Raw genomic sequence first — 115,343 nt, forward strand, 5'->3', positions numbered from 1 at the left:
CCTGACGATCCTGAAGGACGGGGTGGACCCGAGCGTGAAGCTGCGGCCGGGTACGCAGTCGACGGTGGAGGCCTCCAAGGCGGCCGGCTCGAACACGTTCCGGTATCTGTACCCCGACTGGTACAGCGAGATGGACACGGCGATCCAGAACGCGTCCAATGAGCTCATGGCGAAGCGGATTCAGCCGAAGGAATGGCTGAAGAGGTGTCAGGCGGCGGTGGACAAGCAGGCCAAGGACCCGGCGTCGAAGAAGAACCGGCACGCGTGATTTTCGCCTAGACGCCGTGGGGTGCGGGTGTATTGCGAGTACCGGTCGCGTTGTGGCTGGTCGCGCGGTTCCCCGCGCCCCTACGGTGTTGGCGCTCACCTGGATATCAAGGGCAGGAACGCCATGCGCAAAGGGCAGTACCGGTTCGTCGCGGGGTTTCTCCTCGTTCCCGTGGCGCTTTATCTGATCTTCGTGATCTGGCCGTACATCCAGACGTTCGGCTATTCACTGACCGACTGGAAGGGGCAGTCGCAGACCTTCGGTTTCGTCGGTCTGGACAACTACAAGGCGCTGTTCCACGACGATGTGTTCCTCGAGGCGATCTGGCACAACATCGAGTTCCTGGTCTTCATCCCGGTGATCACCATTCTGCTCGCCCTGTTCTTCGCCTTCATGCTGAACGCGGGCGGGCGCGGCAAGGCCGGCGGGGTGCAGGGCGTCGCGGGGGCGAAGTTCTACAAGATCGTCTACTTCTTCCCGCAGGTGCTGTCGCTGGCGATCCTCGCCGTGCTCTTCAACGCGGTGTACCGCAGTGACGGCGGCGGACTGCTCAACGGCGTCCTGATCAAGACCGGCCTGGTCGACGCCGACAACCCGGTGGAGTGGCTGAACGAGCCGCACCTGGTGCTCTGGGCGCTGATGGTCGCCGTCATCTGGCAGGGCGTGGGCTTCTACCTGGTGCTGTTCTCCGCCGCCATGCAGTCCATCCCGAAGGACATCTACGAGGCCGCCCTGATCGACGGCGCGAGCCGCAACCAGTCCTTCTTCCGCATCACCCTGCCGCTGCTGTGGGACACCGTGCAGACCGCCTGGGTCTACCTCGGCATCGTCGCCATGGACATGTTCGTCCTGGTGTCCTCCATGACCCAGAACATGGGCGCGTACGGCGGCGGCCCCGACCATCACAGCGATGTGATGTCGACGGTGATGATGCGGAACTTCCTGTACTACGGCAAGAGCGGCTACGCCTGCGCCATGGGCGTGGTCATGCTGCTGCTCACCCTGATCCTGTCCGTCGTCACGCTGCGCGCCACCCGCCGCGAGCGCATCGAGTTCTGAGCGGGAGTAGAGACGATGAGTGCACTCAAGGAGACCGCTCCCGCTCCGGCCGACGAGCCCGTGGCCAAGGCGCCCGTCCGGTCCGGCGACCGGCGCGGCGAGGGCGTGGTCCTGAACGTCTTCTCGCACGGCTTCCTCGCCGTGTGGGCGCTGCTGATCGTGCTGCCGCTGCTGTGGCTGGTGCTCAGCTCCTTCAAGACCGACGCCCAGATCGGCGGCTCGGCGTTCGGCTGGCCGCACGACTGGTCCTTCGACGTCTTCCGGCGGGCCTGGACCAAGGGCATCGGGGACTACTTCCTGAACACCGTGATCGTCCTGGTCTTCTCGGTGCCGCTGACCATGCTGTTCGGCTCGATGGCGGCGTACGTGCTGGCCCGGTACCAGTTCTGGGGCAACCGGCTGCTGTACTACTTCTTCGTCGCCGGCGCCATGTTCCCGGTGTTCCTGGCCCTCGTCCCGCTGTTCTTCATGGTCAAGCGGCTGGACATGCTGAACACCTACCAGGGCCTGATCCTGGTCTACATCGCCTACTCGATGCCGTTCACGGTGTTCTTCATGCACGCCTTCTTCCGGACCCTGCCCACGGCGGTCTTCGAGGCGGCGATCCTGGACGGCGCCTCGCACACCCGGACGTTCTTCCAGGTGATGCTGCCGATGGCCAAGCCGGGCCTGATCAGCGTGGGGATCTTCAACACTCTGGGCCAGTGGAACCAGTTCATCCTGCCCACGGTGCTCATGCAGCCGCAGAGCGGCTCCGACCCCGAGCGCTATGTGCTCACCCAGGGGCTGATCCAACTGCAGCAGCAGCAGGGATACGCCTCCGACCTGCCGGTTCTGTTCGCGGGTGTGACCATCGCGATGATCCCGATGCTGGTCGTCTACCTGTCCTTCCAGCGCCAGGTGCAGGCGGGTCTGACCTCGGCGACCCTGAAGTAGCGCCACGCTCGGCGACCGGCCGTGCGCACGCCGTCCCGGCCTTCGGGGCGGCGTGCGCACGCGTGTCCCGGGTACCCGGAAACGGCTCAACCTCTTGACGTGAGTCACCCCGAACGGCTCAGCTTAGAGTTCACTAGTTGGACATACGCGGGGCCTCGCCGAAGCGGCCCCGCGCTCAGGAGGTCGTCGTGGAGACTCCAGGGTCGCAGTCGTCGCTGCACCGAGCCAACCTGGAGCGGGTCGTACGGGCCGTTCGCCTGGCCGGGTCCCTCACGCAGGCGGAGATCGCGCGGACGACCGGTCTGTCGGCCGCGACCGTCTCCAACATCGTGCGGGAGCTGAAGGACGGCGGAACCGTCGAGGTCACGCCCACGTCGGCGGGCGGGCGGCGGGCCCGCAGCGTCAGCTTGAGCGGGGACGCCGGGATCGTGATCGGCGTCGACTTCGGGCACACCCATCTGCGCGTCGCGATCGGGAACCTCGCCCACCAGGTGCTGGCCGAGGAGGCAGAGCCGCTCGACGTCGACGCCTCCGCCGACCAGGGCTTCGACCGGGCGGAGGAGCTGGTCAGCCGCCTGATCGCGGCGACCGGCGTGAACCGGTCCAAGGTGGCCGGCGTGGGGCTCGGCGTGCCGGGCCCGATCGACGTGGAGTCGGGCACGCTGGGGTCCACGGCGATCCTGCCCGGCTGGGGCGGCACCAAGCCCGCCGAGGAGATGCGCGAGCGGCTCGGCGTGCCGGTGCACGTGGACAACGACGCCAACCTCGGCGCCCTCGGCGAGCTGGTCTGGGGCAGCGGGAAGGGCGTGCGGGACCTCGCGTACATCAAGGTGGCGAGCGGTGTCGGCGCCGGTCTGGTGATCGACGGCAAGATCTACCGCGGCCCGGGCGGCACGGCCGGTGAAATCGGACATATTACACTCGATGAGTCCGGCCCGGTCTGCCGTTGCGGGAACCGCGGCTGCCTGGAGACGTTCGCGGCCGCGCGCTATGTGCTCCCGCTGCTCCAGCCCAGTCACGGCCCCGACCTGACCATGGAAGGCATCGTGCGGCTGGCCAGGGACGGAGACCCGGGCTGCCGTCGGGTGATCGCCGACGTCGGCCGCCACATCGGCAGTGGGGTGGCCAATCTCTGCAATCTGCTGAACCCGAGCCGGGTGGTGCTCGGCGGTGATCTCGCCGAGGCCGGTGAGCTGGTGCTCGGGCCGATCAGGGAGTCCGTCGGCCGCTACGCCATTCCCAGTGCGGCGCGTCAACTGTCCGTTCTCCCGGGGGCACTTGGCGGCCGTGCCGAGGTGCTCGGAGCGCTCGCCCTCGCCCTCAGCGAGATGGGTGATTCGACTCTTTTGGACGGGTCGCTGCCGATGGCGGCCCCTGCCTTCACTTAGAAAACGGATGGCACCGTTGCCATCTCGTTAAGGATTTACTTCTTGACGTCGCACGTGTGGCCGAGTTGACTTCCAGCCACCTCGGCCGCAACGACGCGGCCTCGTCAGGGAGGTTTCTGAAGTGAACACGCGTATGCGTCGTGCGGCCTTCGCCGTTGCTGCTGGTGCCATGGCCGTCTCTCTCGCCGCCTGTGGCAGCGCCAAGGAGTCCGGTGGCGGCTCCTCCAAGTCTTCCAGCCCCAAGAAGGGCGACGCCATCACGGTCGGCCTGCTCCTGCCGGAGAACCAGACCGCCCGTTACGAGAAGTTCGACAAGCCCTTGATCGAGAAGAAGGTCAAGGAGCTCACGAACGGCAAGGGCAAGATCGTCTACGCCAACGCCAAGCAGGACGCCAGCCTGCAGAACCAGCAGGTCGACACCATGGTCACCAACAAGGTGGACGTCCTGATCGTGGACGCGGTGGACGCCGCGGCCATCAAGAACTCGGTCCAGAAGGCGAAGGACGCCGGCATCCCGGTCGTCGCCTACGACCGCCTGGCGCAGGGCCCGATCGACGCGTACACGTCCTTCGACAACGAGACGGTCGGCAAGACCCAGGGCGAGGCCCTGCTGAAGGCCCTGGGCTCCAAGGCCAAGTCGGGCAAGATCGTCATGATGAACGGCTCCTCCACCGACCCGAACGCCGCGCAGTTCAAGAAGGGCGCCCACGAGGTGCTCGACGGCAAGGTGAACGTCGGCAAGGAGTACGACACCAAGGAGTGGAAGCCGGAGAACGCCAACTCCAACATGGAGGGCGCCATTTCCGCTCTGGGCAAGAAGAACATCATCGGCGTCTACTCCGCCAACGACGGCATGGCCGGCGGTATCATCACCGCCCTCAAGGCCGCCGGCATCTCCAACATCCCGGTCACCGGCCAGGACGCGGAGCTCGCGGGTGTCCAGCGCATCGTCGCCGGTGAGCAGTACATGAGCGTCTACAAGCCGTACGCTCCCGAGGCCGCCGCCGCCGCCGAGATGGCCGTGGACCTCGCCCAGGGCAAGTCGCTCGACTCCGTCGCCAAGGACAAGGTCGACAGCCCGACCACCAAGCAGGTGCCCTCGGTCCTGGTGCCCGTCACCGCGCTGACCAAGGACAACATCAAGGACACCGTCATCAAGGACGGCGTCTACACGGTCGCCGACATCTGCACCTCGCAGTACAAGGCCGCCTGCGACAAGATCGGCCTGAAGTAAGCAGCCGCACGAGCCTTTCCCTCCGGGAGAATTCACTCCTGAATCTCCCCCCGGTGGGAAAGGCGCCCACAAGCTCCTCCGGCGCCCACGCACACAAACAGCCCCGCAAGCTCGGTGCGGGGCGCCGGACGGATCTACCCCCCAAACTTCTGCACAACCTCCCGCCGGGTCAGGCGGCGAAGGAGATGGTTCACGTGTCCGCTACGCCCGTGCTGGCGTTGCGCGGGGTCTCCAAGCGGTTCGGTGCCGTTCAGGCGCTCACCGACGTAGAGCTTGAGGTCCACGCCGGTGAGGTGGTCGCCCTGGTGGGCGACAACGGTGCCGGAAAGTCCACGCTGGTCAAGACGATCGCCGGCGTGCACCCCATCGATGAGGGCGTCATCGAATGGGACGGCAAGGCCGTCCAGGTCAACAAGCCGCACGACGCCCAGAACCTGGGCATCGCGACGGTGTACCAGGACCTCGCGCTGTGCGACAACATCGACGTCGTCGGCAACCTGTTCCTCGGCCGGGAGATCCGCCGCCGCGGTGTGCTGGACGAGGTCGAGATGGAGCGCCGCTCGCGCGAGCTGCTGGACCAGCTCTCCATCCGCATCCCCAGCGTCCGCATCCCGATCGCCTCGCTCTCCGGCGGCCAGCGCCAGGTCGTGGCCATCGCCCGCTCCATGCTCGGCGAGCCCAAGCTGGTCATCCTCGACGAGCCCACCGCCGCGCTCGGCGTCGAGCAGACCGCCCAGGTCCTCGACCTGGTGGAGAGGCTGCGGGAGCGCGGTCACGCCGTGATCCTCATCAGCCACAACATGGCCGACGTCAAGGCCGTCGCCGACAAGGTGGCCGTCCTGCGTCTGGGCAAGAACAACGGCGTCTTCGAGGTCAAGTCGACCTCGCAGGAAGAGATCATCTCCGCCATCACCGGCGCCACGGACAACGCCGTGACCCGTCGTGCGGCGCGCAGCAATGGGGAGATCAAGAAGTGAGCATCGACAAGACCTCCACGCCCCCCGAGGACACACCCGTGGAGAACCCCGAGGCAGCACGCGGCTCCGACGTCGCTGTCGACCCCCGTCTGCTGGTGCGTGAGCAGGGCCTCGCGGGCTACGTCACCGAGTTCAAGCGCAAGATGAAGGCCGGCGACCTCGGCTCCATCCCGGTCGTCATCGGCCTGGCGATCATCTGGATCATCTTCCAGAGCCTGAACTCCAACTTCCTCACCGCGGGCAACCTCTCCGACATCTCCGTCGCCATGGTCGGCACGGGCATGATCGCCGTCGGCATCGTGTTCGTGCTGCTGCTCGGCGAGATCGACCTGTCGGTCGGTTCGCTCTCCGGTGTCGCGGGTGCCACCTTCGCGGTGCTCAACGTCACCCACGGCATGAACGAGATCCTGGCACTGGTGCTGTCGATCCTCACCGGGACGGTCGCGGGCGCGCTGCAGGGCTTCTTCTTCGCGAAGATCGGCGTGCCGGCGTTCGCGGTCACCCTGGCCGGTCTGCTGTTCTGGAACGGCCTCATGCTCAAGATCCTCGGCGACAACGGCACGATCAACCTGAACGACACCGGTCTCGTCGCCAAGCTCACCAGCTACTACTTCTCCGACGTGGCCGCCGCCTACGGTCTGGCCATCGCGGTGACGGTGCTGTTCTTCCTCAGCTCCTACTTCGGCAACAAGCGCCGCGAGGCCGCTGGCGTGCCGTCCCGCCCGCTGAGCGAGACCGTCCTGCGCACCGTGCTGCTGGCCGTCGTGGCCTTCGCCGCCGCGATCGTCTTCAACCAGTACAAGGGCCTGCCGCTGGCCGTGGTGATCTTCGTCGCCGTGCTGTTCATCACGGACTTCGCGCTGCGCCGCACCTCCTACGGCCGCAAGGTCTTCGCGCTCGGCGGCAGCGTCGAGGCGTCCCGCCGTGCCGGCATCAACGTGGACATGGTCCGCATCTCGGTGTTCGCCATCTCCGGTACGTTCGCGGCGATCGGCGGTCTGTTCATCGCCTCCAAGATCGCGTCCGCCAACCAGGGCGCCGGTGGCGGTGACCTGCTGATGAACGCGATCGCGGCGGCCGTGATCGGTGGCACGTCCCTCTTCGGCGGGCGTGGCCGCACCTGGAACGCGCTCCTCGGTGTGCTGGTGATCGTCTCGATCCAGTACGGCCTCGCGCTGCAGGGCATCGCCTCGCCGGTGCAGTACATGATCACCGGCGGTGTTCTGCTCGCCACAGTGGTCATCGACGCGGTGACCCGCAAGACGCAGAAGAGCGCTGGTCGCGCGTAGCGGCCCCGGATGGACGACAGCGCCCGGCACGGGAAACGTGCCGGGCGCTGTCGTGTCGGGCAAAGCATGAACATTAGACTCGGGCGAGCCCGGCGAAAGCTCGATCAGCTCTATTGCAAGGAGGCACGGGTGCCGCTGCTGACCCGCATCAGGGGACCGCGCGATCTGGACCGGCTCAGCCTGGAGGAGCTGGACCAGCTGGCGGAGGAGATCCGGACCTTCCTCGTCCAGGAGGTCTCCAAGACCGGCGGGCACCTGGGCCCCAACCTCGGCGTGGTGGAGCTGACCATCGCCCTGCACCGGGTCTTCGACTCTCCGAAGGACAAGGTGCTCTGGGACACCGGCCACCAGTCCTACGTGCACAAGCTGCTCACGGGCCGGCAGGACTTCTCCCGGCTGAAGATGAAGGGCGGCCTGTCCGGCTACCCCTCGCAGGCCGAGTCCGAGCACGACGTCATCGAGAACAGCCACGCCTCCACGGTGCTCGGCTGGGCGGACGGCATCGCCAAGGCCAACCAGCTGAAGAAGCGCGACAGCCACGTCGTCGCCGTCATCGGTGACGGCGCCCTCACCGGCGGCATGGCCTGGGAGGCCCTCAACAACATCGCCGACGCCAAGGACCGCCCCCTGGTCATCGTCGTCAACGACAACGAGCGGTCGTACGCGCCCACCATCGGCGGTCTCGCCAACCACCTGGCCACCCTGCGGACGACCGACGGCTACGAGCGGTTCCTCGCCCGCACGAAGGAGCTGCTGGAGCGCACGCCCGTCGTCGGCAGGCCGCTCTACGAGACCCTGCACGGGGCGAAGAAGGGGTTCAAGGACTTCATCGCCCCGCAGGGCATGTTCGAGGACCTGGGCCTGAAGTACGTCGGCCCGATCGACGGTCACGACATCGAGGCGCTGGAGTCGGCGCTGGCGCGGGCCAAGCGGTTCGGCGGGCCGGTCATCGTGCACTGCCTCACCGAGAAGGGCCGCGGCTACCAGCCCGCCCTGCAGGACGAGGCCGACCGCTTCCACGCCGTCGGCAAGATCCACCCGGACACCGGCCTGCCGATCGCCAGCTCGGGCGCCGACTGGACCTCCGTCTTCGGGGACGAGATGGTCAGGCTCGGCGAGGAGCGCGAGGACGTCGTCGCCATCACGGCGGCCATGCTCCAGCCCGTCGGCCTGGACAAGTTCGCCAAGCGCTTCCCCGAACGGGTGTACGACGTCGGCATCGCCGAGCAGCACGGCGCCGTCTCCGCCGCGGGCCTCGCGTACGCCGGGCTGCACCCGGTCTTCGCGGTGTACGCCACCTTCCTCAACCGCGCCTTCGACCAGGTCCTCATGGACGTGGCCCTGCACCGGTGCGGGGTGACCTTCGTGCTGGACCGGGCCGGCGTCACCGGCACCGACGGCGCCTCCCACAACGGCATGTGGGACATGTCCATCCTCCAGGTCGTGCCGGGCCTCAGGCTCGCCGCGCCGCGCGACGCCGAGCAGGTGCGGGCCCAGCTGCGGGAGGCCGTCGCCGTCGACGACGCGCCGACCGTGGTGCGCTTCTCCAAGGGCGCCGTCGGCCCCGCCGTACCGGCCGTGGGCCGCGTCGGCGGCATGGACGTGCTGCGGGAGCCCGGCGCCGACCGGCCGGACGTGCTGCTGGTCTCCGTGGGCGCCCTTGCCCCGATGTGCCTGGAGATCGCCGGCCTGCTCGACAAGCAGGGCATCTCCACCACCGTCGTCGACCCGCGCTGGGTCAAGCCCGTCGACGAGGCCATGGCCCCGCTCGCCGAGCGGCACCGGGTCGTCGTCACCGTCGAGGACAACAGCCGCGTCGGCGGCGTCGGCTCCGCGGTCGCCCAGGCCCTGCGCGACGCCGGGGTGGACGTGCCGCTGCGCGACTTCGGCATCCCGCCGCGCTTCCTCGACCACGCCTCCCGCGCCGAGGTCCTCGCCGAGATCGGCCTGACCGCCCCGGACATCGCCCGCCAGGTCACCGGACTGGTCGCCAAGCTGGACGGCATCCCCCACTCCCGGCTCCGCCCCAGCGAGGGGACCTCCGCCGACCGTACGGCCGCCGAGGTGGACTCGGTCGAGCCCGCGCGCGACTGACCCGGGAACGCGCCCCTCACGGGCCGGTCCCGCCACTCCTTGCGGTGGCGGAACCGGCCCGCTTGCGTGAACCTGCCAGTGCCGGGGCATACGCATCCCGACCCTCTCGATCATGACGGGCCAGGGCGTGGCCCCCGAGCGTGGGAGGTAGGTACGTGAGCAGCGCGCTGTTCAGGACGAAGAACGTCGAGCAGTCCATCCAGGACACCGAGGAACCGGAGCATTCGCTCAAGAAATCCCTTTCCGCGCTCGACCTGACCGTCTTCGGCGTCGGCGTCATCATCGGCACCGGCATCTTCGTCCTCACCGGACAGGTCGCCAAGAACAACGCCGGCCCGGCGGTGGCCCTGGCCTTCGTGGTGGCCGGCGTGGTCTGCGCGCTCGCCGCCCTCTGCTACGCCGAGTTCGCGTCCACGGTCCCCGTGGCCGGCTCGGCGTACACGTTCAGCTACGCCTCCCTGGGCGAGCTGCCCGCCTGGATCATCGGCTGGGACCTGGTGCTGGAGTTCGCGCTCGGGACGGCGGTGGTGGCGGTCGGCTGGTCGGGTTACATCCGCTCCCTGCTGGACAACATCGGATGGCATCTGCCGGACTACCTGGCCAGCCGGGACACCGCCTCCGGCTTCGGCTTCGACATCCTCGCCGCCGCCCTGGTGCTGGTGCTCACCGGTATCCTCGTCCTCGGCATGAAGCTGTCGGCGCGGATCACCTCGCTGGTGGTGGCCATCAAGGTGGTCGTCGTCCTCATCGTGATCGTCGCCGGCGCCTTCTTCATCGACTCCGCCAACTACACGCCGTTCGTCCCGCACCCCCAGCCGGTGCCGGCGGGCGGGAACCTGAAGGCCCCGCTGATCCAGCTGATCTTCGGCTGGGCGCCCGCCAACTTCGGCGTGATGGGCATCTTCACCGCCGCCTCGGTGGTGTTCTTCGCGTTCATCGGCTTCGACATCGTCGCCACGGCCGCCGAGGAGACCCGCAACCCGCAGCGGGACATGCCGCGCGGCATCCTCGGCTCCCTGTTCGTCTGCACCGTGCTGTACGTCGCCGTCTCCATCGTCGTCACCGGCATGGAGAAGTACTCCAAGCTGTCCGTGGAGGCGCCGCTCGCCGACGCCTTCAAGTCCATCGGGCACCCCTGGTACGCGGGTGTCATCAGCTTCGGCGCCGCCGTCGGCCTGACCACGGTGTGCATGATCCTGCTGCTCGGCCAGACCCGGGTGTTCTTCGCGATGAGCCGCGACGGGCTGCTGCCGCGCTTCTTCTCCCGGGTCCACCCGCGCTTCCGCACCCCGCACCGGCCGACCATCCTGCTGGGCGTGATCATCGCGATCGTCGCCGGCTTCACCAGCCTGAGCGAGCTGGCCGAGCTGGTGAACATCGGCACGCTCTTCGCGTTCGTCGTCGTCGCGATCAGCGTGATCATCCTGCGCCGGACCCGCCCGGACCTGCCGCGCGCCTTCCGCACCCCGTGGGTGCCGGTCATCCCGGTCCTGTCGGTGTGCGCCTCGCTGTGGCTGATGCTCAACCTGCCGGCCGAGACCTGGCTGCGGTTCGCGATCTGGATGGTGATCGGTTTCGTCGTCTACTTCCTCTACGGCCGCACGCACAGCCGGCTGGCCCCGGGAGTGCGGGCCCCCGCCGATGAGCCCCGGCCGTCCCCCGGAAACACCCCGTGACCGCCCGCACCGGGCGGCTGCGAGTCTGGTCCGGTTGAATCCAAGGGCCCGTCCCGCTCTCAGCCCAGTACCGTGCGCGGCCCGGTGACCTCGGTCCCGTGTTCCCGGACCCGGCGGCGCAGCTCCCGGTCGGCCGTGACGACGAGGCACGGGCGGTCGCCGGCCGCCGCCGCGAGGTCCACGATGCGGTCGTCGCCGCTGCCGGGCGCGTCCTCGACGCGCACCCCGGGCACCGAGGCCACACCCCGGGCCGCGCCCTCCACCACCAGGACCAGTTCCAGCGGACCGGGCAGGCCGGCCACGCCGGTCAGGGCGAGCGGCGCCAGCCGGTCGCGCAGCCGTTCGGCGGCGCCCCGGCGGTCCCGCCACCAGCCGTCGGGCACCGAGCCCACGACGTTCGCGCCGTCGACGACGAGCAGGGGCAGGGGCTCGCGCCCGGCGACCGAGGGATCCGTCATAGCGGTAGCAGCCTTGCTCTTCCGTGCTCCTGGAGGGCTCAGTCTGTCACGGGTCCCGTGGATGCGGGCCGCGCCGGTTCCCCGGCCCACCGGCCCGTGACCGCGGCGATCGCGGCCGCCGCCCGCTCGGCCGGCCCGCCGCCGGCGCGTACCTCGGGGGAGAACTCGACGTGCAGGAACGGCACATGGTCGGCGTCGGCCACCTTGCCCTGCATGTTCGTGCGGCCCTCCAGCGGACAGGACCGCGCCCAGGCCCGGCACACCCGGAACCCCCGGCCGCGCAGGGCGTCGGCCAGCTCGCGCCCGTCCTGCCGGCCCGCCGACCCGGCGCCGGTGGAGGCGACCACGTCGTAGCCGGGCACGGCGGAGGCGGCGAAGCCGTGCAGCTGGACGCCGGGCATCCCGCGCCGGGCCAGCTCGGCGCAGACGGCGTGGAAGACGGTGTCCGTGCGGTGCGCCACGTCCGCGGAGTTGCCGGCTCCCGCTTTGCGGTGTGCCCCCGCGATCACCAGGACCCCGCCGGGCGAGCCGCGCAGCACCCGCACGCCCAGCTGCTCGGTGCCCAGGTCGAAGCCGGGGTGCGGGACCTGCACCGACCAGCTCGGGCGGTGGTCCAGGTCGAGGTAGACCCGGCCCCAGCCGCGCGGCGCCACCGCGGAGTCGGTGCGGTCGGCCACCTCGGCGTAGCGGCGGCCGGTGGGCCGGTCGACGATCGTGCGCACGGTGAAGTCCCGTGCCGCGAGCCGTCGTTCCGCTGGTGCGCGCTGTCCGTCGAGCAGCAGGCCGATCGCCGCCGCGATGTCCTCGCGGTCGGCCCGGCCGGGCGGCAGATACCCGTGTCCGGGGCCGAACCGGCTCGTGTAGTCCGCCACCTCCCGCGCCAGGTCGACCCGCGCGGCCCCCTTCGCAGCGGGCCGGCCGGCGTCATGCGCGTCGCCGCCCCCGGCCCGGAGCCGGCTGGTGAGGCCGACGGCGACAGAGGCGATGACCAGCAGAAGTGCTGCGATCGTTATGGTGCGTGAGCGAGGGGCTCTCATGGTTGTATCAAGATATCCCGGTGAACAGACCTAGCCGGACCCTGCTGTCCCTGCTGACCCCGCTCTCCCTGCTCGCCGCCGTCTCCGGCTGCGGCCTCCTCTCCGACGACGCCCAGGGCGGCGGGCGCTCCTTCACCGTCGCGGCCGCCGGGGACATCCTGATGCACCCCGAACTGGTCGACCAGGCGCGCAAGGACGCGAAGCGCACCGGCAAGGGCGTGGACGGCATGGACTTCGGGCCCATGATGGCCGGCATCAAGCCGCTGATCAGCAAGGCGGACCTGGCGATCTGCCACTTCGAGCCGGTGATGGGCCCGGCACGGGGCCCGTTCGCGGGCTTCCCCGACTTCCAGGTGCCGCCGCAGCAGGCGAAGACCATCAAGGACATCGGCTACGACACCTGTTCCACCGCCTCCAACCACACCCTCGACCACGGCTACGACGGCGTGAAGCGCACCCTGGACGCCCTGGACGCCGCCGGTCTGAAGCACACCGGCTCCGCCCGCACCGAGAAGGAGGCGGACACCCCGCTGATCATGGACGTCAAGGGCGTCAAGGTCGCGCAGCTCTCCTACGCGTACGGCTTCAACGAGCCGCACAAGCTGCCGAAGGACAAGCCCTGGCTGGCCAACCTCCAGGACCTCGGCCGGATCAAGGCCGCCGAGCAGCGGGCCCGCAAGGCGGGCGCCGAGGTGGTGATCCTCTCCCTGCACTGGGGCCGCGAGCACCACCCGGAACCGTCGGCCGCACAGATCTCCTTCGCCCGGCAGATCGCCCGGAACACCGGCATCAACCTGGTCGTCGGCCACCACGCGCACGTCGTCGAGCCGCTGGAGAAGGTCGACGGGACCTGGATCTCCTACGGGCTCGGCAACCAGATCGCCCGGCACGAGGTGCCCACCGGTCTGACCGAGGAGGGCGTGATCGCCTGGTTCACCTTCACCGAACACGGCAAGGGCCACTGGGACGTCCAGCCGCGCTTCGAGCCGACGCTGCTGACGATCCCGCCGGACGCCGAGAACGTCCGCGACGGAGGCACCGCCGACCGCACCGGCGACGACGCGAAGGACTACCGGCTGCTGGACGTGCCGGCCGCGCTCCGCGACGACCACGGCCTCACCGACGCCCAGCGGGCCCGGCTGCGGCTGGCCTTCGAGCGCACCGAGGGCACCCTGCTCAACCGCGGCGCGGGCGCCGACGGACTCAAGCCGCTCACCCCGCTGCCCGCATAGCCGCCGTACCGGTCCCGAACTGCACGGCATTTGTCCTTCCTTGTCCGGATGCTGCGCGATGTTGCGCAGATCACGTGGTACTTACTGCAACTTAACCGGCCTCTTGTCTGTCTGAGGTTTCCGGGTGCGGTCTTTCCATCGGCGCGCCCGGACCGCATTTCAAGAGGAGACCTCCTGTGGCGTCACCGCCCCCGGCGCGGCAGCACAAAGCCCGCCTGCGAGCCGACATGTCGCTGATCGGAGGCATCCGTCCGCCGATCGCGGTCCTCTCGGTGCTGCTGCTGACGCTCTCCGGCATCACGGCCCTGGTGCTGGGACGCGTCGACAACACGGGCGTGCCGAAGGCGGTGCTGACCTCCCAGCAGCACTTCGCCGAGGACGGCGCCATCGCGCTGCGCGCCTCCATCGACGAGTCCGTCAAGGACGTCACCCGGTCCGCCGCACTGTTCAGCGCCGGGCAGCCGGTCACCGGCGACGCCGTCCTCGACAAGCTCGGCAGCACCTACCAGAAGTGGATGGGCACCGCCGTCGTCGAGATCCGCACCGGCAAGCTGGTCGCGGCCCGCGGCGAGACGGTGCCGCTGACCTCCGTGGACCTGTCCTCGCTCAGCGGCGAGGACGGGCTGGCCCCGCGCATGGTCCAGCAGCAGAACGGCGAGGTACGGCTGCTGTCCTTCGGGCTGCTGACCTGGCCGGGCAAGCCGCAGCTGCTGCTGGTCGCCTCCCGGAACCTGAAGTTCCCCGGCATCAGCCTCGGCCAGTTCCGCTCCATCGCCGTCGTCGACTCCGGCGGCACGATCCTCAGCGAGGACGGCATCGCCGACCCCGCGTCGGCGCGCAACAGCATCGACCGCAAGGACCTCACGGCCTCCCGCGAGCAGCTGAAGGAGTTCGCCGGGCAGGCCGCCCGCCGCGCCCAGCAGGACCCGCGCAGCAGCAAGGAACCCGGCACCGGCGGCTATCAGGGCGTCAGCGGCAGCCTGCTCGGCGGCAAGCTGTCCGGCGACCGCTCCGTCGCCGGATACGCCACGCTCGCCGCGGCCGAGCCCGGCGAGCGCACCACCGCCACCGGGCTCGGCCTGTCCGTGGTCTCGATGGTGAGGGTGACCGAGGAGTCCGGCCGGGCCCAGTCCCCGGTGTTGGGGCTGGCCACGGGCGGCGCCCTGCTCGTCCTCGGGGCCCTGGCCGTGGCGGTGCTGCTGGGCACCGTGCAGCGCCCGCTGCTGAGGCTGTTCCTGGAGTCCCGCCGGCTCACCCGCGGCGACCTGACCCGGCCCGTCACCGTCCCCGGCTACGGCGAGGCGCACCGCATCGGAGGCGCCCTGGAACGGCTGCGCCGCCAACTGCTCGGCGAGAGCGCCGAGGACACCGGCCCGGCCGTCCGCCCGAGCGGGGTGCGCCGGGTCGGCACCCGCGCCCTCCTCGCGGTCTGCGCCGTCCTGCTGCTGGCCTGGTCCGCTCCGCTGATGCTGCTGGTCAACCGGGCGGACAGCACCGCCGAGGTGCCCCGGCAGCTCGTCAACGACCAGCGCGAACGCACCGACACGCTCAGCGACCGGGTCCGCCGCGCCCTCAACGAGGGCGACGCCGACCTGCAGTCCGTCGCCTCCCTCATCGGCGACAAGACCTCGCGCGAGGCGATGCAGACGGTGCTGGAACGCACCTACAACGAGAACAGGCGCTACCGCTCCCTCTACGTCGTCGACGCCCACGGTGCGATCCAGGCCCGCGAGGGCAAGAAGCCCAAGGTGATCCAGGCCAACCGGATCTCCGACAAGCCGCTCAGGCTGCTGGGCCGCGGCGGCAAGGAGCCCGTGGTCGTCGCCGCCGCGGAGATACCCGGCCGGGGCGGCGCCCGGCTGGTCGGCGAGTTCCGCGTCGCGTTCTTCAACGCCCTGCTGACCCGGCCGGGCCTCGGCGTGGTCCGGCTCGTGGACGACCACAACAAGGTCATCGCCGGCAACACCGGCTTCCTCGCCTTCCAGTCGCTGCCCGACGCCCACCTCAAGGACCTCGTCGAGGCCAGCACCCAGCGGCTCGGCAAGAAGCCGCAGCCGAGCGGCGTGCTCTACCGGGACAACGGGATGCGCATCGCCGCCGCCGCGCCGTTCTCCGGCGGCGGCTCGGCCCAGTCGCTGCACTGGAGCGTGGTCAGCTGGCAGCCCGTCGACCACCTCCCCATCCCGGAGTACGACACCCAGAACCGCACCGTCCTCGCCGGTCTGCTCGGCGCCGCCGCGGCCGTCGCCTGCCTGGGCTGGCTGCACATGGTCGTCGCCCGGCCGATGCGCACCCTCGCCGACCGGGCCGAGGCACTGGCCGGCGGCGACCGCAAGACCGTGCTCTTCCCGCAGCACCACGACGAGGTCGGCGCCGTCACCCGCTCCCTGGAACTGATCCGCCAGCAGCTGCAGGGCCAGCGCAGGCAGCAGCCCCGCCGCACCCCGCCGCCCGGCCCCAACCCACCGGGGACGGGCGGGGCGCGCCAGGATCCGCCCGAACGGCAGGCGCAGCCGCCGTACCAGGAGCCGTACCCCCCGCAGCAGTACCCGCCCCAGCAGTACACAAGGAACTGATCACCCGTGCTCTTCCTCTACACCGTGCTGCTGGTCTGCTGCGCGATACTGCTCGCCGCGGGCGTCGTCGAACAGCGGCGGCACTTCGCCAACCTGGACCACATCCCCACCCGGGTCCTGGTCAACGGCATCCGCGGCAAGTCCTCCATCACCCGGCTGTGCGCGGGCGCCCTGCGCGGCGGCGGCCTCACCACCGTCGCCAAGACCACCGGCACCGCCGCCCGGTTCATCCACCCGGACGCCACCGAGGAGCCGGTCTACCGCAAGTTCGGCATCGCCAACGTGGTCGAGCAGATCGGCATCGTGCGCCGGGCCGCCGCCTACAAGCCGGACGCGCTGGTCATCGAGTGCATGGCCGTGATGCCCGCGCTGCAGGAGATCAACCAGTCCAAGCTGATCCGCTCCACCATCGGCGTGCTGTGCAACGTCCGCGAGGACCACCTCGCCGAGATGGGCCCCACCCTGGACGACGTGGCCCGCTCGCTGTGCCGCTCGATGCCCGAGGACGGCATCTGCGTCACCGCCGAGAAGGACCGCTTCCACATCCTCCAGGAGGAGGCGGACGCCCGTAACTGCAAGCTCGTCTACGCCGACCCCGAGACGGTCACCGACGAGGAGCTGCGCGGGTTCAGCTGGTTCACCTTCAAGGAGAACGTGGCCATCGCCCTGGCCGTCGCCGAACTCCTCGGCGTGGACCGCGAGACGGCCCTGCAGGGCATGTACGACGCCCCGCCGGACCCCGGTGTGCTCTCCGTCGAGCGCTACCTGACGCCCGACGGGAAGAAGCTGCGCTTCGCCAACGTCTTCGCGGCCAACGACCCCGAGTCGACGCTGATGAACATCAACCAGCTGCTCGACCTCGGCGCCATCCACCGCCCGCTCAACGTGGTCATCAACTGCCGCCCCGACCGCGTCGAACGCAACGGTCAGATGGGCGAGATCATCCCCGACCTCGACCCCGAGCGCGTCTTCGTCATCGGCCACCCGGCCAAGTCCGCCATCGACGCGATCCCCGCCGGGTTCCGCTCGCGCGCCGTGGACCTCGGCGGCGACCGGCGCGACGCCGAGGAGTTCATGGCGAAGATGCTGGACATGCTCGGCCCCGACTCGTCGATGGTCGCGATCGGCAACATCCACGGGCAGGGCGAGATTCTGCTGGAGCACCTCGCCGAACTGCCGCCGGACGAGAGCGCCGACGAGCCGGCGCCCGCCGCCGCCACGGCACCGGCCCGCCGGACGGAGCACGCGCCCGACGGGACCGACTCCTCGGAGACCATGCAGCTCTACGCGCCCCGCATCGACCCCTACCAGCACTACTCGCAGGCGTACGAGTCGCGCTACGCCCAGCACCAGCAGCCGTACGTCCCCCGGCTGCCGGCGCAGCGCGACGCCGCCCACCCCCACCGGCACGAGGAGCCGGGGCACGGGGCCGGACACGAGCGGGCGCAGTCGTACGGCGCCTGGACCGAGCCCCAGCCGCACCCGGCCGGCCCGCCCGCCCCCGCCGAGCCGCAGGCGCCGGCCGAACCGCAGGCGCCCGCCGACCGCGGCCGGGAGGACGAACCGGACCGGTCGCGCGGGCTGTTCGAACCCCGCCTCCCGCCCCAGCCTTCCGCCGACGACAGCCAGCAGTGGCACAGCCCAGGAGAACAGCGTTGATCCCCTCCGTCCTCACCCCCGAGATCGCCGCGATCGGCATCGGCCTGGGCCTGATGTTCTCGCTCATGTGCTACCTGACGACCAACCTGTCGCCGGGCGGCATGATCACTCCGGGCTGGCTCGCGCTCACCCTGATCGAGGACCTCCAGCGGGCCGCGCTGGTGGTCGGCGTCACCGTGCTGACCTACCTCGCCACCCTGCTCATGCAGAAGTTCGTGATCCTGTACGGCAAGCGGCTGTTCGCGGCCGTCGTGCTCAGCGGCGTGCTCATCCAGGCCACGGTGATCATCGTGCTGCAGATGGAGTTCCCGCTGCTGTACGCCAACCAGACCCTCGGCTTCATCGTCCCCGGCCTGGTCGGCTACCAGCTGGTCCGCCAGCCCAAGGGCGCGACCCTGCTGTCCGTCGGCTCGGTCACCCTCGCCACCTACGTCGTGCTGACCGCCGGCATCCTGCTCGGCGCCATGCCGTCCGCCTGAACCGCCCGTACCCGACGCATCACTGGAGCCCCCACCATGCCGAAGCGCAAAGGCCGCCCCGTCCTGCACACGGTGACGGTCGTGGCGCTGCTCGCGGGCAGCGCCTACTGCACCTATGAACTGCGCAAGGACGAGCAGGCGAAGCTCCCGGCCGCCCAGACCATCACCGAGAACCTGCACGGCTCGAGCGGGGCGACCGGCAAGCAGACCTGGGAACGGCTGAACAACCCGGCGCGCTCGGTGCTGCGCGACGGCAAGGGCGCGGTCATCGCCACCTTCACCGACGGCGCCCGCACCGCCACCCTCAAGGGCCCGACCCGCACCTTCAGCGAACCGTCCAACACCAGCACCAAGCTGGTCACCGACGACTGGGTGCGCCTGATGCCCGAGCCGTGGACCAAGGGCGCCGAGAAGCAGCAGTGGTTCAAGGACTGGTTCAAGCAGTACTACGGCAGCGAGGAGGACGACATCTTCGCGTTCGCCTTCCAGTACATCGTGGGCGCGCCGGTCAAGAAGGACGACCAGGGCATCCAGTACGCGGGCCACGCCTACTACGGCCCCCTGAAGTCCGACGGCGTCGACCGCTACGAACAGACCGACTTCTACGACTACCTGGGCATCCCGTACACCTTCCGGGACGGCGTCACCCAGTACCCGCAGCAGGACCGGCTGCGCTCGGTGGACTGCTCCGGCTATCTGCGCCTGGTGTACGGCTACCGGGCCCGCTACCCGCTGATGTCCGACAACGACCACGGCGACGGGCTGCCGCGCACCGCCGACGGCATGGCCCGCGGCAAGGAGGGCGTGGACATCATCAAGCTCCAGGGCCCGAGCCCCTGGTACGTCCGGCCGCAGAACATCGACGTGCTCCAGCCCGGCGATCTGCTGTTCTTCAAGATGGACCACCGCACCGGCAACCACATGGACCACTCCGCGATCTACCTCGGCCCGGACACCGAGGGCCACAAGATCTTCATCTCCAGCCGCAAGGAGCAGAACGGGCCGACCATCGGAGACCAGGGAGGTGTCTCGCGCCTCGACGGAAACGGCTTCTACGCCAAGCTGTTCCGCAGCGCCAAGCGGCTGTAGGCATCCCGGGCGTGGGCCGCTGGGGCCCGCGGAATAAGGTGATCCGGTGAACGGCGACTGGCTTCTGCGCGGCCGCGACGGCCGGCTCAGTGTCTACCAGCTGTCGGGCGACGCCGTCCTGTGCCGGGCGGAACGCGAACCCGGCGGCTCCTGGACCACCCCGCGCACGGTGGGCGGCGACCAGAAGCTGCACCCCGTCCTGGCGCTCGGTCAGGGCGCCGACGGCTACGCCCACCTGGTCTCCTGGCGGCCCACCGTCAAGGGCGAGTCGGGGCTCGTCCACTCCACGCACTTCCGGCCGCGTCTGGCGGCCCTGGACTGGAGCCCGGTCGGCCATCCGCGGAAGAAGGGCGACCGCACGGGCACGCCCGCGGTCGCCGTGGACGCCGAGGGCCGCGCGCACGTCTTCGTGCCCGACGGGCAGGGCGGGGTGCGGCTGCTCGCCCAGAAGGAGAAGGGCGGCTGGGAGGCCTGGCGGGACCTGGAGGGGAAGGACGTCCGGGACGGGCTCGCGGCGGTGACGGGGGAGTCCGGCCGGGTCGAGCTGTACGCGGCCGCCTCCGACGGGATCCTCCACTGGCGCCAGGAGAAGCCGGGCGCCGAACCGGTCCTGACGCAGCACCTGCGGACCCCGGTGCGACCGGGCACCCTGCACGCCCTGGCCACCTCGCCCGAGAGCACGACCCTCTACTACACCGACACCTCCGGCGACCTGTGCGCCTGGCGCCCCGGCGGCGAGCCGGCCGTCCTGCTGCCCGCGGCCGGCTCCGGCCCGGTCTCGGCGGTCCGCTGCGACCTCGACGGCCACGACTGCACCCTGCTCGCCCAGCGCTCGGCGAGCGGCCGCGTCGCCTTCGCCGCGTATCCGACGGAACGGGAGTCCGCGGGCGCCTGGTGGACCGAGTCGGGTCCCCGACTGCCCGTGGACGCGGCCGTGTCCCTCGCCACCGACGCCGACGGCCGGGTGGCCGCGGCAACGTTGTCGCCGTCGACCGGCCAACTCCTGCTGACCCGCCGCAAGGACGAGCCCGGACTGGCGCTGGAGGCGTGGCGGCAGGTCTGACCACGCGAAAGGGCCCCCGCGGCGGCGGGGGCCCTTCCTGCTGTCACGCTGTCACGCCGGAACCGACGCTACGCCCGGCTGAAGGAACTTCTTGCCGTTCACGCGCTCCGAGACGCCATCGCGGTCCAGGTACGGCGTGATGCCGCCCAGGTGGAAGGGCCAGCCGGCGCCGGTGATCAGGCACAGGTCGATGTCCTGGGCCTCGGCGACGACGCCCTCGTCGAGCATGAGCCCGATCTCCTGCGCCACCGCGTCGAGGACACGGGCGCGGACCTGCTCCTCCGTCAGGACGGTGTCGCCCTGCTTCAGCAGCGCGGCGACCTCCGGGTCCAGCTCCGGCTTGCCGCTGTCGTAGACGTAGAAGCCGCGCTTGCCCGCCTCCACGACCGCCTTGAGGTTCGGGGAGACCTTGAAGCGGTCCGGGAAGGCCCCGTGCAGGGTCTCCGAGACGTGCAGACCGATCGCCGGGCCGACCAGCTCCAGCAGCACCAGCGGGGACATCGGCAGACCGAGCGGCTCGATGGCCTTCTCGGCGACCTCGACCGGGGTGCCCTCGTCGATGACGTTCTGGATCTCGCCCATGAAGCGGGTCAGGATGCGGTTCACGACGAACGCCGGGGCGTCCTTGACCAGGACCGCGGTCTTCTTCAGCTTCTTGGCGACGGCGAACGCCGTGGCCAGGGAGGCGTCGTCGGTCTGCTCGCCGCGGACGATCTCCAGCAGCGGCAGCACCGCGACCGGGTTGAAGAAGTGGAAGCCGACGACCCGCTCGGGGTGCTTCAGCTTCGTCGCCATCTCGGAGACGGACAGCGAGGAGGTGTTGGTGGCGAGGATCGCGTGCGCCGGGGCGACCGCCTCGACCTCCGCGAACACCTTCTGCTTGACGCCCATCTCCTCGAACACGGCCTCGATGATGAAGTCCGCGTCCGCGAAGCCCTCGGCCTTGTCCAGGACACCGGTGACCAGCGCCTTGAGGCGGTTGGCCTTGTCCTGGTTGATCCGGCCCTTGCCGAGCAGCTTGTCGATCTCGGCGTGGACATAGCCCACGCCCTTGTCGACGCGCTCCTGGTCGATGTCGGTCAGCACGACCGGCACCTCCAGGCGGCGCAGGAACAGCAGGGCGAGCTGCGAGGCCATCAGACCGGCGCCGACCACGCCGACCTTGGTGACCGGACGCGCCAGGTTCTTGTCCGGGGCGCCGGCGGGACGCTTGCCGCGCTTCTGCACGAGGTTGAACGCGTAGATGCCGGCACGCAGTTCGCCGCTCATGATCAGGTCCGCGAGGGCCTGGTCCTCGGCGTCGTAGCCCTGCTGCAGGTCGCCGTTCTTGGCGGCCGCGATGATGTCCAGGGCCCGGTAGGCGGCCGGGGCCGCGCCGTGCACCTTGGAGTCGGCGATGAACCGGCCCTTGGCGACGGCCTGGTCCCACGCCTCACCGCGGTCGATGACCGGGCGCTCGACCTGGACGTCGCCCTTGAGGACCTGCGCGGTCCAGATCAGCGACTGCTCCAGGAAGTCGGCGCCCTCGAAGATCGCGTCGGCGATGCCGAGTTCGTGGACCTGCTTGCCCTTGAGCTGCTTGTTCTGGTTCAGCGAGTTCTCGATGATGACCGAGACGGCTTTGTCGGCGCCGATCAGGTTCGGCAGCAGGGTGCAGCCGCCCCAGCCGGGGACCAGGCCGAGGAAGACCTCGGGGAGCGAGAACGCGGGGACGGCCTTGGACACCGTGCGGTAGGTGCAGTGCAGACCGACCTCGACACCGCCGCCCATCGCCGCGCCGTTGTAGTAGGCGAAGGTCGGCACGGCCAGCGCGGACAGACGCTTGAAGACGTCGTGGCCGCCCTTGCCGATGGCGAGCGCGTGCTCGCGCTCCTTGAGGATCTCCACGCCCTTGAGGTCGGCGCCGACCGCGAAGATGAACGGCTTGCCGGTGATGCCGACGCCGACGATCTCGCCGTCCGCCGCCTCCTTCTCGACCTGGTCGACGGCGGCGTTGAGGTTCGCCAGCGAGCCGGGGCCGAAGGTGGTCGGCTTGGTGTGGTCCAAGCCGTTGTCCAGCGTGATCAGCGCGAAGCGGCCGGCGCCGAACGGCAGGTCGAAGTGGCGTACGTGCGCACTGGTGACGACCTCGTCGGGGAACAGCTCGGAGGCCTGCTTCAGAAGCTCGGCGGTGGTGCTCACTTGTCCCCCTCGAAGTGCGGGTTCTCCCAGATGACCGTCGCGCCCATGCCGAAGCCGACGCACATGGTGGTCAGGCCGTAGCGGACGTGCGGCTGCTCCTCGAACTGGCGGGCCAGCTGCGTCATCAGCCGGACGCCGGAGGAGGCCAGCGGGTGACCGAAGGCGATGGCGCCGCCGTACTGGTTGACGCGCTCGTCGTCGTCCGCGATGCCGTAGTGGTCGAGGAAGGCCAGGACCTGGACGGCGAAGGCCTCGTTGATCTCGAAGAGGTTGATGTCCTCGATCGACAGGCCCGCCTTGGCGAGGGCCTTCTCCGTGGCCGGGATCGGGCCGTAGCCCATGACCTCCGGCTCCACACCCGCGAAGGCGTAGGAGACCAGGCGCATCTTGACCGGCAGGCCGTTCTCGCGGGCGAAGTCCTCGCTCGCGATGATCGAGGCGGTGGCGCCGTCGTTCAGACCGGCCGCGTTGCCGGCGGTGACCCGGCCGTGCACGCGGAACGGCGTCTTCAGGTTGGCCAGGTTCTCCAGGGTGGTGCCCGGCCGCATCGGCTCGTCCTGCGTCACCAGACCCCAGCCGGTCTCGCCGGCCTCCGGGCTGGTACGGCGCACCGAGATCGGCACCAGGTCCTGCTGGATCTTGCCGTTGGCGTACGCCTTGGCGGCCTTCTCCTGCGAGCGCACCGCGTACTCGTCGGCGCGCAGCTTGGTGATGTGCGGGTAGCGGTCGTGCAGGTTCTCCGCGGTCATGCCCATGAACAGGGCCGACTCGTCGACCAGCTTCTCGCTCACGAACCGCGGGTTGGGGTCCACGCCCTCGCCCATCGGGTGGCGGCCCATGTGCTCCACACCGCCGGCGATGACGGCGTCGTAGGCGCCGAAGGCGATGGAGCCGGCGGTGGTCGTCACGGCGGTCAGCGCACCGGCGCACATGCGGTCGATGGAGTAGCCGGGCACCGACTGCGGCAGACCGGCGAGGATGCCGGCCGTACGGCCGAGGGTGAGCCCCTGGTCGCCGATCTGCGTGGTGGCCGCGATGGCGACCTCGTCGATCTTCTTCGGGTCCAGACCGGGGTTGCGGCGCAGCAGCTCCCGGATCGCCTTCACGACGAGGTCGTCGGCGCGGGTCTCGTGGTAGATGCCCTTCGGGCCCGCCTTGCCGAACGGGGTGCGGACGCCGTCGACGAAGACGACGTCCCTGACGGTACGAGGCACGATGGCTCTCCTCCAGGGTGCGGGATGGCACTACTGCTGCGCGGCACGCTGAGCGCGCGCTCAGGACACATGCTACTTACGAGTAACGTAACTGCCCAGTCCCCTCGCCGCGAGCGGTGAACGTCACACCGCCCGACGGCGCCCTGGAGCCCCGCGGTCCCGGTTCATGCCGCGCCAGGATCTTGGCGCGATCTCGACTGCCTGCCGCGCGGAGCGGCCGGGTGGCGCGCTCAGGCGCGGGCGGTCAGCGCGCGCACCAGCACGGGCGTGACCAGTTCCACCTGCCACGGCCGCGCGCCGTACCCGGTCAGCGCGAACTCCACGGACTCGGCGTCCACCACCTGCGGCGGCTCCCAGCAGATCCGCCGCACGGTGTCCGGGGACACCAGGTTCTCCTGGGGCAGGTTGAGCTGCTCGGCCAGCGCCGTCACCCCGGCCCGGGCCGCGGACAGCCGGGCCGCGGCGGCGGGGTCCTTGTCGGCCCAGGCGCGCGGCGGCGGAGGCCCGGTCACGGGCTGCCCCGGCTGCGGCAGCGCGGAGTCCGGCAGGGCCCTGGCCCGGTCGACCGCCGCCTGCCACTGCTCCAGCTGCCGCCGCCCCATCCGGTGCCCGAAGCCGTTCAGCTGGGCCAGGGCGTGCACATTGGCCGGCAATGCGAGCGCGGCCTCGACGATGGCCGCGTCACTGAGCACCTTGCCGGGCGACACGTCCCGGCGCCGGGCGATCCGGTCGCGTGTCTCCCACAGCTCCCGTACGACACCGAGCTGCCGGCGCCTGCGCACCTTGTGCATCCCGGACGTGCGGCGCCACGGGTCCTTGCGGGGCTCGGCCGGGGTCGCGGTCGCGATCGCGTCGAACTCCTGCAGGGCCCACTCCAGCTTGCCCTGCCGGTCCAGCTCCTTCTCCAGGGCGTCCCGCAGGTCGATCAGCAGCTCGACGTCCAGGGCGGCATAGCGCAGCCACGGCTCGGGGAGCGGCCGGGTCGACCAGTCGACGGCGGAGTGGCCCTTCTCCAGCACGAAGCCCAGCACGTTCTCCACCATGGCGCCGAGGCCCACCCTCGGGAACCCGGCGAGCCGCCCGGCCAGCTCGGTGTCGAAGAGCCGAGTCGGGACCATGCCTATCTCGCGCAGGCAGGGCAGGTCCTGGGTGGCGGCGTGCAGGTCCCACTCGACGCCGGACAGGACCGTGCCGAGAGCGGACAGGTCGGGACAGGCCACGGGGTCGATCAGCGCGGTACCGGCGCCCTCGCGGCGCAGCTGGACCAGGTAGGCGCGCTGGCCGTAGCGGTAGCCGGAGGCGCGCTCGGCGTCGACGGCGACCGGGCCGGAGCCCGCGCCGAACGCGGCGACCACGTCGGCGAGGCCGGCCTGGTCGGCGATGACGGGGGGAATGCCCTCGCGCGGCTCGAGCAGCGGTGTCGGCGCCCCCGTCACAGAAGATCCTGCGGCGTCCGGAGGGGTGCCTCCGGTGGTGCGCGGGGAGCAGTCTGCTGCGGTGTTTTGGGCGTCGGTCACCTGTCAAGAGTATCCGTGTGTCGACGGCGCCCGTCGACGGAACGTTCCGCTGACGGGCGCGGGAGGGTCGTAAACCAGTCACGTCGGTGAAAGCCGCGGTTCACACGAGTGAACCGCGCACTACGCCGAACGGCCCGGGGGCCGGGGCCTGCGACCGGCTCGCGAACGGGCTGGGGAATCGCCTGGGCGATTGGCTGGGGAATCGGCTCGGGGATTGCCTGGGGGATTGCCTGGGGGATCGGCTCGGGAATGACTGGGGGGCCGGGCTCCGGGAGTGGTTGAAGGACCGGGCTCGCGCCCGGGCCTCGGGCCTGCGGCCGCTTCGGCGGAGGGTGCGGTGCGGGTGCGGACCGGCCTCGCGGCCGGCTCGAGGGAAGGGTGCGGTGTCGGCTAGCGGCCCTGCGGCCGTGCCCTGCGACCGGCCTTGCGGCTGGCTCGATGGAAGCTCCGGCGTAGGGACGCGGACCGGACCTGCGGTCGGCTCGGGGGTCGGCCCAGGGAGCGGCCTTGCGGCCCGTTCGACGGGGTGGTCCGGTGCGGGTGCGGACCGGCCCTGCGGCCGGCTCGGAGATCGGCCCAGGGACCGGCCTCGCGGTCGGTTCGACGGGGTGGTCCGGTGTCGGTTGCGGACTGGACCTGCGGCTGGTTCGGAGATCGGCCTCCGGACCGGCTTCGCGGTCGGTGCGACGGGAAGGTGCGGGTGCGGGTCGCGGGTGCGGGCCGGACCTGCGGCCGGCTCGGAGAGCGGCCTCGAGACCGGCCTCGCGGCCCGTTCGGCGGAGGGTCCGGTGTCGGTTGCGGACTGGACCTGCGGCTGGTTCGGAGATCGGCCTCGGGACCGGCTTCGCGGTCGGTGCGACGGGAAGGTCCGTGCGGGTGCGGGTGCGGGTGCGGGTGCGGGTGCGGGTGCGGGCCGGTCCTGCGGCCGGCTCGGAGAGCGGCCTCGGGACCGGCCTCGCCGCTGGTTGGACGGAAGGTCTGGTGTCGGGTTGCGGACCGGCGGCCCTGCGGTCGGCTCGGGGGTCGGCTCAGGGAGCAGCGGCCTTGCGGCCCGTTCGGCGGAACGGTCCGGTGTCGGGGCGCGGACCGGCCTTGCGGCCGGTTCTGCGGAGGTCTGGGGTCGGATCGGGGCGGTCAGTGGCGGCTCGGTGGGCGGGTCGGTGCGGGGTGGTTCAGTGGATGATGCCGGTGCGCAGGGCCACGGCCACCATGCCGGCGCGGTCGCCCGTGCCCAGCTTGCGGGCGATGCGGGCGAGGTGGCTCTTGACGGTCAGGGCGGACAGGCCCATGGAGACGCCGATCGCCTTGTTCGACTGCCCCTCCGCGACCAGTCGCAGCACCTCGACCTCGCGTCCGGACAGCTCGCGGTAGCCGCCCGGGTGGCTCGGGGCACCCGGGGGGCGGCGGTGCATGCGGGCGGCGCCGAGGGGAGCGGCGCCGGGCCGGGTGGGCAGGCCGATGTTGGTGCGGGTGCCCGTGACGACGTAGCCCTTGACGCCGCCGGCCAGGGCGTTGCGCACGGCGCCGATGTCGTCGGCGGCGGACAGCGCCAGCCCGTTGGGCCAGCCCGCGGCGCGGGTCTCGGACAGCAGGGTCAGGCCGGAGCCGTCCGGCAGGTGGACGTCGGCGACGCAGATGTCGCGGGGGTTGCCGATGCGGGGACGAGCCTCCGCGATGGACGAGGCTTCGATGACATCGCGCACGCCGAGCGCCCACAGATGGCGGGTGACGGTGGAGCGCACGCGCGGGTCGGCCACGACCACCATGGCGGTCGGCTTGTTCGGGCGGTAGGCGACCAGGCTTGCGGGCTGCTCGAGGAGAACGGACACCAGGCCTCCTGGGTGGGGGGACGGGGCCGGCTTGTGGGGATGAAGCCGGGACGAACCGTGCTTTCAAGGTCACAGTCGTCTTCGGCAGCAAACTCGTCCGCCTTTAGAGAATGATCACGATCTAGTGAGTAACAATCCGTGCAATTCGGACACGCGATCGATCATCCGAAGATCGAGTCGGTTCGCGTGTATGCGATTCGGGGTCGGAAAGTGGCCGTATCGACAAAGAGATGGTCAATAAGCCGCCCATGCGGATGAACGTCGCCCGTCCGGCGGCTGCGTCACCGGGGCTGCGGACCCCTGCGCTGCGGCAGCGTCACCACCGAGGCGTCGCCCGGACCGGCCGGCGGCAGCCCCGCGACCTGCGCCAGCAGATCGCACCACGAGGCCAGGTGCGAGGCCGTGTCCGGCACCCCGCCGAGCCCCTCGCGCGGCGTCCAGGACGCCCGGATCTCGATCTGCGAGGCCGGCGGCCGCTCGCCCAGACCACCGAAGTAGTGCGAGCTCGCCCGGGTGATCGTGCCGCTCGGCTCGCCGTAGCCGAGCCCGCGCGCCTGCAGCGCCCCCGTCAGCCACGACCAGCACACCTCGGGCAGCAGCGGATCGGCCGCCATCTCCGGCTCCAGCTCCGCGCGCACCAGCGTCACCAGCCGGAACGTGCCGCGCCAGGCGTCGTGGCCCGCCGGGTCGTGCAGCAGCACCAGCCGCCCGTCGGCCAGCTCCTGCTCGCCGTCCACGACCACGGCCTCCAGCGCGTACGCGTACGGGGCGAGCCGCTGCGGGGCGGGCGTGGCCTCCACCTCGACCTGCGGCCGCAGCCGGCAGCTGCGCAGGGCGTCGACCGCGGCACGGAAAGCCGGCGGCCCGGGAGATCCGGAACGCCGGTCCGCCTCCTCGGTGTCCTTCATGTCGTCCATTCCGTCAGCGCTGTCCGACATTCGTCCGTGAGCCGCAGCCATGCGGGGAAGAGTAAGGGGAACGGAGCCTTCGTGCAGGGCAAGACACATACGTGGCCCAGGCAGTCGTACCCGGCGGGGGCGGCGAGCGGGCCGGCCGGCGCTGCCCCCGCACACCCGGCGGGTCCCGCGGCGGCGGCATGCGAAACTTGCCCCGTGACCGCCAACAGCAGCATGCAGCCGACAGCAACGTACGACAGCGCCTTCCTCAAGGCGTGCAGGCGCGAGCCCGTGCCGCACACCCCCGTGTGGTTCATGCGCCAGGCCGGCCGCTCCCTGCCCGAGTACCGCAAGGTGCGCGAGGGCGTCCCGATGCTCGAGTCCTGCACGCGGCCCGAGCTGGTCACGGAGATCACCCTGCAGCCGGTGCGCCGGCACCACGTGGACGCGGCGATCTACTACAGCGACATCGTCGTGCCCCTGAAGGCCATCGGCCTCGGCCTCGACATCGAGCCCGGCGTCGGCCCGGTCGTCGAGGAGCCCATCCGCACCCGCGCCGACCTGGCCCGGCTGCGCGACCTCACCCCCGAGGACGTCCCGTACGTCACCGAGGCGATCGGCATGCTCACGAAGGAGCTCGGAGTGACCCCGCTGATCGGTTTCGCGGGCGCGCCGTTCACCCTCGCGAGTTACCTGGTCGAGGGCGGTCCCTCCCGCACGTACGAGAACGCCAAGGCGATGATGTACGGCGACCCGGAGCTGTGGGCCGACCTGCTGGACCGGCTCGCCGACATCACGGCCGCCTTCCTGAAGGTGCAGATCGAGGCCGGCGCGAGCGCGGTCCAGCTGTTCGACTCCTGGGTCGGCGCCCTCGCCCCGGCGGACTACCGGCGCTCGGTCATGCCGGCGTCCGCGAAGGTCTTCGACGCCGTCGCCGGCTACGGCGTGCCGCGCATCCACTTCGGTGTCGGCTCCGGCGAGCTGCTGAAGCTCATGGGCGAGGCCGGGGCGGACGTCGTCGGCGTCGACTGGCGCGTCCCGCTGGACGAGGCGCAGCGCCGCGTCGGCCCCGGCAAGGCGCTCCAGGGCAACCTGGACCCGACGGTGCTGTTCACCGACAAGGACACCGTCGAGGCCCGGGCCCGCGAGGTGCTGGACGCGGCCGCCGGTCTGGAGGGGCACGTCTTCAACCTCGGCCACGGGGTGATGCCGAACACCGACCCGGACGCGCTGACCCGGCTCGTGGAGTACGTCCACACCGCGACCGCGCGCTGACTCACCACGTGTAGCGGGGCCGCGCCCGCCTGCCGAACAGCAGGCCGCGCGGCTCCGGCGGGGGCGGTGTGCCGGGCTTGAGCGGCCAGGCCAGCAGCATGCCCGCGAGGAAGCCGACCACGTGCGCGGCGTACGCCACCGTGCCCGCGCTGGAGACGCCCTCGCCGGCCGAGTACACCGCCTGCAGCACGAACCAGAAGCCCAGCACCAGCCACGCGGGCAGCCTGAGCGGCAGGAAGATCAAGAACGGCACGAGGACCCACACCCGTGCGCTCGGCCAGAGCACGATGTAGGCGCCGAGCACCCCCGCGATCGCGCCGGACGCGCCGATCAGCGGGTCGCCCGAGGTCGCGTTGAGCAGCGCGAAGCCGTATCCGGCCGCGTAACCGCAGACGACGTAGAAGAGGAAGAAGCGGATGTGGCCCATCCGGTCCTCGACGTTGTTGCCGAAGATCAGCAGGAAGAGCATGTTCCCGAGCAGGTGCAGCCAGCTGCCGTGCAGGAACATCGCCGTGAACACCGACAGCGTCGGCGACTTGTCGTAGGGCGGCGGGGCGACCACGCAGCCCGGGCCGTGCGGGCCGACGCCCACCTGTCCCGTCGGCACCAGCCGCGGCATCTGATGGTGGATCAGCTCCCGCGGCACCGCCGCGTAGTGGTCCGTGAAGGCCTGCAGATGGCACAGGTCGGCCAGGTTGCTGCCGCCGGCCACGGAACCGGCTATGCCGGGCGTGTTGAGGAACACGAGCACGTTGGCGGCGATGAGCGCGTACGTCACCCAGGGGGTGCGGCGCACCGGATTCACGTCATGGACAGGGATGACCACACAGAAGTAGTGCCCGGGATGCGGCGGGCGAATCGGTGAACGGCGCCGGGCGGCCGTGCGTATCTGTCCTCAACCGACGTGAGGACAGGCGATGACGAACGCTCCGCAGGTTCAGCAGATGCAGGCGCTGCCCGACGGCGAGGCCGAGCTGTCTTTGGTGGTACGGATCCCGTGGGAGGACGTCGCACGGCTCGGTCAGGAAGCGGGCCGGCTCGCCTCGCAGATGGGGCGGCCGGTCACGCTCGACGAGGCTGTCAGCTACCGGCTGCGGTCCACCAGGCCCATGGCCACGCACGCCAAGCCCGCGGGCGAGCAGCCGCCGGCCGCGGTCTCGGCTCTGCCGCGGATCAGCGGGACGGCCTAGGCGCGGCGCCGGGGGCTGGTCATGCCGGTCCCCTTCACTCACCAGGCCCCTGTTCACAAGGCGCCCTCGCGCACCTTCGCCGCGGCCTTTCTCGCCGCCACCAGCACCGGGTCCCACACCGGTGAGAAGGGCGGGGCGTAGCCGAGGTCCAGGGCCGTCATCTGCTCGACCGTCATCCGCGCGGTCAGCGCCACCGCGGCGATGTCGACGCGTTTCGCCGCGCCCTCCCGGCCGACGATCTGGACGCCGAGCAGCCGGCCGGTGCGGCGTTCGGCGAGCATCTTGACCGTCATCGGGGAGGCGCCGGGGTAGTAGCCGGCGCGGCTGGTGGACTCGACGGTGACCGTCTCGTACCGCAGGCCCACCCGGTCGGCGTCCTTCTCGCGCAGGCCGGTGCGGGCGATCTCCAGGTCGCAGACCTTGCTGACGGCCGTGCCGACCACCCCGGGGAACGTGGCGTAACCGCCGCCGGCGTTGGTGCCGATGATTTGGCCGTGCTTGTTGGCGTGGGTGCCGAGCGGGACGTACTGGTCCTGGCCGGAGACCAGGTTCAGCACCTCCACGCAGTCCCCGCCCGCCCAGACGTTCTCGTGGCCGCGCACCCGCATCGCCAGGTCGGTGAGCAGGCCGCCGTGCGCGCCGAGGGGGAGCCCCGCGGCCTTCGCGAGTGCGGTCTCCGGGCGGACGCCGATGCCGAGGATCACCACGTCCGCCGGGAACTCGGCGTCCTGCGTGGCCACCGCGCGGACCCGGCCGTCCTGACCGGTGAGGATCTTGGTGACCTCGGCGTCGTTCACCATGGTGATGCCGAGTCCCTCCATGGCCCGGTGCACCAGCCGGCCCATGTCCGCGTCCAGCGTCGACATGGGCTCCTTGCCGCGGTTGACGACCGTCACCTCGAAACCGCGGTTGATGAGCGCCTCCGCCATCTCCACACCGATATAGCCGGCGCCCACGACCACCGCCCTGCGGCCACGCGTGCGTGCCAGCGTCTCCAGCAGACCCTGGCCGTCGTCCAGGGTCTGCACGCCGTGCACCCCGGGGGCGTCCACGCCGGGCAGGTCGGGGCGGACCGGGCGCGCGCCGGTCGCGAGGACGAGCTTGTCGTACGGCGTCCACGACTCGGCGCCGGAATCGACGTCACGCGCGCGTACCCGCTGTCCGGTCACGTCGATCTCCGTGACCTCGGTGCGCAGCCGCAGATCGATCCCCCGTGCGCGGTGCTCCTCGGGCGTGCGGGCGATCAGGTCGTCCCGTTCGGCGACGTCGCCGCCCACCCAGTAGGGGATGCCGCACGCCGAGAAGGAGGTGAAGTGGCCGCGTTCGAAGGCCACGATCTCCAGCTCTCCGGGTCCCTTCAGCCGGCGTGCCTGCGACGCCGCGGACATGCCCGCGGCGTCGCCGCCGATCACGACCAGTCGTTCCGTGCCGCCCCGCCCGTCGTCCATGCTCATGGGAACACGCTACGGGGAGCGGGCATGTCACTCGCGCTCGGCGGGCTCCCCGGAGGATTCCGGCGCCGGACGGGCCGACGGCAGCGGCCCCAGCGCGGTCGTCGCGGGCGCGGGCTGCCGGCGCTGCGGCAGCCGGGGCCGTACGGCCCGCAGCCACAGCAGGGTCAGCACGGCCGCGAACGCCGCGAACGGCAGGGCGGCGCCGAGCGCGAGCAGGATCCAGCGCAGCAGGGCGACGAACACGTGCCAGCCGCCCGCCAGGGCGTCCGCGACGCCGGGGGAGCCGTCACCGGCCGCTTGGTGCACCGGTGTCCCGGACAGCGACAGCGTGATGGTGGCCAGGCTCGTGCGGTCCTTCAGGGACGCCTGCCGGGCCAGCAGCGCCTCCAGGTCGGCCTGACGGCTGCTCAACTCGCCCTCCAGCGCGACGACATCGCTCAGCTTGGCCGCCCGGCCCATCAGCGCACGGATCCGGTCCACGCTGGCCCGCTGCGACTTCACGCGGCTGTCCACGTCCACGACCTGGTCGGTGACGTCGACGGCCTTCGCCGTGCGGCTGATCAGCCTGCCCGTGCCCTGGAGTTCGGCGAGGACCGTGTCGTACGCGGCGGAGGGCACCCGCAGGACGACCCGGGTGCGCTCGTGCCCGGCGCCGTCGCGGCTGGTGCGCTCCTCGCCGGGGTAGCCGCCCGCCTCCTCGGCGGCCTTCCGCGCCCGGTCCAGGGCCTTGGCGACGTCCTTGACCTGGAGGGTGAGGGAGGCGGTCCGGATGATCGCGCTCTGGGGGAGCCGGGGTGTACCGGTGGCGGCCGGCCCGGCGCCGCCGGCCGTGCCCTGCCCGGCGGCCGTGTCGGCGCCGTCCGCCGCGGATCCGGCCGCGGATCCGGCCGCGGACTTCGCCGCGGCGGCGCCGCCCGAGTCGGACGCGCCGCCGCAGCCGGCGAGGGCGAGGCAGGCGGCGAGCACCAGCCCGGCCGGCGCCCTGCCGGAGCGCGCCGACCGAACGGAAACCGACGTGTTCATGAGTGGACCCCCCGAGGGCCGGAACGGATGACGCTCCTACGACGGCCCGGCGCCCCGGAACGTTGGCGCCGGGCGGTCACGGTCCGGACACGGCACGGACGCCGGGCTCCCGTCGGCCGCGCCCAAAGGCCCCGGCGGGAGTGTCACCGGGGTCTGAGAGAGTGGAGGCATGAGCGCAACGGGTACGCGTACGGGGCATGTCGTCGTCATCGGAGCCGGTATCGCCGGGCTGGCCGCCGCCCACCGGCTGCTCGGACGCGGCACGCGCGTGACCGTGCTGGAGGCCGCGGACCGGCTCGGCGGCAAGCTGCTGCCCGGCGAGATCGCCGGCGTGCGTGTCGACCTGGGCGCCGAGTCGCTGCTCGCCCGCCGCCCCGAGGCGGTGACCCTCGCGCGCGAGGCGGGCCTCGACGGACGGCTCCAGCCGCCGGCCACCGCCACCGCCTCGATCTGGACCCGCGGCGCCCTGCGCCCCATGCCCAAGGGCCATGTGATGGGCGTCCCCGGCACCGCCGCCGCCCTGGCCGGAGTGCTCTCCGACGAGGGCCTCGCCCGCATCGAGCGGGACGCCGGCCTGCCGCCCACCGAGGTCGGCGACGACGTGGCCGTGGGGGAGTACGTCGCGGCGCGGCTCGGCCGCGAGGTGGTCGACCGCCTGGTCGAGCCCCTGCTCGGCGGGGTGTACGCGGGCGACGCGTACCGCATCTCGATGCGCTCGGCCGTCCCCCAGCTCTTCCAGGCCGCCCGCACCCACACCTCCCTCACCGAGGCGGTCCGCGGGATCCAGGCCAGGGCGGCGGCGAACCCGCAGACCGGGCCCGTGTTCATGGGCATCGAGGGCGGCGTCGGCACCCTGCCGCTCGCGGTCGCGGACTCGGTGCGCGCGCGGGGCGGAGAGATCCTGACCAGGACGCCGGTCACCGGGCTGCGCCGGGAGGCGTCCGGCGGCTGGCGCATCACCGCGGGGGAGCGCCTGCTGCACGCCGACGCGGTGATCCTCGCCGTACCGGCCCCGGCCGCCGCCGGTCTGCTGCGGCCGGAGTCCCCGGAGGCCGCCGCCGAGCTGGCCGCGATCGAGTACGCCTCCATGGCCCTGGTCACCCTTGCCTACCGGCGCGCGGACCTGCGTCTGCCGGAGGGCAGCGGCTTCCTCGTGCCCCCCGTCGACGGCCGCACCATCAAGGCGTCCACGTTCGCCTCGCAGAAGTGGGCCTGGATCGCCGAGCAGGACCCGGACGTCGTCGTGCTGCGCACCTCGGTGGGCCGGCACGGCGAGACGGAGATCCTCCAGCGGGACGACGCCGGCCTGGTGGACGTCTCCCGGCACGACCTGCGCGAGGCCACCGGCCTGGACGCCGCGCCCCTTCAGACCCGGGTCACCCGCTGGACCGACGGCCTGCCGCAGTACCCGGTGGGCCACCACGCGCGCGTGGCCCGCATCCGTGAGCACATCGCCAAGCTGCCCGGGCTCGCGGTGTGCGGCGCGCAGTACGACGGCGTCGGCGTCCCGGCGTGCATCGCGAGCGCGTACGCGGCGGTCGACCAGCTGGGCGGCGACCTGAACGCGGTCCGGGAGCTGACCGCCCACCCGGTGCAGAGCCTTCACGGCGGAGCGGGAGAATAGGGACCATGAGTGACGACGCCCCCATCATCGAGACCGGCAGGATTCCGAACAAGGGCAAGCTGGCCAAGGACCTCAACGAGGTCATCCGCTACACCTTGTGGTCGGTCTTCAGGCTGAAGGACGTGCTGCCGGAGGACCGCGCGGGTTACGCCGACGAGGTCCAGCAGCTGTTCGACCAGCTGGCCGCCAAGGACGTGACCGTCCGCGGCACCTACGACGTCTCCGGCCTGCGCGCCGACGCCGACCTGATGATCTGGTGGCACGCCGAGACCAGCGACCAGCTCCAGGAGGCGTACAACCTCTTCCGCCGCACCAAGCTGGGCCGAGCGCTCACCCCGGTGTGGTCCAACATGGCGCTGCACCGCCCGGCCGAGTTCAACCGCGCGCACATCCCGGCGTTCCTCGCCGACGAGACGCCCCGCAACTACGTCAGCGTCTACCCGTTCGTGCGCTCCTACGACTGGTACCTGCTGCCCGACGAGGACCGCCGCCGCATGCTCGCCGACCACGGCAAGATGGCCCGCGGCTACCCGGACGTGCGCGCCAACACGGTCGCGTCCTTCTCCCTCGGCGACTACGAGTGGATCCTGGCGTTCGAGGCCGACGAGCTGTACCGCATCGTCGACCTCATGCGTCACCTGCGCGGCTCCGAGGCCCGGATGCACGTCCGCGAGGAGATCCCGTTCTTCACGGGCCGCCGCAAGGACATCGGCGACCTGGTGGCCGGGCTGGCCTGACGGTCCTTTCAGGGGCGGCGCCCCGAAAGGGGCCGCAGGCCCCTAGCGCCGCCCACTGCTCACCGCGCTCCGCCGGGACTCCTTCGCTTTCGCCGGCCCGTCCGCCGGAGGCAGCCGGTGCGGCGCGCAGGCCGCGTGTCGCCCCGGGATCCGCCCGTCCAGCAGGTACGCCTCGAAGTGGCCGTTGACGCAGCGGTTGGGGCCGCCCGCGATGCCGTGCGTGCCCGCGTCCCGCTCGGTCACCAGCACCGAACCGCCCAGCCGCCGGTTCATCTCCAGCGCGCCCGGGTACGGCGCCGCCGCGTCCCGCTCGGCCGCCAGGATCAGCACCGGCGGCAGCTCACCCGGCGCGGTGCGCACGTCGAGCGGCTGCTGCCGGGGCTCCGGCCAGTAGGCGCACGGCAGGTTCATCCACGCGTTGTCCCAGGTCTCGAACGGCGCCACCCGGGCGAGCCGGGTGTTGTCCCGGTCCCACACCTTCCAGTCCGTCGGCCAGGGCGCGTCGTTGCACTCCACCGCCGTGTAGACGGCGTTGCCGTTCTCCGCCTCCGCGGCCGTCTGCGCGTCCGGCGCGGCCAGCCGGACCAGCGGCTTTGGATCGCCGTGCAGATAGGCCGACAGGGCCGCGGCCCGGCCCGGCCAGAAGTCGTCGTAGTACCCGGCCGTCAGGAACGCGTTCTGCAGCTGGCCGGGGCCGACCTTCCCGCCGGCCGCCTTCCGGGCCAGCCGGCCGGCGGCGGTGTCGTAGCTGCGCTGCACCTTGGCGGCGGTGTCGCCGAGCTTGTAGACGTCGTCGTGGCGGGCGATCCAGTCCCGGAAGTCCGCCCAGCGCTCCTCGAACGCGGCCGACTGGTCGAGGTTGTCCTGGTACCAGATCCTCGCCGGGTCGGGGTTGACCGCCGAGTCCAGCACCATGCGCCGTACGTGCGTGGGGAACATCGCCGCGTACAGCGCGCCGAAGTAGGTGCCGTACGACGCCCCCACGAAGGTGAGCCGGTCCTCGCCCAGCGCGGCCCGCAGCACGTCCAGGTCCCGGGCGTTGTTCAGCGAGGTGTAGAAGCGCAGCCCGCTCCCGGAGCGCTTGGCGCAGCCCCGCGCGTACGCCCTGGCCTGCGCGATGCGCTGCCGCTTGTACGCCTCCGACGGGTGCGCCGGCGCGGCGGTGGGCGCCTTGAGGAAGCGCTTCGGGTCCTCGCAGGACAGCGGCGCGGAACGGCCCACGCCGCGCGGCGCGTAGCCGACCAGGTCGTAGGCGGCCGCGATCCGCTGCCACTGGGGGACCGCGCCGATCAGCGGGAAGTACATGCTGGACGCGCCGGGTCCGCCAGGGTTGTAGACGAGGGCGCCCTGCCGGGGGACCTTCCGCTTGCTGTTGCGCGGGTCCTTCTGCGTCGCGGGCATCCGGCTGACCGTCAGCCGGATCTGCCTGCCGTCCGGGTGGGCGTAGTCGAGGGGGACGGTCACCGTGCCGCAGCGCAGGCCCTTCGGCGCCTCGGGCACGTCGGCGGGGGAGCACGCGCCGAAGTCGATGCCGGCTGCCTGGGCCCGGGCCACGGCCACCTCGGTGCCGCGCAGCTCGGCCGCGCCGGGGACGGCGGCCGCCCCGCCCGCGCCGTTTGCCGGGGCGGCGGCCAGCGTCGTCAGGAGCAAGGACCCGGCGGCCGAGTACAGGGCGGCAGCTCTCATCGCGTTTCCCTTCGGTACGGCGACGGCGATGGCACGGCTGCCACGCCCCGGCGTCAACAGAAGGGATGTTTCGTTCGCCCCCCGGTGAAGGCAAGCACCACCCGGCCGGTGTCGGCCGCAATGCCCCCTATGCGCCCCCCGACGGCCGCACGGACGCCGTCACTCCCGCCACGGCTGGTCGCGGTGGGTGAGGGCGGCGCGCAGCCGCGGCTCACCGATCGCCCGGATCCCGCGCACGGCGACCGAGGTGAGGAACGACCGCTCGTCACCGGCCGGCCGGCGCACCAGCGCGCCCAGCAGCCGCTGTCCGGCCGGGGAGGCCCAGCGCGTGTACGGGTGCGCCTCGAAGCGGGCGATGGCCAGGCAGCTCAGGGACAGCGCGAGCGGCAGGGCGAACCACAGGCCGACCAGCAGCCGCGGCGTCCCGGTCCCGACCGGCAGCAGCAGCGCGGTCGCCCCCAGCGCGGCCACGGCCGGCGCGGCGGCGCGCACGTGGCGCACCGCGGCGCCCACGGTCGTCCCGGCGCCCTCGGGGACGGCGAGCCCGGCCCGCACCAGCCGGTCGGCGAGCCGCCGTACGGCCTCGGCGCCGGCCGCCCGGGCCCGCGCGGGCGCGATGCGCGACTGCCCCTCCGGGCCGATGGCCCCTATGACCGACTGCTCGATCTCGTCCCGCCCCAGCGGGTCCACGACCGTGGCCCAGCCGGTGTGCGCGAGCAGCAGCCGGCGCTGGCGGGCCATGGAGACCATCGTCACATCGGCGACCCGTACCGGGCCGCCGGAGAGGAAGGCCGCCTCGTACAGCGTCAGTTCACGCTCGTGGTCCACTGCCGCGGCATCCGCGTCCAGGGCTGCGGCGCGGACGGCCGCCAGGCACAGCCGGGTGCACGCCGTACCGGCGAAACCCCAGGCCAGAAGCAGGAGAAGGACCCAGAACATGACGTGTTTCTATGCCAGAGGCCCGGGTGGGCGCCATGCCCTGTTCATCATCCGGACACAGCGTCACAGGTCTGTGACGTTCCGTTCGGCGCCCGGGTCCCGGCCGTCAGGAGCCGCTGGTCCCCGGCGGCGGGCTGGTGGTGGCGGGCGGCATGGAGTACGACTCGTCCGGCGACGGGGCGACCGGCACGGCGGCAGAGGGGTCGACGGCCCGCGGGGTCGGCACGGGGGTGGGGGAGGCGGCCAGCTCCTGGGCCAGTGCGGCGAAGTCGACGTATCCCGTCGCCTCCAGCACCTTGATGTGATCCAGGGTGGTCGCGTTCGCGTCGTCGGCGAGATCGCGGACCAGGGAGTTCTGGGTGCCGGCCCGGACCTGGGCGACCTGCGCGTACATCCGGCCCTGGGCGAGCCGGACGAGACCGGCGAACCGGCGGTCGAAGTCCTGGCCCGGCGCCGAGCGCAGCGTGTCCAGCCACTGCTTCTGCTGGGCGTTCGGCTCGTTGGGCAGCGGCACGCCGAGCTGGCCGGCGACGGTGCGCAGATGGCCGTCCAGCGAGGTGTGCCCGTCGACCAGGTGCCGGCCCGCCGTGCGCACGGCCGCCGTGGTGCCCTTGCGCTCCGCCAGCTCGCCGGCGGTCAGCTCCCACAGGCCCGCCAGCCGGACGCCGGTGATGAAGTCCCGGTCCTGCGCCGACAGGGGGCCGTACGGGGTGGTGACGGTCTGCGTGCTCAGCACGGTGGCGCCGGCCGCCGGGCTCGGGCGGTCGGCGTACGACCACAGCGGGTACAGCAGCGCCGTCGCGGTCGCGGCGAGGGCCGCGATGACGAGGCCTGTGCCGCTGAATATGCCTCTGCCCTTGATCGGGGGCCGGGGTCGCATGACGCCTCCTGTCAGCGCACCGCACGCGGATGTGCATGGGGGGTGGGTGCGGGCGGCATATTACTCGGGCGCGGGCCGCTGCTGGTCCGCTGCCGCGGGCGTGGGCGGCGTGCGCCTGCGCGCCGGGGGCTGACTGACGCGTCGGCGGGTGCGGGTGCGTGGTGGCTGGTCGCGCCCGCGCGGCGGAGCCGCATATCGACACAGCCCCGCGCCCCTCAGGGCGCTTGTCGCCGTCGTAGCCTGCGGGCAGTCGCCGGGCCCCACCCCGGGCAGCCCGCTCACACCCCCCGCAGCAGTACCTTCCGCGCCGTCCGCGCTACCCGCCCACCGGATCGCGGGGCCGGGCCCGAGCGGTCCAGCCACCATTCCCGGAGCCGGCGGCGGGACGCGGGGTTGTCCGGGCCGCCGGCGTCGAGCAGGTGGGCGGCGAAGTCGAGGGCGTCGCGGCGGTAGCCTGCTGTCATCGGGCGTGTCCGGGCGTAGTCCAGGAACGCCGCCCGGTATCCCTCGCCGAGGATGACCGGCAGTTCGGGCGCCACCTTCGCCACCACGTCCGCCCGCTTGGAGGCGAGGGCCCGCGCCTGCACCCCCATCCGCACCCGGTCGAAGCCCTCGGGCACCGGCGTCCCGGCGACCAGCGAGGACAGCACGGCGGCCTGGGAGACGGCGAGCCGCTCCCGGGCGCCGGGCCTCGCGGGGGGCGCGACGGTGGCGTCCCCGCCGCCCGCCGAGCCTTGCGCGGCAAGCGGCGCCGGGTCCGCGCCGGCCCGCTCGCGTCCCGCCCGCACCGCGTCCCGGATCGACGTCAACTCCCGCTCCAGCTCGGCCGGTTCGGGGAAGTTCTCGTCCCGTTCCAGGAGGACTCCGGGCGGGGCGGTGCGGGCGGCGAGGTCGGTCAGGATGTCGTACACCGGGCGCGGCACGGGGTGGGCGTGGCTGTCGTGCCAGACGCCGTCGCGTTCGAAGCCGCCCGCGACATGGACGTAGGCGATCGCCTCCACGGGCAGCGCGGCCAGCGCCTCGGCCGGGTCCTCGCCGCGGTTGACGTGGTTGGTGTGCAGGTTGGCCACGTCGATCAGCAGGCGTACGCCGGTGCGCTCGACCAGTTCGGACAGGAACTGCCCCTCGGTCAGCTCCTCGCCCGGCCAGGAGAACAGCGCGGCGATGTTCTCCACGGCCAGCGGCACGGGCAGCGCGTCCTGCGCGATGCGCACGTTCTCGCAGAGCACGTCCAGGGCGTCCCGCGTGCGCGGCACCGGCAGCAGATGCCCGGCCTCCAGGCGCGGGGAGGCGGTCAGCGGGCCGCCCGCGCGGACGAACGCGATGTGCTCGGTGACCAGCGGGGAGCCGAGCGCCTCGGCCCGCTCCGCCAGCGCCGTGAGCCGGGCCTCGTCGGGGCGGTCGGCGCCGCCCAGGCCGAGGGAGACGCCGTGCGGGACCACGGTCACCCCGCGCTCGCGCAGCCGCAGCAGCGACTCCGGCAGGTGGCCGGGGCAGACGTTCTCGGCCACGACCTCCACCCAGTCGATGCCCGGCAGCCGCTCCACGGCGTCCGCGATCTCCGGCCGCCAGCCGATCCCCGTGCCCAGTCGCCGCATGGTCCCACCCCTCCTTCGCGGATCTCTCCGCCGAATGACGGGGGTATGGCCCCGGCGGCCGGCCGCGAATCGCGTCCAGGCCGTGTTCAGAGCAACATTTGAGCTTCGGCCCCGGCCCGGTGCCACGCCGGCCGTCACGCGGGGCGCGCCCGGCGCCTAGCGCAGCGCCGGGTGGTCGGCGACCACCGTGCAGCTGCCCGGTGCGATCTCCGTGAAGCCCGCGTCCCGGACGACCGGCAGGCCGCTGCCCGTCAGCCGGGGCCAGTCGGCGGGGTCGGCCGTGCGGACGGCCAGCGCGTAACCGGCGTCCCGCCAGGCGGCGCGCTCCGCGTCGGACAGCGCCCACCAGGCCAGCTGGGCGCCGTGCCCGGCCTGCGCCATCGCCTTGCCCGCGGACATCTCCAGCTCGGGGTTCAGCCACAGCACGGGCTGGGCCGGGTCGGCGGCGACGGGCGGCTCCGGGTCGTCCAGCTCGGTGCCGGACACCTGGAGCTTCGCCAGGTCCTTGGGCCAGCCGTCGAGCGGGATCGGCGGAAAGACCCGTACCTGCGCGGACTTGCCGGTCACCGTGATCCCGGGCAGCTCCTCGGCCCGTCGCCACTCGGCGCCACGGGCCCGCCGGACGACCTTGCGGATCCGCGCGTCCTCCCAGTCGCGCACCGCCTCGGCCCACTCGCCGTCCCCGTGCGCCCGCTCGTCCCCGAGCAGCACGAGCACCGCCCGTGCGGCCGTCTCCAGCGCGTCGGTGCGCGCGGGCGGCGCGGCGCGCTCGATCCGCACGACGAGGGGCAGCACGAACTGGGGCGCCTCGTCGCGCGGGGTGCGCTCGGCCTGGACGGGACTGTCTCCGGGGGACGCTGAAACCTGGCTCACAGCAGTCAACCTTAAGGGGGCCGGCGGCGGTCCACGGCGCCGCCCGGTGGGCGTGAGCGGCCACAATGCTCCCATGCAACGCGATCTACGGCTGGCAGGCGTGGGCCGCCGTTACGGCCTGCGCGGCCCCTGGGTGTTACGGGGCGTCGACCTCACTCTCAGCCCCGGCACCCTCACCCGTATAGAAGGAGCGAACGGCACCGGGAAGTCGACCCTGCTGCGCCTCCTGGCCCGCCTGGACGCGCCGACGGAGGGCCGGATCACGGGCCGCCCGCGCACGGCGTACGTACCGGAGCGTTTCCCCTCGGCGCTTCCCTTCACCGCCCTCGGCTATCTCACCCACCTCGGCACCGTTCACGGACTCGGCCGCAGATCCGCCGCCCACGCCGCGAAAGCCTGGCTGGAGCGCTTCGGCGCGGGCGCCCACGCCGGCACGCCCATGGCCCGGCTGTCCAAGGGCGGCAGCCAGAAGGTCGCCGTCGCCCAGGCCCTGCTCGGCGAACCGGAGCTGCTGGTGCTGGACGAGGCCTGGACCGGCCTGGACGCGGATGCGCGGGCCGAGCTGGAGCGGGCGGTGGCCGAGCGGACCGCCGCCGGGGGGCGCCGTGGTGTTCGTGGACCACGACCCGCGCCGGCTGGCCGGGGCGCCGGACGCGACGTACACCGTGCTCGACGGCGCCCTCAAGCGCCGTACGGACGACGGGAGTTCAACGTCCGGGCCGACCGCCGTCGTCTCCGTGCGCGGGCCGGCCGGCGGGCAGCTGCCGCCCGACGCGGCCCGGACCGCCGTCTCCGCCGAGGAGACCGCTCCCGGCCTGTACCGCCTGGCCGTCCCCGCCTCCCACTCCGACGTCGTCCTGCGCGCCCTGCTCACGGCCCGCCCGCCCTGGCACGTCGTGAGCGTCGCCCCGCCCTCCGACCCCGGAAGCCGCCCATGACCGCACTTCTGCGCTACCAGGCCGACCTGCTGGTGCGCTCCCAGCGCTGGCTGCCGCCCGTCATCCTGTACGCCGCGTTCCTCGCCGTCGGCGTGCAGAGCGGCCAGCCCGTCCTCGACTCGCTCGGCTACACGGCCGCCGGTCTGCTGCCGGTGGCCGCCTGGCTGGCGCGGATCTGCGTCACCGGCGAGCCGGACGCCGCCCGCGCCTGTGCCGCCGCCGCCCGCGGCCCCGCCCGCGCGCACCTCGCCTGCCTGCTGACGGCGCTGCTCGCGGCGGTGGCGCTCGGGCTGCTGGCGACCGTGGTGGTGACGCTGATCAGCGACCCGGCGAGCAACGGCCACCAGGTCCGGGTGCCGCTGCCGCGGGCCGCCGCTGCCGGACTGCCGGCCACGCTCACCTGCGCGCTGCTCGGCGCGGCCGTCGGCGCGCTCACCAACCGGCCGCTGCTGCGCTCCACCGGCCGCGCCGTGCCCGCGATGCTGCTGGGCGCGCTGCTGGCCGTGGTGCTCACCGGGTCCCCGGCGCAGGCCGCTGTCAGCGGTCTGGTCACCGGTTCGCAGAGCGGCCGGGCGCCGGTGCCGCTGCTGCCGCTGGCCGGAGCGGTGCTGTTCACGGCCGTGGCCTTCGCCGCGGCCGGCGCGCTCACCGCCCGCCGGTCACCCTGAGCAGGCCGTGCGCTGCGCCTCCTGCCATTCGCACCGCGGGCACAGCGTGATGCCCTTGTACGACTCCGGGTACTCCGTCGGCTCCCGGCACAGCACGCAGTCGGCGTAGGGCGGCCCCTCGGCCTTCGGCGGTTTCGCCGCCCGGACGACCGTGCAGTAGTCCTCGTCGCTCATGTCTCCAGCGTAGGGCGGCCGGCGGTGCCTGCCGGTCTCGCTGGACCCTCACAGGTCCCGCGGTTCCAGCGGACGGACCGCCGGGCCCTGGATGACGGTGCCGTCGACGGCGAAGCGGGAGCCGTGGCAGGGGCACTCCCAGGCGCGTTCGGCCCGGTTGAAGGAGACCAGGCAGCCCAGATGCGTGCAGCGGGCCGACACCGCGTGCAGGTTTCCCTCGTCGTCCCGGTGCACCGCGATCCGCCTGCCGTCCACCCGGACCACCGTCCCGTCGCCGGGCTCCAGGTCGTCCACCGAGCCCGGCGGTTTCAGCCGGTCGCCGACCAGGTGCCGGGCCACCTCCGCCTGTGTCTTCAGCAGCGACGGCGCCTCGCGCACCACCGACTTCAGCCGCCGCGGGTCGTACAGTTCGCGCCAGGGGCAGTCCCGCCCGGTGATCAGCGAGGTCAGCAGCAGCCCGGCCATGATCCCGCCGCTCAGCCCCCAGCCGCCGAAACCGGTGGCGACATAGGTGTGCCTGGCCGCCGGGTGGAAGGGGCCGACCAACGGCACGGTGTCGGTGGCGTCGTTGTCCTGCGTTGCCCAGGCCTGGTCCGGGCTCATGCCCGGGAAGTGCTCCTCGGCCCAGCGCGCGAGGGTGTCGAAGCCGGCCCCCACGTCCCCGGTGCCGGGCGTGAAGTGCTCGCCGGTGACGACGAGCAGCCGCTGCCCGTCCGCACCGTACGGCGCCGTGCGCACCGAGCGGGTGTTCTCCTCGGGCGTGATGTACATGCCCTCCGGGTCCGGCGCGTCGTTCAGCGGGCCCGCGACGACGAGTTCGCGGCGCGGGGAGAGCCGGGCGAACAGCAGTGCCCGGTCGAACACCGGGTAGTGGGTGGCGATCACGACGTCCCGCGCGGTGACCGTGTGCCCCGACTCGGTCGTCAGCCGGCACGGCTCCCCGCCCTCCTGCAGCCCGACGACGCGCGTCCCCTCGTACACCCGGCCGCCCCGCGCGACGAGGTCGTCGGTGATCGCCCGCAGGTACCTGACCGGGTGGAACTGCGCCTGCCCGGTCACCCGCACCGCGCCCGCCACCGGGAACGGCAGCCCGGTCTCCGTCGTGAACGAGGCCGGCAGCCCCGCATTGCGGGCCGCCTCCGCCTCCGCCCGCAGCTCGTCGGCGCGCGCCCGGCCCCGTACATACGTGTACGCGTCCCGTGTCTCCCACTCGCAGTCGATGCCCAGCTCGTCGACCAGCGCCGCCGCGTGCTCGATCGCCTCCGACTGCGAGCGGGCGTACAGCCGCGCGCCCTCGGGACCGCGGGTGCGCCGCAGCCGGTCGTAGACGAGCGTGTGCTGGGCGGTCAGCTTGGCCGTGGTGTATCCGGTGACCCCGGCCGCCACCCGCCCGGCCTCCAGCACCGCCACCCCCAGCCCGGCACGGGCCAGTTCGTACGCGGTGCTGAGCCCGGCGATGCCCGCGCCGACGACGGCCACGTCGACGTCGATGTCCTCGCTCAGCGCGGGACGGTCGGGCCCCGGCGCGGTGCGGAGCCAGTACGAGCCGGTGACGTTCCGCTGCGTGTGCATGACCGCCGGGTACCCCGACCGCGGGCCGTTCAGCATTCGCTTTCGGCGTCCCGGCCGGCACCGTTCGGCGGCGTTCGGTGCGGGGAACCCCCGGTGGTCCAGCGGCTCACGTGGTCCTTCCCGCGGAGGTCAGGCGTCCCGCGTCGGCTCCTGGAGGCGGCGGAACAGCGGTGTCGCCGGTGGCAGAGTGCCGTCCACGGGGGTCACCTGCTCCGCGATCCGGGTCGCGGCGGCCGGGATGAAGGGCCGCAGCTCCTTCGCCAGGACGCGGCACGCCGTGACCAGGGCGGCGAGCACCGCGTCGAGGCGTTCGGCCGCCCCGGCGTTGCCGTGCCGCTCCGCGCGGGCCAGCTCCCAGGGCCGGGTGGCGTCGATACAGCGGTTGGCCTCCTCCACGACGTCCCAGGCGGCGCCCGTGGCACGGCGGAAGTCGAAGCCGGCCAGCGCCGCGTCGACGCGGGCCGGAACCCGCTCGCACACGTCCAGCAGTCCGGCCACCGGGAACCGGTCCCCGCCGAGCGCGGGCACCGCACCGCCCCGGTAGCGGTGGACCATCGTCACGACGCGGTGCACGAGATTGCCCAGACCGCCCGCGAAGTCCGCGTCGGTACGGGCGATCAGCCGGTCCGGCGTGAAGTCGGCGTCCCCGACCCGGGGCACCTCGCGCAGCAGCCACCAGCGCACCGCGTCGGTGCCGTACGTCTCGGCCAGGCCCACCGGATCGACCGTCGTCCCACCGGACTTGCTGATCTTGCGCCCGCCGACCGTGAGGTAGTCGTGGACGAGGATGTCGGTGGGCAGCGGCAGCCCCGCCGACAGCAGCATCGCCGGCCAGTACACGGCGTGGAAGCGCACCACGCCCTTGCCGACCAGGTGGGTGCGGCGCTCGCCGGTCGCCCACCACGTCTCGTACGCGGGGTCGTCGGTGCCGTAGCCGAGGCTGGTGACGTAGTTGCCGAGCGCGTCCCACCACACGTAGACGACCTGGGTGGGGTCGCCGGGCACCGGGATGCCCCAGCCGCGGGCGCGGGTGTGCGAGCGGGAGACGGAGAAGTCGTGCAGGCCCCCGGCGATCAGGGCGAGGACCTCGTTGCGGCGGGCGGCGGGCTCGATGCGCAGGGCGCCGCCGGTGATCAGCTCGCGCAGCCGGCCGGCGTACCGGGACAGCCGGAAGAACCAGTTCTCCTCCGCCACGCGCTGCGGTTCGGTGCCGTGCTCGGCGCAGCGCCCGTCGACCAGTTCGGCCTCGGTGTAGAACTGCTCGCAGCCGACGCAGTACAGGCCTTCGTAGTGCTTGCGGTACAGGTCACCGGCGGCCGCGCACCGCCGCCACAGGCGCTCCACGCCGACGCGGTGGCGCGGGTCGCGGCTGGTGCGGATGAAGTCGTCCAGCGACAGCGCCAGCGGTTCGCGCAGGGCGGCGAACGCCTCGGCGTTGCGGTCGACGAGGGTGCGGACGTCGACGCCCTCGGCCTCGGCGGCCAGCACGTTCTTCAGGGAGTTGTCGTCGGTGCCGCTCAGCAGCCGCACCCGGTCGCCGCGATGCCGGTGGTGGCGGGCCAGCGTGTCCGCCTGGACCAGCTCCAGCGCGAAGCCCAGGTGCGGGCGGGCGTTGACGTACGGGATCGTCGTGGTGATGTAGTGGCGGGATGCGGTCATCGCACACCTTCCGGTGTCAGGAGACGAGGGCCGCTGCGCACACCACGTCGAGGCCCCGTCCCGGGGCCTCGGATGCGTCACGCGTCCATGCTCAGCAGCCCCGTCGAGGGGGCATCATCCGGTGCTGAGACCAAGGCGTGATCATGCGTCGGATGCTAGCAACACGGGCCGCGGCCGGGCACGCGGTTTTCCTGCCGCGCTGCTGCACGGCAGCGGCTCAGGGGCCCGTCAGCAGCCGCTCCCGGCACTCGGCCACGTCGAAGTCCGCCTTCGGGTACTGCGGGTCCAGCTCCTGAAGGTGCTCCAGCAGCAGGCGGCTGATCGCCCAGTTCCGGTACCACTTGCGGTCCGCCGGGATCACGTACCAGGGCGCGTACGGCGCCGCGCAGCGCTCCAGGGCGAGCTGGTACGCCTCCTGGTACGCGGGCCACAGGGCGCGCTCGTCGATGTCGCCGGGGTCGAACTTCCAGTGCTTGTCCGGGCGGTCCAGACGGCGCAGCAGCCGGCGCCGCTGCTCCTCGCGGGACACGTGCAGAAAGCACTTGACCAGGGTGACGCCGTCCTCGGCGAGGGACCGCTCGAAGTCGTTGACGAGGCCGTAGCGGCTGCCGATCTCGGCGGGCCGGGCGAGATGCCGGACGCGGGCGATGAGCACGTCCTCGTAGTACGAGCGGTCGAAGATGCCGATCTCGCCCGGCCGGGGCAGCGCCGGGCGCACCCGCCACAGGAAGTCGTGCCGCCGCTCCTCCTCGGTGGGCGCCTTGAAGGCGTGGATACGGCAGCCGGAGGGGTTGAGGTGCCCGATGACGTGCTTGACCGTGCCGCCCTTGCCGCTGGTGTCCATGCCCTGCAGCACGAGCAGCACCCGCCGCCGGTCGCCCGCCGTGGCCGCCGCCCACAACCGCTCCTGCAGCCGGGCCAGCCGCTTGCCCATCCGCGCGCTGTCGGCCCGGCCGCCCCGCTTGCCGCCGGGCGCGCAGGGCGTGGCACGGGTGTCGAACGCGGCCAGGTCGACCGGCTCGCCGGGTGGCAGACGCAGCGCGTCGCGGAGGTCCTGATGACCCTTCCGTCCGCTCTTCTTCGCCATGGCCGCCCCTTTCCTCGGTCGGTGTACGCCGGACGCCCGGCGGGCCCTCGCGGCACTATCCGCGGCCGTACCGGCCCGTGAGAACGCCCATGGCAAGCGTGTGCCCGGAAAGCGCCCGCAGCAGATCGCTGCCCGTGGCCCCCGCGGCGAGCGGCACCCGGCGGTCGACGGCGTACACGGTGAGGACGTAGTGGTGCGGCCGGTCGCCGCGCGGCGGGCAGGGGCCGCCGTACCCGGTCTTGCCGAAGCCGTTGCGTCCCTCGGCCGCCCTCTGCGGACGCTCCCCGGCGGACAGCCGCGTGGTGTGCGGGCCGATGTTCCAGACCAGCCAGTGCGCGAACGTGCCGTGCGCGGCGTCGGCGTCCCGCAGGACCAGCGCCAGCGAGGCCGTCCGCGCGGGTACGCCGGTGACGGCGAGCGGAGGCGAGACGTCGGCGCCGTCGCAGGTGTACCGGCGCGGGACGGTGGCGCCGTCGGCGTACGCCGTACTCGTCACGGTCAGCCGGGCCGTGCCGGTGGGGGAGGGCGCGGCGGAGGGCGTGGCGGACGGTGCGCCGCCGTCGCCGCAGCCCGCCACGAGGGCCGTCGCGGCCACGGCGGTCACCCAGCTCCTGCGCATGCCCGGAACGTTATCCGGAGGGCGGCTCCCGGTCACCGACCGGCGCGGCCGGCTGGGCGTCGTCCGTCTCCGGGGAGGGCTCAATGCCGCTGTCCGGCGTGGTCTGCGGGGTGCCTGTGTCCAGGAGGCGCTCGGTGTCGCCGCCGCCCGGCGTGGCCTGCCCGCTGCCTCGCTCCAGGCGGTGTTCCCCGTCCCCGCCCGGCGCGGCCGGCTGGTTGCCCCGCTCCAGGAAGTGCAGCAGCTCCACCGGGATCGGCAGGACCAGCGTGGAGTTCTTCTCGGCGGAGACCGCCATCACCGTCTGCAGCAGCCGCAGTTGGAGGGCGGCGGGCGTGTCGGCCATCTGCTGCGCGGCCTGGGCCAGCTTCTTGGAGGCCTGGTACTCGGCGTCGGCGTTGATGATCCGGGCCCGGCGCTCCCGGTCCGCCTCGGCCTGGCGGGCCATGGACCGCTTCATCGTGTCCGGCAGGGACACGTCCTTGATCTCGACCCGGTCGACCTGGACGCCCCAGCCGACGGCCGGGCTGTCGATCATCAGCTCGAGCCCCTGGTTGAGCTTCTCCCGGTTGGAGAGCAGATCGTCCAGGTCGCTCTTGCCGATGATCGACCTGAGGGACGTCTGCGCCATCTGCGACACCGCGAACTTGTAGTCCTCCACCTTCACCAGCGCGCTCACCGCGTCGACCACCCGGAAGTAGACGACCGCGTCCACGCGGACGGTGACGTTGTCGCGGGTGATCCCCTCCTGGGCGGGGATCGGCATCGTCACGATCTGCAGGTTGATCTTCTGCAGCCGGTCCACGAAGGGGATGATCAGGTTGAAGCCCGGCGTTCGTACGTCACCCGCGACGCGCCCGAGCCGGAACAGCACGCCCCGTTCGTACTGCTTGACCACGCGCGCCGCCATCGCCAGGTACACCAGGCCGGCGCAGCCCGCCCCGATGATCGCACCCAGCAGATCCTCGACCATGACGACCTCCTCGCACAGAGGTCCGATGCGTCTGTCTCTGCAACGATATGCCCCCGCCGCCCAACGGGGCCATGCCACCGGGAACGGGCGACTTTTCAGCCCGCCGAGTCGGGCGGTGGGTGGGCGAGGCCGGGGGTACCAGGGGGCGGACCCGCCCCCTGGTACGGCCACCTCAGGCGACCTCACCCACCGGCACCCTCAGCCCCCCCGGCCCTATCCCACCGGCGCCGTCATCTCCACCGGTTCCGTCCCCACCGCATGCCGCTCGGCCCAGTTCTCCAGTGCCGTCCGGCAGGCGTGGTCCAGATGGTGCAGCCCGGAGAGGTCGAGCCGGACGGGACGGTCCTGCGGCAGCGCCTCCAGGCTGTCCAGAATCATCGGCAGCCGCAGAAACGTCGCGTTGCCCGAGAGATACGCGTCGACCGGCCCCGCTCCCTTGTCGACGACATCCAGCCTGACGTGCGAGGCCTGCCAGGCCGCCTTGACCACCGCCAGCGCCAGCCCGATCAGCACGCCCTCGAACATGCTGACGGCGACGATCGACGCCGCCGTCACGGCCAGGATCACCGCCTCGCCCCGGTGCTCGCGCCACAGCACGGCCAGCGCCCGGACCGGCACCAGCTTGGCGCCCGCGTGGATCAGGACCCCCGCGAGGGCCGGGACCGGGATCCAGGCGAGCACGCCCGGCAGCAGCGCGGCGAACAGCAGCAGCCACACGCCGTGCAGGACCCGGGAGGCCTTCGTACGGGCGCCCGCCTGGACGTTGGCCGCGCTGCGCACGATCACCGCGGTCATCGGCAGCGCGCCGAGCAGCCCGCACACCGTGTTGCCGGCGCCCTGGGCCACCAGCTCCGTGTCGTACCGGGTGCGCGGCCCGGAGTGCAGCCGGTCCACCGCCGCCGCGCTGAACAGCGACTCGGCGGACGCGATCAGCGTGAAGGCGACGACGGTGCCGAGCAGCCCGGCGTCCGCGAGTTCCCCGAACGCGCTCGGCGGCGGGGGCTGGACCGAGCCCAGCAGTCCCCGCACCTCCACCGTGGCCACCGGCAGGCCCAGCGCGGCCACCGCGAGCGTGGCGAGACCGACCGCGGCCAGCGGGCCGGGCAGCGTCCGCACCCTCGCCGGGGCGTGCCGCCACAGCACCAGCACCGCGACCGTGCCCGCGCACACCGCGAGCGAGGCCATGGCCGTGCCGTCGCCGAGGGCGTCCAGGAACGCCCCGGGCAGCCCGGCGATCTTCTCCACGCCGGAGTCGGGCGCCTTGGCCGCCAGCGCCGGGTACAACTGCCCGGCGATGAGCACCAGTCCGATTCCGGCCAGCATGCCCTCGACGACGGAGACCGAGATGGCGCGGAAGTACCGGCCCAGCCGGAGCAGGCCCATGCCCACCTGGAGGAGTCCGGTGGCGAGCACGATCACGCCGAGCGCCGGCAGCCCGAACTCCTTCACCGCCTCGAAGACGAGCACGGTCAGGCCGGCCGCCGGCCCCGACACCTGCAGACTGCTGCCGCGCATCAGCCCGGTGACGATGCCGCCCACGATGCCGGTGACCAGGCCGAGTTCGGCCGGGACCCCGGAGGCGACGGCCACGCCCACGCACAGCGGAAGGGCGACCAGGAAGACGACGAGGGAGGCGGCGAAGTCCTGCCGCAGATGAGGGAATCGGGTTATGAGCTTCTTGCTGGTCATCGGCGCGCTCACAGGGACTCGAAGGTGTCGGTCTGCGGACGGTGCGCCCGTACGGCGCCGGTGTGCACCTCGTAGTACCAGGCGTGCAAGGTGAGGTGACCCGCCGTCAGCTTCCGCTCGACGCAGGGGTACGAGCGCAGCCGCAGCAGCTGGGTCAGCACGTGCGCCTGGACGCCCTCGGCGACCTCGGGATCCTCGGCCCGGCCGTCCGGGCGCGGGGTGGCGTGCGCGAGCCAGTCGCGCACGGCGGGTACGGCGGTCAGGTCGTCGCCGCGCACCAGCGCGCCGACGGCGCCGCAGTGCGAGTGGCCGCAGACGACGATGTCGCGGACGCCGAGCACCTCCACCGCGTACTCGATGGTGGCGGCCTCGCTGGTGGGGTGCCGCGAGGTGTGGGGCGGGACGATGTTGCCCGCGGTGCGCAGCTCGAAGAGCTGGCCGGGGCGGGCGCCCGTGATCAGGGCCGGGACGACCCGGGAATCGGAGCAGGTGATGAACAGCACCTGGGGGGACTGGCCTTCGGCGAGCCTGGCGAACTCCTCAGGGCGCTGTCCGAAGGTGCGGGCGTGGTCGATGAGGGGCTGCATGGGCGGGTTCCTCCTGGCGCGCCTGCGCGGGCGCGTCGGACTCGAACACGGTCGTGGGGGGAGAGCGGGATACCCGTCAGCAGCGGAAGACCTGGAGAGCTGCCGGGGCGTGGGCTCTGGAGGATCCGGGGGCGCTCTGCGCTGCGGCGCCGGGCGCGCCCGGTGCGTCGGCACCGGCGGCCCGGCCGGCTATGAGGGGGTGCTCCTCCGCGCGTCGGGAGGCGGACCTGCGGACCACGTCCGTCTCCTCGCGCTCCGGCTGGGCGCAGGACGTGGTTCCGCTCTCGGCCCCGGCCGCTGCCTCACTGAGCGTGTGCGCGGGTGTGAAGGTGTCGGCGGGCGCGGAGAACAGCAGGACGAGCAGGGTGGCGGCAAGGGCGGCGAGCACCGTCCGGGCCGTCGTACCTCGGAACATGCGCCCCCCTTCGCACACCGCACGCCTCTTGCATGGACCAAGGCTTGGTCAATGGATGGTCAAGAAACACATTAACCCTGCAAAGTCCTGTGCAGGGTTAACTGCGCGTTACGCGCGCGAGAGAGCGTGAAAAGTGCTGGTCCGGTGGCGTGATCCGACTCTTGACCGCGAGTCGTCCCGTCGCTAGGAGCCGACGAGCCCCTTCGCGTCGCGGGCCAGCGCGGTGAGCCGGGAGATCGCGCGGAAGTACTTCTTGCGGTAGCCGCCGTTCAGCATCTCCTCGCTGAACAGCCGGTCGAACGGCAGCCCCGAGGCCAGCACCGGGACCTCGCGGTCGTACAGCCGGTCCGCGAGCACCACGAGCCGCAGCGCCGTCGACTGGTCCGGCACCGGCCGCACGCCGGTGAGGCAGACCGCCTTCACCCCGTCGGTCAGCGCGCCGTACCGGCTCGGGTGCACCTTGGCCAGGTGCTCCAGCAGCTGCGTGAAGTCGTCGAGCGAGGCGCCCTCGGTGGCGTACGCCGCCTTCGTCACCTCTTCGTCGGTGAACGGCTTCGGCGCCTCGGGCAGGCCCCGGTGGCGGTAGTCCTCGCCGTCGATGCGCAGGGTGCGGAAGTGGGCCGAGAGGCCCTGGATCTCGCGCAGGAAGTCGGCGGCGGCGAACCGGCCCTCGCCCAGCTTGCCGGGCAGCGTGTTGGAGGTGGCGGCGAGCCCCACGCCCGCCTCGACCAGCTTGCCGAGCAGGGTCGACACCAGCACCGTGTCGCCCGGGTCGTCCAGCTCGAACTCGTCGATGCACAGCAGGCGGTGCCCGGAGAGGGTCTGCACGGTCTGCTGGAAGCCGAGGGCGCCGACCAGGTTCGTCAGCTCCACGAAGGTGCCGAACGCCTTGAGCGCGGGCTCGGCGGGGGTGGCGTGCCACAGGGAGGCGAGCAGGTGGGTCTTGCCGACGCCGTAGCCGCCGTCCAGGTAGACCCCGCGCGGGCCGGCCGGGGCCTTGGGCGCCTTGGCCCGCCCGAAGCCGAAGAAACCGCGCCGGCCGGCGCCCGAGGCGTGCGCCCCGCCGAGCCCGGCCGCGAAGCCCTCGAGGACCTGCACGGCCTCGCGCTGGCTGGGCTGGTCCGGGTCCGGTATGTACGTCGAGAAGCGGACCGAGTCGAAGCGCGGCGGCGGCACCATCTCGGCGACCAGCCGGTCCGCGGGCACGTGCGGCTCGCGGGCGCACAGGGACAGCGGGCCCGCGTGGGTCAGAGGGCTGGAACCGGAGGCGGTGGTGGAGGACGACACGGTTATCCATGCTAAGCGCCGTGTCACACTGCACGACATGCGACGCCTGTTCCCTGTGACCGACGAAACAGCAGCCCAGCCCTCCGGCGGGGCCATCGAGCAGGAGGGGGCGAGGGGCGTCGGCGTGAGCGCTGGGGCCCGTGTGCCCGGTGGTGCTGCCGGCCACGTCGGCCATGACGCCCATGTCGACCGCGAGTGGAGCCTCGCCGAGCTGGCCGACGCCTACGCCTACCCGGAGCCCGCGCCGGGCCCCGCGCGGCCCTGGCTGCGGGCCAACATGGTCTCCACGCTCGACGGCGCCGCCCAGCACGACGGGCGCTCCCAGCCCATCTCCAGCGCCGCCGACATGCGGATCTTCGGCACGCTGCGGGCGCTCGCGGACGTCATCGTGGTGGGTGCGGAAACGGTACGGCAGGAGGGGTACCGCCCCGCACGCGCGCGTGCCGAGTTCGCCGGGGCCCGCAAGGCCGCCGGACAGGGCCCGGCGCCGGCGATCGCGGTGGTCAGCGCGAGCCTGGACCTGGACTTCTCGCTCCCCCTGTTCACCTCGCCCCTGGTGCCCACGCTGATCCTGACCGGAGCCGGGGCCGCCCCCGCCCGCGTCGCCGCCGCCGAGAAGGCCGGCGCCACGGTGGTGACCGCCGGCGAGGGCCTGGGCGTCGACCCCGTGCGGGCGGTGCGCGCCCTGGCCGGACTCGGCCACACCCGGCTGCTCACCGAGGGCGGCCCCCGGCTGCTCGGCCAGCTGGTCGCCGCCGAGGTGCTGGACGAGCTGTGCCTGACCCTGTCGCCCATGCTCACCGCGGGCGACGCCCAGCGCATCGCCGGGGGACCGGCGGTGGCGGTGCCGCACCGGTTCGCACTCGTGTCCCTGCTGGAAGACTCCGGATTTCTGTTCGGCCGGTACCGCCGATCCTGAAATCAGCGGAATCTGTCGTTCCGTTTAGCTTCCGGAGGGCAGACTGAGTACCGGCACAACCCGTGCGATCACGGGGCAGGATGGTTTCCGCAGGGGCCTTGTCAGGGCCCACGGAGGAGAAGAGGCGTTTGGTGTTCACAAGCGTTCTGATGATCGAGAAGGCTTTGACGTCCGCCGACGTGGAGTTCGTCACCACCTTGCACGGAGACGAGCCGGTCGCGTTCCACGTGCTCCTCCAGCCGCGCGGAGACCAGGCGGACCGCCTGCTGCGGGCCATCGACGACATCGCGCTCGGTGAACTCGACGAGGCGGTCCGCGAACACGAGACCCCCGAGGGGGAAGAGGCGAAGAGCGTCGGACAGCAGGCCCTGGAGGTGTCCGTGCAGGCGCTGCGCGCCTCGGGGAACGACGCGGAGGGCCGGCTGATCGAGGACCATCCGCTGGACGCGCTGAAGTCCCTGGTCGCGGAGGTGAAGGCGGACGAGGTGATCGTGCTCACCGACCCCCACTACGTGGAGGAGTTCTTCCACCGCGACTGGGCGTCCCGCGCCCGGCACAAGGTGGGGGTGCCGGTGCTCAAGCTGTTCTCGCACAGCAAGGCGCAGTGACCTCGGCCGTCAAAGACGGACACGGGATCGGCATAGGCTAGGGCCCGCTCAGCCTCGTACCGGAATCTTGGGGAGAACCACATGGCACCCGGCCTTCCTACCGCCATGGACCGACCGCACTTCATCGGCATCGGCGGCGCCGGGATGTCGGGCATCGCCAAGATCCTCGCCCAGCGCGGGGCGAAGGTCGCCGGCAGCGACGCCAAGGAGTCGGCGACCGCCCAGGCCCTGCGGGCGCTCGGCGTCACCGTGCACATCGGGCACGCGGCGGAGCACCTCGCCGACGACGCGAGCTGTGTCGTCGTCTCCTCCGCGATCCGCAAGGACAACCCCGAGCTGGCCCGCGCCGCCGAGCTGGGCATCCCCGTGGTGCACCGTTCCGACGCGCTCGCCGCGCTGATGGAGGGGCTGCGCCCGATCGCCGTGGCCGGCACCCACGGCAAGACCACGACCACTTCGATGCTGGCCGTGTCCCTCGGCGAGCTGGGCCTGAAGCCGTCGTACGCCATCGGCGGCGACCTCGACGCGCCCGGCTCCAACGCGCTGCACGGCGACGGCGACGTCTTCGTCGCGGAGGCCGACGAGTCCGACCGCAGCTTCCACACGTACGCGCCCGAGGTCGCCATCGTCCTCAACGTCGAGCTGGACCACCACGCCAACTACGCCTCGATGGACGAGATCTACGAGTCCTTCGAGACCTTCGCCGGGAAGATCGTCCCCGGCGGCACGCTGGTCGTCTCCGCCGACCACGAGGGCGCGCGCGAGCTGACCCGCCGGCTCGCGGGATCCGTGAAGACGGTGACGTACGGCGAGGCCGAGGACGCCGACGTACGCGTGACGTCGATCGTTCCGCAGGGGCTGAAGAGCCGGGTCACCGTCGTGCTGGACGGCCAGGAGCTGACCTTCACGGTCTCCGTGCCCGGCCGGCACTACGCCCTCAACGCCGTCGCCGCGCTCACCGCCGGGGCCGCCCTCGGCATCCCGGCCGCCGGACTGGCGCCCGCGCTCGCCGCGTACACCGGCGTCAAGCGGCGCCTGCAGCCCAAGGGCGAGGCCGCCGGAGTGCAGGTGATCGACTCCTACGCCCACCACCCCACCGAGATGACCGCCGACCTGGAGGCCATGCGGGCCGCCGCCGGCGACGCGCGCATCCTCGTCGTCTTCCAGCCGCACCTGTTCTCCCGCACCCAGGAACTGGGCAAGGAGATGGGCCAGGCCCTGGCCCTCGCCGACGCCTCCGTGGTCCTCGACATCTACCCGGCCCGCGAGGACCCGATCCCGGGCGTCACCAGCGAGCTGATCATCGAGGCCGCGCGCGCGGCCGGCGCCGACGTCACCGCCGTGCACGACAAGGCGGAGATCCCCGCCGTGGTCGCGGGAATGGCGAAGCCCGGTGATCTCGTTCTCACCATGGGCGCGGGCGACGTCACCGACCTGGGCCCGCTGATCCTGGACCGCCTGTCGCAGTGAAGGGGCTGACGCTCATGCCGTACGACGTCGAGAAACCGGACGAGCAGTGGCGGGCGGAGCTGACGCCGGCCGAGTACGCCGTGCTGCGCCAGGCCGCCACCGAGCCGGCGTTCACCGGTGAGTACACGGACACCAAGACCAAGGGCGTCTACTCCTGCCGCGCCTGCGGCGCCGAACTGTTCACCTCCGACACGAAGTTCGCCTCGCACTGCGGCTGGCCGTCCTTCTACGACCCGAAGGACACCGACGCCGTCGAACTGGTCGAGGACCGCTCCCACGGCATGGTCCGCACCGAGGTGCGCTGCGCCCGCTGCGGCTCCCACCTGGGCCACGTCTTCGAGGGCGAGGGCTATCCGACCCCGACCGACCAGCGGTACTGCATCAACTCCATCTCGATGCGGCTGACGCCCGCCGAGGACTGACTCCTGCGCCCTGGCCGGCATCGAGGCCGCCGGTACGCAGGAGGCTGGTGCCCGACTCGCTCCGGTTTGAGATTCTGTGAGGGTGTGGGGAGTGGCGCGCTGGACCCGGTCCCGCCGCAGGACCGCGCCCGCCGGCAGCGGCCGTAGCGGTGCGGGCGAAGGCGGCAGCGGGGCGGCGTCCGCACGGGACGGGGATTCCGGCCTGCGGGAGGCGCTGGCCGGCGTCGGCACGACCCTCGACGAGGCCACGACCTGCGCCGAGCTGACCCGGATCGCCGTACGCCTGACGGGCGGGGCGGCCGCCGTGATGCGCCGCAGCGGCGACACCGTCTCCGGCTACGAGGCGGTCAGCGGGGACACCGGCGCGCTGCCCGACACCCGCTGGGCCGCCGCGGTGGCCCGCGAGGCGGCCGTACCGGCGCTCGGCGCCCAGCCCGAGCCCTGGACCGAGCACACCGCCGGCCGCGACGCCCTGTGCGCGCCGCTGACCAGCGGCGGCGACGCGTACGGCGTCCTGGTGTGGGCCCGTCCCGGGCAGCCGCCGCGGCGCGCGGAGGCCGAGCTGCTCAGCCTCCTCGCCGAACGCGCCGCCTCCCACATCCGGCACGCCCGCACCTACGCGAGCGTCCACCGCACCGCCGGCGACCTGCAGCGCGCCCTGCTCGCCGAGCCCGGCCGCCCGCACCCGAACCTCGACGTCGCCGTGCGGTATCTGCCGGCCGGCGGAGGCGTCCTGGTCGGCGGCGACTGGTGCGAGACCGTACGGCTGCACTTCGGGCGGACCCTGCTCGTCGTCGGCGACGTCATGGGGCACGGCCTGGAGGCCGCCGTCGACATGAACGCCTACCGCTCCTCCCTGCGCTACATCGCCTCCGCCGACCTGCCCCCGCACCGGGTGCTGCGGCAGATGGACGAGATCGCCTCCCGGGAGGCGGAACTCAGACCCGCCACCTGTCTGCTCGCCCGGGTCGACCCCGGCCGGCGCCAGGTCACCCTGGCCAGCGCCGGGCACCTGCCGCCCGTGCGCATTACGGCGGACGGCGTCGCCTCGACGGTGCCGGTGCCCGTCGGGCCGCCGCTGGGCACCGGGCTCGGCGGCTACGACTCGGCCACCCACGCGCTCGCCGAGGGGGAGACCCTGGTGCTGTTCACCGACGGGCTGGTGGAACGCCGGGGCGAGGACATCGACCGGTCCCTGCAGCGGCTGGCCGCCGTCCGCTTCCCGGGCGGGGACGGGCTGGACGACGTCCTGGACCTCATCCTCAGCCGGCTGGACGCGCGGCACGCGGAGGACGACGTCGCGGCGATGGCCTGCCGGCCTCACCGCAGGCACGCCGTCTCGCCTTAGGGGGACGGGCCCCACCCGTCTGGACCCGCCGGAGCTGCCGCCCCCGTCGGGGCTGTCGATACTCGAGGAAAGTCGTCCGACAGGAGAAGGACCGTATCTGCGGGCGAAGCTCGTCACCCAGGACCGATCAAGGAGCTGTGGTCGTGACGACCCTCCAGACCCGTCCCGCGCCCCCTACGACGATCCGCCCCCGGGTGGTGGCCCGCACCGGCCTGTACACCGTGCTGGCCGTCAACGCGGCCGTCGCGACCTGGTTCTACGTCCAGGCCGGATTCGCCTCGAACACCCTGATCGTGCTCGGCCGCCTCTGCGGCCTGTACGGCGCCCTCCTCATGGCCTTCCAGCTGCTGCTGGTGGCCCGGCTGCCCTGGCTGGACCGCCGTATCGGCATGGACCGGCTGACCCGCTGGCACCGCTGGACCGGCTTCGGCCTGCTGTGGACCCTGCTCACCCACGCGGTGTTCATCGTCTTCGGCTACGCGCAGGCGTCCTCCATGGACCCGGTGAACCAGCTGGTGAACCTCGCCGAGACCGTCGAGGGCGTGCTGCGCGCCATCGTCGCGCTCGGCCTGATCGTCGTGGTCGGCGCCGTCTCGGCCCGCTGGGCCCGCCGCCGGCTCGCCTACGAGACCTGGCACTTCCTCCACCTCTACACCTACGTCGCCGTGGTCCTCGCCTTCACCCACCAGGTCGCGGCCGGTACCACCTTCACCTCCTCGCCGCTGGCGAGGGCGTACTGGTACACGCTGTGGGGCGCCGCCCTCGGCGCGGTGCTCCTGGGCCGGGTGGTGCTGCCGCTGTGGCGGAACCTGCGGCACCGGCTGCGCGTCGCGGCGGTCGTACCCGAGTCGGACGACGTCGTGTCCGTCTACGTCACCGGCCGTGACCTGGACCGGCTGCCCGCGCGCTCCGGCCAGTTCTTCCTCTGGCGCTTCCTCACCCGGGACCGCTGGTGGCAGGCCAACCCCTTCTCCCTGTCGGCCGCCCCCGACGGCCGCACCCTGCGCCTGACCGCCAAGGCGTCCGGCGACGGCAGCGCCTCCCTGCGGCACCTCAGGGTCGGCACCCGCGTCTTCGCCGAGGGCCCCTACGGCGCGTTCACCGCCCTGCACCGCACCCGCCCGGAGTCCGTGCTGATCGCCGGCGGCGTCGGCGTCACCCCCATCCGGGCACTGCTGGAGGACATGCAGGGCCACGCCGTGGTCATCTACCGGGTGTCCACCGACCGCGACGCCGTCCTCTACGACGAGCTGCGCGACCTCGCCCTCACCAAGGGCGCCGAACTGCACCTGGTGACCGGACCGGTCCTGCCCGACCGGCTCGCGCCGAGCGAACTGGACCGGCTCGTGCCCGACATCGCCGACCGGGACGTGTTCCTGTGCGGGCCCCCCGGAATGATGACCGCCGTGCTGCGCAGCCTGGCCGAACTGGGCGTTCCCAAACGGCAGATCCACTTCGAGCGCTTCAGCCTCGCAGGCTGAGAGAGGGCGGTTCCCACCGTGAAGCGAGCCATTCCCGTCTTCGTCCTGACCGTCGCCGGCCTGATACCGCTGTGGCGCTACCACCCGTCGGCCGAAACCGCCGACGCCGCACAGCCCGCGGTGCCGCCGCCCCCCGTGCCCTCCTCGGCACCGGCCTCCACCGCCGCGGCCGCGGCGAAGGTCGTCCAGGGCACCGCGGTGAGCACCAGCAAGGGCGTCTTCCAGGTGGAGGTGACCTTCCAGGGCGACCGGATCGCCTCCGTGCGGATGCTCCAGGCGCCGCACCATCCGCAGACCCGGTGGGCCGTGCCCGAGCTGATCGCCGAGACCCTCAAGGCGCAGAGCGCCCACATCGACTCGGTGTCCGGGGCCACGATCACCAGCTCCGGATACAAGCAGTCCCTGCAGGCCGCGATCGACGCCAGGAGGACCTGACGTGCGCCGTGTCGAGCACGTCATGGGCCTTCCGGTGTCGCTGCGGATCGACGACGAGGGCGACTTCGGCGCGGCCGCCGACGAGGTCTACGCCTGGCTGCGCCAGGTGGACGCCCGCTTCAGCCCGTTCAAGCACGACAGCGAGGTGTCCCGGTACGGGCGCGGCGAGCCGGCGGACGGCGAGCCGAGCGCGGACCTGAGGGAGGTCCTCGGCCTGTGCGAGCAGTACCGGGCCGCGACCGGCGGCGCCTTCGACGTCACGCTGCCCGGCCGGCCCTTCGACCCCTGCGCTGTGGTCAAGGGATGGTCGGTGCAGCGGGCGGCCGGGCTGCTGTCCGCCGCCGGGGCGCGGCGGTTCTGCCTCAACGCCGGCGGTGACGTGGTCGTCTCCGGCGGGCCGTGGCGCATCGGCATCCGGCACCCGGAACAGGCCGACCGGGTCTGCGCCGTGCTGGCGGTCACCGACGCGGCGGTGGCGACCTCGGGGCAGTACGAGCGCGGCGACCACATCCTCGACGGCCGCACCGGACGCCCCGCGACCGGGCTGCTCAGCCTGACCGTGGTGGCCCCGACCCTGACCGAGGCGGACGCCACCGCCACGGCCGCCTTCGCCCTGGGCACGGGCGGCCCGGCCTGGGCCGCCGCCCGCCCGGGCTGCGAGGTGTTCGCCGTCGACGCCGCGCGCAGCGTGCTGCGCACACCGGGCCTGCCGGTGGTCTGACCGTCTCCATCGCCACGACAGAACGCTGCAACACTCGCGGTCTAGACTCTCCCGGCAACGGCCCGCACAGAACGACCTTGGCCGAAAGCGGGCGGAGAGCTGCCACACCCGAAGGGCGTTCGGCGTTTTGATACGGATAGACTCAGTCACGAAGCGGTACCCGGACGGCACGGTCGCGGTCGACCGGCTGTCGCTGGAGATACCGGACCGCGCGATCACCGTCCTCGTCGGGCCCTCCGGGTGCGGCAAGACGACGACCCTGCGGATGATCAACCGCATGGTGGAGCCCACCGAGGGCAGCATCCTCCTCGACGGCGCCGACATCCGGCAGCAGCCGGTCAACACCCTGCGCCGCTCCATGGGTTACGTCATCCAGAACGCCGGTCTCTTCCAGCACCGCACCATCCTCGACAACATCGCCACCGTGCCCCGGCTGCTCGGCTGGAGCCGGCAGAAGGCACGCGCCCGCGCCGCCGACCTCATGGAGCGGGTGGGGCTCGACGCCTCGCTCGCCAAGCGGTACCCGTACCAGCTCTCCGGCGGCCAGCAGCAGCGCGTCGGCGTGGCCCGGGCGCTCGCCGCCGATCCGCCGGTGCTGCTGATGGACGAGCCGTTCTCCGCCGTCGACCCCGTGGTCCGCAAGGGTCTCCAGGACGAACTGCTGCGCATCCAGGACGAGTTGGGCAAGACCATTGTCTTCGTGACGCACGACATCGACGAGGCGATCAAACTCGGCACGATGGTCGCCGTGCTGCGCACCGGCGGTCGGCTCGCCCAGTTCGCCCCGCCCGCCGAGCTGCTCAGCGCCCCCGCCGACGCCTTCGTGGAGGACTTCCTCGGCGCCGACCGCGGCATTCGCCGGCTGTCCTTCTTCCCGTCCGCCGGGCTCGAACTGCAGACGGCGCCGATCGTCCCCCTCGACGCCGATGCCGGCACGCTCGCCTCCCGCGCCGAGGCCCCCTACCTCCTCGTCACCGACACCGACGGCAGGCCGCTCGGCTGGAGCGAGCCGGACAGGCTCACCGCAGGAGACATCGACCCGGGACAACTCCTCGACCCCGGACGGCCGTTCGTGCCCGGCAAGGACTCGCTGCGCACCGCGCTCGACGGCGCGGTGCTCTCCCCGACCGGCTGGGCCGTCGCCGTGGACGCCGGCGGACGCGCCGTCGGCGTCGTCTCCCAGCAGGTCATCGGCGAGGCCATCCGCACCGCCCACAGCCGAGCGGCCGACACCGGCGGCGAACCGGAGCGGGACGCGCAGGGCACCGGAGCCGAACCCGGCCGGCCCGAGGACAGCACCGGCGCCGGAGCCCGCCGTTCCGGCCCGGACGGTGCCGACGACGTCAGGGCCGCCCGGTGAACGGCTTCTTCGACCTCCCGAGCGATCTCCAGCACAGCTACCTCGGGCTCATCGGCCTGCATGTGCGCGAGGGACTGGTGCCGGTGCTGGCCGCGCTGCTCGTGGCGCTTCCGGTGGCCCAGCTCTGCGTGCGCTTCCGCTGGTTCTACCCGCCCGTCCTCGGCATCACCACCGTGCTGTACTCCATCCCCTCGCTGGCCTTCTTCGTCGTCCTCATCGACTACTTCGGGCAGAGCGAGACCACGGTGATGATCCCGCTCGCGGTCTACAGCCTGGTGGTGCTGGTGCCGGCGATCGTGGACGGCGTCCGCTCGGTGCCCCCGGAGACCCTGGCCGCTTCACAGGCCATGGGCTTCGGCCCCGTACGCCGGTACCTGCAGATCCAGCTGCCCATCGCCGCACCCGCGATCATCGCCGGTCTGCGGGTGGCGGTCGTCTCCAGCTTCTCCCTGGTCAGCGTGGGCATGCTCATCGGCAACCAGGGCGCCCTCGGCAATATGCTCAACGACGCCACCACCTACCACCGGCCCGCCCTGGCCGTGAACTCGGTGGTGACGACAGCGCTGCTGGGCGTCCTCGCCGACGCCCTGCTGGTCCTCGTACGCCGCCTGATCACCCCCTGGATGCCGAGGAAGGGTGCCACCCGGTGAACGTCCTGAACTACGCGCACGCCTTCTTCAGCGACAGCGCCCACTGGCACGGCTACGACGGCATCCCCACCCGCGTCGCCGAGCACGTCAAGTACTCACTGGAAGCCCTGCTGTTCGCCGCCCTGATCGGGCTGCCCATCGGCCTGGTCACCGGCCACTACGGCCGCGGCGGCAACGCGCTCGCCCTGATCGCCACCGCCGGGCGGGCGCTGCCCAGCTTCGGTCTGCTGGTCCTGATGTTCATCTGGATCGGGTTCGGGCTGCTGCCGGTGATGATCCCGCTGGTCGTGCTCGCCGTACCGCCCATCCTGGTCACCACCTACGAGGCGATGCGCTCCGTCGACCCCTCGCCCGTGGACGCCGCCCGCGGCATGGGCATGTCCGAGGCGCGGGTGCTGTTCCAGGTCGAGCTGCCGGTCGCCCTTCCCCTCGTCCTGAGCGGCCTGCGCACCGCGGCCATCCAGATCGTCTCCACGGCCACCATCGCCGCGTACGTCAGCCTCGGCGGACTCGGCCGGTACATCATCGACGGGCTCTACCAGAAGAACTACGAGAAGGTGGTCGGCGGCGCCACCCTGGTCGCCGGACTCGCCCTCACCACCCTCGTGGTGTTCTGGGCCGCCTCCCGGATCACGGTCTCACCCGGGGTACGGCGCGGCAGCTGAGGAGTTGACGATCAGGCCTCGGTGCGGGCCAGCGCCAGTTCGAGGACGACGAGCAGCGCGTCCCGCACCGAGCCGCGCTCCCGGGCGTCGAACACCACGACCGGTACGCCGTCGGAGACGTCCAGCGCCCAGCGGACCTCCTCCAGGGTGTGCTCCACCCTGCCGTCGAAGGCGTTGACCGCGACGGCGAACGGGATCCCCTTGTGCTCGAAGTAGTCCACGGCGGCATAGCAGTCGTCCAGCCGCCGGGTGTCGACGATGACGAGCCCGCCGACGGCCCCCTCCACGATGTCGTCCCACATGAACCCGAACCGCTCCTGCCCGGGCGTGCCGAACAGATACAGCTTCAGCGTCGGGTCGACGGTGACGCAGCCGAAGTCCATCGCCACGGTCGTCGTGGTCTTGTGCGGGGTGTGCGTGAGGTCGTCCACCCCGGCCGCGACCTCGGTGATCGACGCCTCGGTGGTGAGCGGCTCGATCTCCGAGATCGCGCCGACGGCGGTGGTCTTGCCCACGCCGAAGCCGCCCGCGATCACCATCTTCACCGGGAGCGGCGGCCGTACGGCGCCGGCCGCGGGAGCGTCCCGGAGGAGCGGTTCAGTCGGTGTCACTCGGTACCCTTCGGGAGTCGGGGATGGCCCGGAGGCCATCGATGAGCCTGCGCAGGACGGACGCGTCGTGGGTGGCCTCGGCGTCGGGCACGTACACCGCCAAGTGCCCCGACTCGCGGAGGTCTTCGGCCAGGACGCGGACCACGTTCAGGTGCAGGTGCAGCCGGGCCGCTGTTTCCGCGAGCGACTGCGGCAGCCGGCAGGCGGCGACGATGTCGTGCCGCTCGAAGGAGAGCCGGGCGAGCGCGTCGAGACCGGCGGCGGTGGCGACCACCTGGGTCTCCAGGGGCATGGCCCGGCCCCGGCCCGGGTCCGCGACCCGGCCGGCGGTGACCAGGTACGGCCGTACGGCGGGGGCGGGGCCGGCCGGATCGGGGCCGGGGATGCCGTCCGCCATCTGGGGAACCTGCGCTTTCTCGGCGTACGGCGGCTCAGCGGGCCGACGCGGCGCCGACGGAGTTCTTCAGCTCCAGCACCAGCTGCGGGCTGAGCGCGGCGCCGGCGCGGTTGGCGAACAGGGTCATCTCGTAGGCGATGTTGCCGAGTTTCGCCTCCTTGTCGGTGACGACGCCGAGCACGGCGCCGCTGCCGATCGCGGAGACGATCACATGGCCGCCCTCCAGGTCGATGATGACCTTGTTCAGGCCGCCGAGGCCGTAGTTGCCGGAGGCGCCGGCGGCCAGGCTGGTGATGCCCGAGACGATCGCCGCGAGCCGCTCGGAGTCGGCGTGCTCGCGCAGCTCGGACACGGCGATCGGCAGGCCGTCGGAGGAGACGGCGATCGCGTCCACGACGCCTGCGGTCTCGGTCGCGAAGCGGTTCAGCAGCCAGGTGAAGTCGGCCGCGGCCGCCTGCAGATCGCTCGGCGCGGCGGCGCCGCCGCCGCTGCCCGTCGGGGTGTCACCTGTCGACGTGCTCAACTCTCGACTCCTTGGGGGAGGGGGGCTTGGTCGGGGGTGTTGCCGGGCTCGGGTGCGTCGTCGGGTGCGGGTGGCCCCTGCGGGGGCGGACCGCCGTCGGCGGCTGCGGGGGTGTACGGCGGTCTGGGGTTGTTGCCGGTGTCGTGGAGGGCGCGGGCCACGGCCGCCTCGAACTCCTCCAGCGCGGCGCGCTCGGCCTCCGCGTCCCGGATGGGGACGGCCTCCGGCACCGCGCGGGCCGCACCGGCGGTGGTGTGCAGGGTCGCGCCACGCACGCGGCGACGCAAGGGACGGGCGGAGGCGGAGCCGGAAGTCCGTTCGGAGGCTTGCGTATCCGACGGCACGTCCGCCGTGGCTCGCTCCCCTTCAGGGGCCGGCTCACGCCGTGGGATGCGGCGGGGGAGCGGGGCGTCCGGGGCCGGGGGTGTCGGCCGGCCGGCGTCCGGGGACGGTGAGGTGCCCGGCGCAGGGGGGTCCTCGCCCTCCGACGTCCGCGCCGGTGCCGGTCCCCTCCGCGTCGCCGCGTCGGTCGGCGCCGTCCTGATCGGCGTGGCGGGCACCTGCCCCGACGCCGGCTGCCCCGGGGACCGGCCGTCCAGGGTCGTCGTGTCCGGGTTTGCCTGCTCGCTCAGTGGGCTCATCGTCAGCAGCAGGGACGTCGGCAAAGTCACCTCCGCTGTCACGCCGCCGCCCGGCGTGCGGGTCAGGGTGACGGCGATCGACCAGCGGCGGGCGAGCGCGCCCACCACGAACAGGCCGAGTACCTTCGTCGGCGCCAGGTCGAGGCGTTCGCGGCGGACCATCCGCGCGTTCTCCTCGGCGAGCCGCTCCGGGCTCATGCCCAGGCCGTGGTCGGTGATCACCACGTGCACGCCCTCGTCCCCGGCGCGGACGGTCACCTCCACCGGGCTGCCCTCGGGCGAGAACGTCACGGCGTTCTCCAGGAGTTCGGCCAGCATCAGCGTGAGGTCGCCGATGATGTCCGGTGCGACCACGGCGTCCGACGCGGCGTACAGCCGTACCCGCTGGTAGCCCTCGATCTGCCCGAGCGCGGCCCGGACCACGTTGGACAGCGCGGTCGGCTCCGCGTCCAGCACGGTCTCGCGGATGCCGGCCAGCAGCATCAGGCTGTCGGCGTTGCGCCGCAGCCGTACGGCGATGTGGTCGATGGAGTACAGCCGCTCCAGCAGCGCCGGATCGGTCTCGCCCCGCTCCACCGCGTCGATCAAGGAAAGCTGACGTGCCGTCAGGTTGCTGACCCGGCGGCCCACGTTGCCGAACATCTCGGCGGTGTTGCGGCGGCTGAGCACCTGCCGTTCCAGCAGCGCCCCGGCGGTGGTCTGCACCCGGTTGAACGCCTCGGCCAGGTCGCCGATCTCGTCGCGCGCGGTGACCGGCACGTCCCGCAGCCGGGGCGGCCCGTCGTCCTCGGCGTCGTCGTCGGCCACCCGGGCCAGCTCGCGCCCGGCCGCCTCGGCGACCTCCCGCGCGGCCCCGGTGAGCGCCTGCACGGGCCTGACCACCGAGCGCCGTACCAGCACCGCGAAGGCGATCCACAGCGCGAACGCGAGCAGCGCGCCGCTCAGCAGCAGGACGGCCCGCCGGCGGGCGGAGCCGGCGCCGTCGTCGGCCCGTGCGGCGATCTCCCCGATCAGAGCGGTGGTGATCTTCAGCCGGGCGGCGGCCTCTTGGGGGTAGTACGGGTAGTCGGCCAGCGCGTCCTGGACCGCCCGCCGGATCTCGGCCTGGCCGTTCGCCTGCAGCCCGCCGGCGCCGACCTGCAACTCCGCGTAGGACTGGGCGATGGCGCCCTGCGCCGGGGTGTGCTCGACGCCGCCGAGCCGCTCGGCCTGCGCCGCGGAGGCGAACCGGGTGAACCGGTCGGCCTGGTGGGTGTAGAGGTCGTACGCGCCGACCGCGCTGGTGAACTCGATCAGCGCGTTGGTGTCCCCGGTCGTCGCGGCGAACACATTGGTCTCGAAGGCGCCGTGGGCGGCGTCCGCGCGCAGCAGCGAGTCCAGCAGGTTGCCGGTGAAGGTGGCGGCCAGGTCGGCGTTGCGGTCGAGGCGGAGGCCGTCGATGAGCCGCTGGGCGGCGCCGGCGTAGGCCGGGTCGATGTTGTCGGCCGGCAGATACGCCTGCTCCACCGAGGACCGCAGACTCGACAGGCCCTCCACCTCGCGCAGCGCCTGCGCCTCGTCGGCCGGCAGCCGGTCGCCGAAGGCCGTACGCACCCTCGCCACCTGGGAATCGACCGCCCGCTGCGCCGCGCGGTAGGCGGACGCGGAGGGCCGGGCGTCACCGGATTCGTACCTCGCGGACAGCAGGATCGCCTGCTGGTGCTCGGCCTCCACCCGGTCCACCAGCCGCGCCACCTGCGCGCTGTCGCGCACCAGCCGGGCCGCCGAGGCGGCGCTGCCCGACTGCCGCACCAGGTCGGCGAACAGATACGACAGCAGGACGGCGATCACCGCCAGCGGGATGCCGACCAGCAGGTTGAGCTTGCGCCGGAAGGGCCAGCGGTCGGCGAAACCGGTGGTGCCGCCCGGTCCGTGGGCGTGCGTGGCGGGCGCGTCCACTTCGTCCGTGGACACCGGGCCTCCTTCTCGGGGGTGTGTCCGACACCGAAGCGGGCCCCGTCACACCGCTGTGCCCCGATGTCAACGGCCCAGAGACTACAGTCGCTCCAAGGAGTGAACCGGGCGGCTTTCATCAAGAATGCGTTACGAAGAGCACGCTCTCTCCCCACAACCGCCCGCAGATCGAGGCCAATCGGTGATCTACGGGCCTTGACTGACCGAGAACCGGCTGGATTGGATCGGCGCGTGACTTCCACCAACCGCATCAGCAGGTCCACCCGGAGGAACCGAGGCGCGGCGGTGGTCGCCCTCGCGGCGACGACGGCTCTGCTGGCGGGCTGTTCCTCCAACGACAAGTCCGGCGGCAACCCGCTGACGGACACCAGCAAGGCAAGCGGCGACACCGTGGTCGTCGGGTCCAACAACTTCCCCGAGTCCACCCTGCTCGCCGACATCTACGGCGAGGCCCTCAAGGCCAAGGGAATCAAGGTCGCCTACAAGCCGAACATCGGCAGCCGCGAGACCACCTACGGGCTGATCAAGAACGGCGCCATCAAGGTGCTGCCCGAGTACAACGGCGCCCTGCTCGCCTACCTCGACCCGAAGGCGGCGCCGAAGACGGCCGACGCCACGACCGCGGCCATCGAGGCCAAGCTGGACTCCAAGCTGACCCTGCTCAAGCCCTCGCCCGCCGAGGACAAGGACTCGGTCACGGTCAACGCGGCCACCGCGAAGAAGTACCACCTCACCGGGAAGTCCTCCATCGCCGATCTGAAGGACATCGCGAAGGACCTGGTCATCGGCGCCTCGCCGGAGTTCCAGACCCGGCAGCAGGGCCTGGTCGGCCTGAAGTCGGTCTACGGCCTCGATTTCAAGTCGTTCAAGGCGCTCGACGCGGGCGGCCCGCTCACCCAGGCCGCGCTGAAGAAGAACGCCGTGCAGGTCGCGGACCTCTTCACCACGGACCCGACCATCTCCAAGGAGAAGTTCGTCGTTCTGCAGGACCCGAAGAACCTCTTCGGCTTCGAGAACGTCCAGCCCCTCGTCTACAAGGGAGCCCTGTCCCAGAAGGGCGCCGACGCGCTCGACGCGGTCTCCGCCAAGCTCGACACCACGACCCTGCTCGACCTGGACACCCAGGTGCAGGCCCAGAACAAGGACCCGATGGACGTGGCCCAGGCCTGGCTGAAGTCCGCGGGCCTCGCCTGACGACCGTCCCTGCCGTACGACCATGGACGTGCCGACGCGGGTGCCCCCGGAGACGGGGAGCACCCGCGTCGTGCTCGACGGCACCGGCCTCACGCTGCCCGATCTGATCGGGCTCGCCGACGGCACCGCCGAACCCGCCGTCGACCCCGCCGCGCTGGACCGGGTCCGCCGCGCCCGGGAGACGGCCGACCGGCTCGCCGCGACCGGCCGCTGGTACGGCCGCGGCACCGGCGTCGGCGCCCACCGCTCGGTCCTCGTCGACCCCGGCGAGGAGACGGCCCACGGTCTGCGGCTCCTGCGCAGCCACGCTGGCGGCGCCGGGCCCCTGCTCCCCGCCCGCCCGGTCCGCGCGATGCTCGCCGTCCGCGCCAACCAGCTCCTCGCCGCCGGCTCCGGCATCCACCCCTGCTTCGTCACCGCCCTCGCCGACGCCCTCCGCCGCCACGCCCACCCGGCGATCAACGCCTACGGCGCCGTCGGCACCGGCGACCTGACGGCACTGGCCCAGACCGGCCTGACCCTGCTGGGGGAACGCCCCTGGCTGACGGCTGGAGGGCGCCCCGAAGGGGAACAGCCAAGCGCGGAACCGGCACACGTCAGCCGCCCCCAGGGTGCGAAGCCGCACCACGACCTGCCCGAACCCATCGCCCTGCGCCCGGGGGACGCCCTGGCCCTGCTGAGCAGCAACGCCCTCACGCTCGCCCAGTCCGCGCTCGCCGCGCACGAGGCGGACCTGCTGCTGCGCGCCACGCACGCGGTCGCCGCGCTGTCCCTCGCCGCCGTCTCCGGCTCGCCGGAGGCGTACGCCGCACCGGTGCACGCCCTGCGGCCGTACCCGGGCCCGGCCCGTGCCGCCGCCGAGGTACGGCGGCTGCTCGGCATGCCCGACCGCCCGGTCACCGCCGGCCGCCGTATCCAGGACCCCTACGGATTCCGCGCCTTCCCACAGGTGCACGGGGCCGCCCTGGAGGCCTCGGACGCGCTGCGCCGGATCGTCGAGACCGAGATCAACTGCCCCACGGAGAACCCGGTCCTGACCCCCGACGGCCACCTCTACCACCACGGCGGCTTCTTCGCCGCGCACCTCGCGCTGGCGCTGGACGGCCTCAACCTGGCCCTGCTGAAGACCGCGCAGCTCTCCGCCGCCCGGCTGGCCGCCCTGAGCCGCGCCGACCTGACCGGCCTGCCCGCCTTCCTCGCCACCGGCCCTGTCGGCAGCTCCGGCTCGATGATCCTGGAGTACACCGCCAACTCCGCCCTCGCCGACCTGCGGTCGAGTGCGGCCGCGCCCGCCTCCGCGGGCCACGCCGTCCTCTCCCACGGTCTGGAGGAGGCCGCGGGCTTCGCGGGCCAGGCGGCCCAGCAGACGGCACGCGCCACCTCCGCCTACACGACGGTCCTGGCCTGCGAACTCGTCCAGGCGGTACGGGCGTTGCGGCTGCGCCCGGTGCCACCCCCGCTCCCCGTCCACACCCTCGCGGCGGCCCGCCTCCCCACGGACACCGAGGACCGCCCGCTCACCGGAGACATCGCCGCCGCGGCGGAACTCCTGCCCCGGCTGGCGGAGTTGTGATCCGTACGGCACCGCTCATGGCGGCGAGACCGGCCGCCCCGGCAGCCGGCCACGGCTCAGAGGTCGAACTCGTGCGGCGGGAGATCCAGCGTGTAGCACGCCTCGCGCACCACGGCCTGCTCCGTCTTGTCGAAGTCGCCGTCCGCGCCGCCGATCACGATGCCGATCTGGATCACGGCACGCGCCTCGGCGGGCTTCTTCTTCGCCTTGGCGACCTCCTGGAGCACGCTCACCTTGCCGAAGGCGAAGTCGGCCGTCAGCTTGTTCAGGTTGTCCTCGAAGCGGCGCCGCAGGTCGTCCGCCGGGAAGTTCTGCAACACCTCGTTCGTCGCGATGAGCTGCGCCACCCGCTGCCGCTCCGACGGATCGACGGTCCCGTCGGCGGCGGCCACGAGGGCGCACATCGCCATGCTCGCGTCGCGGAACGCGCCGCTCTTCAGGTCGTTCTTCCTCGCCACCAACTGGGTCTGCATCTGCGACGCGGACTCCTTGACGCGGTCCCACAGGGCCATGCGCACTCCTCGTATCACTGGTATCACCGGTACGGCGCAGGCCAGGCAGTCCCCCCGCACACCGGCAGCAACTTCGACAATCACCGTGGAAACTGACGGCAGAACGGGAAAGTTCCCGCAGCCGCAGGCCGACGCGGACTGAATCCCTTCGGACTGCTGGGCCTGCGGGCCGTCAGGCCGCCGCGCTCTCCGCCTCCTCCGCGCCCTCCGCCAGGGCGCGCGCCGCCGCCCGTGCCTGCGTGCGGCGCTTGCGGCGGCTGACGCGGGGCTCCTGGTCGGGGAGCCAGCCGAAGGCGAGGCAGCTGCCGGTCACGCCCAGCAGCAGGCCGAGGAAGAAGCCGCCCAGGTTGGACGTGACCCAGGTGCCCAGGGAGAGCAGGACGCCGGTGATGGAGTAGAAGAGCCGCTGCGCGGGGTTGAAGAGGATGAGCAGGCCCAGCAGCGCCATCAGCGTCGGCAGCAGGTAGCCGGCCGCTCCCTGCATGCCGATGTGCATCACGACCTTCAGCGAGGCCTTCTCGGTGAGCAGGATCTCGCCGCCGGCCAGGGCGAGCAGCAGCCCGCCCCAGAACGGCCGGCGGGCCCGCCAGCCGCGGAAGGAGGCCCGCGCCCCCGGACGCGGACGGTCGGCCGCGCTCATCAGCACCCCGAGTCGCTGAAGCGCAGCTTGAGGCCGGGGAGCTTGAACACCCCTGCCGTCGTCGCGTAGTTGGTCTGCCGCAGGTTGGCGATGTGCACGGTGTCGGCCTGCTGGCTGAACACGCCGATCGGGCCCTTCACGCCCGCCTTGGTCAGCGTGCTGGCGTCGTTCCCGATCTCGATGTTGTCGAAGGCGGCGTTGCCGGACAGCTCGGTGGAGTCGGTGGTCAGATCGTTCGCCTGTACCTTGTCCGCGCCGCCGCCCGCCGTGATGAGCAGATTGGTGCCGCCGAGGTCGACGCTCTGGCACAGATGGTCGAGCGTGGCCTTCTTGATCGCGGAGGTCACCACCAGCACCTGACCACCGGTGTCCCCGGCGTTCGGGCTGCCGTCCGCCATGTTGTCGAGCCCGCCGAACTGCTCGAAACCGGTTCCGTCGAGGTCCGTCGCGGTGACCGTGAACGGCATGCCGGAGATCGCGAACTGCACGCCCAGCGCGCCCTGCGCGGTGAGCACCGCGAGACCGGCGGCGACGAGGGTGGCGGGGACCGCCATCACCGCGGCCCGGCGGGCCCGGACCCGGCCCCGTCTCTGCCCGGCGGCGGGCGCGGGCGGCGTCTCGGAGGGGGAGGCGTTCTCCGGGTTCTCGGGGGTGTTGCCGACGGACGAGACGTCCGGGGACGAGGCCATGTCTGCTCCCATGGGCGTGGATCGCTGCGGGCTGGGCTTCAGTGGCACGTGTCCTGGCGCGGACAGCGACGGCCGCGTACGCCTCCTCGCACCCCGGCGGAGCAAGGGCTTTCTCGTTACGCGGCAGTAGCCTTCCGAGGAAGTTACCGCCGGTTACTTCGGGGGGTCAAGGGAGATGTGAAAAAAGGGTGCCGGATGTGCGCGAGCTGCGATCGCGTCCCGAACTCCCTTGGCCCGCCTTGACGTTGACGCTCGATCAGGTCTACAACTTGCCCTGCTTCACGGATCCGTGGCGCCGGATCCGCCGAGCGGCACCGGCCGCGTCCCCCGGCCGCCGAGCCGGCCGCTCGCAGCAGAGCGCAGCAACCGTTTCACCTCACCGCGGCCCCGCACGGCCCTTCCCCCCTGGCCGTGCCCGGCCGCTGCCCGACGGCCCGGCCCAAGGCCCTTCCCCCGGGGCGCCTTCGGCCGGCGCCCGGACCGCCGTCACCGCGGGCCGTCGCGTACGGAGAAGGCGCGACGGCCCTGCGCCGACGGCACGAACACCTCATCCGAACCCCACTCAGGAAAGAGGCACCCGCATGCGCACGCGATCCCTTCTCGCCCTCGCCGGCACCGCCACCGCACTCGCCCTCGCGGTCGCCGCACCCGCCTCCGCCGACGGCGGCGCCGTCCTCACCACCGGCGGCGCGGGCGGCACCGCCGTCGCGACCGGAGACACCCTCACCGCCCCGCTGGCGTCCGGCACCTCGGCCACGCTCTACTCCAGCGCGACCGGCACCAGCGGCGTCAGCTGCACGTCCTCCCAGTTCACCGCCACGGTCACCGGCAACCCGAGCGCCCCCGGCACGGCCACCGAGTCCGTCACCGGGCACACCTTCGACAGCAGCTCCTGCACCAGCAACGTCACCGGCGTGCTCGGCGTCAGCGGCATCACCGTCGACAACCTGCCCTACTCGGCGACGGTCGCCTCCGACGGCACCCTCACCGTCAGCCCGGCCAGCGGCTCCACGATCCAGACCACGGTGAAGCTGCGCACCCTGCTCGGCTCCGTCACCTGCGTCTACCAGGCGCCCTCGCTGACCGGGAAGGCCGACAACGCCGACAACAGCATCAGCTTCACCAACCAGCAGTTCACCAAGGTCTCCGGTTCGTCGCTGTGCTTCGCGAGCGGCTACTTCACCGCCAAGTACGCGCCGGTGTCGGACGGCGGAGCCCCGGTCTTCGTCAACTGACCAGCCGCATCCGACCAAAGAGCTGAGTTCGGCGTCGTAGCGGACGCACTGCGCGGGCGGCGCCCCCGGTGAACACCCTCACCGGGGGCGCCGCCCGTCTGTATGAGCGCATCGGTGCACCAGGGGCGCAAAACACCGACCGGTTCGGCTGTTTCGCGCCCGCTTCGAGGCCCCGTTGAGGAGCCGGCCGTGGGCTGCGTATGGTGGCGATCATGGGTCGGGCACCGGCCCTTTCCGAGGTCGCCGACGACGTCGGTCCGCGGGCCCGATTGCCGTTGGCGCTCGGTGGGTTAAGGTGTCCGAGGGACCAAAAACAAACCGCACGTCCCGTTCGTATGAGTCGCGAGGAGGGGTCACGGATGGCGAGGCAGTTACGCGCCGAGCAGACCCGGGCAACGATCATCACAGCCGCCGCCGATCTGTTCGACCGGCACGGCTACGAGTCCACGAGCCTGAGCGACATCGTCGCACACGCGAAGGTCACCAAGGGTGCGCTGTACTTCCACTTCGCCGCCAAGGAAGACCTCGCCCGCGCCATCCTCCAACTCAACGCCCAGGCCGCCAAGACACTGGTCGCCGAGGTCGAGGGCCGCGGCTGCTCCTCGCTGGAGGCCCTGATCCGCACCACGTTCGGCGTCGCCCGGCTCGCCGTGGAGGACCCGGTGCCGCGCGCCGCGCTCCGCCTCGCCACCGCCGACGTCGCCGTACGGCCGCCCCTGCGGCACCCGTTCGCCGAGTGGCTGGACTTCGCGACCAGGAAGTTCACCGGCGCCGTCAGGGAGTCCGACGTGCACGGCGATCTCGACGTCGGCATCGTCGCGCACTCCCTGGTCTCCTTCTTCGTCGGCACCCGCGTCGCCGGCCGCTCGCTGGAACCGGTGGGACGGCTGCCGCGCCGGGTCGCCGAGATGTGGTACCTGCTGATCCGGGGCCTGGTCCCGGTGCACCGCCGCCCCCGCTACATCAGCCTCGCCACGCAGCTGGAGCGGGAGATCAGAACGGCCTGACCCGCGCGATACGGTGACGGACATGCCCTCCACCCCGTTCGCACCCGTGATTCTCGGCAACGAACCCGGCTCCTTCCCGCACAGCGTGCTGGCCGAGCGGCACCCCGCGATCATCGGCCGGGTACGGGACGCCTTCCCGTACGGCCCCGGGCAGCATCGGGCCCTGGACGAGCTGCTCAAGAGCTGCACTGAAGGGACGGTCGAGCCGCTGCCGGCCGACGCCCCGGACCGGGACCGCTGGCAGGAGTGGGGTCTGGCCGGCTGTGCCGGGCGCTCCTGGTTCGACGTGCCGTGGCTGTGGTCGGAGAGCTACTTCTACCGCCGGCTGCTCGACGCCGTCGGCTGGTTCGGACCCGGCGCCTGGCAGGGCATCGACCCCTTCCGCCCGTTCAAGCGCGCCGAACTGGACGCGCCGGAGACAGCCGAGGAACTGGCCGCCCTGGACACCCTGTCCGGCCTGCCCGAGGAGCGGCGGGCGCACGCCCTGCTGCACGGTTCGCTCTGGGGCAACCGCGCCGACCTCGGCTTCCGGCTCTCCGCCGAAGGCGCCGAGGCCCGCGACCCGGCGCCCGCCCTGGTCGCCGACGACAGCGAGGCCCTGTGGTCGCTGCTGCCGCCCGACGGTACGGCCACGCTGGTCCTCGTCGCGGACAACGCGGGCCGCGAACTCGTCCCCGACCTGCTGCTGATCGCCCACCTTCTCGCCGAGGGCCGGGCCGCCCGGGCGGTCCTGCACGTCAAGCCGTACCCGTACTACGTCTCCGACGCCACGACCGCCGACGTGGTCGACGCGCTGCACCGGCTGCGCGCCGCGCCCGGCGCGGCCGCCGGGTACGCGCGCGTGCTGTGGTCGGCCATGGCCGACGGCCGCCTCACCGTGCGCGCCCATCCCTTCTCCTGCGCCCCGCTGGGGTACGAGGAGATGCCGGACGATCTGCGCGCCGAGTTCGCCGCGGCCACGCTGACCCTCTTCAAGGGCGACCTCAACTACCGGCGTCTGGTCGGCGACCGGCTGTGGCCGCCGACCACGCCCTTCAAGGAGACGACCGCGTACTTCCCCGGCCCGGTCGCCGCGCTGCGCACCCTGAAGTCGGACGTGATCACCGGCCTGCCGGCGGCGACCGAGGCCGCCCTGGTGGCGGCCGAGGACCAGCGCTGGCGCACCGCCGGCACCCACGCGCTGATCCAGGCCGACGTCAAGTGACGTGAACGGGCAGGGACTTGATGCCGTTGATGAAGTTCGACACCAGACGCCCGGGTGGCGCGGCGAGCCGGGGCTCCGGCAGGACGCGCAGCACCTCCTCGTAGAGCAGCCGGAGCTGCAGCCGCGCGAAGTGGGCGCCCAGGCAGACGTGCGGGCCGTCGCCGAAGGACACGTGCGGGTTGGGGGATCGGGCCAGATCGAGCCGGCCGGGATGGGGGAAGACCCGCTCGTCCCGGTTGGCCGAGGCGTGGAAGACCACGACCTTGTCCCCGGCCCGGATCCGCCGCCCCGCCAGCTCGGTGTCCCGCGCGGCGGTCCGGCGGAACGTCAGCACGGGCGGATGCCAGCGCAGCAACTCCTCGACCGCCGAGGCAAGTTCCACGTTGCCGGCGCGCAACGGCCCGTACGCCTCCGGGTGCTCCGCGAGCGCCAGCAGCCCGCCGGGGGCAGCGCTGCGCACGGTGTCGTTGCCGGCGACGGTCAGCAGGAAGAAGAACATCTCCAGCTCCGCACCGGTGAGTTCGGCGTCGTGGGCGAGCGTCGTCATGATGTCGTCGTCGGGGAACCGCCGTTTGTGCGCGGCGAGCTGTCCGGCGTAGGCGAACATGTCCTTCAGCATCGCCGGGGAGCGCGGATTGACCGGCTTGCCCGAGGCGTCCAGCACCGGAGGGCCGGCCTCGTCCGGGTCCTGGTAGCCGATCACCCGCTGCGTCCAGTGCAGCAGCAGCCGCCGGTCGCTCTCGGGGACGCCCAGCAGATCGGCGAGGTTCAGCAGGGCGTACTCGTCGGTGACGGCGGCCACCAGATCGACGGTGCCGTCCCCTGCGCGCGCCCGCTCGAGCGCCCCGCCGAGCAGCGTGCGCGCCCGCTCCCGGGCGACGGCCGCGAACCGGTCGACCCGGCCCGGCGTGAAGGCCCGGCTCACCAGCCGCCGCAACCGGCCGTGCTGCGGCGGGTCCTGGTTGAGCATCATGCGCCGGATGAACGGCAGGTCCTCCGGGTCCGGGTCGCGGATCTGGGTCGCCCCGAGGCGGGAGGAGTACGTCGTCGCGTCCTTCAGCACCCGGACGACGTCCGCGTGCCGGGTCACCGCCCAGAACCCCGGCCCGGCCGGCCAGCCCAGCACCTCCGGCTCGGCCTGCCAGGCGACGGGATGGTGATCGCGCAGCAGACGGTAGTCGTCGTACGGCACCCCGACGGCGTACCGGCGCGGATCGAACACGTCCGGCACCGGCGGGGTCTCGCCGGTGCTCACTGCCGCTCCTTCTCGCCGGCCGCCTCGGCCGCCGTGCACGCGCCGGACGCGTCCCCAGCCTCGCGGTAACCGCGCACGGCCAACACCTTGCGGGCGCCGTCGCCGTGCACCTCATGGGGCAACACCAAGCAGGTCATGCGCCTACCGTGACCCGCGACCGGGGGCAGGGCAAGGGTGCGCAGGGGCAGGACGGCACGGTGCGCAGGAGGGCAGGGGGCAGAGTGGGCAGCAGGCAGGGCCGGGCTCTGCGGCGTGTTCCCCGGCCGTGAACATCACTAGGGGCGGCCCGAGTTCCGGTTTGCGGGGATTTCACGCGATGGTGTGATCATGTTTCGCGCGGGGGATGCGTGCGGGGCGGCGCGGGTAGGGCCCGGCCATGACGCAGCCGTTCGAACTCCCGCACTTCTACATGCCGTATCCCGCGCGGCTCAACCCGCACCTCGACGAGGCCCGTGCCCACTCGACCGCGTGGGCGCGCGAGATGGGCATGCTGGAAGGCTCCGGGATCTGGGAGCAGGCCGACCTGGAGGCGCACGACTACGGGCTCCTGTGCGCCTACACCCACCCCGACTGCGACGGCCCCGCCCTCTCGCTGATCACCGACTGGTACGTGTGGGTGTTCTTCTTCGACGACCACTTCCTCGACATGTACAAGCGCACCCAGGACCGCGCCGCCGGAAAGGCCCACCTGGACCGGCTGCCGCTGTTCATGCCGCTCGACCCGGCGGCCCCCGTGCCCGAGCCGGAGAACCCCGTCGAGGCGGGCCTGAAGGACCTGTGGGCGCGCACGGTGCCGTCGATGTCCGCGAACTGGCGCCGGCGCTTCTCCGTGGCCACCGAGCACCTGCTCAACGAGTCGATGTGGGAGCTGTCGAACATCAACGAGGGGCGGATCGCCAACCCCGTCGAGTACATCGAGATGCGCCGCAAGGTGGGCGGCGCCCCCTGGTCGGCGGGGCTCGTGGAGTACGCGACCGCCGAGGTGCCCCCCGCCGTCGCCGGCACCCGCCCGCTGCGGGTCCTGATGGAGACCTTCTCGGACGCCGTCCACCTGCGCAACGACCTGTTCTCCTACCAGCGCGAGGTCGAGGACGAGGGCGAGAACAGCAACGGCGTGCTCGTCCTGGAGACCTTCTTCGGCTGTACGACGCAGGAGGCCGCCGACACCGTCAACGACATCCTCACCTCACGCCTGCACCAGTTCGAGCACACCGCCCTCACCGAAGTCCCCGCCCTCGCCCTGGAGAAGGGCCTCACCCCAGCCGAGACCGCCGCGGTCGCCGCCTACACCAAGGGCCTGCAGGACTGGCAGTCCGGCGGCCACGAGTGGCACATGCGCTCCAGCCGCTACATGAACAAGGGGGCGCACAGCGGCTCCCCGTGGCAGGCGCCGAGCGGCACCGGCGCCTCGGCCGCCGACGTCGGCGCACTCCTCGCCGCGGCCGCCCAGGAACGCCTGCGCGCCTACACCCACGTGCCGTTCCAGAAGGTCGGCCCCTCGGTCCTGCCCGAGTTCCACATGCCGTACCGGCTCGAGCTGAGCCCCCACCTGGAGGCCGCCCGCCGCAACCTGACCGCCTGGTCGCACCGCATGGGCTTCCTGGTGGAGGGCGTGTGGGACGAGGACAAACTCGCCGCCTACGACCTGGCGCTGTGCTCGGCGGGCCTGGACCCGGACGCCACCGTGGAGGCCCTCGACCTCAGCGCCCAGTGGCTCGCCTGGGGGACGTACGGCGACGACTACTACCCGCTGGTGTACGGCCACCGCCGCGACCTCGCCGCCGCCCGCCTGACCACGGCCCGGCTGTCGCGGTGCATGCCCGTCGAGGGGGAGCCGGCCCTCGTCCCGGCCAACGCCATGGAGCGCGGGCTCATCGACCTGTGGGCGCGCACGACGGCCGGCATGACCGCCGGCCAACGGCGCACCCTGAGGGCCGCCGTGGACACGATGACCGAGAGCTGGGTGTGGGAGCTGTCCAACCAGCTGCAGAACCGCATCCCCGACCCGGTCGACTACCTGGAGATGCGGCGCGCCACCTTCGGCGCCGACCTCACCCTGAGCCTGTGCCGGATGGGCCACGGCCCGGCCGTACCGCCCGAGGTGTACCGCAGCGGCCCGGTGCGCTCCCTGGAGAACGCCGCCGTCGACTACGCCTGTCTCCTCAACGACATCTTCTCGTACCAGAAGGAGATCGAGTACGAGGGCGAGATCCACAACGCCGTCCTGGTGGTGCAGAACTTCTTCGGCGCCGACTATCCGACCGCGCTGCGCGTGGTCCACGACCTGAACACCCAGCGCATGCAGCAGTTCGAGCACGTCATCGAGCACGAACTGCCCGTCGTCTACAACGACTTCGAGCTGTCGGAGGCGGGGCGGGCCGCCATGGACGGCTATGTCCGCGACCTGCAGAACTGGATGGCCGGAATCCTCAACTGGCACCGGCACGTGGACCGGTACAAGGCCGAGTGGCTGGCCCGCCGCACCCACGGCTTCCTGCCCGACCGCGCCCCCGCCGTACCGGCCCTCTCGCTCGGCTGACGGTCGCCGAATCTTCGCGTACGGAACGGGGCATTCTGGGAACTTCGGTGAGCCCTCGGGAGTCTTGAGGAGTAAGGGGAACAACAAGACAACGAACACACGGGGGTGTTCGACCTTGACCGAGACCATCGACAGGCTCACCGAGGCGACCACGGGGCAGCAGCCGTCGGCGCCGGACGAACTGACGCCGTATCTCGCGCCGTTGACCGTCCCGCCCGTTCTGCGTCCCGCCGCGGAGGACGTCCTGCGCGAGACCGAGATCGCCCTGCGCCCCACCTGGGTGCGCCTGCACCCGCAGCTGCCGCCGACCCTGATGTGGGGGTACGACGGCCATGTGCCGGGCCCGACCATCGAGGTCCGGCGCGGACAGCGGATCCGCATCGCCTGGACCAACCGCATACCGAAGGACAGCGAGTACCCGGTCGCCTCCGTCGAGGTGCCCGCCCGCGCCCCCGGCGCCCCGCCCGCCTCCACCGAGCCGGGCCGCGAGGGCGTCGAGCCGGACAAGGATGTCGCCGCCCTGCCCGCCTGGACGGTGACGCACCTGCACGGCGCCCAGACCGGCGGCGGCAACGACGGCTGGGCGGACAACGCCGTCGGACACGGCGACGCCCAGCTGTCGGAATACCCGAACGACCACCCGGCGGTGCAGTGGTGGTACCACGACCACGCCATGAACATCACGCGGTGGAACGTGATGACGGGTCTGTACGGCACCTACCTCGTCCGGGACGACGAGGAGGACGCCCTTCACCTGCCGTCCGGCGAGCGGGAGATGCCGCTGCTGCTCGCCGACCGCAACCTGGACACCGACGAGGACGGCCGCCTCAACGGCCGGCTGCTGCACAAGACGGTGATCGTCCAGCAGAGCAACCCGGAGACCGGAAAGCCGGTCTCCCTGCCCTTCACCGGCCCGTACACCACGGTCAACGGCCGCATCTGGCCGTACGCCGAGGTGGACGCCGCCTGGTACCGCTTCCGGCTGGTCAACGCCTCCAACGCGCGCATCTTCGAGCTGGTGCTGATCGACGAGGACGGCGAGCCGGTGCCGGGCGCCGTCCACCAGATCGGCAGCGACGGCGGGCTGCTGCCCCGCCCCGTGCCGGTCGACTTCGACGGGGACCTGCCCACGCTGACCGTCGCACCGGCCGAGCGGTTCGACCTGCTGGTCGACTTCCGGGCGCTGGCGGGCCGGAGGCTGCGGCTGGTGAACAAGGGCCCCGACCAGCCGGCGGGCGTGCCCGATCCGGCCGGTGACGTGCGGTACCCGGACGTCCTGGAGTTCCGGGTCCGTGAGAGCTGCGAAGAAGACCCCTTCGAACTGCCCGAGGTGCTCTCCGGCTCCTTCCGCCGCCTGACCCACGACCTCCCGCACGGCCACCGGCTGGTCCTGCTCACCCCGCCCGCCACCCGGGGCGCCGGCGGCCACCCGGAGATCTGGGAGCTGACCGAGGTCGCGGACCCGGCCGGACTGCAGCTCCCGGCCGACGGCATCGTGCAGGTCACCGGGCCCGACGGCGCCACGAAGACGTACCGGCGGACCTCCCGGACGTTCAACGACGGCCTCGGCTTCACCATCGCCGAGGGCGGCTACGAGCAGTGGAGCTTCCTCAACCTCGCGCCCATCGTGCACCCCATGCACATCCATCTGGCCGACTTCCAGCTGCTCGGCCGGGACGCCTACGACGTCTCCGGCTTCGACCCGGCCGCCGGCGGCACCCGCACGCCGATCCGGTACGACGCCGGCCGGCCGATCCCCCTCGCGCCCAACGAGCGCGGCAACAAGGACGTCTTCCGGGTGCCGGGCGGCCAGATGCTGCGGGTCATGGGCCGCTTCGACGGGGCGTACGGCCGGTTCATGTACCACTGCCATCTGCTGGAGCACGAGGACATGGGCATGATGCGGCCCTTCGTCGTCATGCCGGCCGAAGCGATGAAGTTCGACCACGGCGGCGCCCACGGCGGCCACGGAGAGGGGCACACCGGCTGACACCCACGGACCCGGGCCCGCTGCCCGGAAAACGACCCAGCACCGAGCCGCCCGTCCGGCGCCCGCACGCCCACCTCCGCCTGCCATGACTACCCTCCGCCACCCTTCGGCCAGTCTCACTCGTTCGTGTCTCGTCGGGGGCCGGTGCTCCGGGTAGAGCATCAGCCGGAGGCGAGGGAACCATGGAATACACAGCGTTGCGTCCCAAGGCGATGCCCGGGCAGGACCGGCGGGACAGCGGCACCGAGCCCGGCGCGCCGCACCGCCCGCACGCCGTGCCGCGTCGCGCGCGGCGGCTGCGGGCGCTGCTGCTCGGCGTGTTCACCGGCACCCTGCTGGTGCTGGCCGGCGTCGGCATCGGCACGGTCGGCGCCACGGTGATCGGCCTGAGCCGGCTCGCCGAACTGCGCCACCAGGCCCCGCCGGCCGCGCCGCCGGACAGGGCCGCGTCCACCGCGCCCACCGCCCCCGCCGCCGGCCCGAGCCCCGCCCCGGCCGCCGCGCCCGGGGCCACTCTGGGCGTCGAGGCCGTCGACGCCGAGAAGGCGGGCGCGCTGGTCGTGGGCGTGCACGTGCCCGGACCCGGCTATGCGGCCGGCCTCGTCCGCGGGGACGTCGTGCTGCAGTTCGGCTTCACCCGCGTCGACACCGCAGGCGACCTCGCCCGCGCCGTCGCCGGGGCCCGGCCCGGCCGGCAGGTGCTCCTCACCGTGCGTCACAGCAGCGGGGGCTACCAGCAGTTGACGGTCGCACCGGGCGTGGTGACCTGAGCGGACCGGCGCCGGCGGCCGCCTCACAGGCCCTCGGTCACCCCGGGAAACCCGCTGGTCACCGTGGGCCCCGCGCGCCATGATGGCCCCATGCCGAGTCCCTTCCGAGCCGACCGCGCCGCGCGGGGAGCAGCGGCGACCGGCTCGCGCGACCCTGTCCGGCCGGGCAGGATGCTGCCCGAGACGCCGTCGCCCGTTTCCCCACCCGCACCCGGAGGCCCGGATGACCGGTAGCACGCCCGCGCACTTCACCGCCGCCGACTACAAGGCCCGCATGGAGCGTGCCGCGCGCTCCGCGGCCGACGCCGGCCTCGCGGGGCTGCTCGTGGCACCGGGGCCGGACATGGTCTGGCTCACCGGCTACACGCCCACCGCCGTCACCGAACGGCTCACCCTGCTCGTGCTCACGCCCGGCCAGGACCCCGTGCTCGTCGTGCCCACGCTGGAGGCGCCGGACGCCGAGCACGCCACCGGCGCCTCCGCGCTCACCCTGCGCGACTGGACCGACGGCAAGGACCCCTACGCCGTCACCGCCGGCCTCCTCGACGGCCACGGCCGCTTCGGCATCAGCGACAACACCTGGGCCATGCACCTGCTGGGCCTCCAGCGGGCCCTGCCGGACACCTCCTACGCCGCTCTCACCGACGCCCTCCCCATGCTGCGCGCCGTCAAGGACGCCGCGGAACTGGAACTCCTCGCAGCCGCCGGAGCGGCCGCCGACGCGACGTTCGAGGAGATCCGCAAAGTCCCCTTCGCCGGCCGCCGCGAGTCCGACGTCGGCCACGACCTCGCCGGCCTGCTGCGCCGCTTCGGCCACGAGCAGGTCGACTTCACCATCGTCGGCTCCGGCCCCAACGGCGCCAACCCGCACCACGAGGTCGGCGACCGGGTTATCCGACGCGGCGACATGGTCGTCCTCGACTTCGGCGGCCTGATGGACGGCTACGGCTCCGACACCACCCGCACCGTCCACGTCGGCGAGCCCGGCGAGGAGGAGCGCCGGGTGCACGACATCGTCCGCGAGGCCCAGGAACAGGGCTGCCAGGCCGTACGGCCCGGGGCCGCCTGCCAGGACGTGGACCGCGCCGCCCGCGCGGTGATCACCGACGCCGGGTACGGCGAGTACTTCATCCACCGCACCGGGCACGGCATCGGCGTCACCACGCACGAACCGCCGTACATGATCGAGGGCGAGGAGCAGCCCCTCGTGCCCGGCATGTGCTTCTCCGTCGAACCCGGCATCTATCTGCCCGGCCGCTTCGGGGTGCGCATCGAGGACATCGTCACGGTGACCGAGGACGGCGTCCGCCGTTTGAACAACACCACCCGTGAGATGGTCATAGTGGACTGAGAGGCCCAGGAGACACCCCTCGACGACACCCGGAACGGCGACCCGCGATCCATGACCCAGGCACCGACACCCACCGCGGACACCGTCCGCAGACTGGTCCGCTCGCTGCTCAAGGAGGGCGACGACACCAAGGGACCGGACGTGCGGCCCGTGACCGAGGACCGGGCGTACACCTGGTGGGTCGGCACCCGCCATGTGCTGCGCCTAGCGCCCGACCGCGAGGCCTCGGTGGCGCGCCGCCGGGAACTGCGGGTGCGCGACCTGGTGCGCCCGCACCTCCCCGTGACCGTCCCCGCCAGCATCGCCCACGGCGAATGGGCGCCCGGACTCGCCTGCACCCTGGACACCAAGGTGCCCGGCGGCACCGCCGACGAGCACGACGTCTCCGCCGTCGGCGAGGCCGACCTCGCCGGGCTGCTCCAGGGGCTGCGCGCGGTGCCCGCACGGCAGGCGGAGGCGCTCGGCGTGCCGCGCACCGCGCCGCGCTCCCTGGAGGCGCTGCGCCGCATGGCCGTGCACGCGGCCGAACGGCTCGCCGCCGCCGACGAGTTCGACGCCGCCCGGCTGCTCCAGCTGCCCCCGGCGGGCGCGGCCCAGCTCGCCGCGCAGCCCGGCACCGCCGTCCTCACCCACCACGGCCTGACCGGTGAGCACGTGGTGGTCAGCGCCGACGGCAGGGTGCGCGGCATCCTGGAGTGGACCCAGGCGGCCCTCGGCGACCCCGCCGAGGACATCGCCGGACTGGCCGTCGCCGTGGGCTCCCCCGCGGCCGTCCGCGCCGCCACCCTCGCCGGCTACGGCGCCCGCCCCTGCCTGCGCGGTCTGTGGCTGGCCCGCTGCGACGCCGTCATCCGACTCGCCGACCACATCGAGGGCCGCGCGGGCGGCTCCCCGGTCCTGCTGCGGACGCAGTTGGGGCGGGCGTGGGAGCCGATCCTGCTGGAGCGGCTGTCGGACTTCAAGGAGGACGGGACCGAGCCGTAGCCGGCCGGCGCCGGGGACCGCGCGGCCTCAGGGCTGCGCCAGCACCACGCAGGACTCCGCGGGCACCTGGAGCAGGCCGTTCTCGTCCGGCGTCGTCACCGGCTCCCATGCGGCCAGGACCACCGCGGGACGGGTGCCGAGCGGGATGGACGCCGGCGCCTTGCCGAGGTTCACCGCCACGCACACGTCACCGCGCCGGAAGGCCAGCCAGCGGGCTTTCTCGTCGTACGCCACCTTGGTGTCGGCCAGGTCCGGATCGGTGAGGTCCGGCTGCTCGCGGCGCAGCGCGATCAGCCTGCGGTACCAGTCCAGCACGCGCGCGTGGGGCGCGCGCTCCGGCTCCGACCAGTCCAGGCAGGACCGCTCGCGGGTCGCCGGGTCCTGCGGGTCCGGTACGTCCTCCTCGGCCCAGCCGTGCGCCGCGAACTCCCGCCGCCGGCCCCGCCGTACCGCCTCGGCCAGCTCGGGGTCGGTGTGGTCGGTGAAGAACTGCCAGGGCGTGCCCGCCGCCCACTCCTCGCCCATGAACAGCATCGGCGTGAACGGCGAGGTCAGCGTGAGCGCGGCCGCGCAGGCCAGCAGGCCGGGGGAGAGGAGGGCGGAGAGCCGGTCGCCCTGGGCGCGGTTGCCGACCTGGTCGTGGGTCTGGCTGTAGCCGACCAGCCGGTGCCCGGCCACCCGCGCGCGGTCCAGCGGCCGGCCGTGGTGCCGCCCGCGGAAGCTGGAGTACGTGCCGTCGTGGAAGTAGCCGCCGGTCAGGGTCTTGGCGAGCGCGGCGAACGGCGCCCGCGCGAAGTCGGCGTAGTAGCCCTGCGACTCACCTGTCAGCGCGGTGTGCAGGGCGTGGTGGAAGTCGTCGTTCCACTGCGCGTGCAGGCCGAGGCCGTGCTTTGCGCGCGGGGTGATGAACCGCGGGTTGTTCAGGTCCGACTCGGCGATGAGGAACAGCGGCCGGCCCAGCTCCTCGGCGAGGCCGTCCACCGCCGCGGACAGCTCCTCCAGGTAGTGCACCGCGCGCGTGTCGTACAGCGCGTGCACCGCGTCCAGGCGCAGCCCGTCGATCCGGTAGTCCCGCAGCCACGCCAGCGCGCTGCCGACGAGGAACGCGCGCACCTCGTCCGAGCCGGGCGCGTCCAGGTTCACCGCCGAGCCCCAGGGCGTGGTGTGGGTGTCGGTGAAGTACGGCCCGAACCGCGGCAGATAGTTGCCGGAAGGCCCCAGATGATTGTGTACGACGTCCAGGACCACCCCGAGCCCCAGCTCGTGCGCCCGGTCGACGAAACGCTTCAGCGCCTCGGGGCCGCCGTACGGTTCGTGCACCGCCCACAGCGACACCCCCTCGTACCCCCAGCCGTGCCGCCCGGGGAACGGGCACAGCGGCATCAACTCCACGTGCGTGACACCCAGTTCCGCGAGATGCTCCAGGCGGGCCGCGGCCGCGTCGAGGGTGCCCTCGGGGGTGTACGTGCCCACGTGCAGCTCGTACAGCACCGCGCCCGGCAGCCCGCGCCCCGCCCACGGCACCCGCCACGCGTACCGTCCGTGGTCCAGCACCGCGCTCAGCCCGTCCGGGCCGTCCGGCTGGCGGCGCGAGCGCGGGTCGGGCAGCACGGGACCGTCGTCCAGGGCGAAGCCGTACCGGGCGCCGTCCGCGGCCTCCGCCTCCCCCGTCCACCAGCCGGCGCGCTCGGGATCGCGCGCCAACGCGCGCGTGCCGCCCTCGCAATGGAGCGTCACTCGGTCTGCCTGCGGTGCCCACACCTCGAACTGCACGGACGGTTCCCCTTCGTCTGTGATCCCTCGCCTGCTCACCGTGATGTCCCGCGTCCCCATCGTGCCCGCCGGAACGATCAATCAGGCGTCGAATCCGTCCTTTCCCGCCGGGTGTCGTGGAAGTACCCGCAGACCGGCGCCGATTCCCCGTTTTCTGGACACCCGGGGTCCACTGCCCGACAATCACCAGCGTGACGTCGTCCTTCGAGTTCTCCACGTACCCCGCGCGGCTGTCCGACGCGGAACGTGACAAGGCGCTGCGGATGCTGCGGGACGGCGCCGCCATGGGCAGGCTCTCGCACGACACGTTCGTGCGCCGCATGGAGCTGGCGCTGGCCGCCCGCCGCGCCGACGAACTGGCCGCCCTCGTCGCCGACCTGCCCCGCGAGAACCGTTTCTCCCGCGCGGTCCTCGGCACCGTCGAGGCCGTCTCCGGGTTCACCGTACGGCTGCGCCGGGCCTGGCAGGCCGAGCGGCTGCCCAAGCTGCTGCTGCCGCACCCCGCGCACACCCACCCGCTGCGCATCGGCCGGGACCCCGCCAACGGGCTGCGCCTGAACCACGAGACGGTCTCCCGCGTGCACGCGGAACTGCGCCGCCAGGGCGGCGTGTGGGTCCTCAGGGACCTCGGCTCCACCAACGGCACCACCGTCAACGGCCGCCGGGTGATCGGCTCGGTCGTGGTCCGCGAGGGCGACCAGGTCGCCTTCGGCCGGGTGGTGTACCGGCTCGCCGCGAGCTGACCGGCGCCGGCCGGCCCTGTCGAACAGGCGCTCCCGCACGCGCGCGTGCCGTCCCGATCGGGTGAGCCGCACTGCGGAACACCGGCCGGCGTGCCGATGCAAGGGGGCATGACGTACATCACCACAGCGGCAGCGGCGGGCGGCGCCCTGCTGGCGGCCGCCGGGCTCCTCACCGCCGGCCCGGCCGCCGCGGCCACCCGCGGCCACGGACACGGCAACTGGCTCTACCTCACCGTCGCCAAGGGCGAAGCCGGCGCGGGCGCCACCCGGGACGCCCTGCTGCTGTGCGGGCCGCCCCGGCGCGACGCGCACTCGGAAGAGGCCTGCGCCGAACTCGCCGCCGCCGACGGAGACATCGGCCGCATCCCGCCCAGGAACGTCTTCTGCCCGATGATCTACGCCCCGGTGACCGCCCGCGCGTACGGCCGCTGGAACGGCCGGCCGGTCGACTTCCAGGAGACCTACGCCAACACGTGCACCATGGAGGCGCGTACGGGCGCGGTGTTCGACCTGGACGGCTGACGGCCAACCGGTCGGGGACGGTGCGCCGGGCGGTGGTGCGGGTCCACGCCGCTCACACCGCCCGCTCGCGGGCCTGCTGGGCCGCCACCAGGACCGTCCGGGACTGGTGCTCCACCTGGTGTTCCAGCGGCACCCAGCGGGCCCGGAAGCGCTCCGCGAAGGCGTCGCACCAGTCGGCCACGAGCTGTTCCAGCCGGGGCGCCGCCCGGTCGTCCGCCTCCCGCAGCACCCGCAGCAGCATCGCCGCCGCGCGCAGCGGCAGCCGCCGTCCGAAGGCGTCCACACTGCCGACGTACGCCATCGTCGTCCCGGCGGGCGGCGTGTGGATCCAGTCCTCGGCGAGCCCCGGGACCAGCTCCAGCGCCCAGCGCGCCGCCCGCAGCAGCGGACCGTCCACGCCGTCGAGGCGGGGCAGCGCCTCGGCGAGGATCCGCTCCACCTCCAGCGAGTCCCGCAGCAGCCGCTTCGCCAGGCGCCGCATCGCCGCCGCCGGCGCCGGGTGCGGCGCCGGGTCGTCGACCAGGTCGCTGGCCCACATCGGCACCTCCACCACGGCCGTCAGACCGCCGTACCGGTGCGCGTGGTACCAGGTGCTGTGCCGTGCGTCGTCCGGCATGCTCGGGTAGGCGGCGCCCGTCTCGGGGCCGGGCATGACATGCACCCCGGGGGCGGCGGCCGGCCAGCCGGCGGCGTCGGAGGCGCCCGTCTCCACCGGGATGTGCAGCTGCGCGGCGGACTTGGCGAACGGCTCGGCGAGCCCGGGCACGTCCCTGGTCAGCTGCACCCAGCTGCCGCCGAGATCGGTGCCGTGCAGGGTGACCTGGAGGTAGGGCCGCAGTTCGTCGATCACCCCGGTCAGCGTCCGGGTCTCGGGCGGCAGCCGGTCCGGCGGCAGCACGGACGGCGACCACTCCGGCTGCTCGGCGCCCGTCGGCCGGTAGAAGCCGAGGTGGTAGTCGAGCAGGCTGCGCGGCGCCGGTGTCACATGCAGGCTCGCGCCGTCCGGATCCGCGCACAGCAGGAAGTGCCAGGAGGTGTCGGCCCGCAACTCGCGCTCCGCGAGGACGCGTTCGGCCAGCACCCGCAGCGTGGAGCCGCCGGCCGGCTCGTTGGCGTGCGCGCCGGCGACCACCAGCACCGCCCGCCGGGCATGCCCGACCGAGAGCAGGTGCAGGGGTCTTCCCGCGCGTGAGACGCCGACCTGCCTGAGCGAGCACAGCCCGGGTTCCTGAGCGGCCAACGCCTGAGCGGAGGCGACCAGTTCGGGAACGGTGGGGTAGCGCAGCTCCGGCAGAAGACTCACCCCCGACTTGTTCCGCCCGGCTTCGCCCTCCCAGTCCCGCACGCTTAAGGTGAACTGTCAAGCATGCGGAGGGGGAGCTCCCGGGAGCGCTCGGGCTCGAGACCCGGGGCGCGGTGCGGGCGGTGCGTGCCGTGCGGTCACTGCTGGTGCAGGCCGCGTCCCGCGAGGGTCAGGAACACCTCGCCCACCGCCTCCGACAGCGTCGGGTGCGCGTGCACGTGCCGGGCCACGTCCGAGGGCTCGGCGTCCCAGCCGACGATCAGCTGGCTCTCGGCGATCATCTCCGACACGTGCGGGCCGACCAGGTGCACGCCGAGCACCTGACCGCCGCCGGCCTCGGCGACGACCTTCACCATGCCGCCCTGGCCGTGCACCATGCCCTTGGCCACGGCGGTCAGCGGCATCGTGTTCACTTCGACCTCGCGCCCACGCGCGCGTGCCTCCGTCTCGCTCAGCCCCACCGAGGCGGTCTGCGGCGCCGAGTACGTCACCCGGGGCACGGCCGCGTAGTCCACCGGGGCCGACGGCAACCCGGCCAGCGTCTCGGCGACCAGCAGCCCCTCCGCGAACGAGGCGTGGGCGAGCCCGAGGGACGGCGGCGGCAGGAGGTCCCCGACGACGTGGACGCCCGGCACGGCCGTCTCCAGCCGGTTCCAGTCCGCCGGTACGACGAACCCCCGCGCGTCCGCCGTAAGCTCGGCCGCGGCCAGGTCCAGGCCCTCGGTGACCGGCGCCCGGCCGACGGCCACCAGCAGCCGCTCCGCCTCCACGGTGCGCACCTCGCCCCGCGCGGTGCGCACACGCGCGCGTACGCCGCCCTCCAGCACCTCCGCGTCCAGCAGCCGGGCGCCCGCCCGCACATCGATCCCGCGCTTCTTCAGACCGCGCGTCAGATGCCGGCTCACCTCGGCGTCCTCCAGCGGAACGATCCGGTCCGCGGCCTCGACCAGGGTGACCTCGGCGCCCATCGACCGGTGGAAGGAGGCGTACTCCACGCCGATCGCGCCGCCGCCCAGCACCAGCACGGACGCCGGCAGGCCCGGCGCGAACAGGGCGTCGTCGCTGGTCACCACGCGCCGCCCGTCGGGCGTGAGGCCGGGGAGCGTGCGCGGGCGCGAGCCGGTGGCGAGCACGATCCCGCGACGGGCGGTGAGGTCGTGCACGCCGGGCGCGGACCGCGGCCGCACGCCGGGCGCGGCATCCGCCGGGATCCCCTCCACGCGCACCGTCCGCGGCCCCGTCAGCCGGGCGCTGCCCCGGACCACCCGCACGCCGGCGTGCGCCAGATGCGCTTCGACGCCCTTGTGGTTGCGCGCCACGATGTCGTCCCGGGTGGCCACCAGCGCCGCCCAGTCGACCGAGTCCAGCGTGGCCTTCACACCCCACCGCTCGCGCGCCTCGGCGATGCCGTCGACCAGCTCGGCGGCGTGCAGGGCGGTGCTGTACCCGCCGGTGCCGCCGCCGATGACGAGGACATCCGCTGTGGTGAGGGTCATGGCACCACCCTGCGCCCCTGCCTTGCCATGAGTCCAAGGCAATGTTCTTGTGGAAGCCATGCAGGATCTTCATGGGAGGACGGGGAGTTGAGCCTGCGGCAGATGGAGTACTTCGTGACGGTCGTGCAGGAGGCGTCGTTCACCCGTGCGGCGGACGTCCTGCGCGTCACACAGCCCGCGCTCTCGCACCAGATCAAGGCCCTGGAGAAGTCGGTCGGCGGCGCCCTGCTGGAGCGCATGCCGCGCGGTGTGCGCCTCACCCCGATGGGGCGCGCCTTCCTTCCGCACGCCGAACTCGCCGTCCGCAGCGCCGCGCAGGCCCGCCGGGCGGCCCGCGCCACCGCCGGCGCCGAGGGCGGCGAACTGCACGTCGCCACCCTGCACTCCCTCGCCGTCGGCGTCCTGCCCGACGTCTTCGCCCGCTGGCGCGCGGCCCGTCCCCGCGTCCTGCTGCGGCTGCACGAGTATGCCACCGCCGAGGCCCTGGAGGAGGCCGTGCAGCGCGGCACCGCCGACCTCGCCTTCGGCCCGGTGCCCGCCGACCCGCCCGGCACCGTCGTACCGGTCGGGGACGAGGAGCTGGTCCTGGTGGTGCCGTTCGACGACCGCCTCGCGGGCCGTACGACGGTCAGGCTGCCCGAGCTCGCGGACCGGGCCTGGGTCCGCTGCGCGCTGGAACCCGTCGTCCACGGCGAGCGGTTCCTCGACTGGGCCTGCGGCAAGGCCGGGTTCCGGCCGCGGACCGCCGTGTGGACCGAGCACACCTCGACGGCCGTGCGGATGGCCGCCGCCGGGGTCGGGGTGTGCGTGGCGTCGGCCGACGTCGTGCGCGGCGCGGTGGGCGAGGACTGCGCCATCCTCACCCCCGACCCGGCCTGGAAGCGCCCCCTGGCCGTCTACGCGCGCGTGAGGCCCACCGGCGCCGCCGAGGCCTTCATGGACCTCCTGCGCACCACATGGCCCACCCCGGGAGCACCACCCGGCCGCCGGGCCGCGCCCATCCACCGCCACGAAGACCACGGGCCCGACGACCCGCCTCGTCCGCCAGAGCACGGGGCCGACGACCGGCCTCGCCCGCAAGAGCCGCTGCCTGCGTCGCTGCGCTGAGGTCGCGTCCATCCGCCGGCCCGAAGCGCACGGGACCGGCGACCAACCTGGCCCGCTAGAGCAGGGGACCGACGTCCCGCCCCGCTCGCGCGAGCCGCTGCCCGCGTCGCTGTGCTGAGGCCGCGCCCACCCGCCCCGCCCGCAAGAGGACGGGACCGACGACCAACCCGGCCCACAAGAGCACGGGCCCGACCACCCGCCCCGCCCGCACGAGCCGTTCCCTGCGTCGCTGCGCTGAGGCCGCGCCCATCCGCCGGCCCAAAGAGGACGGGCCGACGATCCCCCCGGCCCGCTAGAGCACGGGGTCGACGTCCCGGCCCGCCCGCACGCGCCGTTCCTCGTGTCGCTGTGCTGAGCCCGCGCCCATCCGCCGGCCGGAAGTGCACGGGTCCGACGACCAACCCGGCCCACAAGAGCACGGGCCCGACCACCCGCCCCGCCCGCCCGCTCCGCCCGCCCGCGCCGCTGCGCTGAGCCCCGTTCACTCCTCCCCGGCTCGCTCCAGCAGTGCCACCGGCCGCCGGTCGAAGAGGTCTGCCAGAGGTGTGTCGCCGGTGAACTGGCGGTCGGGGGTGAGGACGTCCGTCCAGCGGCCGGGCGGCAGGGTGAGGCGGGTGTTCTGCCAGCCGCCCGTCTCCGCGAGCCGGAGGGAGAGCCGGGTCACCGCCGTGACCACCTCGCCGGAGCGCGTGAACGCCACACAGTGCCCGGCCGCCGGGCCCTCGGCGGTGAGCGGGTCGTAGGACGCGGACGCGCCGAAGGCGCCGGGGCGCCGGGCGCGCAGCCGCAGGGCCGCCGCCGTCAGCGCGTCCTTCTCGCCGGGCACCTCGGGCGGGAGGGGCACCGGGCGCCGGTTGTCCGGGTCCACCAGCGCCCGGTACTCGCCCTCCGTGCCCTGGTACAGGTCCGGCACGCCCGGCATCGTCAGATGGACCAGGGCGGTGCCGAGCACGTTGGCCCGGATGTGCGGCTCCAGCGCCTTGCGGAACGCGGCCACGCGCTCGCCGGGCGGCCCGCACGGCCCGGCCGCGACGAACGCCGCCACCGCCTCCTCGTACGGCGGTTCCTGCTCCGTCCAGCTGGTGTACATGCCCGCCTCGCGCGCGTGCTTCAGCAGCGCCTGCTGCACCCGCTCCTCCTCGGCGGGCCCCAGCCCGAACACCGTCTGCCAGGCCGCCCAGGCCAGCTGCCCGTCCGGCACGCCCACGCCCTCCTCGGGCCGGTTCACCTCGGCCAGCAGCTCCGCCCACCGGTCGGGGCACTCGGTGAGCACGGCCAGCGCGGCGCGCACGTCGGCGCTGCGCTTGGTGTCGTGCGTGGAGACCACCGTGCCGGTGTCCGGCCAGTCGCGCTGCACGCGCGCGCAGTACGCGTGGAAGTCCTCCGGCGACACCCCCGGCCGCCCCGGGTCCCCGCCCACCTCGGTCGCCGACAGCAGCGGCACGTAGCGGTAGAACGCGGTGTCCTCCACCGACTTGGCGCGCAGCGCCGACGCGGTCTGCGCGAACCGGGTGCGGAACTCCACCCGGCCGGCGTGGTCCGGCGCCGACGGGTCGCCGGGCGGCTCGACGAGCAGCCGGCGCACGACGTCGACGGCGTCCGCCTCCTCGGGGACCACGAAGGCGAGCCGGGCCTCCTCGGCGGCCTCCTCGGTGACGACGGAGGCCGCGTCGGTGGAGGCGTACGGCCGGTAGACCCGCATCCGCACCAGCAGCTCCTCCACGGCCGTGCGCAGCGCCCAGGGCGCCCGGTCGCGCAGGTCCAGGTCGGGGGAGGTCGCGCAGAGCCGGGTGGCCGCCCGGGTGAGCCGGTCGGTCTCGGTGGCCAGCTCGTGCGTGAGCACCTTGTAGGCGGCGCGCCGTACCGTCGCCTCCCAGTTGCCGCCCCGGTCCGTCTGCGGCGCCGCGAACGCCCGGTAGCGGCCCAGCAGTTCGTACGCCCCGGTCTGGTCGGTGAACAGGCCGTCGATCTGCCGCAGGGCGTCGTAGCCGGTGGTGCCCGCGACGGGCCAGGACGCCGGGAGCCGTTCGCCGTCGGCGAGGATCTTCTCCACCACCGTCCAGCGCCCGCCGGTCGCCTCGTGCAGCCGCGCGAGGTAGGCGTCGGGGTCGGCGAGCCCGTCGGGATGGTCGACGCGCAGTCCGTCGAGCACGCCCTCGTGCAGCAGCTGCAGGATCTTGGCGTGGGTGGCCTCGAACACCTCCGGATCCTCCACGCGCACCCCGATCAGCTCCGAGATGCTGAAGAACCGCCGGTAGTTCAGCTCGGTACGGGCCAGCCGCCACCACACCGGCCGGTACCACTGGGCGTCCAGCAGCTCCGGCAGCGGCAGGCCGGCGGTGCCCGCGCGCAGCGGGAAGGCGTGCTCGTGGTAGCGCAGCACGTCACCGTCGACCACGAGGTGCTCCAGCTGCGAGCCGAGCGGGCCGCCGAGCACCGGCAGCAGCACCTGCCCGCTCTGCGCCTCCCAGTCGATGTCGAACCAGCGCGCGTACGGCGAGCCGGGCCCCTCCCGCAGCACCTCCCACAGGGCGTGGTTGTGCCGGGGCGCCATGGCCATGTGGTTCGGCACGATGTCGGCCACCAGGCCGAGACCGTGCTCGCGGGCGGTGCGGGCCAGCGACCGCAGGCCCTCCTCGCCGCCCAGTTCCTCGCGCACGCGCGCGTGGTCCACCACGTCGTAGCCGTGCGGGGAGCCGGGCACGGCCTGAAGGACGGGCGAGAGATGCAGATGCGAGACGCCGAGCGACGCCAGGTACGGTACGGCCGCCGCGGCGGCCGCGAACGGGAACGCGGGCTGGAGCTGCAGCCGGTAGGTGGCGGTGGGCACTGCCGGTCCGGGTCGGGCGGAAGTCATGGAAACCTACGTACCCAGCCGGCCGCCTTTCGTGTCATCGCCGCCTGAACGGACGCACCCTCGCCCATCCGGCCCACCGGGAGAAAACGACCGCCACGCGCGCGTACCGGGCAGGCAGCCCCGCCGGGCGGGACTGCCTGCCGCGCGGCCGGGGTCACGTCGGCCGTTGCAGCACCGTCAGGCTGCGGTCCGGCAGGGTGAGCCGGTCGCCGGCCCCGACCTTCGGCCCGGACCCCGGCGGCACCCCGTCCGGACGGGCCGTGTCGACCACCACCTGCCACTGCCGGCCGTGGTTGACCGGCACCAGGAAGTCCAGCGGCTGCGGGGAGGCGTTGAACATCAGCAGGAAGGAGTCGTCGGTGATGCGTTCCCCGCGCGCACCGGGCTCGGAGATCGCGTTGCCGTTGAGGAACACCGTCAGCGCGGACGCCGGCGCCGAGTCCCAGTCGCGCTGGGTCATCTCGGTGCCCTCCGGGGTGAACCAGGCGATGTCGGACAGATCGTCGTGGGTGCCCTCCACCGGACGGCCGTGGAAGAACCGGCGCCGGCGCAGGACCGGGTGGTCCCGCCGCAGCCACACCATCGCGCGCGTGAACTCCAGCAGGTCGCCGTCCGAGGGCTCCGGCCAGTGCAGCCAGGACACCTCGTTGTCCTGGCAGTACGCGTTGTTGTTGCCGCGCTGGGTGCGGGCGAACTCGTCGCCGTGGCTGATCATCGGCACGCCCTGGGACAGCATCAGCGTGGCGATGAAGTTCCGCATCTGCCGGGCGCGCAGCGCGAGTACGCCGGGGTCGTCGGTCTCGCCCTCGGCCCCGCAGTTCCAGGACCGGTTGTGGCTCTCCCCGTCCCGGTTGTCCTCGCCGTTGGCCGCGTTGTGCTTGTCGTTGTACGAGACGAGATCGTGCAGGGTGAAGCCGTCGTGGCAGGTGACGAAGTTGATCGAGGCGAGCGGGCGGCGGCCGTCGTCCTGGTAGAGGTCCGAGGAGCCGGTCAACCGCGAGGCGAACTCCGCGAGCGCCCGCGGCTCGCCCCGCCACAGGTCGCGCACCGTGTCCCGGTACTTGCCGTTCCACTCGGTCCACAGCGGCGGGAAATTGCCCACCTGGTAGCCGCCCTCGCCCACGTCCCACGGCTCGGCGATCAGCTTCACCTGCGAGACCACCGGGTCCTGCTGCACCAGGTCGAAGAACGACGACAGCCGGTCGACCTCGTGGAACTGCCGGGCCAGGGTCGCCGCGAGGTCGAACCGGAACCCGTCGACGTGCATCTCGGTGACCCAGTACCGCAGCGAGTCCATGATCAGCTGCAGCACGTGCGGGGACCGCATCAGCAGCGAGTTCCCGGTGCCCGTGGTGTCCATGTAGTACCGCCGGTCGTCCATGAGCCGGTAGTACGACGGGTTGTCGATGCCCTTGAAGGACAGCGTCGGGCCCAGATGGTTGCCCTCGGCGGTGTGGTTGTAGACGACGTCCAGGATGACCTCGATCCCGGCCTCGTGCAGCGCCCGGACCGCCGACTTGAACTCCAGCACCTGCTGCCCGCGGTCGCCCCAGGAGGCGTAGGCGTTGTGCGGCGCGAAGAACCCGATCGTGTTGTAGCCCCAGTAATTGCTCAGGCCCATGTCGACCAGCCGGTGGTCGTTCACGAACTGGTGGACGGGCATCAGCTCCAGAGCCGTCACCCCGAGCTTGGTCAGGTGTTCGATGACCGCGGGGTGCGCGAGCGCCGCGTACGTGCCCCGCAGCTCCTCGGGCAGACCCGGGTGGCGCATGGTCAGGCCCTTGACGTGCGCCTCGTAGATCACCGTGTGGTGGTACTCGGTGCGCGGCGGCCGGTCGTCGCCCCAGTCGAAGTACGGGTTGATCACCACCGACGCCATGGTGTGCGGCGCCGAGTCCAGGTCGTTGCGGCTGTCCGGGGAGCCGAAGTGATAGCCGTACACCTCCTCGCCCCAGCGGATCGAGCCGCTGACCGCCTTCGCGTACGGGTCGAGCAGCAGCTTGGCTGAGTTGCAGCGCAGCCCGCGCCCGGGGTCGTACGGGCCGTGCACCCGGAACCCGTACCGCTGCCCCGGCATCACGCCCGGCACGTACGCGTGCCGCACGAACGCGTCGCTCTCGCGGAGTTCCACCGCCGTCTCCGAGCCGTCGTCGTGCAGCAGACACAGCTCTACTCGGTCCGCGGCCTCCGTGAAGACCGCGAAGTTGGTTCCGGCGCCGTCATAGGTGGCGCCGAGCGGATACGCCTCTCCAGGCCAGACCTGCATGGCTACGACTCTCCCAGGTGTGCCGCCGCCCCGGGGCCGCCTTGGCCCCCGAGTCTCCCCGAATTGACGGAACCTCCGTGACTTCTTACCCACCGACCGGCGCACACGGCGACTCCGGTACCCGCTGTGGGCCGCATCAGTGGGGGTCGTGTGCATTCCCGTGAACCCGCGGGGAGCGCGGGAGGCTGGGCGTGACACAGCGCACCGCTGCCGGGCGCGTCAGCGGCAGCTGCGGCCCCCGCGTCGGCGGCCGCCGTCACCCGGCCGACGCCTCCGGCGTGGGCGAGAGACGGCGGCATGAGCGCCGGAGGCGGCTCGGCCGGGGCCGGGCCGTTCACTCCCCGGTCCGGGTGAACGCCGTCGTCGTGGGGAACGGGGACCGGCGGCCCGCCCCGGTGCACCGGCAGGGCTTCGCGCGCGGGCCGCCGCGGGACGTGACGGCTATGAATCCGCTCACTCCACGTGAGCTCCCACGGCAGAACGGCCACTGAGGGCCGAGCAGTTGAGGAAAACAGTTGAGAAACCGACCTGTCCATCCGGCTGCACCGCCCACCGCTCGCGGAGTACCCTTCCTTGATCGTTGAGACTGGGAAAGGCCCGGGGGAGCGGAAGGCGGTGCACGGGTGGGCTCGGGAGGCCTGGAGCTGCCCCCTGGTGACGAGGGTCACGAGGGGAACTCCACAGACGTCCCGCCCGGCGCGGTGTCCCTGGCCCGCCCGATGGACGCGGGGTCCATCGGGCCGGAGCTGGACTGGGACGCCGACGCCTGGCGCGAGGTGCGCACCCGCGCCCAGCGGGCCGGCCGGGCCTACATCTGGCTGAACCTCGTCGAACAGCGGCTGCGCGCGGTCGTCGCCGCCGTGCTGCGCCCCATCTACGAGCCCGTCCACGGGGACGACTGGGTGGTCGCCGCGGCCGGTCCGGCCGGGCAGGAGTGGGTGCAGCGGGCGGTCGCCGTCCGTGAAGTCAGCCGCCGCAAGGGCTACTTGCTCGACCCGGCCGACGACAACGTGCTCAGCTTCCTCACCCTGCCGCAGCTGCGCGAGCTGATGGTGCAGCACTGGCCCTGCTTCGAGCCGTACTTCGACGAGCGCCGCGACCTCGAACTCGCCCTGGACGAGCTGGAGGTGACCCGCAACGTCGTCTCCCGCAACCGTGCGCTGTCCGAGGCGGTCCTCGGCCAGGCCGAGCGGGCCTCCGCCCGGCTGCTGGAGATGCTCGGCGCCGGCGGCGACGTGCCCTCCGCGCGCCGGCTGCCCGTGGACGCGGTCGAGGACCTGGTCGGCGACCGGTACGCCGACGTCGTCGCCGTCCACCCCGACCGGGTGCGGCTGCTGCGGCAGTTCCCGGCCGAGGACATCTTCGGCGGCGCCCGCCGTGTCGACGCCATCGGCATCGGCCTCAACCTGCTGGTGCAGAACTTCTCCGGCCGCCGCCTGGTCCGGCTCGCCGAGTCCGGCTGCCGGGTACGGCTGCTCTTCCTCAACCCGGCCTCCAGCTCGGTCAAGCGCCGCGAACGCGAACTCGGGATGAAACGGGGCGAACTGAGCCGGTCCGTCGAGATGAACATCCTGCACATGCGCCGGGTGCGCTCCCGGCTGCGCGACCCGGGCGCCTTCGAGATCCAGGTCTACGACGAGACGCCGCGCTTCACCGCCTACCTGGTGGACGGCGACGGCGCCGACGGCATCGCCGTGGTGCAGTCCTACCTGCGCGGGGCGCGCGGGATGGAGTCGCCGGTGCTGGTACTGCGCAACGGCAGCAAGCTGGTCAAGTCGGACGACACGGGCGAAGCGGGGCTCTTCCCGACATACCGCGAGGAGTTCGAGGCGGCCTGGGCGGATTCGCGCCCGGTGTCCTGAACTGTCCACCGGTGCAAGCGGAACGCGATCCTCTGATTGTCAGTGCCGCGTGCGAGGGTGGAGGCCACTGGGGGAACGCACCACCAAGAAGGGGGGCCGCCCATGGGCTGGCACCAGGAGCTGCTGATCGGCTTCGACCTGGAGACGACCGGGACCGATCCGCGCGAGGCACGCATCGTCACCGGCGCGGTGATCGAGGTCAGGGCCGGTGAGCCCATGGGCCGCAGGGAATGGCTGGCCGATCCGGGCGTGGAGATCCCGGCCGACGCGGTCGCGGTGCACGGCATCAGCACCGCGCGGGCGACGGCCGAGGGCCACCCGGCCGACCGGGTGGCCGACTCCATCGCTGACACCCTGGTGGGCTACTGGAGGACGGGCGTCCCGGTCGTCGCCTACAACGCGGCCTTCGACCTCACCCTGCTCTCCGCCGAACTCCGGCGGCACGCCCTGCCGTCCCTCGCCGACCGCCTGGGCGGCCTGGCCCCCGCCCCGGTCATCGACCCCTACACCATCGACCGCTGGGTCGACCGCTACCGCCGCGGCAAGCGGAACCTGGAAGCGGTCTGCGCCGAGTACGGCATCACCCTCGACGCCGCCCACACGGCCCCCGCCGACGCCCTGGCCGCGGCGCGGCTCGCGTCCGCGATAGCCGACCGCCACCCGAAGATCGCGTCCCTGCCGCCGGCCGACCTCCATCGCCGGCAGATCGAGTGGTACGCGCAGTGGGCGGCGGACTTCCAGGCGTTCCTGCGGAGCAAGGGGGACGCGGGCGCGGTGGTGGACGCGGCGTGGCCCCTGCGGGAACCGGCCGAGAGCCAGCCCGCGTAGGCCGGGGGCACTGCCGGCCGCGGCCGTCGTACCGGCGCGGCTGCGGGCAGGGTGCCGGGCAACGCCGGAGCACCGTCAGAACGGGTACCAGCGGACGGTCTCGTCCCCGCCCCGCAGCGACCCCACCCGTCGCCGGAACTCCGCCAGCGCCTTCGGATTGCTCGGCGCGTGCTGAGCCACCCAGGCGCAACTCGCCGTCTCCCGGGCGCCGCGCAGCACCGCACAGCCCTCCCACTCCCGCACGTCCCACCCGTACGTCTCGACAAAGGAGTCGTACGCCTCGTCGGGCAGCCCGTACCGGTCGCGGGAGAGCGCCATGACCACCAGGTCGTGTTCGCGCAGGTCGGCGGAGAAGGTCTCCAGGTCGACCAGGACCGGGCCGTCCGGTCCGACGTGCACATTGCGGGGCAGCGCGTCGCCGTGGATCGGGCCCGGCGGCAGATGGGGCGTCAGCGCGGCCGCTTGCGCCGCGAACCCGTCCCGGCGCGCCCGGAGGTAGGCCGCGTCCTCGGGGTCGATCGCGTCGCCCGCCAGCCGCAGCCACCGCTCCACGCCGCCCAGCAGTTCGCGGGGCGGCAAGGCGAAAGGAGGAGAAGGAAGTGCGTGCACCATGCGCAGCAGCTGGGCCAGATCGCGCGGCTCGGCGGGCCGCACCGGGTCCGGCAGCCGGTGCCACACCGTCACCGGGTGGCCCTCGACCAGCCGCGGCTTCGGCTCGGCGGGCCGGACCGCCGGCACGCCCGCCTCGGCGAGCCAGCCGGCGGTCTCCACCTCGCGCCGGGCCCGCTCCAGCAACTCGGCGTCCCGGCCCACCTTCACCACGAGGTCACCGGCGGCGAACACCGCGTTCTCGCCGAGGGCGAGCAGCGCCGCGTCCCCGACCGGCCCCGACACCACCCCCGCCGCGGCCAGCACGCCCCGCGCCCGCACCTCGTCCATCCCGCCGCCTCCCACCGTCCCGCTGCGCTGTACGCCGTACCCGGCCAGTCTCGCATTCGCCCAGGTGACCCGATATCAGGCGCCCCTAAGGGGCGCGGGGCCGTGTCGGCATGCGGCTCCGCCGCCCCACCGGGCAGGCGCACCCTCACACCGGCAGCCGCTCCGGCTCCCCCTCCTCGCGCACCGGCCGGACGGGGCCCGCAGCGGGCCCCTCGTCGTGGGTGAGGTCGGGCAGGCGGTGCAGCCACTTCGGCAGGTACCAGTTGCGCTCGCCGAGCAGGGCCATCACGGCCGGCAGGAGCACACCGCGGATGACCGTCGCGTCGATGAGCACCGCCGCGGCCAGGCCCACGCCCATCTGCTTCATGGACTGCATCGACAGCGTGCCGAAGATGGCGAACACGGCGACCATGATGACCGCGGCACTGGTGACGACGCCGGCCGTGGTGACCACACCGTGCCGGATCGCGTCCTTCGTCGTACGGCCGTTCATCCGGGCCTCGCGGATCCGGGACACCACGAACACGTGGTAGTCCATCGACAGCCCGAACAGGATCACGAACAGGAACAGCGGCAGCCAGGTCACGATCGCGCCGACGCCCTGCGCGCCCACCAGCGAGGCGCCCCAGCCGTGCTGGAAGACCGCGACGAGGATGCCGTACGCGGCGCCCACCGACAGCAGGTTGAGCACGATCGAGGTGAGCGCGACGGTCAGCGAGCGGAACGACAGCAGCATCAGCAGGAAGGCGAAGACGATCACGAACGCGAAGACCGGGACGACGGAGCCGAGCAGCTGGTCGTTGAAGTCGTGGTTGCCGGCCACCTGCCCGGTGATCGGCGCCTGCACGCCGTCCACCTTTCCGAGCGTGGCGGGCCGCACCTCGTCGCGCAGCTTGTCCAGGCTCTTGACCGCCCGGTCCATGTCGGAGCCGCCGACCAGCGGCACCGAGACCAAGGCGACGTTCTGCGCGTCGTGCACCCGGATGTCGATGGGGCCGCGCGAGGCCCCCGAGGAGAGCGCCCGCTGTTTGAAGGCGGCGAGAGCCTGCCGCACCTCGGGCGCGCCGATGTCCTTGGCCTTGACGACGACCTGGGCCGGCTCGCTGCCGCCCGGGAAGGCGTCGTTGATCCGGTTGTACGTCTGCACGATCGGCAGCGACTTGCCGAACTCCTGGTCCAGGGTGAGCTGCTGGGTCTTCATGCCGAGCGCGGGCGCCGCGACCGCCAGCAGCGCACCGGCCGCCACGACGACCGAGACCAGCGGCCTGGCCAGCACGGCGCGCAGCACGGCGGTCCAGACCCGGCTGCCGTCGCCCGCGGCCCGGTTGCCGCCTCGCCGCCTCAGGAACGGGATGCGGCCCTTCTCCACCCGCTCGCCGAGCAGCGACAGCAGCGCCGGCAGGACCGTCACCGACCCGACCATGGCGACCGCGACCACCATCAGCGAGGCCAGGCCCATCGCCTCGAACTCGGCGAGCCCGGTGAACAGCATGCCCGCCATCGCCACGCACACCGTGACACCGGAGACGATGACCGCCCGGCCACTGGTGGCGGCGGCGATCCTCAGGGCCGTGCCCGCGTCCCGCCCGGCCTGCCGCTCCTCGCGCTCACGGCGCAGATAGAACAGGCAGTAGTCGACGCCGACGGCCATACCGACCAGCAGCATCACGGAGTTGGCGGTGTCGCTCATCGGCTGCAGATGGCTGACGATGCCCATCAGGCCCATCGTCGCCACGATCGCGGTGATCGCGAGGCCCACCGGCAGCAGCGCCGCCACCAGCGCCCCGAAGGCGATCAGCAGGATGCCGAACGCCACCGGCACCGCCGAGTACTCGGCCTTCTTGAAGTCGTTCCCGAAGGCGTCCTTGTACTGCTTCTGCATGCTGGCGCTGCCGATCTCCTCGATCCGCAAGCCGCCGTGCGCCTTCTGCACCCCGGCGACGGCGTTCAGCACCGGCTCGACCCGGTCGACGGCCGTCCCGGCGTCCCCGCGCATGTCGAACTGCACCAGCGCGCTGCGGCCGTCGCGGGAGACGGTGTGCGTGTCGTACGGCGAGGTCACGGCCGTGACCTTCCCGGTACCCTCGACCGCCTTCACCACGTCGGCGACGGCGGCCCGGAACTCGGCCGAAGTCGCCGTGACCGGACCGGACTCGGCCTGGATCAGCACCGTCTCCCCGGCCGGCTGCTTGATGCCTGCGTCGTCGATGATCTGCGCGGCGGTGTGCGTCTCGCCCTTGAGCTGGTTGTTCTCGTCGACGTCGACCCGGCCCGCCGCCGAGCCCAGCCCCATGGCCAGCACGACGAACAGCACCCATATGCCGACGGCCGCCCAGCGGTGCCGGGCGCTCCAGCCGCCGGCGCGGGCGGCCAGCCCCCGCACCCGCACATCCCTGTTCCCCATCGCGGGCCTTCCCCCTCGTGTGCGGTGGCGACCCCCTGCCGCCACGTCTGCGTTTCCTCCGTACGACGGTATGAGCCGCCCGAACGCGCCTCGTCGTGCTGCCCGGTGAACTCGGCTGCCCGCGCGTCGGCACTGGGGAGGACCACGGTCCCTTACACCTATCGGGGCTTCCCCGGAACGCCTCTCGGGGTCGCGGGGGCCGTGCGACGCGGGCTGTCCGTTCTGCCGCCGGCGCAACGGTTTGTGATGACGAAACCTTGTTGAACCAGTCACAGGTCCGTGGAGAGGTTGATACGGCGCCCGCGAATCGGCCAGAGTTTCGCGCAGCCCGCCTGGCGCGGGCCCCGGTCGTCGTGCCCGCCCCCACGGGGCACGACGGCCGCTCTAGGCTGGCCGGATGACGACCTACGCGGCGCTGTTGCGCGGAATCAACGTCGGCGGCAGCAAGAAGGTGCCCATGGCCGACCTCCGCTCGCTGCTGGCCGGCCTCGGCCACACCGGTGTACGGACCCATCTGCAGAGCGGCCAGGCCGTGTTCACCGCCGGTCACGGCGACGAGGCCTCGCTCGCGGCGGAGCTGAGCCGGGCGATCGAGGAGCGGTTCGGCTTCCCGGTCGACGTGATCGTGCGCGACCACGCCTATCTGAAGGCGGTCGCCGAGGCCTGCCCGTTCCCGGCCGCCGACCTCGCGCCCAAGCAGCTGCACGTCACGTACTTCTCCGCGCCGGTCACCCCGGACCGGTTCGCGCCGATCGACCCCGCGGCCCATCTCCCGGAGGAGTTCCGCCTCGGCGACCGCTGCCTGTACCTGTACGCCCCCGAGGGCCTCGGCCGCTCCAAGCTCGCCGAGGCGCTCTCGCGCCGACCGGTGACCAAGGGCCTGATCGCCACGAGCCGGAACTGGAACACCGTGCTCAAACTGGTCGAGCTGACCGCTCCGGCACAGTGACGTGCTGCCGCACGCCGACGCGCCGGTCGTCCCCACGGCCGCCCGCCGAAGCCGGCCCGCACGGGGAATTGGACCGGTGGAACAATCCCGCATTGGGCCGGGACGCTGAACCAATGCCGCACTAGCGTTGCTGTCATGACGCACCGCGACTCCGCCACCGAGCCCGCACCGACCCGGGTCGACGTCTTCTTCGACCCGGCCTGCCCCTTCGCCTGGATCACCTCCCGCTGGCTGCTGGAGGTCGAGCGGCTGCGCCCTCTCGACCTCCGGTTCCGGGTGATGAGCCTCTTCCTGCACAACACCGGCAACGAACTCCCCGACTGGTACCGGGACCTGGTCGACCGCTCCATCGGCCCGGTGCGGGTCGCCGTGGCCGCCGCCGAACGGCACGGCGAGACGGTGCTGCGCGACCTCTACACCGCGTTCGGCACCCGTATCCACGAGGCCCGGACGGAGGACTTCGACCGGGTGGTCACCGAGTCGCTGGCCGAACTCGGGCTGCCGGCCGAGCTGTCGGCCGCCGCGCACGATCCGTCGTACGACGACGCGGTGCGCCGCAGCCACGAGGCCGGCGCCGAGCCGGAGACGGGCGGCTATGTGGGCACGCCGACCCTCCACGTCGACGGCACGGTGTGGTTCGGGCCCGTGCTGCGCGCCGTGCCGCGGGGCGAGGAGGCGGCCGGACTCTTCGACAGCTTCCGGGTGCTGGCCCGCCACCCCGACCTCTTCGAACTCAAGCGCACCCGCACCGGCGCCCTCCGCTTCGACTGAAGGCACCGGGGGTGGCCGATAACCACCCCTCGTCCCCGACGAGCGTGTGACACGCGGATTCCGACCGGCGCAGAACGAAGAGCCGCCGCGGTCCGACGTCACAGGGGAGCGCCGGACCGCGGCGGCCTTCGCCCTCTACCACGTGCCCCGCCTCCAGGGCCAGCCCTCTCGGAACCTCGCGACAAACGCGTCCCGCGGTCCCTAGGGTGAAGCGCGCAGACGGCCGGAAGGGGACGAGGGGCGGATGAGCGTGACGGGCGGACCACCACCGGCGCCGGCGCGGCACCCCGGGCGGGCAGCGGCCCGGCGGCCGGGAGCACCGGCGCGGCGCGGCAGCGCACGCGGGGCGCCCGACCACCTGCTTGTGCGCCGCGCGACCGCGGTGCTCCGCGCGCCCCTCACCGCCTCCGGCGCCTGGTCAACGGACAGCTATCACCCAGATGGGTGGCGATTTTCGGCCTTCTCGACCGCGTATGCGGGCGTCACCCCTCACCGGCCCGCTGCGCGACGGCCCTTGGCCGCCGGGCACCGGCCCGCGACACCGGTAACGTCGGCCGCCCCAGCGCCTTCGGCAGCCAGATCCTGGTCGCCCGCGCCGAAGCCGTAGCCACCCGCACCGCCGAAGGCTCCTTCGGAACCACAAGCGAGGACACCGCATGAGCAGCTACACCTTCGGGAACGGCTCCCACGATTTCAGTCATATCGACCTGAGGAACGGCCCGCCGGACCTCGAGACCCTCATGGCCGTCGCCGACCGGCTCACCGAGGCACTGCGGGCCGAGTACCCGGGGATCGCCGGCAACGGGGAGGTCATCCAGGCGGAGCTGGCGCTGTCCGCCGAGGACGGCCTGCCGCCCAACCGGGGCCGCATCCGCACCGCGCTGGAGAACGTCGCCATCACCGCGGGCGCCGGTACCGCCAGTCTCAACTACACCCGGCAGCTCCTGAACGGGCTCGATCTGTGACCCGCTGAGGACGCCCGAGGACCGGTCAGGCGCCCAGCGCCGTCAGCGCCGGACGGCGCGCGGCGGCGTAGCGTTCCAGCAGCACCCGCGCCACCTCGGGCGCCGGGCCCAGCACGTCCGCCCGTACGTCCGCCCCGGCCGCGCCCCGCGCGATGCGGTCCGGCAGAAAGCCGGGGGCCAGGACGTACGGCGCGACGGCCACCCGCGCGCATCCGAGGGCGCGCAGCTCGGCCACGGCGTCCTCGGTGCGCGGAAGGGATGCGGAGGCGAACGCAGGCCGCACGGCGCACCAACCGGTGTGCCGCCACTCCCGCGCGATTGCTGCGATCACTGCGATCGCCTCCGGGTCGGTGGACCCCGCCGAGGCCAGCACGACCCCGGTCGAGGACTTGTCGGCGGGCGTCAGTCCCGCCTCGTACAGCCGCCGCTCCAGCGCCGCCAGCAGCAGCGGCGACGGACCGAGCACGTCGGCCTGCCGGATCCGCAGCCGGGCCGGCGCCTCCCGCAGCACGGCCGGGATGTCGGCCTTGGCGTGGAAGGCGCGGGTCAGCAGCAGCGGCAGCGCCACCACGTCCCGCACCCCCTCGCCGTCCAGCGACTCCAGCACGCCGTGCACCGACGGCACGTTGAAGTCCAGGAACCCGGTCTCCACGCGCAGCCCCGGCCGCATCGACCGCACCCGCTCCACCAGGGCGTGCACGGTCCGGGCATGCCGCGGATCGCGGCTGCCGTGGGCGATGACGAGGAGCACGGGCTCGTTCATGTCAGCCCTTCACCAGCAGCCCGCGGCTGCGCAGCACCCAGCGCTCCAGCGGGCTGAAGATCAGCAGGTCGATGGCGATGCCGACGAACAGGATGAGCAGGATGGCCTCGAACACCATGGCCATGTCGCTGGCGGTGCGGGCGTTCTCCAGCAACTGCCCCAGGCCCGTACCCAGGTCGGGGAAGTTCGCGATGATCTCGGCGGCCATCAGCGAACGCCAGGAGAAGGCCCAGCCCTGCTTCATGCCGGCCACATAGCCGGGGAGCGCGGCAGGCAGGGTGACGTGCCAGACGCCCCTGACGCCGGTCGCGCCCATGGTGCGGCCCGCGCGCAGGAACAGCGGCGGCACCTGGTCCACGCCGGACACCAGGCCGTTGGCGATGGAGGGCACCGCGCCGAGCAGGATCACCGCGTACATCATCGAGTTGTTCAGGCCCAGCCAGATCACCGCGGGCGGCACCCACGCCACCGACGGCAGCGACTGCAGACCGGACAGGATCGGCCCGATGGCCGCGCGCACGAACTTCACCCGGGCCACCAGCAGACCCAGCGGGGTGCCGATGAGCAGGGCGAAGGCGAAGCCCAGCAGACCGCGCGAGACGGACGTCCAGATGTACCCGAGCAGGTCGCCCTGCAGCCAGGCGTCCTTGAAGGCGCCGCCCACGGCCGCCGGCGACGGCAGCTTGGTCGGGTTGTCGACGACCGGGTAGAGCAGGGACCAGGCCGCGAGGACCACCGCGATCGCGACGAGCGGCGGCAGGATCTTGTTGACGATCGTCTGCCTCAGCGGTGCGCGGCCGACGACCGCGGTCTCCAGGGCGTCCAGGCCCGCCTCGACGCTGCCGGCGTCCCGCGGAGCGGTCTTCGTCGTGTCAGTGCTGGCCATGGCGGCGGATCTCCCCACGCAGGACTTCGGTGATCTCAAGGGACAGTTCCGCCACCGGGGCGTCCTCGATACGCCGCGGCTGCGGGATGTCCACCTGCCACTCGCGGGCGATCCGGCCGGGCCGGGACGACAGCAGCACGACCCGCTGGGCGAGCCGCACCGCCTCGCGCACGTTGTGCGTCACGAACAGCACCGACAGGCCGGTCTCCGCCCAGATGCGGGTCAGCTCGTCGTGCAGCACGTCCCGGGTGATGGCGTCCAGCGCCGCGAACGGCTCGTCCATCAGCAGCAGGCTGCTCTCCTGCGCCAGCGCGCGGGCCATCGCCACCCGCTGGCGCATACCGCCGGACAGCTCGTGGACGCGCTTGCCGTACGCGCCCTTCAGCCGGACCAGTTCGAGCAGCTCCTCGGCCTTGCCGCGCCGCTCGTTCTTCGGAACTCCCCTCAGTTTCAGGGCGAGTTCGATGTTCTTGCCCGCGGTCAGCCACGGGAACAGGGCGTGCTCCTGGAACATCAGGGCCGGCCGGCCGTCCGTCGTGATGGAGCCGGCGCTCGGCCGGTCCAGGCCGGCCACCAGGTTCAGCAGCGTGGACTTGCCGCAGCCCGAGGCCCCCAGGAGGGTGACGAACTCGCCGGGCGCGACATCGATGCTGATGTCGTCCAGGACGAGCTGCTGCCCGCCGGGTGTCGCAAAGGACTTCGAGACATGCTCGAGGCGTGCCGCGTAGTCGACCGACTCGTCGGCCTTGGCGAGAGTCGTGGCCATGGTCGTCACCTCCTGGGAACTCGTCGGGTGGGTGTCAGCCGCCGAGACCGGCGTCGCTGACCGTGCTCTCGCCCGAGGCCTTGAGGACCTTGTTGAGGATCGTCAGGTCGTAGATCCCCTTGAGGTCCGGCTTGTCCAGCAGACCGGCCTTGACCGCGTGCTCCGCCTCGGTGTCGAGGGTCGAGGCCAGCGGGTCGTCGGTGAACTGGATGGACTTCCACGCCGGGTCGAGGACGTTCGCCGGAAGGGCCTTGCCGGAGTCCGCCGCCAGCTGCTTGTTCGCGGCCGCCTTCGCCTGGTCCGGGTTGGCGTTGATCCACTTGTTGGCCTCGACGGAGGCCTTCAGCACCGCCTCGACCGCCTTCGGGTGCTCCTTCAGGAAGGCCTGCCGCACGATGATGTTCGTGATCACGAACTTCTTGTCCGGCCACAGCGACGACTCGTCCAGCAGCACCTTGCCGCCCTCGGCGACCAGCTTGGACGCGGTCGGCTCCGGCACCCAGGCGCCGTCGATGGACCCGGAGGCGTAGGCGTCGGGGGTGATCTTGTTGTCGGAGCGGACGACCGTGACGTCGCCCTTGCCGCTGGCCGCGTCGACCTTCCAGCCCTGGCCGGCGATCCAGTTGAGGAACGCCACGTCCTGGGTGTTGCCGAGCTGCGGGGTGGCGATCTTCTTGCCCTTGACGTCCTTCAGGGACTTGATCTTCTTCGGGTTCACCACCAGCTTCACGCCGCCGGAGGCCGAACCGCCGATGATCTTCAGGTTCTTGCCGCCCGACTTGGTGTAGCCGTTGATCGCGGGGGAGGGGCCGATCCAGCCGATGTCGATGGACCCGGAGTTGAGGGCCTCGATCTCGGAGGGCCCGGCGTTGAAGGTCGCGTAGGACGCCTTGGTGGCGCCCAGTTCCTTCTGGAAGACGCCCCGTTCACGGCCGACCAGCGCGGTGGCGTGGGTCAGGTTGCCGAAGTAGCCGATCCTGACGGAGTCGAGCCCGTCGGTCTTCTTGGCGCCGGCGGCGACCTTGGTGGTGTCGTCGTTCTTGGCCTCGGAGCCGTAACCGCAGGCGGCGAGCGCGAGGAGGGGGAGTGCGGCGGTCACCGCGAGTATGCGGCGCAGGAGTTTGCTGGCAGGCACGGGAGGCTTTCCTCTCGTTGGCCCGGCGGTCACGGTCTCTCAGGTCGTGGCCGGGAGGTCGGCAGGTCTTCGTCTACGGCGGTGGGGGGTGAGGGCGCGCATGCGGTGCGCGTACGTCAGCGCACACATCGGGCCACTCCGCCCTGCCCGCTGCCTAGGGCGCCGCTGCCGACGCGGCCGCCCTCCTTCGCGAACGTCGAGTAGACGTCGGTCGTCGTCATGTTCAGAAGTCCCAGCCGTCGTCTTCGGAGGCGTCCTTGACCGGCTCCGGCGTGGCGAACGACTCGCCGACCATGCCCGCGGTCAGCGTGGTGCCGTCGCTCGGGTCGATCAGGATGAAGGAGCCGGTGCGCCGCGAGTCGGCGTAGGAGTCGACCGGCAGCGGCTCGGCGGTACGGATCTTCACCCGGCCGATGTCGTTGGCGACCAGATGTCCCGGGTGCGGGTGCAGCGACAGGTCGTCCAGGGTGAGCCGGGACGGGATGTCCTTCACGATCGCCTTGACCGTGCGGGTGCCGTGCTTGAGCAGCACCCGGTGCCCGACGGTCAGCGGGGCGTCGGCCACATGGCAGACGGTCGCCTCCACGTCCTGCGTGGTGGCCGGCGCGTCCTTCGTCGGCACGATCAGGTCGCCGCGCGAGACGTCGATGTCGTCCTCCAGCAGCACCGTCACCGACTGCGTCGTCCACGCCACGTCCACCGGCACGCCCAGCAGGTCGATGCCGGAGATCCGCGTGGTCCGCCCGGACGGCAGGACGGTGACCTCCTCGCCCACCCGGAAGGTGCCGGCCGCGATCTGGCCCGCGTAACCCCGGTAGTCCGGGTGCTCGGCGGTCTGCGGCCTGATCACGTACTGCACGGGCAGCCGGGCGTGGCAGTGCGCCAGGTCGTGGCTGACCGGCACGGTCTCCAGGTGCTCCAGGACGGTCGGGCCGCCGTACCAGTCCATGTTCGCACTCGGCTCCACCACGTTGTCACCGGCGAGCGCCGAGATCGGGATCGCGGTGACCTCGGGCACGCCCAGCTCCAGCGCGTACGCCGTGAACTCCTCGGCGATCGCCGCGAACACGCTCTCCTGGTAGCCGACGAGGTCCATCTTGTTGACCGCGAGCACCACGTGCGGCACACGCAGCAGGGCGGCGATGGCCGCGTGCCGGCGGGTCTGCTCCACCACGCCGTTGCGGGCGTCGACCAGGATCACGGTCAGCTCGGCGGTGGAGGCGCCGGTGACCATGTTCCGGGTGTACTGCACATGGCCCGGTGTGTCGGCCAGGATGAACCGGCGCCGCGGGGTGGCGAAGTAGCGGTAGGCCACGTCGATGGTGATGCCCTGCTCCCGCTCGGCGCGCAGGCCGTCGGTGAGCAGCGCCAGGTCCGGGGCGTCCTGGCCGCGGCTGGCGGAGGCCCGCTCCACGGCCTCCAGCTGGTCGGCGAGGACCGACTTGGAGTCGTGCAGCAGCCGTCCCACGAGCGTGGACTTGCCGTCGTCGACGGAGCCGGCGGTGGCGAACCGCAGCAGGGTGGTGGCCGAGAGCGCCTCGGTCGTGGTCGTGCTCATGCTTAGAAGTACCCCTCGCGCTTGCGGTCTTCCATCGCGGCCTCGGACAGCTTGTCGTCGGCACGGGTCGCGCCCCGCTCGGTGAGCCGGGACGCGGCGATCTCGGCGATCACGGCGTCCAGCGTGGTCGCGTCGGAGTCGACGGCGCCGGTGCAGGACATGTCCCCGACGGTGCGGTAGCGCACGAGCCGCTTCTCGACGACCTCGCCGTCCTTCGGGCCGCCCCACTCGCCGGCGGTCAGCCACATGCCGCTGCGCTGGAACACCTCGCGCTCGTGCGCGAAGTAGATCTGCGGCAGCTCGATGCCCTCCCGGGCGATGTACTGCCACACGTCCAGCTCGGTCCAGTTCGACAGCGGGAACACCCGCACGTGCTCACCGGGGGCGTGCCGGCCGTTGTACAGGTTCCACAGCTCCGGCCGCTGCCGGCGCGGGTCCCACTGGGAGAACTCGTCGCGCAGGCTGAACACCCGCTCCTTGGCGCGGGCCTTCTCCTCGTCGCGGCGGCCGCCGCCGAACACCGCGTCGAACTTCTCGCTCTGGATCTTCTCCGTCAGCGGAAGCGTCTGCAGCGGGTTGCGGGTGCCGTCCGGGCGCTCCTTGAGCACACCCCGGTCGATGTAGTCCTGCACCGAGGCCACATGCAGGCGCAGCCCGTGCTGGACCACCGTACGGTCCCGGTACTGAAGCACCTCGGGGAAGTTGTGCCCGGTGTCCACGTGCAGCAGTGAGAACGGCACCGGCGCCGGGGTGAACGCCTTCAGCGCCAGGTGCAGCATGACGATCGAGTCCTTGCCGCCGGAGAACAGGATCACCGGGTTCTCGAACTCGCCCGCCACCTCGCGGAAGATGTGCACCGCCTCGGATTCGAGGGCGTCCAGGTGCGACAGGGCGTACGGGCTCTGCGTACCGTCCTCGACCTCGGTCACGGTCGTCATGCCAGTCCCCTCTCGCTCAGCAGCGCGTACACCGACGCGGCCGACTCCTGCACCGTCTGGTTCTGCGACTCGATCCGCAGATCCGGCGTCTCCGGCTCCTCGTACGGGTCGTCGACACCGGTCAGCCCGGTCAGCTCGCCCGCGGCCTGCTTGGCGTACAGGCCCTTGACGTCCCGTACGGAGCACACCTCGACCGGGGTCGCGACGTGCACCTCCAGGTACGTCGTGCCGTTCCCCTCGTGCCGCTTGCGCACCGCGTCCCGGCTGTCCGCGTACGGCGCGATGACCGGGACGAGCACCTTCACGCCGTTGCGGGCGAGGAGTTCGGCGACGAAGCCGATGCGCTGCACGTTGGTGTGCCGGTCCTCGCGGGAGAAGCCGAGGCCCGCCGAGATGAACTCGCGGATCTCGTCGCCGTCGAGCACCTCGACGCGGTGGCCCCCGGCGCGCAGCCGGCCGGCCAGCTCGTGGGCGATGGTGGTCTTGCCGGCGCTCGGCAGACCCGTGAGCCAGACGGTGGCTCCGGTGGTCACGTCGTTCTCCTGGTTCTGGTCGGTCGTCATCCGTGCAGCCCGCACTCGGTCTTGGCGCGGCCCGCCCAGCGGCCGGCGCGCGCGTCCTCGCCCTGGAGGACCCGGCGGGTGCACGGGGCGCAGCCGATGGAGGCGTAGCCGTCCGTCAGCAACGGGTTGGTCAGCACGCCGTGTTCGGCGACGTAGGCGTCCACGTCGTCCTGCGTCCAGCGGGCGATCGGGGAGACCTTGACCTTCTGCCGCTTGGCGTCCCAGCCGACGACCGGGGTGTTCGCCCGGGTCGGGGACTCGTCGCGGCGCAGGCCGGTCGCCCACGCCTGGTAGCCCTTCAGCCCCTCTTCGAGCGGCTTGACCTTGCGCAGCGCGCAGCACAGGTCGGGGTCGCGGTCGTGCAGCTTCGGGCCGTACTCGGCGTCCTGCTCGGCGACCGTCTGCTTCGGCGTGAGCGTGATGACGTTGACGTCCATCACGGCCGCCACGGCGTCGCGGGTGCCGATGGTCTCCGGGAAGTGGTAGCCGGTGTCGAGGAAGACGACGTCCACGCCCTTGAGCACGCGTGAGGCGAGATGGGCGACGACGGCGTCCTCCATGGAGGAGGTGACGCAGAACTTCGTGCCGAAGGTGTCCACCGCCCACTGGAGGATCTCCAGCGCGGAGGCGTCCTCCAGGTCCCGGCCCGCCTGTTCGGCGAGCGCCTGCAACTCCTCGGCGGTGCGGTCTTGCTGAGCGGTCGTCATGTCTCGTCCCCTCCGTTGTCGGCTCGCTGAAGACCCCGGGCGAGCAGCCCGAGGAACTTCAGCTGGAATGCGCGGTTGCACGCCCCGCATTCCCAGGCGCCGTGGCCCTCCTCGTGCGGACGCAGGTCCTCGTCGCCGCAGTAGGGGCAGTAGAACGGCGCGGCACGCTCGCTCACGACAGAGCCTCCTCGGAAGCCCGGGCCGCCCAGGCCGCGAACCGCTCGCCGTCCTGGCGTTCGGCCTGGAACCGCTTCAGGACCCGCTCGATGTAGTCGGGCAGCTCCTCCGCGGTGACCTTCAGGCCGCGCACCTTGCGGCCGAAGCCGGCCTCCAGGCCGAGCGCGCCGCCGAGGTGCACCTGGTAGCCCTCGACCTGCTCGCCCTTGTCGTTCAGGACCAGCTGGCCCTTGAGACCGATGTCCGCGACCTGGATACGGGCGCAGGCGTTCGGGCAGCCGTTGAGGTTGATGGTGAGCGGCTCGTCGAAGTCCGGCAGGCGGCGCTCCAGTTCGTCGATGAGCGAGGCGCCGCGCTGCTTGGTCTCGACGATGGCGAGCTTGCAGAACTCGATGCCGGTGCAGGCCATGGTGCCGCGCCGGAAGGACGACGGACGCGCGGTGAGGTCCAGCGCCTCCAGCCCCCCGACCAGCGAGTCGACCTTGTCCTGCTCGACGTCCAGGACGATCATCTTCTGCTCGACGGTGGTGCGCACCCGGCCCGAGCCGTGCGCCTCCGCGAGATCGGCGATCTTCGTCAGCGTGGCGCCGTCGACGCGGCCGACCCGCGGGGCGAAACCGACGTAGTAGCGGCCGTCCTTCTGCCGGTGCACGCCGATGTGGTCGCGCCACTGCTGCACGGGCTGCTCGGGCGCGGGCCCGTCGGTCAGCTCGCGCTTGAGGTACTCGTCCTCCAGTACCTGACGGAACTTCTGAGCACCCCAGTCGGCGACGAGGAACTTCAGGCGGGCCCGGTTGCGCAGCCGGCGGTAGCCGTAGTCACGGAAGATGGACACGACGCCCTCGTAGACGTCCGCGACCTCCTCCAGCGGCACCCACGCGCCCAGCCGCACCCCCAGCTTGGGGTTGGTGGACAGGCCGCCGCCCACCCACAGGTCGAAGCCCGGGCCGTGCTCGGGGTGCCGTACGCCGACGAACGCCACGTCGTTGATCTCGTGCACGACGTCCAGCAGCGGCGAGCCCGAGATGGCCGTCTTGAACTTCCGCGGCAGGTTCGAGTACGCCTTGTTGTTCAGGACGCGGCGCTTCATCTCCTCCAGCGCCGGCGTCGGGTCGATGATCTCGTCCTCGGCGATGCCCGCCACCGGGGAGCCGATCATCACACGCGGGGTGTCGCCGCAGGCGGTGACGGTCGTCAGGCCCACGGCCTCCAGCCGCTCCCAGATCTCGGGCACGTCCTCGATCCGGATCCAGTGGTACTGCACGTTCTGCCGGTCGGTGATGTCCGCGGTGCCGCGCGCGAACTCCTGGGACAGCTCGCCGATGACCCGCAGCTGCCGGGTGGTGAGCGCCCCGCCGTCGATGCGGACCCGCATCATGAAGTAGCGGTCGTCCAGCTCCTCCGGCTCCAGCACCGCGGTCTTGCCGCCGTCGATGCCGGGCTTGCGCTGGGTGTACAGCCCCCACCAGCGCATCCGGCCGCGCAGGTCGCTGGGGTCGATGGAGTCGAAACCGCGCTTGGAGTAGATCGTCTCAATGCGTGTCCGCACATTGAGACCGTCGTCGTCCTTCTTCACCTGCTCGTTTCCGTTGAGCGGGGTGAAATGGCCTACGGCCCACTGACCCTCGCCGCGGTGACGGCTCACCTTGCGGCGGGGCGCGGAGGCGGCGGGGTTCGGCGGAGTGGCGGCCATGGTTCTACGTCCTTCGGGACCGGTGGGAATCGGCACTTGACCAGCGCGTACGCGCGCACGCGGACAGGCGTGCGCGTCCTTGCGCAGGCGGGATCGAAAAGAGGGGTGTCTCGGCGGCTGGGGCGGTCAGCGGGCCGGACAGATGGCGCTGGACATGCGGCCGAGGTCGACGTGCCGCCGACTCACCAAGGCAATTCCAGTTCCAGACATGACGGAAGCGTGTCACGGCGATCTGGACACAGTCCAGCTTCATCCACGATGCGGACACCCTGGTCCCGAAATGTGGGACAAGGGTGTCGTCGCTCACATGCGCCGCCGGGGGGCTTGTCCCCGCTGGTCAGGCGCGGTATCGGGCGGAGTGTCAGGCCTGGTGCGCGCCGGGCCAGGGTCCCGGCGCCGGCACCTCCGGCTCCAGCTCGACCTTGGTGTCGAAGAGCGTGAAGCCGCGCCGCCGGTAGTTGTCCAGCGCGAACTCGCCGTCCTTGCTGCACGTGTGCAGCCACACCCGCTTCGTCGGCGTCCGCCCCGGCCACCGCTCGGCGAGGTCCCAGGCGCGGGCCGTGCCGTACGCCAGCAGATGGCCGCCGATGCGCCGGCCACGGAAAGCGGGGAGCAGACCGAAGTAGGCGATCTCGACCACGCCCTCGTCCTGCGGCTCCAGCTCCACATAGCCGGCCGGGGTGCCCCGGTCGTAGGCCACCCAGGTCTCCACGCCGGGCCGCTGCAGGTACTCCTGCCACCGCGCGTACGTCCAGCCGAGCCGGTCGGTCCAGCGGATGTCGCCGCCGACCGAGGCGTACAGGAAGCGGCTGAGCTCGGGGGAGGGCACCTCGGCGCGCACGATCCGCACATCGCCCTCGGGCGCGGCGGCGGGCAGAAGATCGCCCGGCGAGGTCTGCTCCAGAGACCAGGTGGTGACAGGAACGCTGCTCATGCGGGCCAGGGAATCATCCCGCCGCCGGGTCTGTCGATCGGCTGCGTCACGGCGCCGCCCGCGGTCACCCCAGGGACCCGTCCAGGTCGGCCAGTGGCGTGCTGAACAGCATGCGGTCCGACAGGGACCACACCTCGCCCGTCGCCTGCCAGTACGACAGGGAGCCCGCCGCCTCGGCCCAGCAGCGGTGCGAGCC

103 protein-coding genes and 1 pseudogene (2 of these 104 cut by a window edge) are annotated in these 115,343 nt (G+C 72.6%); 50 read left to right on the forward strand and 54 right to left on the reverse strand.

The window, feature by feature from the left end; all coding sequences use genetic code 11:
• The 9 genes from ngcE to AB0950_RS13225 all read left to right on the forward strand — a co-directional run.
• Positions 1-268, forward strand: the final stretch of a protein-coding gene (gene ngcE / locus AB0950_RS13185) for an N-acetylglucosamine/diacetylchitobiose ABC transporter substrate-binding protein (protein WP_360147875.1). The gene continues 1,178 nt to the left of window position 1, outside the view; the window shows 268 of its 1,446 coding nt (coding positions 1,179-1,446); its start codon lies off the left edge, out of view; the stop codon is at positions 266-268.
• Between the two features lie 123 nt (positions 269-391).
• Positions 392-1,327 (forward strand): sugar ABC transporter permease, encoded by a 936-nt coding sequence (locus tag AB0950_RS13190; protein WP_360147872.1) that lies wholly within the window; start codon positions 392-394, stop codon positions 1,325-1,327.
• A gap of 15 nt (positions 1,328-1,342) precedes the next feature.
• On the forward strand, positions 1,343-2,263 hold the full coding sequence (locus tag AB0950_RS13195; protein WP_360147869.1) for a carbohydrate ABC transporter permease: 921 nt from the start codon (positions 1,343-1,345) through the stop codon (positions 2,261-2,263).
• 188 nt (positions 2,264-2,451) lie between these two features.
• A complete protein-coding gene (locus AB0950_RS13200) occupies positions 2,452-3,651 on the forward strand; it encodes an ROK family transcriptional regulator (protein ID WP_360147866.1) in 1,200 nt (399 codons plus the stop codon).
• 133 nt (positions 3,652-3,784) lie between these two features.
• Positions 3,785-4,885: a substrate-binding domain-containing protein gene (locus tag AB0950_RS13205; protein WP_360148543.1), complete on the forward strand. Its 1,101-nt coding sequence runs from the start codon at positions 3,785-3,787 to the stop codon at positions 4,883-4,885.
• 185 nt (positions 4,886-5,070) lie between these two features.
• The gene (locus AB0950_RS13210) at positions 5,071-5,862 is read left to right on the forward strand and encodes an ATP-binding cassette domain-containing protein (protein WP_055706661.1); all 792 of its coding nucleotides are present in this window, start codon (positions 5,071-5,073) and stop codon (positions 5,860-5,862) included.
• Positions 5,859-7,151 carry a sugar ABC transporter permease gene (locus AB0950_RS13215; RefSeq protein ID WP_360147862.1) on the forward strand — a complete coding sequence of 431 codons (1,293 nt, stop codon included), beginning with the start codon at positions 5,859-5,861 and terminating at the stop codon, positions 7,149-7,151. Before AB0950_RS13210 ends, AB0950_RS13215 begins: the two co-directional genes overlap by 4 nt.
• A gap of 129 nt (positions 7,152-7,280) precedes the next feature.
• Positions 7,281-9,245, forward strand: a complete 1,965-nt coding sequence (gene dxs, locus AB0950_RS13220) for a 1-deoxy-D-xylulose-5-phosphate synthase (protein ID WP_360147859.1) — start codon at positions 7,281-7,283, stop codon at positions 9,243-9,245.
• Positions 9,246-9,400: 155 nt separating this feature from the next.
• Positions 9,401-10,921 (forward strand): amino acid permease, encoded by a 1,521-nt coding sequence (locus AB0950_RS13225; protein WP_360147856.1) that lies wholly within the window; start codon positions 9,401-9,403, stop codon positions 10,919-10,921.
• Between the two features lie 59 nt (positions 10,922-10,980).
• On the opposite strand, the gene AB0950_RS13230 is transcribed toward AB0950_RS13225, so the two are convergent.
• On the reverse strand, positions 10,981-11,379 hold the full coding sequence (locus AB0950_RS13230) for an NTP pyrophosphohydrolase (RefSeq protein WP_366778520.1): 399 nt from the start codon (positions 11,377-11,379) through the stop codon (positions 10,981-10,983).
• Positions 11,380-11,417: 38 nt separating this feature from the next.
• Entirely contained in the window at positions 11,418-12,416 is a 999-nt protein-coding gene (locus AB0950_RS13235) for a hypothetical protein (protein ID WP_366778521.1), read from the reverse strand.
• Between the two features lie 20 nt (positions 12,417-12,436).
• Between AB0950_RS13235 and AB0950_RS13240 the strand changes: the two genes are divergently transcribed.
• The 6 genes from AB0950_RS13240 to AB0950_RS13265 all read left to right on the forward strand — a co-directional run bounded on the left by AB0950_RS13240 (position 12,437) and on the right by AB0950_RS13265 (position 20,514).
• Positions 12,437-13,648 (forward strand): CapA family protein, encoded by a 1,212-nt coding sequence (locus AB0950_RS13240; RefSeq protein ID WP_366778522.1) that lies wholly within the window; start codon positions 12,437-12,439, stop codon positions 13,646-13,648.
• 227 nt (positions 13,649-13,875) lie between these two features.
• On the forward strand, positions 13,876-16,224 hold the full coding sequence (locus tag AB0950_RS13245) for a HAMP domain-containing protein (RefSeq protein WP_366778523.1): 2,349 nt from the start codon (positions 13,876-13,878) through the stop codon (positions 16,222-16,224).
• A 6-nt stretch (positions 16,225-16,230) separates the two neighbouring features.
• On the forward strand, positions 16,231-17,883 hold the full coding sequence (gene pgsB, locus AB0950_RS13250) for a poly-gamma-glutamate synthase PgsB (protein WP_360147841.1): 1,653 nt from the start codon (positions 16,231-16,233) through the stop codon (positions 17,881-17,883).
• Complete coding sequence (locus AB0950_RS13255; RefSeq protein WP_360147838.1) at positions 17,880-18,362, forward strand: poly-gamma-glutamate biosynthesis protein PgsC/CapC; 483 nt, start codon at positions 17,880-17,882, stop codon at positions 18,360-18,362. Before pgsB ends, AB0950_RS13255 begins: the two co-directional genes overlap by 4 nt.
• A 36-nt stretch (positions 18,363-18,398) precedes the next feature.
• Positions 18,399-19,451, forward strand: coding sequence for an NlpC/P60 family protein (locus AB0950_RS13260; protein ID WP_360147835.1), 1,053 nt, complete (start codon positions 18,399-18,401; stop codon positions 19,449-19,451).
• A gap of 46 nt (positions 19,452-19,497) precedes the next feature.
• Positions 19,498-20,514 (forward strand): hypothetical protein, encoded by a 1,017-nt coding sequence (locus AB0950_RS13265; RefSeq protein ID WP_366778525.1) that lies wholly within the window; start codon positions 19,498-19,500, stop codon positions 20,512-20,514.
• Between the two features lie 51 nt (positions 20,515-20,565).
• On the opposite strand, the gene AB0950_RS13270 is transcribed toward AB0950_RS13265, so the two are convergent.
• From AB0950_RS13270 to AB0950_RS13290, 5 genes are all read right to left on the reverse strand, one after another.
• Positions 20,566-22,695 carry a 3-hydroxyacyl-CoA dehydrogenase NAD-binding domain-containing protein gene (locus AB0950_RS13270; protein ID WP_366778526.1) on the reverse strand — a complete coding sequence of 710 codons (2,130 nt, stop codon included), beginning with the start codon at positions 22,693-22,695 and terminating at the stop codon, positions 20,566-20,568.
• Positions 22,692-23,909, reverse strand: coding sequence for an acetyl-CoA C-acyltransferase (locus AB0950_RS13275; RefSeq protein WP_360147826.1), 1,218 nt, complete (start codon positions 23,907-23,909; stop codon positions 22,692-22,694). The genes AB0950_RS13270 and AB0950_RS13275 overlap by 4 nt, the downstream gene beginning before the upstream one ends.
• Positions 23,910-24,139: 230 nt before the next feature.
• Positions 24,140-25,426 (reverse strand): ribonuclease D, encoded by a 1,287-nt coding sequence (locus AB0950_RS13280; RefSeq protein ID WP_366778527.1) that lies wholly within the window; start codon positions 25,424-25,426, stop codon positions 24,140-24,142.
• A 1,172-nt stretch (positions 25,427-26,598) separates the two neighbouring features.
• Entirely contained in the window at positions 26,599-27,255 is a 657-nt protein-coding gene (locus tag AB0950_RS13285; protein ID WP_023545949.1) for a response regulator transcription factor, read from the reverse strand.
• A 281-nt stretch (positions 27,256-27,536) separates the two neighbouring features.
• Complete coding sequence (locus AB0950_RS13290; RefSeq protein ID WP_360147820.1) at positions 27,537-28,214, reverse strand: DUF3000 domain-containing protein; 678 nt, start codon at positions 28,212-28,214, stop codon at positions 27,537-27,539.
• A 153-nt stretch (positions 28,215-28,367) separates the two neighbouring features.
• On the opposite strand from AB0950_RS13290, the gene hemE reads away from it, so the two are divergent.
• Positions 28,368-29,426: a uroporphyrinogen decarboxylase gene (gene hemE / locus AB0950_RS13295; RefSeq protein WP_366778528.1), complete on the forward strand. Its 1,059-nt coding sequence runs from the start codon at positions 28,368-28,370 to the stop codon at positions 29,424-29,426.
• A 1-nt stretch (position 29,427) separates the two neighbouring features.
• Here hemE and AB0950_RS13300 read toward each other — a convergent pair whose 3' ends face one another.
• The gene (locus AB0950_RS13300; protein WP_360570430.1) at positions 29,428-30,252 is read right to left on the reverse strand and encodes a rhomboid family intramembrane serine protease; all 825 of its coding nucleotides are present in this window, start codon (positions 30,250-30,252) and stop codon (positions 29,428-29,430) included.
• 91 nt (positions 30,253-30,343) lie between these two features.
• Here AB0950_RS13300 and AB0950_RS13305 point away from each other — a divergent pair, with 91 nt between their 5' ends.
• Positions 30,344-30,616: a hypothetical protein gene (locus AB0950_RS13305; RefSeq protein ID WP_360147811.1), complete on the forward strand. Its 273-nt coding sequence runs from the start codon at positions 30,344-30,346 to the stop codon at positions 30,614-30,616.
• Positions 30,617-30,669: 53 nt separating this feature from the next.
• On the opposite strand, the gene AB0950_RS13310 is transcribed toward AB0950_RS13305, so the two are convergent.
• Complete coding sequence (locus AB0950_RS13310) at positions 30,670-32,070, reverse strand: FAD-dependent oxidoreductase (RefSeq protein ID WP_360147808.1); 1,401 nt, start codon at positions 32,068-32,070, stop codon at positions 30,670-30,672.
• 27 nt (positions 32,071-32,097) lie between these two features.
• Positions 32,098-33,093 (reverse strand): DUF4349 domain-containing protein, encoded by a 996-nt coding sequence (locus AB0950_RS13315; protein ID WP_366778529.1) that lies wholly within the window; start codon positions 33,091-33,093, stop codon positions 32,098-32,100.
• A 169-nt stretch (positions 33,094-33,262) separates the two neighbouring features.
• On the opposite strand from AB0950_RS13315, the gene hemG reads away from it, so the two are divergent.
• Together hemG and hemQ are read left to right on the forward strand one after the other, a co-directional pair.
• On the forward strand, positions 33,263-34,717 hold the full coding sequence (hemG, locus tag AB0950_RS13320; protein WP_366778530.1) for a protoporphyrinogen oxidase: 1,455 nt from the start codon (positions 33,263-33,265) through the stop codon (positions 34,715-34,717).
• A 5-nt stretch (positions 34,718-34,722) separates the two neighbouring features.
• Positions 34,723-35,454: a hydrogen peroxide-dependent heme synthase gene (gene hemQ / locus AB0950_RS13325; protein WP_360147799.1), complete on the forward strand. Its 732-nt coding sequence runs from the start codon at positions 34,723-34,725 to the stop codon at positions 35,452-35,454.
• 42 nt (positions 35,455-35,496) lie between these two features.
• Here hemQ and AB0950_RS13330 read toward each other — a convergent pair whose 3' ends face one another.
• The 5 genes from AB0950_RS13330 to AB0950_RS13350 form a co-directional block, all read right to left on the reverse strand.
• The gene (locus tag AB0950_RS13330; RefSeq protein ID WP_366778531.1) at positions 35,497-37,140 is read right to left on the reverse strand and encodes an alpha/beta hydrolase; all 1,644 of its coding nucleotides are present in this window, start codon (positions 37,138-37,140) and stop codon (positions 35,497-35,499) included.
• A gap of 159 nt (positions 37,141-37,299) precedes the next feature.
• Positions 37,300-38,079, reverse strand: a complete 780-nt coding sequence (locus AB0950_RS13335; protein ID WP_360147793.1) for a TIGR04222 domain-containing membrane protein — start codon at positions 38,077-38,079, stop codon at positions 37,300-37,302.
• Positions 38,080-38,185: 106 nt separating this feature from the next.
• Positions 38,186-38,959, reverse strand: coding sequence for a DUF4142 domain-containing protein (locus AB0950_RS13340; RefSeq protein ID WP_360147789.1), 774 nt, complete (start codon positions 38,957-38,959; stop codon positions 38,186-38,188).
• 278 nt (positions 38,960-39,237) lie between these two features.
• Complete coding sequence (locus AB0950_RS13345) at positions 39,238-40,557, reverse strand: DUF692 domain-containing protein (protein WP_366778532.1); 1,320 nt, start codon at positions 40,555-40,557, stop codon at positions 39,238-39,240.
• A 156-nt stretch (positions 40,558-40,713) separates the two neighbouring features.
• Positions 40,714-41,430 (reverse strand): peptidyl-tRNA hydrolase, encoded by a 717-nt coding sequence (locus tag AB0950_RS13350; RefSeq protein ID WP_360147783.1) that lies wholly within the window; start codon positions 41,428-41,430, stop codon positions 40,714-40,716.
• Between the two features lie 73 nt (positions 41,431-41,503).
• Here AB0950_RS13350 and AB0950_RS13355 point away from each other — a divergent pair.
• Positions 41,504-42,368 (forward strand): annotated as a pseudogene (locus AB0950_RS13355) (ATP-binding cassette domain-containing protein).
• Positions 42,365-43,036, forward strand: coding sequence for an ABC transporter (locus AB0950_RS13360; protein WP_366778533.1), 672 nt, complete (start codon positions 42,365-42,367; stop codon positions 43,034-43,036). Before AB0950_RS13355 ends, AB0950_RS13360 begins: the two are co-directional and overlap by 4 nt.
• Here the strand turns inward: AB0950_RS13360 and AB0950_RS13365 are convergent.
• The 10 genes from AB0950_RS13365 to zapE all read right to left on the reverse strand — a co-directional run bounded on the left by AB0950_RS13365 (position 43,028) and on the right by zapE (position 53,095).
• Positions 43,028-43,210 (reverse strand): hypothetical protein, encoded by a 183-nt coding sequence (locus tag AB0950_RS13365; RefSeq protein ID WP_360147774.1) that lies wholly within the window; start codon positions 43,208-43,210, stop codon positions 43,028-43,030. The two genes, AB0950_RS13360 and AB0950_RS13365, sit on opposite strands and share 9 nt — an antisense overlap.
• A gap of 48 nt (positions 43,211-43,258) precedes the next feature.
• Entirely contained in the window at positions 43,259-44,782 is a 1,524-nt protein-coding gene (locus AB0950_RS13370) for an FAD-dependent oxidoreductase (protein WP_360147771.1), read from the reverse strand.
• 129 nt (positions 44,783-44,911) lie between these two features.
• Positions 44,912-46,441: a methionine--tRNA ligase gene (metG, locus tag AB0950_RS13375; protein WP_366778534.1), complete on the reverse strand. Its 1,530-nt coding sequence runs from the start codon at positions 46,439-46,441 to the stop codon at positions 44,912-44,914.
• A 217-nt stretch (positions 46,442-46,658) separates the two neighbouring features.
• A complete protein-coding gene (locus tag AB0950_RS13380; RefSeq protein WP_360570449.1) occupies positions 46,659-47,528 on the reverse strand; it encodes a PPK2 family polyphosphate kinase in 870 nt (289 codons plus the stop codon).
• Between the two features lie 55 nt (positions 47,529-47,583).
• Positions 47,584-48,147: a YbhB/YbcL family Raf kinase inhibitor-like protein gene (locus tag AB0950_RS13385; protein ID WP_360570451.1), complete on the reverse strand. Its 564-nt coding sequence runs from the start codon at positions 48,145-48,147 to the stop codon at positions 47,584-47,586.
• 10 nt (positions 48,148-48,157) lie between these two features.
• Positions 48,158-49,117 carry a slipin family protein gene (locus AB0950_RS13390; protein WP_360147760.1) on the reverse strand — a complete coding sequence of 320 codons (960 nt, stop codon included), beginning with the start codon at positions 49,115-49,117 and terminating at the stop codon, positions 48,158-48,160.
• 213 nt (positions 49,118-49,330) lie between these two features.
• A complete protein-coding gene (locus tag AB0950_RS13395) occupies positions 49,331-50,806 on the reverse strand; it encodes a SulP family inorganic anion transporter (RefSeq protein WP_366778535.1) in 1,476 nt (491 codons plus the stop codon).
• Between the two features lie 8 nt (positions 50,807-50,814).
• Positions 50,815-51,393, reverse strand: a complete 579-nt coding sequence (locus tag AB0950_RS13400; RefSeq protein WP_366778537.1) for a carbonic anhydrase — start codon at positions 51,391-51,393, stop codon at positions 50,815-50,817.
• Between the two features lie 76 nt (positions 51,394-51,469).
• A complete protein-coding gene (locus AB0950_RS13405) occupies positions 51,470-51,808 on the reverse strand; it encodes a hypothetical protein (protein ID WP_366778538.1) in 339 nt (112 codons plus the stop codon).
• A gap of 183 nt (positions 51,809-51,991) precedes the next feature.
• Positions 51,992-53,095: a cell division protein ZapE gene (gene zapE / locus AB0950_RS13410; protein WP_360147748.1), complete on the reverse strand. Its 1,104-nt coding sequence runs from the start codon at positions 53,093-53,095 to the stop codon at positions 51,992-51,994.
• Positions 53,096-53,132: 37 nt separating this feature from the next.
• On the opposite strand from zapE, the gene AB0950_RS13415 reads away from it, so the two are divergent.
• From AB0950_RS13415 to AB0950_RS13465, 11 genes are all read left to right on the forward strand, one after another.
• Positions 53,133-54,014, forward strand: a complete 882-nt coding sequence (locus AB0950_RS13415) for a pyrimidine reductase family protein (protein WP_366778539.1) — start codon at positions 53,133-53,135, stop codon at positions 54,012-54,014.
• A 149-nt stretch (positions 54,015-54,163) separates the two neighbouring features.
• Positions 54,164-54,622 (forward strand): indole-3-glycerol phosphate synthase, encoded by a 459-nt coding sequence (locus AB0950_RS13420; protein WP_360147742.1) that lies wholly within the window; start codon positions 54,164-54,166, stop codon positions 54,620-54,622.
• An 81-nt stretch (positions 54,623-54,703) separates the two neighbouring features.
• Positions 54,704-56,092, forward strand: coding sequence for a UDP-N-acetylmuramate--L-alanine ligase (gene murC, locus AB0950_RS13425; RefSeq protein WP_366778540.1), 1,389 nt, complete (start codon positions 54,704-54,706; stop codon positions 56,090-56,092).
• Between the two features lie 14 nt (positions 56,093-56,106).
• Positions 56,107-56,514, forward strand: a complete 408-nt coding sequence (gene msrB / locus AB0950_RS13430) for a peptide-methionine (R)-S-oxide reductase MsrB (protein WP_360147736.1) — start codon at positions 56,107-56,109, stop codon at positions 56,512-56,514.
• Between the two features lie 91 nt (positions 56,515-56,605).
• Entirely contained in the window at positions 56,606-57,862 is a 1,257-nt protein-coding gene (locus tag AB0950_RS13435; RefSeq protein WP_360147733.1) for a SpoIIE family protein phosphatase, read from the forward strand.
• A gap of 143 nt (positions 57,863-58,005) precedes the next feature.
• Complete coding sequence (locus AB0950_RS13440; protein WP_360147730.1) at positions 58,006-59,343, forward strand: ferredoxin reductase family protein; 1,338 nt, start codon at positions 58,006-58,008, stop codon at positions 59,341-59,343.
• Between the two features lie 18 nt (positions 59,344-59,361).
• Entirely contained in the window at positions 59,362-59,778 is a 417-nt protein-coding gene (locus AB0950_RS13445) for an FMN-binding protein (RefSeq protein ID WP_360147727.1), read from the forward strand.
• Position 59,779: 1 nt separating this feature from the next.
• Positions 59,780-60,499 carry an FAD:protein FMN transferase gene (locus AB0950_RS13450; protein ID WP_360570469.1) on the forward strand — a complete coding sequence of 240 codons (720 nt, stop codon included), beginning with the start codon at positions 59,780-59,782 and terminating at the stop codon, positions 60,497-60,499.
• A 127-nt stretch (positions 60,500-60,626) separates the two neighbouring features.
• Positions 60,627-61,859 carry an ABC transporter ATP-binding protein gene (locus tag AB0950_RS13455; protein ID WP_360570471.1) on the forward strand — a complete coding sequence of 411 codons (1,233 nt, stop codon included), beginning with the start codon at positions 60,627-60,629 and terminating at the stop codon, positions 61,857-61,859.
• On the forward strand, positions 61,856-62,509 hold the full coding sequence (locus tag AB0950_RS13460) for an ABC transporter permease subunit (protein ID WP_360570473.1): 654 nt from the start codon (positions 61,856-61,858) through the stop codon (positions 62,507-62,509). The genes AB0950_RS13455 and AB0950_RS13460 overlap by 4 nt, the downstream gene beginning before the upstream one ends.
• Complete coding sequence (locus AB0950_RS13465; RefSeq protein ID WP_360147715.1) at positions 62,506-63,174, forward strand: ABC transporter permease; 669 nt, start codon at positions 62,506-62,508, stop codon at positions 63,172-63,174. Before AB0950_RS13460 ends, AB0950_RS13465 begins: the two co-directional genes overlap by 4 nt.
• Before the next feature lie 11 nt (positions 63,175-63,185).
• On the opposite strand, the gene AB0950_RS13470 is transcribed toward AB0950_RS13465, so the two are convergent.
• From AB0950_RS13470 to AB0950_RS13485, 4 genes are read right to left on the reverse strand one after another with little or no spacing between them, the layout of a single operon-like run.
• Positions 63,186-63,785 (reverse strand): ATP/GTP-binding protein, encoded by a 600-nt coding sequence (locus AB0950_RS13470; protein WP_360147712.1) that lies wholly within the window; start codon positions 63,783-63,785, stop codon positions 63,186-63,188.
• A complete protein-coding gene (locus AB0950_RS13475; protein WP_360147709.1) occupies positions 63,772-64,182 on the reverse strand; it encodes a DUF742 domain-containing protein in 411 nt (136 codons plus the stop codon). Before AB0950_RS13475 ends, AB0950_RS13470 begins: the two co-directional genes overlap by 14 nt.
• Before the next feature lie 34 nt (positions 64,183-64,216).
• Positions 64,217-64,705 carry a roadblock/LC7 domain-containing protein gene (locus AB0950_RS13480; protein WP_360570475.1) on the reverse strand — a complete coding sequence of 163 codons (489 nt, stop codon included), beginning with the start codon at positions 64,703-64,705 and terminating at the stop codon, positions 64,217-64,219.
• Positions 64,702-67,299 (reverse strand): ATP-binding protein, encoded by a 2,598-nt coding sequence (locus AB0950_RS13485; RefSeq protein WP_366778541.1) that lies wholly within the window; start codon positions 67,297-67,299, stop codon positions 64,702-64,704. The genes AB0950_RS13480 and AB0950_RS13485 overlap by 4 nt, the downstream gene beginning before the upstream one ends.
• Positions 67,300-67,530: 231 nt before the next feature.
• Here AB0950_RS13485 and AB0950_RS13490 point away from each other — a divergent pair, with 231 nt between their 5' ends.
• Together AB0950_RS13490 and AB0950_RS13495 are read left to right on the forward strand one after the other, a co-directional pair.
• Positions 67,531-68,493, forward strand: coding sequence for an ABC transporter substrate-binding protein (locus AB0950_RS13490; protein WP_360147700.1), 963 nt, complete (start codon positions 67,531-67,533; stop codon positions 68,491-68,493).
• A 22-nt stretch (positions 68,494-68,515) separates the two neighbouring features.
• Positions 68,516-70,066: an aromatic amino acid ammonia-lyase gene (locus AB0950_RS13495; protein ID WP_366778542.1), complete on the forward strand. Its 1,551-nt coding sequence runs from the start codon at positions 68,516-68,518 to the stop codon at positions 70,064-70,066.
• A 56-nt stretch (positions 70,067-70,122) separates the two neighbouring features.
• Here the strand turns inward: AB0950_RS13495 and AB0950_RS13500 are convergent, their stop codons facing one another.
• From AB0950_RS13500 to AB0950_RS13510, 3 genes are all read right to left on the reverse strand, one after another.
• Positions 70,123-70,578, reverse strand: coding sequence for a TerB family tellurite resistance protein (locus AB0950_RS13500; protein ID WP_360147694.1), 456 nt, complete (start codon positions 70,576-70,578; stop codon positions 70,123-70,125).
• A gap of 172 nt (positions 70,579-70,750) precedes the next feature.
• Positions 70,751-71,218, reverse strand: coding sequence for a DUF6114 domain-containing protein (locus AB0950_RS13505; protein ID WP_360147691.1), 468 nt, complete (start codon positions 71,216-71,218; stop codon positions 70,751-70,753).
• Complete coding sequence (locus tag AB0950_RS13510; protein ID WP_360147688.1) at positions 71,218-71,907, reverse strand: DUF6230 family protein; 690 nt, start codon at positions 71,905-71,907, stop codon at positions 71,218-71,220. The genes AB0950_RS13505 and AB0950_RS13510 overlap by 1 nt, the downstream gene beginning before the upstream one ends.
• A gap of 581 nt (positions 71,908-72,488) precedes the next feature.
• On the opposite strand from AB0950_RS13510, the gene AB0950_RS13515 reads away from it, so the two are divergent.
• The 3 genes from AB0950_RS13515 (at position 72,489) to AB0950_RS13525 (ending at position 75,353) form a co-directional block, all read left to right on the forward strand.
• On the forward strand, positions 72,489-73,142 hold the full coding sequence (locus AB0950_RS13515) for a Tat pathway signal sequence domain protein (protein ID WP_360147685.1): 654 nt from the start codon (positions 72,489-72,491) through the stop codon (positions 73,140-73,142).
• Positions 73,143-73,501: 359 nt separating this feature from the next.
• A complete protein-coding gene (locus tag AB0950_RS13520; RefSeq protein WP_360147683.1) occupies positions 73,502-74,149 on the forward strand; it encodes a ScbR family autoregulator-binding transcription factor in 648 nt (215 codons plus the stop codon).
• Positions 74,150-74,171: 22 nt separating this feature from the next.
• Complete coding sequence (locus AB0950_RS13525; RefSeq protein ID WP_360570485.1) at positions 74,172-75,353, forward strand: damage-control phosphatase ARMT1 family protein; 1,182 nt, start codon at positions 74,172-74,174, stop codon at positions 75,351-75,353.
• Here the strand turns inward: AB0950_RS13525 and AB0950_RS13530 are convergent.
• Together AB0950_RS13530 and AB0950_RS13535 are read right to left on the reverse strand one after the other, a co-directional pair.
• Positions 75,346-76,608 carry a cytochrome P450 gene (locus AB0950_RS13530; RefSeq protein WP_360570487.1) on the reverse strand — a complete coding sequence of 421 codons (1,263 nt, stop codon included), beginning with the start codon at positions 76,606-76,608 and terminating at the stop codon, positions 75,346-75,348. The genes AB0950_RS13525 and AB0950_RS13530 overlap by 8 nt on opposite strands.
• Positions 76,605-76,745 (reverse strand): hypothetical protein, encoded by a 141-nt coding sequence (locus AB0950_RS13535; protein ID WP_360147674.1) that lies wholly within the window; start codon positions 76,743-76,745, stop codon positions 76,605-76,607. Before AB0950_RS13535 ends, AB0950_RS13530 begins: the two co-directional genes overlap by 4 nt.
• Positions 76,746-76,984: 239 nt before the next feature.
• Between AB0950_RS13535 and cyc2 the strand changes: the two genes are divergently transcribed.
• The 5 genes from cyc2 to AB0950_RS13560 all read left to right on the forward strand — a co-directional run bounded on the left by cyc2 (position 76,985) and on the right by AB0950_RS13560 (position 84,242).
• The gene (gene cyc2 / locus AB0950_RS13540; protein WP_366778544.1) at positions 76,985-79,147 is read left to right on the forward strand and encodes a germacradienol/geosmin synthase Cyc2; all 2,163 of its coding nucleotides are present in this window, start codon (positions 76,985-76,987) and stop codon (positions 79,145-79,147) included.
• Positions 79,148-79,262: 115 nt separating this feature from the next.
• Positions 79,263-81,137 carry an O-aminophenol oxidase PhsA gene (gene phsA / locus AB0950_RS13545; protein WP_360147668.1) on the forward strand — a complete coding sequence of 625 codons (1,875 nt, stop codon included), beginning with the start codon at positions 79,263-79,265 and terminating at the stop codon, positions 81,135-81,137.
• A gap of 182 nt (positions 81,138-81,319) precedes the next feature.
• Complete coding sequence (locus tag AB0950_RS13550) at positions 81,320-81,907, forward strand: PDZ domain-containing protein (RefSeq protein WP_366778545.1); 588 nt, start codon at positions 81,320-81,322, stop codon at positions 81,905-81,907.
• Positions 81,908-82,130: 223 nt separating this feature from the next.
• Entirely contained in the window at positions 82,131-83,258 is a 1,128-nt protein-coding gene (locus tag AB0950_RS13555; RefSeq protein ID WP_360147662.1) for an aminopeptidase P family protein, read from the forward strand.
• Positions 83,259-83,309: 51 nt separating this feature from the next.
• Positions 83,310-84,242 carry an aminoglycoside phosphotransferase family protein gene (locus AB0950_RS13560; RefSeq protein ID WP_360147659.1) on the forward strand — a complete coding sequence of 311 codons (933 nt, stop codon included), beginning with the start codon at positions 83,310-83,312 and terminating at the stop codon, positions 84,240-84,242.
• A gap of 27 nt (positions 84,243-84,269) precedes the next feature.
• Here AB0950_RS13560 and treZ read toward each other — a convergent pair whose 3' ends face one another.
• Entirely contained in the window at positions 84,270-86,015 is a 1,746-nt protein-coding gene (gene treZ / locus AB0950_RS13565; protein WP_360570495.1) for a malto-oligosyltrehalose trehalohydrolase, read from the reverse strand.
• 191 nt (positions 86,016-86,206) lie between these two features.
• Here treZ and AB0950_RS13570 point away from each other — a divergent pair, with 191 nt between their 5' ends.
• Both AB0950_RS13570 and AB0950_RS13575 read left to right on the forward strand, forming a co-directional pair.
• Positions 86,207-86,758, forward strand: a complete 552-nt coding sequence (locus tag AB0950_RS13570; protein ID WP_360147653.1) for a DUF1707 and FHA domain-containing protein — start codon at positions 86,207-86,209, stop codon at positions 86,756-86,758.
• Positions 86,759-86,866: 108 nt separating this feature from the next.
• On the forward strand, positions 86,867-87,280 hold the full coding sequence (locus tag AB0950_RS13575; RefSeq protein ID WP_360147650.1) for an SSI family serine proteinase inhibitor: 414 nt from the start codon (positions 86,867-86,869) through the stop codon (positions 87,278-87,280).
• Positions 87,281-87,332: 52 nt separating this feature from the next.
• Here the strand turns inward: AB0950_RS13575 and AB0950_RS13580 are convergent, their stop codons facing one another.
• Positions 87,333-88,583, reverse strand: coding sequence for a M14 family zinc carboxypeptidase (locus AB0950_RS13580; protein WP_360147647.1), 1,251 nt, complete (start codon positions 88,581-88,583; stop codon positions 87,333-87,335).
• 137 nt (positions 88,584-88,720) lie between these two features.
• Positions 88,721-90,079: an FAD-dependent oxidoreductase gene (locus AB0950_RS13585; RefSeq protein WP_366778546.1), complete on the reverse strand. Its 1,359-nt coding sequence runs from the start codon at positions 90,077-90,079 to the stop codon at positions 88,721-88,723.
• Between the two features lie 87 nt (positions 90,080-90,166).
• On the opposite strand from AB0950_RS13585, the gene AB0950_RS13590 reads away from it, so the two are divergent.
• Positions 90,167-91,186: a LysR family transcriptional regulator gene (locus tag AB0950_RS13590; RefSeq protein ID WP_366778547.1), complete on the forward strand. Its 1,020-nt coding sequence runs from the start codon at positions 90,167-90,169 to the stop codon at positions 91,184-91,186.
• A gap of 481 nt (positions 91,187-91,667) precedes the next feature.
• On the opposite strand, the gene treY is transcribed toward AB0950_RS13590, so the two are convergent.
• Both treY and glgX read right to left on the reverse strand, forming a co-directional pair.
• A complete protein-coding gene (gene treY / locus AB0950_RS13595; RefSeq protein ID WP_360147641.1) occupies positions 91,668-94,043 on the reverse strand; it encodes a malto-oligosyltrehalose synthase in 2,376 nt (791 codons plus the stop codon).
• 154 nt (positions 94,044-94,197) lie between these two features.
• Positions 94,198-96,309: a glycogen debranching protein GlgX gene (gene glgX / locus AB0950_RS13600; protein WP_366778548.1), complete on the reverse strand. Its 2,112-nt coding sequence runs from the start codon at positions 96,307-96,309 to the stop codon at positions 94,198-94,200.
• Positions 96,310-96,932: 623 nt separating this feature from the next.
• Between glgX and AB0950_RS13605 the strand changes: the two genes are divergently transcribed.
• Both AB0950_RS13605 and AB0950_RS13610 read left to right on the forward strand, forming a co-directional pair.
• Positions 96,933-98,171, forward strand: coding sequence for an SAV2148 family HEPN domain-containing protein (locus AB0950_RS13605; RefSeq protein WP_366778549.1), 1,239 nt, complete (start codon positions 96,933-96,935; stop codon positions 98,169-98,171).
• A 102-nt stretch (positions 98,172-98,273) separates the two neighbouring features.
• The gene (locus AB0950_RS13610; RefSeq protein ID WP_360147632.1) at positions 98,274-98,999 is read left to right on the forward strand and encodes a 3'-5' exonuclease; all 726 of its coding nucleotides are present in this window, start codon (positions 98,274-98,276) and stop codon (positions 98,997-98,999) included.
• Positions 99,000-99,074: 75 nt separating this feature from the next.
• Here AB0950_RS13610 and AB0950_RS13615 read toward each other — a convergent pair whose 3' ends face one another.
• Both AB0950_RS13615 and AB0950_RS13620 read right to left on the reverse strand, forming a co-directional pair.
• A complete protein-coding gene (locus AB0950_RS13615; RefSeq protein ID WP_366778550.1) occupies positions 99,075-99,938 on the reverse strand; it encodes an aminoglycoside phosphotransferase family protein in 864 nt (287 codons plus the stop codon).
• A gap of 145 nt (positions 99,939-100,083) precedes the next feature.
• Positions 100,084-102,342, reverse strand: coding sequence for an MMPL family transporter (locus AB0950_RS13620; RefSeq protein ID WP_366778551.1), 2,259 nt, complete (start codon positions 102,340-102,342; stop codon positions 100,084-100,086).
• Positions 102,343-102,739: 397 nt separating this feature from the next.
• Between AB0950_RS13620 and AB0950_RS13625 the strand changes: the two genes are divergently transcribed.
• The 3 genes from AB0950_RS13625 (at position 102,740) to AB0950_RS13635 (ending at position 105,027) form a co-directional block, all read left to right on the forward strand.
• Positions 102,740-103,291 (forward strand): DUF1697 domain-containing protein, encoded by a 552-nt coding sequence (locus AB0950_RS13625; protein WP_360147623.1) that lies wholly within the window; start codon positions 102,740-102,742, stop codon positions 103,289-103,291.
• 135 nt (positions 103,292-103,426) lie between these two features.
• On the forward strand, positions 103,427-104,062 hold the full coding sequence (locus AB0950_RS13630) for a DsbA family protein (RefSeq protein ID WP_360570508.1): 636 nt from the start codon (positions 103,427-103,429) through the stop codon (positions 104,060-104,062).
• 656 nt (positions 104,063-104,718) lie between these two features.
• Complete coding sequence (locus AB0950_RS13635; RefSeq protein WP_360147617.1) at positions 104,719-105,027, forward strand: hypothetical protein; 309 nt, start codon at positions 104,719-104,721, stop codon at positions 105,025-105,027.
• Positions 105,028-105,052: 25 nt separating this feature from the next.
• On the opposite strand, the gene AB0950_RS13640 is transcribed toward AB0950_RS13635, so the two are convergent.
• The 13 genes from AB0950_RS13640 to AB0950_RS13700 all read right to left on the reverse strand — a co-directional run.
• Complete coding sequence (locus AB0950_RS13640; protein ID WP_366778553.1) at positions 105,053-105,790, reverse strand: sirohydrochlorin chelatase; 738 nt, start codon at positions 105,788-105,790, stop codon at positions 105,053-105,055.
• Between the two features lies 1 nt (position 105,791).
• A complete protein-coding gene (locus tag AB0950_RS13645) occupies positions 105,792-106,676 on the reverse strand; it encodes an ABC transporter permease (protein WP_360147611.1) in 885 nt (294 codons plus the stop codon).
• Positions 106,663-107,442, reverse strand: a complete 780-nt coding sequence (locus AB0950_RS13650) for an ABC transporter ATP-binding protein (protein WP_360147608.1) — start codon at positions 107,440-107,442, stop codon at positions 106,663-106,665. Before AB0950_RS13650 ends, AB0950_RS13645 begins: the two co-directional genes overlap by 14 nt.
• Positions 107,443-107,476: 34 nt before the next feature.
• On the reverse strand, positions 107,477-108,577 hold the full coding sequence (locus tag AB0950_RS13655; protein ID WP_360570510.1) for an aliphatic sulfonate ABC transporter substrate-binding protein: 1,101 nt from the start codon (positions 108,575-108,577) through the stop codon (positions 107,477-107,479).
• A gap of 223 nt (positions 108,578-108,800) precedes the next feature.
• On the reverse strand, positions 108,801-110,135 hold the full coding sequence (locus AB0950_RS13660; RefSeq protein WP_360570512.1) for a GTP-binding protein: 1,335 nt from the start codon (positions 110,133-110,135) through the stop codon (positions 108,801-108,803).
• A 2-nt stretch (positions 110,136-110,137) separates the two neighbouring features.
• Positions 110,138-111,073, reverse strand: coding sequence for a sulfate adenylyltransferase subunit CysD (gene cysD, locus AB0950_RS13665; RefSeq protein WP_366778554.1), 936 nt, complete (start codon positions 111,071-111,073; stop codon positions 110,138-110,140).
• Complete coding sequence (cysC, locus tag AB0950_RS13670; RefSeq protein ID WP_360148540.1) at positions 111,070-111,606, reverse strand: adenylyl-sulfate kinase; 537 nt, start codon at positions 111,604-111,606, stop codon at positions 111,070-111,072. The genes cysD and cysC overlap by 4 nt, the downstream gene beginning before the upstream one ends.
• Before the next feature lie 26 nt (positions 111,607-111,632).
• Positions 111,633-112,343, reverse strand: coding sequence for a phosphoadenylyl-sulfate reductase (locus AB0950_RS13675; protein WP_360147596.1), 711 nt, complete (start codon positions 112,341-112,343; stop codon positions 111,633-111,635).
• Complete coding sequence (locus tag AB0950_RS13680) at positions 112,340-112,519, reverse strand: hypothetical protein (protein ID WP_360147593.1); 180 nt, start codon at positions 112,517-112,519, stop codon at positions 112,340-112,342. Before AB0950_RS13680 ends, AB0950_RS13675 begins: the two co-directional genes overlap by 4 nt.
• Complete coding sequence (locus tag AB0950_RS13685) at positions 112,516-114,213, reverse strand: nitrite/sulfite reductase (RefSeq protein WP_366778555.1); 1,698 nt, start codon at positions 114,211-114,213, stop codon at positions 112,516-112,518. Before AB0950_RS13685 ends, AB0950_RS13680 begins: the two co-directional genes overlap by 4 nt.
• Positions 114,214-114,339: 126 nt before the next feature.
• Positions 114,340-114,423, reverse strand: coding sequence for a putative leader peptide (locus tag AB0950_RS13690; protein WP_310591794.1), 84 nt, complete (start codon positions 114,421-114,423; stop codon positions 114,340-114,342).
• Positions 114,424-114,574: 151 nt separating this feature from the next.
• Positions 114,575-115,147, reverse strand: a complete 573-nt coding sequence (locus AB0950_RS13695; protein ID WP_360147587.1) for a GNAT family N-acetyltransferase — start codon at positions 115,145-115,147, stop codon at positions 114,575-114,577.
• A gap of 64 nt (positions 115,148-115,211) precedes the next feature.
• On the reverse strand, positions 115,212-115,343 hold the 3' portion of the coding sequence (locus tag AB0950_RS13700) for a hypothetical protein (protein ID WP_360570516.1). It continues 1,203 nt past the right edge of the window; 132 of the gene's 1,335 nt are visible here — the last part of the coding sequence; its start codon lies beyond the right edge, outside the window; it ends in the stop codon at positions 115,212-115,214.

Origin of the sequence: Streptomyces sp. NPDC007189, from assembly GCF_040703635.1 — a bacterium.
GTDB lineage: Bacteria > Actinomycetota > Actinomycetes > Streptomycetales > Streptomycetaceae > Streptomyces.

Coding starts and splice junctions, on each gene's coding strand:
- AB0950_RS13190 (WP_360147872.1), top strand. CDS start 392: ATGCGCAAAGGGCAGTACCGGTTCGTCGCGGGGTTTCTCCTCGTTCCC.
- AB0950_RS13195 (WP_360147869.1), top strand. CDS start 1,343: ATGAGTGCACTCAAGGAGACCGCTCCCGCTCCGGCCGACGAGCCCGTG.
- AB0950_RS13205 (WP_360148543.1), top strand. CDS start 3,785: ATGCGTCGTGCGGCCTTCGCCGTTGCTGCTGGTGCCATGGCCGTCTCT.
- AB0950_RS13210 (WP_055706661.1), top strand. CDS start 5,071: ATGGTTCACGTGTCCGCTACGCCCGTGCTGGCGTTGCGCGGGGTCTCC.
- AB0950_RS13230 (WP_366778520.1), bottom strand. CDS start 11,379: ATGACGGATCCCTCGGTCGCCGGGCGCGAGCCCCTGCCCCTGCTCGTC.
- AB0950_RS13235 (WP_366778521.1), bottom strand. CDS start 12,416: ATGAGAGCCCCTCGCTCACGCACCATAACGATCGCAGCACTTCTGCTG.
- AB0950_RS13245 (WP_366778523.1), top strand. CDS start 13,876: ATGTCGCTGATCGGAGGCATCCGTCCGCCGATCGCGGTCCTCTCGGTG.
- AB0950_RS13260 (WP_360147835.1), top strand. CDS start 18,399: ATGCCGAAGCGCAAAGGCCGCCCCGTCCTGCACACGGTGACGGTCGTG.
- AB0950_RS13290 (WP_360147820.1), bottom strand. CDS start 28,214: ATGGCTGCGGCTCACGGACGAATGTCGGACAGCGCTGACGGAATGGAC.
- AB0950_RS13305 (WP_360147811.1), top strand. CDS start 30,344: ATGACGAACGCTCCGCAGGTTCAGCAGATGCAGGCGCTGCCCGACGGC.
- AB0950_RS13310 (WP_360147808.1), bottom strand. CDS start 32,070: ATGAGCATGGACGACGGGCGGGGCGGCACGGAACGACTGGTCGTGATC.
- AB0950_RS13315 (WP_366778529.1), bottom strand. CDS start 33,093: ATGAACACGTCGGTTTCCGTTCGGTCGGCGCGCTCCGGCAGGGCGCCG.
- hemG (WP_366778530.1), top strand. CDS start 33,263: ATGAGCGCAACGGGTACGCGTACGGGGCATGTCGTCGTCATCGGAGCC.
- hemQ (WP_360147799.1), top strand. CDS start 34,723: ATGAGTGACGACGCCCCCATCATCGAGACCGGCAGGATTCCGAACAAG.
- AB0950_RS13330 (WP_366778531.1), bottom strand. CDS start 37,140: ATGAGAGCTGCCGCCCTGTACTCGGCCGCCGGGTCCTTGCTCCTGACG.
- AB0950_RS13335 (WP_360147793.1), bottom strand. CDS start 38,079: ATGTTCTGGGTCCTTCTCCTGCTTCTGGCCTGGGGTTTCGCCGGTACG.
- AB0950_RS13340 (WP_360147789.1), bottom strand. CDS start 38,959: ATGCGACCCCGGCCCCCGATCAAGGGCAGAGGCATATTCAGCGGCACA.
- AB0950_RS13345 (WP_366778532.1), bottom strand. CDS start 40,557: ATGCGGCGACTGGGCACGGGGATCGGCTGGCGGCCGGAGATCGCGGAC.
- AB0950_RS13360 (WP_366778533.1), top strand. CDS start 42,365: ATGACCGCACTTCTGCGCTACCAGGCCGACCTGCTGGTGCGCTCCCAG.
- AB0950_RS13365 (WP_360147774.1), bottom strand. CDS start 43,210: ATGAGCGACGAGGACTACTGCACGGTCGTCCGGGCGGCGAAACCGCCG.
- AB0950_RS13370 (WP_360147771.1), bottom strand. CDS start 44,782: ATGCACACGCAGCGGAACGTCACCGGCTCGTACTGGCTCCGCACCGCG.
- metG (WP_366778534.1), bottom strand. CDS start 46,441: ATGACCGCATCCCGCCACTACATCACCACGACGATCCCGTACGTCAAC.
- AB0950_RS13380 (WP_360570449.1), bottom strand. CDS start 47,528: ATGGCGAAGAAGAGCGGACGGAAGGGTCATCAGGACCTCCGCGACGCG.
- AB0950_RS13385 (WP_360570451.1), bottom strand. CDS start 48,147: ATGCGCAGGAGCTGGGTGACCGCCGTGGCCGCGACGGCCCTCGTGGCG.
- AB0950_RS13390 (WP_360147760.1), bottom strand. CDS start 49,117: ATGGTCGAGGATCTGCTGGGTGCGATCATCGGGGCGGGCTGCGCCGGC.
- AB0950_RS13395 (WP_366778535.1), bottom strand. CDS start 50,806: ATGACCAGCAAGAAGCTCATAACCCGATTCCCTCATCTGCGGCAGGAC.
- AB0950_RS13400 (WP_366778537.1), bottom strand. CDS start 51,393: ATGCAGCCCCTCATCGACCACGCCCGCACCTTCGGACAGCGCCCTGAG.
- AB0950_RS13405 (WP_366778538.1), bottom strand. CDS start 51,808: ATGTTCCGAGGTACGACGGCCCGGACGGTGCTCGCCGCCCTTGCCGCC.
- AB0950_RS13415 (WP_366778539.1), top strand. CDS start 53,133: ATGCGACGCCTGTTCCCTGTGACCGACGAAACAGCAGCCCAGCCCTCC.
- AB0950_RS13420 (WP_360147742.1), top strand. CDS start 54,164: ATGATCGAGAAGGCTTTGACGTCCGCCGACGTGGAGTTCGTCACCACC.
- murC (WP_366778540.1), top strand. CDS start 54,704: ATGGCACCCGGCCTTCCTACCGCCATGGACCGACCGCACTTCATCGGC.
- msrB (WP_360147736.1), top strand. CDS start 56,107: ATGCCGTACGACGTCGAGAAACCGGACGAGCAGTGGCGGGCGGAGCTG.
- AB0950_RS13475 (WP_360147709.1), bottom strand. CDS start 64,182: ATGGCGGACGGCATCCCCGGCCCCGATCCGGCCGGCCCCGCCCCCGCC.
- AB0950_RS13495 (WP_366778542.1), top strand. CDS start 68,516: ATGGACGTGCCGACGCGGGTGCCCCCGGAGACGGGGAGCACCCGCGTC.
- AB0950_RS13500 (WP_360147694.1), bottom strand. CDS start 70,578: ATGGCCCTGTGGGACCGCGTCAAGGAGTCCGCGTCGCAGATGCAGACC.
- AB0950_RS13505 (WP_360147691.1), bottom strand. CDS start 71,218: ATGAGCGCGGCCGACCGTCCGCGTCCGGGGGCGCGGGCCTCCTTCCGC.
- AB0950_RS13510 (WP_360147688.1), bottom strand. CDS start 71,907: ATGGCCTCGTCCCCGGACGTCTCGTCCGTCGGCAACACCCCCGAGAAC.
- AB0950_RS13515 (WP_360147685.1), top strand. CDS start 72,489: ATGCGCACGCGATCCCTTCTCGCCCTCGCCGGCACCGCCACCGCACTC.
- AB0950_RS13520 (WP_360147683.1), top strand. CDS start 73,502: ATGGCGAGGCAGTTACGCGCCGAGCAGACCCGGGCAACGATCATCACA.
- AB0950_RS13525 (WP_360570485.1), top strand. CDS start 74,172: ATGCCCTCCACCCCGTTCGCACCCGTGATTCTCGGCAACGAACCCGGC.
- AB0950_RS13535 (WP_360147674.1), bottom strand. CDS start 76,745: ATGACCTGCTTGGTGTTGCCCCATGAGGTGCACGGCGACGGCGCCCGC.
- cyc2 (WP_366778544.1), top strand. CDS start 76,985: ATGACGCAGCCGTTCGAACTCCCGCACTTCTACATGCCGTATCCCGCG.
- AB0950_RS13550 (WP_366778545.1), top strand. CDS start 81,320: ATGGAATACACAGCGTTGCGTCCCAAGGCGATGCCCGGGCAGGACCGG.
- AB0950_RS13555 (WP_360147662.1), top strand. CDS start 82,131: ATGACCGGTAGCACGCCCGCGCACTTCACCGCCGCCGACTACAAGGCC.
- AB0950_RS13560 (WP_360147659.1), top strand. CDS start 83,310: ATGACCCAGGCACCGACACCCACCGCGGACACCGTCCGCAGACTGGTC.
- AB0950_RS13575 (WP_360147650.1), top strand. CDS start 86,867: ATGACGTACATCACCACAGCGGCAGCGGCGGGCGGCGCCCTGCTGGCG.
- AB0950_RS13585 (WP_366778546.1), bottom strand. CDS start 90,079: ATGACCCTCACCACAGCGGATGTCCTCGTCATCGGCGGCGGCACCGGC.
- treY (WP_360147641.1), bottom strand. CDS start 94,043: ATGACTTCCGCCCGACCCGGACCGGCAGTGCCCACCGCCACCTACCGG.
- glgX (WP_366778548.1), bottom strand. CDS start 96,309: ATGCAGGTCTGGCCTGGAGAGGCGTATCCGCTCGGCGCCACCTATGAC.
- AB0950_RS13610 (WP_360147632.1), top strand. CDS start 98,274: ATGGGCTGGCACCAGGAGCTGCTGATCGGCTTCGACCTGGAGACGACC.
- AB0950_RS13615 (WP_366778550.1), bottom strand. CDS start 99,938: ATGGACGAGGTGCGGGCGCGGGGCGTGCTGGCCGCGGCGGGGGTGGTG.
- AB0950_RS13620 (WP_366778551.1), bottom strand. CDS start 102,342: ATGGGGAACAGGGATGTGCGGGTGCGGGGGCTGGCCGCCCGCGCCGGC.
- AB0950_RS13625 (WP_360147623.1), top strand. CDS start 102,740: ATGACGACCTACGCGGCGCTGTTGCGCGGAATCAACGTCGGCGGCAGC.
- AB0950_RS13630 (WP_360570508.1), top strand. CDS start 103,427: ATGACGCACCGCGACTCCGCCACCGAGCCCGCACCGACCCGGGTCGAC.
- AB0950_RS13635 (WP_360147617.1), top strand. CDS start 104,719: ATGAGCAGCTACACCTTCGGGAACGGCTCCCACGATTTCAGTCATATC.
- AB0950_RS13640 (WP_366778553.1), bottom strand. CDS start 105,790: ATGAACGAGCCCGTGCTCCTCGTCATCGCCCACGGCAGCCGCGATCCG.
- AB0950_RS13645 (WP_360147611.1), bottom strand. CDS start 106,676: ATGGCCAGCACTGACACGACGAAGACCGCTCCGCGGGACGCCGGCAGC.
- AB0950_RS13650 (WP_360147608.1), bottom strand. CDS start 107,442: ATGGCCACGACTCTCGCCAAGGCCGACGAGTCGGTCGACTACGCGGCA.
- AB0950_RS13660 (WP_360570512.1), bottom strand. CDS start 110,135: ATGAGCACGACCACGACCGAGGCGCTCTCGGCCACCACCCTGCTGCGG.
- cysD (WP_366778554.1), bottom strand. CDS start 111,073: ATGACGACCGTGACCGAGGTCGAGGACGGTACGCAGAGCCCGTACGCC.
- AB0950_RS13675 (WP_360147596.1), bottom strand. CDS start 112,343: ATGACGACCGCTCAGCAAGACCGCACCGCCGAGGAGTTGCAGGCGCTC.
- AB0950_RS13685 (WP_366778555.1), bottom strand. CDS start 114,213: ATGGCCGCCACTCCGCCGAACCCCGCCGCCTCCGCGCCCCGCCGCAAG.
- AB0950_RS13690 (WP_310591794.1), bottom strand. CDS start 114,423: ATGTCTGGAACTGGAATTGCCTTGGTGAGTCGGCGGCACGTCGACCTC.
- AB0950_RS13695 (WP_360147587.1), bottom strand. CDS start 115,147: ATGAGCAGCGTTCCTGTCACCACCTGGTCTCTGGAGCAGACCTCGCCG.